At 61.9% G+C, this 109720-nt stretch carries 115 protein-coding genes and 2 pseudogenes (1 of these 117 cut by a window edge); 55 read left to right on the forward strand and 62 right to left on the reverse strand.

Annotated features, from left to right (window positions below; translation table 11 throughout):
• Window positions 1-34 precede the first annotated feature (34 nt).
• Both M5B42_RS03075 and M5B42_RS03080 read right to left on the reverse strand, forming a co-directional pair.
• Window positions 35-802, reverse strand: a complete 768-nt coding sequence (locus tag M5B42_RS03075) for an anti-sigma factor (RefSeq protein WP_248745024.1) — start codon at window positions 800-802, stop codon at window positions 35-37.
• Window positions 795-1307 carry a sigma-70 family RNA polymerase sigma factor gene (locus tag M5B42_RS03080; RefSeq protein ID WP_248745025.1) on the reverse strand — a complete coding sequence of 171 codons (513 nt, stop codon included), beginning with the start codon at window positions 1305-1307 and terminating at the stop codon, window positions 795-797. Before M5B42_RS03080 ends, M5B42_RS03075 begins: the two co-directional genes overlap by 8 nt.
• 148 nt (window positions 1308-1455) lie before the next feature.
• Between M5B42_RS03080 and M5B42_RS03085 the strand changes: the two genes are divergently transcribed.
• From M5B42_RS03085 to M5B42_RS03095, 4 genes are all read left to right on the forward strand, one after another.
• Entirely contained in the window at window positions 1456-2427 is a 972-nt protein-coding gene (locus M5B42_RS03085; RefSeq protein WP_248745026.1) for a metallophosphoesterase, read from the forward strand.
• 12 nt (window positions 2428-2439) lie between these two features.
• Window positions 2440-2754, forward strand: a complete 315-nt coding sequence (locus M5B42_RS03090; RefSeq protein ID WP_103496522.1) for a cupredoxin family copper-binding protein — start codon at window positions 2440-2442, stop codon at window positions 2752-2754.
• A gap of 165 nt (window positions 2755-2919) precedes the next feature.
• Window positions 2920-3051 carry a hypothetical protein gene (locus M5B42_RS32080; RefSeq protein ID WP_255916937.1) on the forward strand — a complete coding sequence of 44 codons (132 nt, stop codon included), beginning with the start codon at window positions 2920-2922 and terminating at the stop codon, window positions 3049-3051.
• Window positions 3052-3218: 167 nt separating this feature from the next.
• Entirely contained in the window at window positions 3219-4418 is a 1200-nt protein-coding gene (locus M5B42_RS03095) for an MFS transporter (protein ID WP_103496521.1), read from the forward strand.
• 4 nt (window positions 4419-4422) lie between these two features.
• On the opposite strand, the gene arfB is transcribed toward M5B42_RS03095, so the two are convergent.
• Together arfB and M5B42_RS03105 are read right to left on the reverse strand one after the other, a co-directional pair.
• Window positions 4423-4836, reverse strand: coding sequence for an alternative ribosome rescue aminoacyl-tRNA hydrolase ArfB (arfB, locus tag M5B42_RS03100; protein WP_152738606.1), 414 nt, complete (start codon window positions 4834-4836; stop codon window positions 4423-4425).
• Window positions 4837-4969: 133 nt separating this feature from the next.
• Entirely contained in the window at window positions 4970-6382 is a 1413-nt protein-coding gene (locus M5B42_RS03105; RefSeq protein ID WP_248745027.1) for an amino acid permease, read from the reverse strand.
• A gap of 667 nt (window positions 6383-7049) precedes the next feature.
• On the opposite strand from M5B42_RS03105, the gene M5B42_RS03110 reads away from it, so the two are divergent.
• A complete protein-coding gene (locus tag M5B42_RS03110; RefSeq protein ID WP_177100072.1) occupies window positions 7050-7187 on the forward strand; it encodes a hypothetical protein in 138 nt (45 codons plus the stop codon).
• Window positions 7188-7245: 58 nt separating this feature from the next.
• Window positions 7246-8211 carry a leucyl aminopeptidase gene (locus tag M5B42_RS03115; RefSeq protein ID WP_152738423.1) on the forward strand — a complete coding sequence of 322 codons (966 nt, stop codon included), beginning with the start codon at window positions 7246-7248 and terminating at the stop codon, window positions 8209-8211.
• Window positions 8212-8289: 78 nt separating this feature from the next.
• Here M5B42_RS03115 and rluB read toward each other — a convergent pair whose 3' ends face one another.
• The 5 genes from rluB to M5B42_RS03140 form a co-directional block, all read right to left on the reverse strand.
• Window positions 8290-9495 (reverse strand): 23S rRNA pseudouridine(2605) synthase RluB, encoded by a 1206-nt coding sequence (gene rluB / locus M5B42_RS03120; RefSeq protein WP_103496517.1) that lies wholly within the window; start codon window positions 9493-9495, stop codon window positions 8290-8292.
• A 125-nt stretch (window positions 9496-9620) separates the two neighbouring features.
• Window positions 9621-10655, reverse strand: a complete 1035-nt coding sequence (scpB, locus tag M5B42_RS03125; RefSeq protein ID WP_152738417.1) for an SMC-Scp complex subunit ScpB — start codon at window positions 10653-10655, stop codon at window positions 9621-9623.
• A 12-nt stretch (window positions 10656-10667) separates the two neighbouring features.
• Window positions 10668-11366 (reverse strand): ScpA family protein, encoded by a 699-nt coding sequence (locus tag M5B42_RS03130; RefSeq protein WP_177093350.1) that lies wholly within the window; start codon window positions 11364-11366, stop codon window positions 10668-10670.
• Between the two features lie 120 nt (window positions 11367-11486).
• Window positions 11487-12116, reverse strand: coding sequence for an L-threonylcarbamoyladenylate synthase (locus M5B42_RS03135; protein ID WP_103496514.1), 630 nt, complete (start codon window positions 12114-12116; stop codon window positions 11487-11489).
• A gap of 13 nt (window positions 12117-12129) precedes the next feature.
• On the reverse strand, window positions 12130-12993 hold the full coding sequence (locus M5B42_RS03140; protein WP_103496513.1) for a PHP domain-containing protein: 864 nt from the start codon (window positions 12991-12993) through the stop codon (window positions 12130-12132).
• Window positions 12994-13077: 84 nt separating this feature from the next.
• Between M5B42_RS03140 and M5B42_RS03145 the strand changes: the two genes are divergently transcribed.
• From M5B42_RS03145 to M5B42_RS03170, 6 genes are all read left to right on the forward strand, one after another.
• Window positions 13078-13674: a septation protein A gene (locus tag M5B42_RS03145; protein WP_103496512.1), complete on the forward strand. Its 597-nt coding sequence runs from the start codon at window positions 13078-13080 to the stop codon at window positions 13672-13674.
• Window position 13675: 1 nt separating this feature from the next.
• Complete coding sequence (locus tag M5B42_RS03150) at window positions 13676-13975, forward strand: YciI family protein (RefSeq protein ID WP_152738403.1); 300 nt, start codon at window positions 13676-13678, stop codon at window positions 13973-13975.
• A gap of 109 nt (window positions 13976-14084) precedes the next feature.
• On the forward strand, window positions 14085-14495 hold the full coding sequence (locus tag M5B42_RS03155) for a translation initiation factor 2 (RefSeq protein WP_152738399.1): 411 nt from the start codon (window positions 14085-14087) through the stop codon (window positions 14493-14495).
• 32 nt (window positions 14496-14527) lie between these two features.
• A complete protein-coding gene (locus tag M5B42_RS03160; RefSeq protein ID WP_103496509.1) occupies window positions 14528-15205 on the forward strand; it encodes a response regulator transcription factor in 678 nt (225 codons plus the stop codon).
• A gap of 239 nt (window positions 15206-15444) precedes the next feature.
• Window positions 15445-15876, forward strand: a complete 432-nt coding sequence (locus tag M5B42_RS03165; RefSeq protein ID WP_248745028.1) for an LTXXQ domain protein — start codon at window positions 15445-15447, stop codon at window positions 15874-15876.
• 74 nt (window positions 15877-15950) lie between these two features.
• The gene (locus tag M5B42_RS03170; RefSeq protein WP_248745029.1) at window positions 15951-17285 is read left to right on the forward strand and encodes a HAMP domain-containing sensor histidine kinase; all 1335 of its coding nucleotides are present in this window, start codon (window positions 15951-15953) and stop codon (window positions 17283-17285) included.
• 2 nt (window positions 17286-17287) lie between these two features.
• On the opposite strand, the gene M5B42_RS03175 is transcribed toward M5B42_RS03170, so the two are convergent.
• Complete coding sequence (locus tag M5B42_RS03175; protein WP_152738395.1) at window positions 17288-17848, reverse strand: nitroreductase family protein; 561 nt, start codon at window positions 17846-17848, stop codon at window positions 17288-17290.
• Window positions 17849-17968: 120 nt separating this feature from the next.
• Here M5B42_RS03175 and M5B42_RS03180 point away from each other — a divergent pair, with 120 nt between their 5' ends.
• Complete coding sequence (locus M5B42_RS03180; protein ID WP_152738394.1) at window positions 17969-19423, forward strand: TrkH family potassium uptake protein; 1455 nt, start codon at window positions 17969-17971, stop codon at window positions 19421-19423.
• On the opposite strand, the gene M5B42_RS03185 is transcribed toward M5B42_RS03180, so the two are convergent.
• Window positions 19380-20441: an AraC family transcriptional regulator gene (locus M5B42_RS03185; RefSeq protein ID WP_248745030.1), complete on the reverse strand. Its 1062-nt coding sequence runs from the start codon at window positions 20439-20441 to the stop codon at window positions 19380-19382. The genes M5B42_RS03180 and M5B42_RS03185 overlap by 44 nt on opposite strands.
• 159 nt (window positions 20442-20600) lie before the next feature.
• Between M5B42_RS03185 and M5B42_RS03190 the strand changes: the two genes are divergently transcribed.
• Window positions 20601-20912 (forward strand): DUF962 domain-containing protein, encoded by a 312-nt coding sequence (locus M5B42_RS03190; RefSeq protein ID WP_103496501.1) that lies wholly within the window; start codon window positions 20601-20603, stop codon window positions 20910-20912.
• A 99-nt stretch (window positions 20913-21011) separates the two neighbouring features.
• The gene (locus M5B42_RS03195; protein ID WP_152738389.1) at window positions 21012-21602 is read left to right on the forward strand and encodes a phosphohydrolase; all 591 of its coding nucleotides are present in this window, start codon (window positions 21012-21014) and stop codon (window positions 21600-21602) included.
• Between the two features lie 6 nt (window positions 21603-21608).
• Here M5B42_RS03195 and M5B42_RS03200 read toward each other — a convergent pair whose 3' ends face one another.
• The gene (locus tag M5B42_RS03200; protein ID WP_248745031.1) at window positions 21609-22430 is read right to left on the reverse strand and encodes a UDP-2,3-diacylglucosamine diphosphatase; all 822 of its coding nucleotides are present in this window, start codon (window positions 22428-22430) and stop codon (window positions 21609-21611) included.
• 129 nt (window positions 22431-22559) lie between these two features.
• Here M5B42_RS03200 and M5B42_RS03205 point away from each other — a divergent pair, with 129 nt between their 5' ends.
• The 3 genes from M5B42_RS03205 (at window position 22560) to M5B42_RS03215 (ending at window position 24737) form a co-directional block, all read left to right on the forward strand.
• Entirely contained in the window at window positions 22560-23309 is a 750-nt protein-coding gene (locus M5B42_RS03205) for an AraC family transcriptional regulator (RefSeq protein WP_103496498.1), read from the forward strand.
• A gap of 87 nt (window positions 23310-23396) precedes the next feature.
• A complete protein-coding gene (locus M5B42_RS03210) occupies window positions 23397-24290 on the forward strand; it encodes a DMT family transporter (RefSeq protein ID WP_248745032.1) in 894 nt (297 codons plus the stop codon).
• A 153-nt stretch (window positions 24291-24443) separates the two neighbouring features.
• Complete coding sequence (locus M5B42_RS03215) at window positions 24444-24737, forward strand: hypothetical protein (RefSeq protein WP_103496496.1); 294 nt, start codon at window positions 24444-24446, stop codon at window positions 24735-24737.
• A gap of 8 nt (window positions 24738-24745) precedes the next feature.
• Here M5B42_RS03215 and M5B42_RS03220 read toward each other — a convergent pair whose 3' ends face one another.
• The gene (locus M5B42_RS03220; RefSeq protein WP_100938944.1) at window positions 24746-25033 is read right to left on the reverse strand and encodes a SelT/SelW/SelH family protein; all 288 of its coding nucleotides are present in this window, start codon (window positions 25031-25033) and stop codon (window positions 24746-24748) included.
• Between the two features lie 73 nt (window positions 25034-25106).
• On the opposite strand from M5B42_RS03220, the gene M5B42_RS03225 reads away from it, so the two are divergent.
• The gene (locus tag M5B42_RS03225; RefSeq protein ID WP_248745033.1) at window positions 25107-27296 is read left to right on the forward strand and encodes a patatin-like phospholipase family protein; all 2190 of its coding nucleotides are present in this window, start codon (window positions 25107-25109) and stop codon (window positions 27294-27296) included.
• Between the two features lie 21 nt (window positions 27297-27317).
• On the opposite strand, the gene M5B42_RS03230 is transcribed toward M5B42_RS03225, so the two are convergent.
• From M5B42_RS03230 to recQ, 3 genes are all read right to left on the reverse strand, one after another.
• A complete protein-coding gene (locus tag M5B42_RS03230) occupies window positions 27318-29564 on the reverse strand; it encodes a FimV/HubP family polar landmark protein (RefSeq protein ID WP_283099672.1) in 2247 nt (748 codons plus the stop codon).
• 162 nt (window positions 29565-29726) lie between these two features.
• Complete coding sequence (locus M5B42_RS03235; protein WP_103496492.1) at window positions 29727-30161, reverse strand: MarR family transcriptional regulator; 435 nt, start codon at window positions 30159-30161, stop codon at window positions 29727-29729.
• 140 nt (window positions 30162-30301) lie between these two features.
• Window positions 30302-32431 carry a DNA helicase RecQ gene (gene recQ / locus M5B42_RS03240; RefSeq protein ID WP_152738366.1) on the reverse strand — a complete coding sequence of 710 codons (2130 nt, stop codon included), beginning with the start codon at window positions 32429-32431 and terminating at the stop codon, window positions 30302-30304.
• 252 nt (window positions 32432-32683) lie between these two features.
• On the opposite strand from recQ, the gene M5B42_RS03245 reads away from it, so the two are divergent.
• Entirely contained in the window at window positions 32684-33271 is a 588-nt protein-coding gene (locus M5B42_RS03245; RefSeq protein WP_103496490.1) for a YecA family protein, read from the forward strand.
• Window positions 33272-33290: 19 nt separating this feature from the next.
• On the opposite strand, the gene M5B42_RS03250 is transcribed toward M5B42_RS03245, so the two are convergent.
• Complete coding sequence (locus tag M5B42_RS03250; protein WP_177100052.1) at window positions 33291-33914, reverse strand: DTW domain-containing protein; 624 nt, start codon at window positions 33912-33914, stop codon at window positions 33291-33293.
• A 13-nt stretch (window positions 33915-33927) separates the two neighbouring features.
• Entirely contained in the window at window positions 33928-34821 is an 894-nt protein-coding gene (locus M5B42_RS03255) for a LysR family transcriptional regulator (RefSeq protein ID WP_040065200.1), read from the reverse strand.
• 166 nt (window positions 34822-34987) lie between these two features.
• Between M5B42_RS03255 and speB the strand changes: the two genes are divergently transcribed.
• From speB to M5B42_RS03285, 6 genes are all read left to right on the forward strand, one after another.
• A complete protein-coding gene (gene speB / locus M5B42_RS03260) occupies window positions 34988-35938 on the forward strand; it encodes an agmatinase (protein WP_103496488.1) in 951 nt (316 codons plus the stop codon).
• A gap of 9 nt (window positions 35939-35947) precedes the next feature.
• Window positions 35948-36358, forward strand: a complete 411-nt coding sequence (locus M5B42_RS03265) for a nuclear transport factor 2 family protein (RefSeq protein WP_248745034.1) — start codon at window positions 35948-35950, stop codon at window positions 36356-36358.
• Between the two features lie 54 nt (window positions 36359-36412).
• Complete coding sequence (locus M5B42_RS03270; protein WP_248745035.1) at window positions 36413-37921, forward strand: cytosine permease; 1509 nt, start codon at window positions 36413-36415, stop codon at window positions 37919-37921.
• Window positions 37922-38003: 82 nt separating this feature from the next.
• Entirely contained in the window at window positions 38004-39383 is a 1380-nt protein-coding gene (locus M5B42_RS03275; protein WP_248745036.1) for a sodium:solute symporter, read from the forward strand.
• Between the two features lie 260 nt (window positions 39384-39643).
• Window positions 39644-39958 (forward strand): acyl carrier protein, encoded by a 315-nt coding sequence (locus tag M5B42_RS03280; RefSeq protein ID WP_248745037.1) that lies wholly within the window; start codon window positions 39644-39646, stop codon window positions 39956-39958.
• A complete protein-coding gene (locus M5B42_RS03285; RefSeq protein ID WP_152738354.1) occupies window positions 39955-40206 on the forward strand; it encodes an acyl carrier protein in 252 nt (83 codons plus the stop codon). Before M5B42_RS03280 ends, M5B42_RS03285 begins: the two co-directional genes overlap by 4 nt.
• A gap of 57 nt (window positions 40207-40263) precedes the next feature.
• Here the strand turns inward: M5B42_RS03285 and M5B42_RS32085 are convergent, their stop codons facing one another.
• Both M5B42_RS32085 and M5B42_RS03290 read right to left on the reverse strand, forming a co-directional pair.
• A complete protein-coding gene (locus M5B42_RS32085; protein WP_017903325.1) occupies window positions 40264-40389 on the reverse strand; it encodes a PA1414 family protein in 126 nt (41 codons plus the stop codon).
• A gap of 126 nt (window positions 40390-40515) precedes the next feature.
• Window positions 40516-41418, reverse strand: a complete 903-nt coding sequence (locus M5B42_RS03290; RefSeq protein ID WP_103496482.1) for a LysR family transcriptional regulator — start codon at window positions 41416-41418, stop codon at window positions 40516-40518.
• Between the two features lie 103 nt (window positions 41419-41521).
• Between M5B42_RS03290 and M5B42_RS03295 the strand changes: the two genes are divergently transcribed.
• Window positions 41522-42700, forward strand: coding sequence for an MFS transporter (locus M5B42_RS03295; protein ID WP_248745038.1), 1179 nt, complete (start codon window positions 41522-41524; stop codon window positions 42698-42700).
• A gap of 137 nt (window positions 42701-42837) precedes the next feature.
• On the opposite strand, the gene M5B42_RS03300 is transcribed toward M5B42_RS03295, so the two are convergent.
• Window positions 42838-43674 carry a S1-like domain-containing RNA-binding protein gene (locus M5B42_RS03300; RefSeq protein ID WP_100938929.1) on the reverse strand — a complete coding sequence of 279 codons (837 nt, stop codon included), beginning with the start codon at window positions 43672-43674 and terminating at the stop codon, window positions 42838-42840.
• A 347-nt stretch (window positions 43675-44021) separates the two neighbouring features.
• Here M5B42_RS03300 and M5B42_RS03305 point away from each other — a divergent pair, with 347 nt between their 5' ends.
• Both M5B42_RS03305 and M5B42_RS03310 read left to right on the forward strand, forming a co-directional pair.
• Window positions 44022-44210, forward strand: a complete 189-nt coding sequence (locus tag M5B42_RS03305; protein ID WP_176987101.1) for a hypothetical protein — start codon at window positions 44022-44024, stop codon at window positions 44208-44210.
• A 220-nt stretch (window positions 44211-44430) separates the two neighbouring features.
• Window positions 44431-45300: a DUF6279 family lipoprotein gene (locus M5B42_RS03310; protein ID WP_248745039.1), complete on the forward strand. Its 870-nt coding sequence runs from the start codon at window positions 44431-44433 to the stop codon at window positions 45298-45300.
• Between the two features lie 29 nt (window positions 45301-45329).
• Here M5B42_RS03310 and M5B42_RS03315 read toward each other — a convergent pair whose 3' ends face one another.
• The 5 genes from M5B42_RS03315 to M5B42_RS03335 form a co-directional block, all read right to left on the reverse strand.
• Window positions 45330-45722: a transcriptional regulator gene (locus tag M5B42_RS03315; RefSeq protein ID WP_177100042.1), complete on the reverse strand. Its 393-nt coding sequence runs from the start codon at window positions 45720-45722 to the stop codon at window positions 45330-45332.
• Window positions 45723-45918: 196 nt separating this feature from the next.
• Entirely contained in the window at window positions 45919-47283 is a 1365-nt protein-coding gene (locus M5B42_RS03320) for a hypothetical protein (protein WP_177100039.1), read from the reverse strand.
• A complete protein-coding gene (locus tag M5B42_RS32165) occupies window positions 47283-48530 on the reverse strand; it encodes a DUF6384 family protein (RefSeq protein WP_248745040.1) in 1248 nt (415 codons plus the stop codon). Before M5B42_RS32165 ends, M5B42_RS03320 begins: the two co-directional genes overlap by 1 nt.
• A 1-nt stretch (window position 48531) precedes the next feature.
• On the reverse strand, window positions 48532-49659 hold the full coding sequence (locus M5B42_RS03330; RefSeq protein WP_248745041.1) for a merozoite surface protein 3b: 1128 nt from the start codon (window positions 49657-49659) through the stop codon (window positions 48532-48534).
• A gap of 250 nt (window positions 49660-49909) precedes the next feature.
• Window positions 49910-51256: a DEAD/DEAH box helicase gene (locus tag M5B42_RS03335; RefSeq protein ID WP_177100033.1), complete on the reverse strand. Its 1347-nt coding sequence runs from the start codon at window positions 51254-51256 to the stop codon at window positions 49910-49912.
• Between the two features lie 193 nt (window positions 51257-51449).
• On the opposite strand from M5B42_RS03335, the gene M5B42_RS03340 reads away from it, so the two are divergent.
• On the forward strand, window positions 51450-52748 hold the full coding sequence (locus tag M5B42_RS03340) for a mechanosensitive ion channel family protein (protein WP_177100031.1): 1299 nt from the start codon (window positions 51450-51452) through the stop codon (window positions 52746-52748).
• On the opposite strand, the gene M5B42_RS03345 is transcribed toward M5B42_RS03340, so the two are convergent.
• The 3 genes from M5B42_RS03345 to M5B42_RS03355 form a co-directional block, all read right to left on the reverse strand.
• Complete coding sequence (locus tag M5B42_RS03345) at window positions 52745-53605, reverse strand: carboxylate/amino acid/amine transporter (RefSeq protein ID WP_177100029.1); 861 nt, start codon at window positions 53603-53605, stop codon at window positions 52745-52747. The genes M5B42_RS03340 and M5B42_RS03345 overlap by 4 nt on opposite strands.
• A 252-nt stretch (window positions 53606-53857) precedes the next feature.
• Complete coding sequence (locus M5B42_RS03350) at window positions 53858-54457, reverse strand: FMN-dependent NADH-azoreductase (protein WP_103499816.1); 600 nt, start codon at window positions 54455-54457, stop codon at window positions 53858-53860.
• A gap of 148 nt (window positions 54458-54605) precedes the next feature.
• Window positions 54606-54920, reverse strand: coding sequence for a 3-phosphoglycerate kinase (locus M5B42_RS03355; RefSeq protein ID WP_248745042.1), 315 nt, complete (start codon window positions 54918-54920; stop codon window positions 54606-54608).
• Window positions 54921-54969: 49 nt separating this feature from the next.
• Between M5B42_RS03355 and M5B42_RS03360 the strand changes: the two genes are divergently transcribed.
• The 4 genes from M5B42_RS03360 (at window position 54970) to M5B42_RS03375 (ending at window position 59199) form a co-directional block, all read left to right on the forward strand.
• The gene (locus M5B42_RS03360; protein WP_100938915.1) at window positions 54970-55893 is read left to right on the forward strand and encodes a LysR family transcriptional regulator; all 924 of its coding nucleotides are present in this window, start codon (window positions 54970-54972) and stop codon (window positions 55891-55893) included.
• Window positions 55894-55907: 14 nt separating this feature from the next.
• The gene (locus tag M5B42_RS03365; RefSeq protein WP_103499814.1) at window positions 55908-56711 is read left to right on the forward strand and encodes an alpha/beta hydrolase; all 804 of its coding nucleotides are present in this window, start codon (window positions 55908-55910) and stop codon (window positions 56709-56711) included.
• Between the two features lie 3 nt (window positions 56712-56714).
• Window positions 56715-57281 carry a peptidylprolyl isomerase gene (locus tag M5B42_RS03370; protein ID WP_103499813.1) on the forward strand — a complete coding sequence of 189 codons (567 nt, stop codon included), beginning with the start codon at window positions 56715-56717 and terminating at the stop codon, window positions 57279-57281.
• Between the two features lie 85 nt (window positions 57282-57366).
• On the forward strand, window positions 57367-59199 hold the full coding sequence (locus M5B42_RS03375; RefSeq protein ID WP_248745043.1) for an ABC transporter ATP-binding protein: 1833 nt from the start codon (window positions 57367-57369) through the stop codon (window positions 59197-59199).
• A gap of 37 nt (window positions 59200-59236) precedes the next feature.
• Here the strand turns inward: M5B42_RS03375 and M5B42_RS03380 are convergent, their stop codons facing one another.
• The 7 genes from M5B42_RS03380 to aceK form a co-directional block, all read right to left on the reverse strand.
• Window positions 59237-60361, reverse strand: coding sequence for a GNAT family N-acetyltransferase (locus M5B42_RS03380; protein WP_248745044.1), 1125 nt, complete (start codon window positions 60359-60361; stop codon window positions 59237-59239).
• A gap of 312 nt (window positions 60362-60673) precedes the next feature.
• Window positions 60674-62047: an OprD family porin gene (locus M5B42_RS03385; RefSeq protein WP_248745045.1), complete on the reverse strand. Its 1374-nt coding sequence runs from the start codon at window positions 62045-62047 to the stop codon at window positions 60674-60676.
• Between the two features lie 245 nt (window positions 62048-62292).
• A complete protein-coding gene (locus M5B42_RS03390; protein ID WP_103498705.1) occupies window positions 62293-62532 on the reverse strand; it encodes a zf-HC2 domain-containing protein in 240 nt (79 codons plus the stop codon).
• Window positions 62526-63137, reverse strand: a complete 612-nt coding sequence (locus M5B42_RS03395) for an RNA polymerase sigma factor (protein WP_103498704.1) — start codon at window positions 63135-63137, stop codon at window positions 62526-62528. Before M5B42_RS03395 ends, M5B42_RS03390 begins: the two co-directional genes overlap by 7 nt.
• 170 nt (window positions 63138-63307) lie before the next feature.
• A complete protein-coding gene (locus tag M5B42_RS03400) occupies window positions 63308-64429 on the reverse strand; it encodes a beta-ketoacyl-ACP synthase III (RefSeq protein WP_103498703.1) in 1122 nt (373 codons plus the stop codon).
• A 250-nt stretch (window positions 64430-64679) separates the two neighbouring features.
• Complete coding sequence (gene hrpA, locus M5B42_RS03405) at window positions 64680-68591, reverse strand: ATP-dependent RNA helicase HrpA (protein WP_248745046.1); 3912 nt, start codon at window positions 68589-68591, stop codon at window positions 64680-64682.
• Between the two features lie 97 nt (window positions 68592-68688).
• Complete coding sequence (gene aceK, locus M5B42_RS03410; RefSeq protein ID WP_248745047.1) at window positions 68689-70410, reverse strand: bifunctional isocitrate dehydrogenase kinase/phosphatase; 1722 nt, start codon at window positions 70408-70410, stop codon at window positions 68689-68691.
• A gap of 144 nt (window positions 70411-70554) precedes the next feature.
• Here aceK and M5B42_RS03415 point away from each other — a divergent pair, with 144 nt between their 5' ends.
• A complete protein-coding gene (locus M5B42_RS03415; RefSeq protein WP_177100017.1) occupies window positions 70555-71466 on the forward strand; it encodes a DMT family transporter in 912 nt (303 codons plus the stop codon).
• A 332-nt stretch (window positions 71467-71798) separates the two neighbouring features.
• Here the strand turns inward: M5B42_RS03415 and M5B42_RS03420 are convergent, their stop codons facing one another.
• The 3 genes from M5B42_RS03420 to cysK form a co-directional block, all read right to left on the reverse strand.
• The gene (locus M5B42_RS03420) at window positions 71799-72662 is read right to left on the reverse strand and encodes a DMT family transporter (protein ID WP_248745048.1); all 864 of its coding nucleotides are present in this window, start codon (window positions 72660-72662) and stop codon (window positions 71799-71801) included.
• A 348-nt stretch (window positions 72663-73010) separates the two neighbouring features.
• Window positions 73011-73949, reverse strand: coding sequence for an aspartyl/asparaginyl beta-hydroxylase domain-containing protein (locus M5B42_RS03425; RefSeq protein WP_103498698.1), 939 nt, complete (start codon window positions 73947-73949; stop codon window positions 73011-73013).
• Between the two features lie 234 nt (window positions 73950-74183).
• Window positions 74184-75158, reverse strand: a complete 975-nt coding sequence (gene cysK, locus M5B42_RS03430; protein WP_248745049.1) for a cysteine synthase A — start codon at window positions 75156-75158, stop codon at window positions 74184-74186.
• A gap of 129 nt (window positions 75159-75287) precedes the next feature.
• Here cysK and M5B42_RS03435 point away from each other — a divergent pair, with 129 nt between their 5' ends.
• The 4 genes and pseudogenes from M5B42_RS03435 to M5B42_RS32170 form a co-directional block, all read left to right on the forward strand.
• Window positions 75288-76376 carry a DUF748 domain-containing protein gene (locus tag M5B42_RS03435; RefSeq protein WP_248745050.1) on the forward strand — a complete coding sequence of 363 codons (1089 nt, stop codon included), beginning with the start codon at window positions 75288-75290 and terminating at the stop codon, window positions 76374-76376.
• Window positions 76377-76516: 140 nt separating this feature from the next.
• On the forward strand, window positions 76517-77362 hold the full coding sequence (locus M5B42_RS03440) for a MoxR family ATPase (RefSeq protein WP_100938900.1): 846 nt from the start codon (window positions 76517-76519) through the stop codon (window positions 77360-77362).
• A gap of 35 nt (window positions 77363-77397) precedes the next feature.
• Window positions 77398-78576: a VWA domain-containing protein gene (locus tag M5B42_RS03445; protein ID WP_103498695.1), complete on the forward strand. Its 1179-nt coding sequence runs from the start codon at window positions 77398-77400 to the stop codon at window positions 78574-78576.
• Window positions 78577-78629: 53 nt separating this feature from the next.
• Window positions 78630-78707: pseudogene (locus M5B42_RS32170) on the forward strand (outer membrane lipoprotein carrier protein LolA); the annotation flags it as partial.
• 11 nt (window positions 78708-78718) lie between these two features.
• Here the strand turns inward: M5B42_RS32170 and M5B42_RS03450 are convergent.
• The 4 genes from M5B42_RS03450 to M5B42_RS03465 form a co-directional block, all read right to left on the reverse strand.
• Complete coding sequence (locus M5B42_RS03450) at window positions 78719-79636, reverse strand: biotin-dependent carboxyltransferase family protein (protein WP_103498694.1); 918 nt, start codon at window positions 79634-79636, stop codon at window positions 78719-78721.
• The gene (locus M5B42_RS03455) at window positions 79633-80337 is read right to left on the reverse strand and encodes an allophanate hydrolase subunit 1 (RefSeq protein ID WP_248745051.1); all 705 of its coding nucleotides are present in this window, start codon (window positions 80335-80337) and stop codon (window positions 79633-79635) included. Before M5B42_RS03455 ends, M5B42_RS03450 begins: the two co-directional genes overlap by 4 nt.
• A complete protein-coding gene (locus M5B42_RS03460; protein WP_103498692.1) occupies window positions 80334-81086 on the reverse strand; it encodes a 5-oxoprolinase subunit PxpA in 753 nt (250 codons plus the stop codon). Before M5B42_RS03460 ends, M5B42_RS03455 begins: the two co-directional genes overlap by 4 nt.
• 63 nt (window positions 81087-81149) lie before the next feature.
• Complete coding sequence (locus M5B42_RS03465; protein ID WP_103498691.1) at window positions 81150-82436, reverse strand: MFS transporter; 1287 nt, start codon at window positions 82434-82436, stop codon at window positions 81150-81152.
• Window positions 82437-82595: 159 nt separating this feature from the next.
• Here M5B42_RS03465 and M5B42_RS03470 point away from each other — a divergent pair, with 159 nt between their 5' ends.
• Window positions 82596-83528: a LysR family transcriptional regulator gene (locus tag M5B42_RS03470; RefSeq protein ID WP_103498690.1), complete on the forward strand. Its 933-nt coding sequence runs from the start codon at window positions 82596-82598 to the stop codon at window positions 83526-83528.
• Here the strand turns inward: M5B42_RS03470 and M5B42_RS03475 are convergent.
• The 3 genes from M5B42_RS03475 to M5B42_RS03485 are packed head-to-tail and all read right to left on the reverse strand — an operon-like array spanning window position 83522 to window position 85367.
• Window positions 83522-84055, reverse strand: a complete 534-nt coding sequence (locus tag M5B42_RS03475; protein ID WP_103498689.1) for a DUF2937 family protein — start codon at window positions 84053-84055, stop codon at window positions 83522-83524. The genes M5B42_RS03470 and M5B42_RS03475 overlap by 7 nt on opposite strands.
• An 11-nt stretch (window positions 84056-84066) precedes the next feature.
• A complete protein-coding gene (locus M5B42_RS03480) occupies window positions 84067-84843 on the reverse strand; it encodes a class II glutamine amidotransferase (RefSeq protein ID WP_103498688.1) in 777 nt (258 codons plus the stop codon).
• A gap of 32 nt (window positions 84844-84875) precedes the next feature.
• On the reverse strand, window positions 84876-85367 hold the full coding sequence (locus M5B42_RS03485) for an MFS transporter (RefSeq protein ID WP_248745052.1): 492 nt from the start codon (window positions 85365-85367) through the stop codon (window positions 84876-84878).
• A 98-nt stretch (window positions 85368-85465) separates the two neighbouring features.
• Here M5B42_RS03485 and M5B42_RS03490 point away from each other — a divergent pair, with 98 nt between their 5' ends.
• Window positions 85466-87517, forward strand: a complete 2052-nt coding sequence (locus M5B42_RS03490; RefSeq protein WP_152738296.1) for a S9 family peptidase — start codon at window positions 85466-85468, stop codon at window positions 87515-87517.
• A gap of 91 nt (window positions 87518-87608) precedes the next feature.
• Window positions 87609-88082: a cyclic nucleotide-binding domain-containing protein gene (locus M5B42_RS03495; protein ID WP_152738293.1), complete on the forward strand. Its 474-nt coding sequence runs from the start codon at window positions 87609-87611 to the stop codon at window positions 88080-88082.
• Here M5B42_RS03495 and M5B42_RS03500 read toward each other — a convergent pair.
• Entirely contained in the window at window positions 88079-88378 is a 300-nt protein-coding gene (locus tag M5B42_RS03500; RefSeq protein WP_152738290.1) for a hypothetical protein, read from the reverse strand. The genes M5B42_RS03495 and M5B42_RS03500 overlap by 4 nt on opposite strands.
• Before the next feature lie 82 nt (window positions 88379-88460).
• Between M5B42_RS03500 and M5B42_RS03505 the strand changes: the two genes are divergently transcribed.
• Together M5B42_RS03505 and M5B42_RS03510 are read left to right on the forward strand one after the other, a co-directional pair.
• A complete protein-coding gene (locus M5B42_RS03505; protein ID WP_152738287.1) occupies window positions 88461-89147 on the forward strand; it encodes a hypothetical protein in 687 nt (228 codons plus the stop codon).
• Window positions 89148-89197: 50 nt separating this feature from the next.
• The gene (locus M5B42_RS03510) at window positions 89198-89572 is read left to right on the forward strand and encodes a YajD family HNH nuclease (protein WP_103498682.1); all 375 of its coding nucleotides are present in this window, start codon (window positions 89198-89200) and stop codon (window positions 89570-89572) included.
• Window positions 89573-89575: 3 nt separating this feature from the next.
• Here the strand turns inward: M5B42_RS03510 and M5B42_RS03515 are convergent, their stop codons facing one another.
• The gene (locus M5B42_RS03515) at window positions 89576-91501 is read right to left on the reverse strand and encodes a methyl-accepting chemotaxis protein (RefSeq protein ID WP_152738284.1); all 1926 of its coding nucleotides are present in this window, start codon (window positions 91499-91501) and stop codon (window positions 89576-89578) included.
• Window positions 91502-91714: 213 nt separating this feature from the next.
• On the opposite strand from M5B42_RS03515, the gene M5B42_RS03520 reads away from it, so the two are divergent.
• Window positions 91715-92644, forward strand: coding sequence for an HD-GYP domain-containing protein (locus tag M5B42_RS03520; RefSeq protein WP_248745053.1), 930 nt, complete (start codon window positions 91715-91717; stop codon window positions 92642-92644).
• Between the two features lie 12 nt (window positions 92645-92656).
• Here M5B42_RS03520 and M5B42_RS03525 read toward each other — a convergent pair whose 3' ends face one another.
• Both M5B42_RS03525 and M5B42_RS03530 read right to left on the reverse strand, forming a co-directional pair.
• Window positions 92657-93358 carry a glutathione binding-like protein gene (locus tag M5B42_RS03525; RefSeq protein WP_103498679.1) on the reverse strand — a complete coding sequence of 234 codons (702 nt, stop codon included), beginning with the start codon at window positions 93356-93358 and terminating at the stop codon, window positions 92657-92659.
• A 21-nt stretch (window positions 93359-93379) separates the two neighbouring features.
• Window positions 93380-93961: a TetR/AcrR family transcriptional regulator gene (locus M5B42_RS03530; RefSeq protein ID WP_152738275.1), complete on the reverse strand. Its 582-nt coding sequence runs from the start codon at window positions 93959-93961 to the stop codon at window positions 93380-93382.
• Window positions 93962-94087: 126 nt separating this feature from the next.
• On the opposite strand from M5B42_RS03530, the gene M5B42_RS03535 reads away from it, so the two are divergent.
• Entirely contained in the window at window positions 94088-94795 is a 708-nt protein-coding gene (locus tag M5B42_RS03535; RefSeq protein ID WP_177100003.1) for a glutathione S-transferase C-terminal domain-containing protein, read from the forward strand.
• A gap of 48 nt (window positions 94796-94843) precedes the next feature.
• Window positions 94844-95311 (forward strand): RNA methyltransferase, encoded by a 468-nt coding sequence (locus M5B42_RS03540; protein WP_007926908.1) that lies wholly within the window; start codon window positions 94844-94846, stop codon window positions 95309-95311.
• Between the two features lie 3 nt (window positions 95312-95314).
• Here M5B42_RS03540 and M5B42_RS03545 read toward each other — a convergent pair whose 3' ends face one another.
• The gene (locus M5B42_RS03545) at window positions 95315-96553 is read right to left on the reverse strand and encodes a hypothetical protein (RefSeq protein ID WP_248745054.1); all 1239 of its coding nucleotides are present in this window, start codon (window positions 96551-96553) and stop codon (window positions 95315-95317) included.
• 24 nt (window positions 96554-96577) lie between these two features.
• Window positions 96578-97027, reverse strand: a complete 450-nt coding sequence (locus M5B42_RS03550; protein ID WP_103498675.1) for a YcgN family cysteine cluster protein — start codon at window positions 97025-97027, stop codon at window positions 96578-96580.
• A 155-nt stretch (window positions 97028-97182) separates the two neighbouring features.
• On the opposite strand from M5B42_RS03550, the gene M5B42_RS03555 reads away from it, so the two are divergent.
• Window positions 97183-97776 carry a nitroreductase family protein gene (locus M5B42_RS03555; protein WP_103498674.1) on the forward strand — a complete coding sequence of 198 codons (594 nt, stop codon included), beginning with the start codon at window positions 97183-97185 and terminating at the stop codon, window positions 97774-97776.
• A gap of 133 nt (window positions 97777-97909) precedes the next feature.
• On the opposite strand, the gene M5B42_RS03560 is transcribed toward M5B42_RS03555, so the two are convergent.
• The 7 genes from M5B42_RS03560 to cynR all read right to left on the reverse strand — a co-directional run bounded on the left by M5B42_RS03560 (window position 97910) and on the right by cynR (window position 104025).
• Entirely contained in the window at window positions 97910-98842 is a 933-nt protein-coding gene (locus tag M5B42_RS03560; protein WP_248745055.1) for a D-2-hydroxyacid dehydrogenase, read from the reverse strand.
• Window positions 98843-98968: 126 nt separating this feature from the next.
• The gene (locus M5B42_RS03565) at window positions 98969-99262 is read right to left on the reverse strand and encodes a YcgL domain-containing protein (protein ID WP_103498672.1); all 294 of its coding nucleotides are present in this window, start codon (window positions 99260-99262) and stop codon (window positions 98969-98971) included.
• Window positions 99259-100392: a ribonuclease D gene (gene rnd, locus M5B42_RS03570; RefSeq protein ID WP_103498671.1), complete on the reverse strand. Its 1134-nt coding sequence runs from the start codon at window positions 100390-100392 to the stop codon at window positions 99259-99261. The genes M5B42_RS03565 and rnd overlap by 4 nt, the downstream gene beginning before the upstream one ends.
• 141 nt (window positions 100393-100533) lie before the next feature.
• Window positions 100534-101211 (reverse strand): class I SAM-dependent methyltransferase, encoded by a 678-nt coding sequence (locus tag M5B42_RS03575; RefSeq protein WP_177099993.1) that lies wholly within the window; start codon window positions 101209-101211, stop codon window positions 100534-100536.
• Window positions 101212-101391: 180 nt separating this feature from the next.
• Window positions 101392-102774 carry a glutamine synthetase family protein gene (locus tag M5B42_RS03580; protein WP_248745056.1) on the reverse strand — a complete coding sequence of 461 codons (1383 nt, stop codon included), beginning with the start codon at window positions 102772-102774 and terminating at the stop codon, window positions 101392-101394.
• Window positions 102775-102867: 93 nt separating this feature from the next.
• Window positions 102868-103056: a hypothetical protein gene (locus M5B42_RS03585; protein WP_248745057.1), complete on the reverse strand. Its 189-nt coding sequence runs from the start codon at window positions 103054-103056 to the stop codon at window positions 102868-102870.
• Between the two features lie 90 nt (window positions 103057-103146).
• Window positions 103147-104025: a transcriptional regulator CynR gene (gene cynR / locus M5B42_RS03590; protein ID WP_248745058.1), complete on the reverse strand. Its 879-nt coding sequence runs from the start codon at window positions 104023-104025 to the stop codon at window positions 103147-103149.
• 111 nt (window positions 104026-104136) lie between these two features.
• Here cynR and M5B42_RS03595 point away from each other — a divergent pair, with 111 nt between their 5' ends.
• Window positions 104137-104796 (forward strand): carbonic anhydrase, encoded by a 660-nt coding sequence (locus tag M5B42_RS03595; protein WP_103498668.1) that lies wholly within the window; start codon window positions 104137-104139, stop codon window positions 104794-104796.
• 34 nt (window positions 104797-104830) lie between these two features.
• Window positions 104831-105301 (forward strand): cyanase, encoded by a 471-nt coding sequence (cynS, locus tag M5B42_RS03600; RefSeq protein ID WP_248745059.1) that lies wholly within the window; start codon window positions 104831-104833, stop codon window positions 105299-105301.
• A 77-nt stretch (window positions 105302-105378) separates the two neighbouring features.
• Here the strand turns inward: cynS and M5B42_RS03605 are convergent, their stop codons facing one another.
• Complete coding sequence (locus M5B42_RS03605; RefSeq protein WP_152738245.1) at window positions 105379-105738, reverse strand: 5-carboxymethyl-2-hydroxymuconate Delta-isomerase; 360 nt, start codon at window positions 105736-105738, stop codon at window positions 105379-105381.
• A gap of 153 nt (window positions 105739-105891) precedes the next feature.
• On the opposite strand from M5B42_RS03605, the gene M5B42_RS03610 reads away from it, so the two are divergent.
• Complete coding sequence (locus M5B42_RS03610) at window positions 105892-106230, forward strand: type II toxin-antitoxin system RelE/ParE family toxin (RefSeq protein ID WP_103498709.1); 339 nt, start codon at window positions 105892-105894, stop codon at window positions 106228-106230.
• Window positions 106227-106508 carry an addiction module antidote protein gene (locus M5B42_RS03615; RefSeq protein WP_100938869.1) on the forward strand — a complete coding sequence of 94 codons (282 nt, stop codon included), beginning with the start codon at window positions 106227-106229 and terminating at the stop codon, window positions 106506-106508. The genes M5B42_RS03610 and M5B42_RS03615 overlap by 4 nt, the downstream gene beginning before the upstream one ends.
• Window positions 106509-106535: 27 nt before the next feature.
• Here M5B42_RS03615 and M5B42_RS03620 read toward each other — a convergent pair whose 3' ends face one another.
• Window positions 106536-107456, reverse strand: a complete 921-nt coding sequence (locus tag M5B42_RS03620; protein WP_103498665.1) for a LysR family transcriptional regulator — start codon at window positions 107454-107456, stop codon at window positions 106536-106538.
• Between the two features lie 307 nt (window positions 107457-107763).
• Between M5B42_RS03620 and M5B42_RS03625 the strand changes: the two genes are divergently transcribed.
• Window positions 107764-108030, forward strand: a complete 267-nt coding sequence (locus M5B42_RS03625; protein WP_248745060.1) for a type II toxin-antitoxin system HigB family toxin — start codon at window positions 107764-107766, stop codon at window positions 108028-108030.
• 13 nt (window positions 108031-108043) lie between these two features.
• Here the strand turns inward: M5B42_RS03625 and M5B42_RS03630 are convergent, their stop codons facing one another.
• On the reverse strand, window positions 108044-109303 hold the full coding sequence (locus tag M5B42_RS03630; RefSeq protein WP_248745061.1) for an IS256 family transposase: 1260 nt from the start codon (window positions 109301-109303) through the stop codon (window positions 108044-108046).
• 48 nt (window positions 109304-109351) lie between these two features.
• On the opposite strand from M5B42_RS03630, the pseudogene M5B42_RS03635 reads away from it, so the two are divergent.
• Window positions 109352-109447: pseudogene (locus tag M5B42_RS03635) on the forward strand (type II toxin-antitoxin system HigB family toxin); the annotation flags it as partial.
• A gap of 3 nt (window positions 109448-109450) precedes the next feature.
• Window positions 109451-109720 carry the 5' portion of a transcriptional regulator gene (locus M5B42_RS03640; RefSeq protein WP_248745062.1) on the forward strand. It continues 105 nt past the right edge of the window, so only the first 270 of its 375 coding nucleotides appear in the window; its start codon is at window positions 109451-109453; the stop codon falls past the right edge of the window.

Consider the following 109720-nt stretch of genomic DNA (forward strand, 5'->3'; position numbering starts at 1 on the left):
GGTTTTGTTGTGTGCTCACGATCAGATCAGACACTTACCCACCCTTCTCGATCAACTGCCCGAACCCCTCGAGCTCGCCCTTCTCCAGGTCCGAGACCAGGATGAAACGCAGGTGATCACGTCGCCACGACACCACGTTGTACCCCCGCAAAGACAAGCTCTCCCGAGCCCGATCAGCTTCGGCCGTCGGCAGGATAAACAGGTTGATGGTGTGCTTGGCATGCCGATACGCCAATGCTGCGGCGGTCTGGTGTTGCAGATAATCCAATCGCCCGCCCAACAACGGGTAACCCTGCGCCGCATAATCGAAGACCGGCGGCGCGAAATCGAGCTTGCCGGTAAACCAGGGTTTCACCGTATGCCGGTCGGACGACACCACATCGCTCAAATGCTCGGCCATCAGCGAACGCACATGACTGGACACCGCCTCATCCAGCCAGGGTTGTTCGGCGGACGGCGTCACCACATAGAGCATGACCGCCAGGCTCAACGCCAGGGTTGAAAACGCCGGCGCCCACCAGCGCCCCGACAGCGCCCGCAACCCCTGCATGAAACCCGCCATGGCCGAAGATCGCTCTGGGGCAGCGCCCAACAGGCTCAGGTTCAGGGCCTCGGGCGCGCGGTAATAGGGTGCGCGTTTTTTGACGTCGTCGATCAATTGACGGGCCTGCTCATACCGGCGTGCGCACTCCGCGCAGCCCGCCAGGTGCCCGGCCACCCGCGCCCTGGTCGCCGCGTCCAGCTCATGGTCGAGGTAGCCATGGATCAATTCATCACAGGTCTTGCAGTCGAGGTCATTCATAAGGGTGCAACTTCAGCAGTTCGCGCTTGAGCATCGCGCGGGCCCGGGCCAGCCGCGACATGACGGTGCCCAAGGGGATATCGACGATTTTCGCTATGTCCTTGTAGGGCATGTCTTCCAACTCCTTCAGGACGATCACTTCGCGAAACGCCGGCGCCAACGCCAGCAGTGCCAGGCGGACCTGCTCGGCCGCCTGGGCGCGGATGGTCTGTGACTCGGGTGTGCACACATCGGCCATTGCCGGGTCGTCCTGCAACCACTCCTCGTCGAGGGCTACCCAACGTGCGCCCATCGAGGCCTTGAGCCAGTTGTAGCTTTCGTTGCGGACAATGGTCAGGAACCAGGCCTTGGCATTGCCGTCGACAAAACGGTGCTGGAACTTGAAGGCCCTGAAGGCACTTTCCTGGACCACATCCTGCGCGGCGCTCTCACTGTCGGTGAGCCAGCGCGCGAGGTTATAGGCCGCATCCAGATGCGGCGCAAACAGCGCCTCGAATCGCTTCATAGTGGCTCCGATACCTTTGTTCCTATAACGGTGAAAGGTCCTGTTTTATTCCCGAAAGAATTTTTTTATTTCCTGGAATAAAGCCCCGCGCCGCCCGGTTTTACAGATGTGAGCTCAATCACTGTAGACCGCCAGCGAGGGCGTTCCCATGGACCTGCACCCAACACCCCACGACAAACGTACCGACGGCCCGCTCGACCCCGACCGCCGGACCCTGCTCAAATGCTCGGCCTGGGCCGGCGCCGGGGTCCTCTGGGCCCTGAGCGGCGGCATCCCGCGGGCCTTTGCCCTGGACCAGAATGGCCAGACCAGCGACCCGGCCGCGCTGGCCGCGAACTTTCACTTCGTGCAAATCAGCGATTCGCATATCGGTTTCAACAAGGAGGCCAATCCCGAACCGGTGAAGACCCTGCAAGTGGCCATCGACAAGGTCATCGCCCTGCCCAAGCGGCCGGCGCTGATTCTCCACACCGGGGATATCACCCACCTCAGCAAGCCGGAGGAATTCGACACCGCCGCACAATTGCTCAAGGCCCTGCCCGCCCCCGTGCACTATGTGCCAGGCGAGCACGACACCCTTGACGAAGGCGGCGGCCAGCTCTACCTGCAGCGGTACGGCAAGGGCACCAAGGGCAACGGCTGGTACAGCTTCGACGACCACGGCGTGCATTTCATCGCGCTGGTCAACGTCTTCAACTTCCAGGCCGGCCATGAAGCCAACCTCGGCGCCGAGCAGATCGCCTGGCTGGCCGATGACCTGCGGGCGGTGTCGACGAGCACGCCGATCGTGGTGTTTACCCATATTCCGCTGTGGACCATTTACCAACCCTGGGGCTGGGGCACGGAGGACGGCGACCAGGCCATTGCCCTGCTGCGCAAATACGGTTCGGTGACCGTGCTCAACGGCCATATCCATCAGGTGATCCAGAAGGTCGAAGGCAATATCACCTTTCACACCGCGCGCGGCACGGCCTACCCGCAACCAGCACCAGGGGCGGCACCGTCACCGGGGCCGATGACCGTGGCCGCCGATCAGTTACGCAATTACCTGGGGATTACCGATGTCCGCGCGACACAAGGCGATCACCCATTGGCACTGATTGATTCGACACTGATTTAGGAGAACATTCGAATGAAAAGACTTTTGCACGGACTGGCGCTGATTTGCCTGACGGTCTCGATCCCGGTGTGGGCGCAGGACGTGAAGATCGATATCAAGGAATTCATGTTCGGGCCCAAGGACCTGACCGTTGCGCTCGGTACCAAGGTGACCTGGGTCAACGACGACCAGATCCCCCATACGGTGGCCGAAACCCACAAGCTGTTCCGCTCGGGCGCGCTGGACACCAATGACAGCTTTTCCTATGAGTTCAAGACTGCGGGCACCTACGAGTATTTCTGTGCCCTGCATCCACAGATGATCGGGAAAATCATCGTCACTCCCTGAACCGAGGGAGCCGGCTTGCCGGCTCCCACAGAACTGACGAATGGCTGTCGAAGCCGGGGCGAAAAAATCTTTCTGTCATTTCCCCTGCTGTATCCTGCCCAGGCTTTTTAAAAGCGCGGATCTACCCAGCGATTTAAAAAACAGACCTTGCGAGGAGCGACGACGATGCATGAGATACCCAACTTCCCCTTCCCAAGCCTGCACGAGACTGAGCAGAAAAACCCGCCACAAGCCGCTGCCCAGCAGCCAGTAAACAACGAGGCCGCAGAAAGCCTCAAGGCCGACAGCGAAGACTGAACGCTTGCTCAACCGGTCGCGTGAAAAGCCCGTTCCCTGGTGTTTTTCACGCAACCGGATACAGGCGCCCGCCAAGCTTTTTTCGATTTAACTCCCATGCAACCCGCTTCGCACCGTTATCATAAGCCTCCTATCTTTTTTCTCCGCGGCAACGGTGGTTCTTGTCCATGTCTGATACCCAGCGCCCCCTGGCGGTCACGCTGCAAGTCGTTTCCATTGTCCTGTTTACCTTTATCGGTTACCTGAACATCGGCATTCCCCTGGCCGTGCTGCCCGGCTATGTCCACAGTGACCTGGGCTTCGGCACGGTGATCGCCGGGCTGGTGATCAGCGTCCAGTACCTGGCGACCTTGTTGAGTCGTCCCTATGCCAGCCGGATCATCGATAACCAGGGCAGCAAGCGCGCGGTAATGATCGGCCTGCTCGGCTGCGGCCTGAGCGGTGTGTTCATGCTGGTCTCGAGTGTTCTCCAGGCGATGCCGTTGCTGAGCCTGATCAGCCTGTTTATCGGCCGCCTGGTGCTGGGCAGCGCGGAAAGCCTGGTGGGCTCCGGGTCCATCGGCTGGGGGATCGGCCGGGTCGGTGCGGCGAACACCGCCAAGGTGATTTCCTGGAACGGCATCGCCAGCTATGGCGCGTTGGCCATCGGCGCACCACTGGGCGTGTGGCTGGTCGGTCAGTTGGGCCTGTGGAGCATGGGCGTGAGCATCCTGCTGCTGGCCACGCTGGGGCTGTTGCTGGCCTGGCCGAAACAGGCAGCACCGATTGTCGCCGGCGAGCGCCTGCCCTTCCTTCATGTACTGGGCCGCGTACTGCCCCACGGCACCGGCCTGGCCCTGGGCTCCATCGGTTTCGGCACCATCGCGACCTTTATCACCCTGTATTACGCCACCCAGCACTGGGCCAACGCGGTGCTCTGCCTGAGCCTGTTCGGCGCCAGCTTTATCGGTGCGCGGCTGCTGTTCGGCAACCTGATCAATCGCCTCGGCGGCTTTCGCGTGGCGATCGCCTGCCTGTCGGTGGAAACCCTGGGGCTGCTGCTGTTGTGGCTGGCACCGGATGCCCATTGGGCACTGGCGGGGGCGGCATTGAGCGGGTTCGGTTTCTCGCTGGTGTTCCCGGCACTGGGAGTGGAGGCGGTGAACCTGGTGCCCGCCTCCAGTCGCGGCGCGGCGGTGGGTGCCTACTCGTTGTTTATCGACCTGTCGCTGGGCATCACCGGGCCCTTGGCCGGGGCCATTGCCGCGGGCCTGGGCTTTGCCTCGATCTTCCTGTTCGCCGCCCTGGCGTCGTTTTCCGGGTTGCTGCTGAGCCTTTATCTCTACCGGCAGGCACCGAAGCAGCGAGCGTTGCGGGAAAAAACCTGAAGGCCTAGAAATCGATCTTGCCGCGCCCGGCCTTTATCGCACCACGCTGGGACTTGCCTTCCAGGCGGCGCTTCTTCGAGCCGAGGGTCGGCTTGGTCGGGCGGCGTTTCTTCTCCACCTTGGTGGCAGTGAGGATCAGTTCGACCAGGCGTTCCAGGGCATCGCTGCGGTTCTGCTCCTGGGTCCGGTATTGCTGGGCCTTGATCACGATCACCCCTTCGCTGGTGATGCGACTGTCGCGCAGGGCCAGCAGGCGTTCCTTGTAGAACGGCGGCAGGGACGAAGCCGGAATATCGAAACGCAGGTGCACCGCGCTGGAGACCTTGTTGACGTTCTGCCCGCCCGCGCCCTGGGCACGAATGGCCGTCCATTCGATCTCGGCATCCGGCAGATGCACATTGTTGGAAATCACCAGCATTTGAAAAGCGTCCGACATCAGGGCGTTCAGGATACCTGATCTGTACCACGGCGAGCCGGTTCGCCCGTGTCCCGACCGTGCAGAAACGACAAACCCGGCGGCCGCCGGGTTTGTGCTTGCAACGGATAAAAGCCTACTTCACCGCCACCAATGCCTGCTGGGCACTGCGCCGATTCTTGATGCCGTAGCAGACCCACATGAACGCCACCCAGACCGGAATCGCGTACACCGAGACCTGGATCCCCGGAATCATCAACATGACGCCGAGGATGAACACCACGAACGCCAGGCACACATAGTTGCCATAGGGGTACCACAGGGCCTTGAACAGCGGGCTCTGTTGGGTGCTATTCATATGCTGGCGGAACTTGAAGTGCGAGTAGCTGATCATCGCCCAGTTGATCACCAGGGTCGCCACCACCAGGGACATCAGCAATTCCAGGGCCTGTTGCGGCATCAGGTAGTTCATCACCACCGCGATGAAGGTCACCAGCGCCGAGGCCAGGATCGAGCGCACCGGCACGCCGCGCTTGTCGATCCTGGCCAGCGCCTTCGGCGCATCACCCTGCTCGGCCATGCCCAGCAGCATGCGGCTGTTGCAGTAGGTGCCGCTGTTGTACACCGACAGCGCCGCCGTCAGCACCACGAAATTGAGGATATGCGCCGCCGTGTTGCTACCCAGCATCGAGAACACCTGGACGAACGGGCTGCCGCTATAGGAGTCGCCGGAAGCGTTCAGCGTGCTCAGCAGGCTGTCCCAGGGCGTCAGCGACAACAGGATCACCAGGGCACCGATATAGAAAATCAGGATCCGGTAGATGACCTGGTTGATGGCCTTGGGAATCACGGTTTTCGGCTGGTCGGCTTCAGCGGCGGTGAAACCGAGCATTTCCAGGCCGCCGAAGGAAAACATGATGATCGCCATGGCCATCACCAGGCCGCTGACGCCATTGGGGAAGAACCCACCGTGTTCCCACAGGTTGCTCACCGAGGCCTGCGGACCGCCGTGGCCGCTGACCAGCAGGTAGCTGCCCAGGGCAATCATGCCGACGATCGCCACCACCTTGATAATCGCGAACCAGAACTCCGCCTCGCCGAAAACCTTGACGTTGGCCAGGTTGATCGCGTTGATCAGGACGAAGAAGGCTGCTGCCGAGACCCAGCTCGGGATATCGGGCCACCAGTAGTGGATGTACTTGCCGACGGCGGTCAGCTCCGACATGCCCACCAGGATGTAGAGGATCCAGCAATTCCAGCCCGACAGAAAGCCGGCGAAACCGCCCCAGTACTTGTGGGCAAAGTGGCTGAACGAACCGGCGACCGGCTCCTCGACGATCATCTCGCCCAACTGGCGCATGATCATGAAGGCGATAAAACCGCAGATGGCGTAGCCGAGGATCATCGACGGACCGGCGGACTTGAGCACCCCGGCCGAACCGAGGAACAGGCCGGTACCGATGGCGCCACCGAGGGCGATCAATTGGATATGACGATTTTTCAGGCCGCGTTTAAGCTCGCCCGAAGCAAGGGGTGTATCAGGGGTCATGCGTCACCTGTTTGTTTTTATCTGTGACGAAATCGAACCCATCACGCTTATGACGCGATGGAGTGAACAAGGCGGGTAGCCTTGAGTGCACGGGCTTTCGGAGCATCGCAAGGCCGCCGTCGAAAGCCACAAAAATGCGCGGGTACGCAGTTGAGTCACAGGTAAAACGCCGCGCATTGTACACCGCCAGACCACCACTGGCAGGCATCCGCGCATCTCACCGCCCCCAGCGCGGGAGGACAAGGGGCCTTTTCGCCATAAAGAAAAATCCTACAGAGCCCCTCGGCAACTATTCCTTACGCCAATCCGAACCTCGTATTTTCAGGCGCTTTTACTGTCCAGATCGTCAGGTTTTCCTGACAAAGTGTCACGTTTTCTTGCCAACAAAGCCGTATACGGCCCCCGTTCGAAAATTGACAGACAGACTGTTTAGCACGGGCTTTAGCGGGTGAATCGCTGTTTTTCCAGAAGAAGTTTTTTGCTCTGCAAGGCTGCAAAAAAAATTTGAAAATATTTTTTTGCGCCTATCGAGATACTGCACTAGGTTTTCAGCCACTTGCCGAAGCCTACAGTCGGCAAGCCGGAGAATCGGTTTTTATGCATAGGAATTTTCCTAGCAAAAAGCCTTTTCGACCGTCCAGCAATAACATTCCCAAGGAGATTCACCATGCAAGTCTCGGATCAGGACGTGAGCACTGAACTGCAACTGGACGATTGGTTTGAAGCCCCGACCCACGACGCGGCCGTGGAAATGATGCAAGCCGATGCTGTCGTGCCCTTTGGCACTGCGATGTGGCCTTTCTAAGGCCTCCAGGTGGGTGCGGTTTACCGCACCTACCCTCTGTTGCCCCAGGAACGACGTCATGGACAAGACCCGCGCCCTCGAACACTTTCTCTACTACCTCGCCCGCCATCCGGCCCTGGAAGGGCTCGACCAGCCGAAAGTCCTGCTCGGCCATACCCCGGATTACAGCGAGATCACCGCGGCCATCATCGAGCAGGACGCCGAGCGCCGACAGTTCGGCTTCAGCGCGTTGCGCCTGGACCTTGAGCCAGCCCCGAGACTGATCGAGGCCATCAGCGACAGCGACCTGTATATCTTTTTCTACGACTCCTCGATGCTCTCCCCGCCTCGCCCGCAAGGCCCGGAGTTCCTCCACGCATTGCATGGGGTCATGGCCGAGCAATGGCGCAAATCGCTGCTGTTCAAGGATTACGGCGATTACTTCTACGACACCTTCAGTGTCAGCCCGCAACGCATTGCCGACCTCAACGACAGCCTGATCCGCCGCATGTCCCGGGCCACCACCCTGAGCTTCAAGGACCGCCACGGCTCGCACCTGCAGGCGCCGCTGAGCAGTATCCGCAAGTGGACCAATATCAATGGCGTGGGCAACCACGACCTGGCCCCGGGGGAGATCGCCACCCACAGCGACGCCATCAACGGTTGCGTGAAGTTTGTCGGGACCTTTCTCGGCACCATTCCCTTTGCCCGCAAGTACGGAGTGCTGGAGTCGCCGCTGGCGCTGTGGATCGAGGATTCGACCATCCGCCGCATTGCCACCGAAGTGCCTGGGCTGGAGGCGGATTTCAACAAGTACCTGAATGCCAATCCATCCAACCGTCGAGTCGAGGAACTGGGGATCGGTACGAATGAGGGGGTCAAGGCCCTGTATGCGCGCAACTCGGGTTTCGAGGAGCGCCATTGCGGCCTGCACCTGGGGTTGGGCGGTGGCGCCAAGGGCAGCCATCACCTGGACCTGATCTTTGCCAGCGGCGTGCTGGCGCTGGATGACAAGCCGGTGTTTGACGGGCAGTTTGCGTTTTGACCTGCCCCAAAAAACAAAACCCCATGACGTTGGCTCGTCATGGGGTTTCGGGTCTCGCGGTGCGCTCAAGCGCCTGCTTTACTCAGGCTTGCGACGCCCGAACCCCGGACGCTGGCCGGAACCGGCCGGGGCGCCACGACGCTTGCCCGACGGCGCGTCCTTGTCCAGGACCAGGCTTGGACGCTTGGTCTTGGGTGCCGGCTTGGCCGGACGCTTGCTGTCCGTCGGACGATCCGCCACTGGCGTACCACGGGTCGACTCACCACGACCGGCCGCCGGACGCGGGGCACGCGGTGCGCGCTCGCCATCCTGACGAGGAGCCGGCTTGCGGGCTGGACGCTCGCCTTCAATCCGCGGCTCGCGCTCACTGCGCTCGGCAGGTGCACCGGCGGCCGGACGTAGGGTCCGCACACGCTCGCCCTTGCCCACAGGACGAGAGGATTTGCGCTGCATACGCTCCAGCTTGTCCTTGCTCTTGGCATTGAGCTGCGGCATCGCTACCGGCGTCAGGCCGACCTCGGCACTGAGGATGTCCACTTCGTACTGGCTCATTTCACGCCAGCGGCCCATTGGCAGGTCGGAGTTGAGGAACACCGGACCGAAACGCACACGCTTCAGACGGCTGACCACCAAACCCTGGGATTCCCACAGACGACGCACTTCGCGGTTACGACCTTCCATCACCACGCAGTGGTACCAGTGGTTGAAACCTTCACCGCCAGGCGCTTCCTGGATATCGGTGAACTTCGCCGGGCCGTCTTCGAGCATCACGCCGGCCTTGAGCCGGGCAATCATCTCTTCGTCCACTTCACCACGGACTCGGACCGCGTACTCGCGGTCCATTTCGTAGGACGGGTGCATCAAGCGGTTGGCCAGCTCACCGTCGGTGGTGAACATCAGCAGACCGGTGGTGTTGATGTCCAGGCGGCCGATATTGATCCAGCGGCCTTCTTTCGGACGCGGCAGCTTGTCGAACACGGTCGGACGGCCTTCCGGGTCGTCACGGGTGCAGATCTCGCCGTCGGGTTTGTTGTACATGATCACGCGGCGAACCGATTCGGACGCCTCTTCGCGCTTGATCACCTTGCCATCGATGGTGATGGCGTCATGCATGTCGACGCGCTGGCCGAGGGTGGCGTCTTTGCCGTTGACCTTGATCCGGCCTTTGCTGATCCAGCCTTCCACGTCGCGGCGCGAGCCGACGCCGATACGGGCCAGGACCTTCTGCAGTTTTTCGCCTGCTGGGCCGATTTCCTGGTCGTCTTTCTGCTTGATATCACTCATCTGGGCACCTCCCGGTGTGTCGATTCAGGCCTTGGCCTGAAGAAATTGAATCTGTTGCCTGGGCGAAGGGATCGCCGCGGGGGCGCGAATCATACGCCGATGTTGGCCATTATGCACTCTCGCAATCAATCATCGAGCAAGCGGCGTTCCTGTTCGATCGCCTCGGCCAGGGCCAGGGCTTCGGCTTCTTCATCGGTCAGCTGCGGCCGGCCGGCGGCCTTGTCCAGGGCCGCGACCGCCGCGAGCAATTGTTCCCGGGCCTGCTGGGCACCGACGAGATCCGGCTCCGGTACTTCTGGCACCGCGGGCTCTTCGACTGTTTCCGGCTCTTCTTCGAGCACTTCGTCGGCCTCGACTGTCACAGCGGGCTCAACAGGTTCAGCTCTTTCAAGCCCAGATTCCTGCAGCGGCAACTCGCCCGTCGGCACCATCGCGCCGTCACGCAGCAAATCGTCAAAGTCGGTCTTGATCCCCTCTTCCATGGAGTCCAGCTCCAGCAACAGGGTATGGAAGCTGGTTTCCTCCTTCGGCGCCTCGGCACCCTCCGGATCGAGACTGGCATCGGCCAGGGCCTGCAGGCTCGCGGGCACTGGCGCATCCTCGACATCGAACAGCGGCTCGGGCTCCATCTCCCGCAGTTCGGCCAGGGGCGGCAGGTCGTCAAGGTTCTTCAGGTTGAAGTGATCGAGAAACGCCTTGGTGGTGGCGAACATTGCCGGTTTGCCCGGCACCTCGCGGTAACCGACGACCCGAATCCACTCACGCTCCAGCAAGGTCTTGACGATCTGGCTGTTGACCGCCACGCCACGCACATCCTCGATCTCACCCCGGGTGATCGGTTGACGATAGGCGATCAGCGCCAGGGTCTCGAGCATCGCCCGGGAATAACGCTGCGGACGTTCTTCCCAGAGCCGCCCGACCCAGGGAGCGAATTTCTCGCGCACCTGCAGACGATAGCCGGAGGCCACCTCCCGCAGCTCGAAGGCCCGCCCTTCGCAGGACTTGGCGAGGATCGTCAGGGCTTTCTTGAAGACCGGCGGCTCGGGCCGTTCGCCCTCCTCGAACAGCTCGAACAGCCGCTCCAGGGATTGCGGCTTTCCCGAGGCCAACAGAAAGGCTTCAAGCAGCGGGGCCAGCTCGCGGGGTTCACTCAGGTTCATGGATTGTGCTCGTTATTCAGCGCGCGCCCGCACATGGATCGCCGTAAAGGGTTCATTCTGCACCAGTTCGACCAGGGATTCCTTGACCAGCTCAAGAATCGCCATAAAGGTCACCACCACCCCCAGCCGTCCTTCCTCGGCGGTAAACAGCTCGACAAAGGGCACGAAGCCGCCGCCCTTGAGGCGTTCCAGTACATCGCTCATGCGCTCGCGAGTCGACAGTTGCTCACGACTGACCTGATGGCTTTCGAACAGGTCGCCACGGCGCAGGACCTCGGCCATGGACATCAACACTTCTTCCAGGCTCACGTCCGGCAACAGCTTGCGCGCCCGGGCCTCGGGGGCATCGAGCTTGGGCACCAGCACATCGCGGCCGACCCGGGGCAAGGTGTCGAGGCCCTCGGCGGCGCTCTTGAAGCGCTCGTACTCCTGCAGGCGACGGATCAGTTCGGCCCGCGGGTCGTCCTCTTCCGCCTCGATTTCGGCCGAACGCGGCAGCAGCATCCGCGATTTGATCTCGGCCAGCATCGCCGCCATCACCAGGTACTCGGCGGCCAGCTCCAGGCGCACCGACTTCATCAACTCGACATAACCCATGTACTGGCGGGTGATTTCCGCCACCGGGATGTCGAGGATATCGATGTTCTGCTTGCGGATCAGGTAGAGCAGCAAGTCCAGCGGGCCTTCGAAGGCTTCGAGAAAGACTTCCAGGGCGTCCGGCGGGATATACAGGTCCAGCGGCATCTCGGTGACCGCCTGGCCATAGACCAGGGCGAACGGCAGTTCCTGCTGGGCATCGGCCTGGCTGTCGACGTTTTCCACGGCGGACATTCAGGCCTCGACCATGAACGGCGCGGGGTCGCCACAGCCCACGCGGATCACTTCCGGCTCGCCGTCCGCCAGGTTGATCACGGTCGAGGCCTTGATCCCGCCGAAACCGCCGTCGATCACCAGGTCGACCTGATGTTCGAGCAACTGGCGGATCTCGTAGGGATCAATCATCGGATCGGTCTCGCCGGGCATGATCAGACTGACGCTCATCAGCGGCTCGCCCAGTTCTTCGAGCAGCGCCAGGGCAATCGGATGGCTGGGGATGCGCAGGCCGATGGTGCGTTTTTTCGGATGCAGCAACAACCGCGGGACTTCCCGGGTGGCATTCAGGATAAAGGTGTAGGGCCCCGGCGTATGGGCCTTGAGCAGGCGAAACAGGCCCGTGTCGACCTTGGCGAACAGCCCCAACTGCGACAGATCGCTGCAGATCAGCGCAAAGTTGTGCTTGTCGTCCAACTGCCGCAAACGGCGCACCCGCTCGACCGCATTCTTGTCGCCGATCTGGCAACCGATGGCATAGGACGAGTCGGTGGGATAGATCACCACCCCGCCCTTGCGAATGATTTCCACCGCCTGTTTGATCAGGCGCGCCTGCGGGTTTTCCGGATGAATCTGGAAAAATTGACTCACGTTTTCTACCTGTTCAGACGACGGCAGTAAGTTGCTCATGTTTGAAGCGACACCAGAGTGGCGGCAGATCTTCAGGAACCGGGCGGTATTCACCGATCTCGGACCAGCCTCCAGGACCATGGAAATCACTGCCGGCACTGACCAGCAGCCCGAACTCACGGGCAAGGATCGCCAGACTGCCTACCTGCTCGGCGGGTTGATGCCCATTGACCACTTCGATAGCGTGGCCACCTGCTTGAATATAGTCGCCAATCAGCTTGCGGCGCTTGCTGCGGGTGAAATCGTAGTGCCAGGGATGGGCCAGACTGACCCAGGCGCCGGACTCGCGCAGGGTGCCGACGGTGTCTTCCAGGGTCGGCCAGTGCAGCTTGACGTCCCCCAGCTTGCCCGCGCCGAGCCACTTGCGAAAGGCTTCGGCACGGTCCTTGACGAAACCGGCACGCACCAGGAAATCGGCGAAATGCGGACGCGCCGGGGCATTGCCGCTATCGCCCAGTTCCTGCTGGATCGCCCGCGCGCCTTCCAGCGCGCCGGGCATGCCCTTGAGCGCCAGCTTGCGGCTGATTTCCTCGGAACGCAGCCAGCGGCCCTCGTGCAAGCGGGCGATGGCCTCGACCAGCGCCGGCGCCTCGACGTCGAAGCCATAGCCCAGCACATGGATGGTCGCGCCACCCCAGGTGCAGGACAATTCGACGCCGTTGACCAGCCGCATCCCCAGCCCATCCGCCGCCGCACGGGCTTCGGCCAGGCCTTCGAGGGTGTCGTGATCGGTCAGGGCCAGGACCCGCACGCCTCTCTCGTGCGCACGGGCGACCAGGATCGCGGGCGCGAGGGCACCGTCGGAGGCCGTGCTATGGCAGTGCAGATCGATTTCCACGGGGATTGAATAACCTCTAGGCGGCGCTTTCGCTGGCAATGATGTTTGTTATTATGCCGTCACATCCTGCTTCTGGCTGCCACTGTGAAACAATTCATCGATTTCATCCCGCTCTTCCTGTTCTTCATCGTCTACAAAATCGAACCGCGGGTCATGGAGATCGCCGGCCACAGCCTGACCGTGGGCGGTATCTACAGTGCCACGGCCATGCTGATCATCAGTTCCCTGGTGGTCTACGGCACCCTCTTCATCACCCACCGCAAACTGGAAAAAAGCCAGTGGCTGACCCTGATCGCCTGCCTGGTATTCGGCAGCCTGACCCTGGCCTTCCACAGCGAAACCTTCCTCAAGTGGAAAGCCCCGGTGGTCAACTGGCTGTTCGCCCTGGCCTTTGCCGGCAGCCACTTCATCGGTGACCGCCTGCTGATCAAGCGCATCATGGGCCACGCCCTGAACCTGCCAGAGCCGATCTGGACCCGCCTGAACCTGGCCTGGATCGTGTTTTTCCTGTTCTGCGGCGGCGCCAACCTGTTCGTGGCGTTCACCTTCCAGCAGTACTGGGTCGACTTCAAGGTGTTCGGCAGCCTGGGCATGACCCTGCTGTTCCTGGTCGGCCAGGGCATCTACCTGTCCCGCCACCTGCACGACACCGACCCGACCATCCCGAAAACCGAGGACTGACATGCTCTACGCGATCATCGCCACCGACGTCGAAAACTCCCTGGACAAACGCCTGGCCGTGCGCCCGGCGCATCTGGAACGGCTGCATCAGCTCCAGGCGCAAGGGCGCCTGGTCCTGGCCGGCCCGCACCCGGCCGTGGACAGCAACGACCCGGGCGCCGCCGGTTTCAGCGGCAGCCTGATCGTCGCCGAGTTCGACAGCCTGAGCGCGGCGCAAGCCTGGGCCGAGGCCGATCCGTTCGTCGCCGGCGGGGTCTACGCCCAGGTGCTGGTCAAGCCGTTCAAGCAAGTCCTGCCATAAATTTCTCCCCTCGCGATGAACCTTCAGGGTTCATCGCGGCCCAATCGCTCATTATTCTCGTTCAGCAGCCGACAACCTGCCCAATGCCGATTGGAATCAGGAGTTTGCGATGCGCCAGGGTCCGTTGTTGCTGCTAGTGGTCATCTTGTCGATAGGGGCCGCCGCCCACGCCGAAGAGAGTCAGGGGTCGAGTAATTCCACCCCCCTGTCCTTGAGCGCCGGTAGCCAGATCACCGATTTGCAGCAACGCTTGAAAGAAAGCGAGCGACAACGAGAAGAGTTGAGCAAACAATTGCAGAGTGCCGACGCCGAGCGCGAAAGTGCCCAGTTGAGCCGCCTGCGCCAGGAAAACCAGCGCCTGAAGCTGCAACTCAAGGAAGCCCAGGCCAGTGCCGGACCGCGCCTGCTGACTGATCAGCAGCAATGGTTTGTCACTGGCGGGGGAGTTGCACTCGTGGCCCTGCTCTGCGGTATCTTCGCCAGTGGCGGACGTAGACAACGTCGGCAATGGCTGAATTGAGCGGCCAATAGCGATCCGTAATCGAGAGAGTCATGAGCGACCTGTTACTGATAGACGATGACCAGGAGTTGTGTGAACTCCTGACCAGTTGGTTGAGCCAGGAAGGCTTCCAGGTACGCGCCTGCCACGATGGCCAGAGCGCGCGCAAGGCCCTGGCTGACAGCGCCCCGGCCGCCGTGGTGCTGGATGTGATGCTGCCCGATGGCAGCGGCCTGGAACTGCTCAAGCAATTGCGCAGCGATCACCCGGAGTTGCCGGTCGTAATGCTTTCGGCCCGTGGCGAACCCCTGGACCGTATCCTCGGCCTGGAGCTGGGCGCCGATGACTACCTGGCCAAACCCTGCGACCCCCGGGAACTGACCGCGCGCCTGCGCGCCGTACTGCGCCGCAGCCACCCGACCGCGACTCCGAGCCAGATGGAACTGGGTGACCTGTGCTTCAGCCCGGTGCGTGGCGTGGTCACCATCGACCAGCAGGACTTCACCCTCACTGTCTCCGAAAGCCGCCTGCTCGAAGCCCTGCTGCAGCAACCCGGCGAACCCCTGGACAAACAGGAACTGGCGCAGATCGCCCTGGGCCGCAAGTTGACCTTGTACGATCGCAGCCTGGACATGCACGTGAGCAACCTGCGCAAGAAGATCGGTCCGCACCCGGACGGCCGCCCACGCATCGTCGCCCTGCGTAGCCGCGGTTATTACTACAGCCTGTAACCCCTGTGGGAGCTGGCTTGCCAGCGATGACTGACGCAAGGACGCAAGAGCGATGCAGGATTCAACCTCATCGCTGGCAAGCCAGCTCCTACAAGGGTCGGCATTGCCAGTCAGGCAAGTGTCAACCCGGGGCAAAAACCTCTTTACTCAAGCTTTACCCTCCCCTGACCGCCGCTGACCTTGAACTCCTTAATCTGTACTCATCCGGACTGACCGGAATCGAGACAAGGAGAAAAACCATGCGCAAGACCCTTATCGCCCTGATGTTCGCTGCTGCACTCCCTACCGTGGCCATGGCCATGCCTCAAGACGGTGGCCCGATGGACGGCCCGGCATACGGTCACGACCAGCATCACGGCAAAGGTGGTTTCCAAAAACTGGACCTGACCAAGGAGCAGCGCCAGCAGATCCGCAAACTGGTGGGTGAACAACGCCATGATCGCAAGGCAATCGCCATCAAGTATCTGGAAAAGCTCTCGCCTGCCGACAAGGCTGCCTTCAAAGGCGAACTGGATGCCGCTCACCAGAAGACCCAAGGCCAGATCCGTGCCCTGCTGACGCCTGAACAGCAGAAGACCTTCGACGAAATGCAGAAAAAGCAGGCCGAGCGCCGTGCCGAATGGACCGAATTCAAAGCCTGGAAGGCGCAGCAAGCGCAAAAAACGCAATAATCCGCTTATGCTCCAGCCCGACGGCCAACGCCGTCGGGCTTTCTTCGTTTGTACCGTTTGGTTGAGGACTTGCTGTGCGATCACTGTTCTGGCGCATCCTGGCCAGCTTCTGGCTGGCCATTGCCCTTGTCGCGGGCCTATCGATTCTGCTCATGCACATCCTCAACCAGGACAACTGGATTCTCAGCCGTCATCCGGGGTTGAACACACTGGCCGAAGAGTGGACGCAAACCTACGAAAGCCAGGGCGAAGAAGCCGCCCAGGCAATTCTGGAACAGCGCAAGCAGCGTTATCACATTGATGTGCAAGTGCTCAACGAAGGCGGCGATCCGCTGGTCCGCGGAACCTTTCCACGTCGGGCCGCGGCCTTTGAAGCACGCCAGAACAACGATGACCGCAAGCTGCCCTGGCGGCGCCTGACGGTCGAGTACACCAGCCCGAAAAGCGGCGAAACCTACCTGCTGATCTACCGCATTCCCCACCCGGAACTGGACGCCTGGCACCGCGAAAGCCTGCTACGCCCCCTCAGCGCCTTGGGCATTGCCCTGGTGGTGCTGACCTTGTTCAGTTTGCTGGTGACCTTGTCCATCACCCGCCCCCTGAGCCGTCTGCGCGGTGCAGTGCATGACCTGGGGCAGACCACCTACCAGCAAAACAGCCTGGCGAAACTGGCGGGGCGGCGCGACGAATTCGGTGTGCTGGCCAAGGACTTCAACCTGATGGGCGCGCGCCTGCAAAGCCTGATCAGCAGCCAGCGCCAATTGCTACGGGATGTCTCCCACGAATTGCGCTCACCACTGGCACGCCTGCGCATTGCCCTGGCCCTGGCCGAACGCGCCGGTCCCGAGGAGCGCGAACGACTCTGGCCACGCCTGACCCGCGAATGCGACCGGTTGGAAGCGCTGATCAGCGAGATTCTCACCCTGGCCCGGGTCGACTCCGACCAGGCCAGCGCCGAAGAGGTAGACCTCACGGCGCTGCTCACCACCTTGCAGAAGGACGCCAACCTGGGCTGCCCGGAACAGCCGGTGCACTTCGACGGCGAACCACCGCTGAGCTTCAAGGGCTGGCCGACCATGATCGAACGGGCTGTGGATAACCTGCTGCGCAACGCCCAGCGTTTCAATCCCGAGGGCCAGGCCATCGAGCTGACCGCGCAACGTCAGGGTGAGCGCATCGAAATCAGCGTGCGCGACCATGGCCCCGGCGTGGAGCCCGACCATCTGGCACAACTGGGTGAACCCTTCTACCGGGCGCCCGGGCAAACCGCTCCGGGCCATGGCCTGGGACTGGCCATTGCCCGGCGGGCGGCGGAACGGCATGGCGGCAGCCTGGTGCTGGCGAATCACCCCGAGGGTGGGTTTATCGCAAAACTGGATCTGCCTTTGGAGCCTGGGGCGCTGGTTTAACTTCAAGCCGACCAGGCGCTGACAAACTGCGTCAGATCGACCTTCGGTGGCTGGCGCAGTTCGTTCTGCGGCGTGCCCAGGTACAGGAAGGCGATCACTTCCTCGTCATCGCCAAGCCCCAAACCCTTGGCCACATGGCGTGAATAGGACAGCTCGCCGGTGCGCCACACCGCGCCGATCCCCTGGGCATGGGCCGCCAGCAGGATGCCGTGGGCCGCACAACCGGCGGCCAGCAACTGCTCGGACTTCGGGACCTTGAAGTGCTCCTGCAAACGCGCCACCACCACAATCACCAAGGGTGCGCGCAAAGGCATGGCATGGGCCTTGTCGATGGCCGCCGGGTTCGCATCGCCCTCTTGCAGGCGCACGGCTTCAGCCAGCAGGCTGCCCAATTGCTCGCGGGCCGCTCCCTCAACGGTCAGGAAACGCCAAGGCCGCAGTTGCCCGTGATCCGGTGCGCGCATGGCGGCGGCGAAGAGGATATCGCGCTGGGCCTGGGTCGGTGCCGGATCGAGCAGGCGCGGTGCGGATACACGGTTGAGCAAATTGTCGAGAGCCTCCATCGGCCACCTCCTCTGGAAAATGATCGGGCTATTCTAGCCAGATCCCAGGCGGCCGTGCCGGTTTACATGATCGGGGTCACAGGTAAAATGGCGCCCGTCCCCCTTTCCCGAGCCTATTTCATGGCGATGCCGACCCTGCGCATCATTGGTTTCATCATCGGCATCTTCCTGATCACCCTGGCTGTCAGCATGGTCATCCCCATGCTGGTGCTGGTGGCTTTCGAACGAACCGGCGACCTGCCGGCCTTTCTCTGGGCCAGTACGATCACCTTCCTCGCCGGCCTGGCACTGGTGATCCGCGGTCGCCCGGAACAGGTACAACTGCGCCCCCGGGATATGTATCTGCTCACCGTCTCGAGCTGGGTGGTGGTGTGCATTTTCGCCGCGCTGCCCTTCGTGCTGACCCTGCACACCAGCTACACCGACGCCTTTTTCGAAAGCATGTCGGGGATCACCGCCACCGGTTCGACCGTGCTCAGCGGCCTGGACAGCATGTCCCCGGGCATCCTGATCTGGCGCTCGCTGCTGCATTGGCTGGGTGGGATCGGCTTTATCGGCATGGCAGTGGCGATCCTGCCGCTGCTGCGCATCGGTGGCATGCGCCTGTTCCAGACGGAATCCTCGGACCGCTCGCAAAAGGTCATGCCGCGTTCGCACATGGTGGCGCGCCTGATCGTCACCGCCTACATCGGCATCACCCTCCTCGGCAGCCTGGCATTCTGGTGGGCCGGCATGAGCCTGTTCGATGCGATCAACCACGCCATGTCGGCGATTTCCACCGGCGGTTTCTCCACCTCGGACCAGTCCCTGGCCAAATGGAGCCAACCGGCAGTGCACTGGGTGGCCGTGGTGGTGATGATTCTCGGCAGCCTGCCATTCACCCTCTACGTGGCGACCCTGCGCGGTCACCGCAAGGCACTGATCAAGGACCAGCAGGTGCAGGGCTTGCTCGGCCTGCTGCTGGTCACCTGGCTGGTACTCGGCACCTGGTACTGGTGGACCACCCAGCTGCACTGGCTCGATGCCCTGCGCCACGTCGCACTGAACGTGACCTCGGTGGTCACCACCACCGGCTTTGCCCTGGGCGACTACAGCCTGTGGGGCAACTTCTCGTTGATGCTGTTTTTCTACCTGGGCTTCGTTGGCGGCTGCTCGGGCTCGACGGCCGGCGGGATCAAGGTGTTCCGCTTCCAGGTCGCCTATATCCTGCTCAAGGCCAACCTCAACCAGTTGATCCATCCCCGGGCGGTGATCAAGCAGAAATACAACGGTCACCGTCTCGACGAAGAGATCGTGCGTTCGATCCTGACCTTTTCGTTCTTCTTCGCCATCACCATTTGCGCCATCGCCCTGGCCCTGTCGCTACTGGGCCTGGACTGGATGACCGCGCTTACCGGCGCCGCCAGTACCGTCTCCGGCGTGGGGCCGGGCCTGGGCGAGGTAATCGGGCCATCGGGGAATTTCTCCACCCTGCCGGACGCTGCCAAGTGGATCCTGTCCCTGGGCATGCTGCTCGGCCGACTGGAAATCATCACGGTGTTCGTTCTGTGTATCCCCGCATTCTGGCGTCATTGATCGAGGCCACCGCCCCCAACATCCGCGCCCGGTATTCGCCGGGCGTGACCTCGAACCAACGGCGGAAGGCGCGAAAAAAGTTGCTCGGGTCAGCGAAGCCCAGCAGATAGGCGATTTCCAGCAAGGTCATGCGCGGCTGCGCCAGGTATTGTTCTGCCAACTCACGACGGGTGTCGTCGAGCAGCGCCTGGAAACTGGTGCCCTCCTCCTGCAAACGGCGCTGCAGGGTGCGCTGGGACAGGTGCAGGGTCTGCGCCACCACTTCGCGCTTGGGCTCGCCCTGGGGCAGCAGGCGACACAACACCTGGCGCGCCTTGTGGGTCACCCGGCTTTCCGAGAAGCGTGCCAGATATTCGCCGGCAAACCGGTCGTGGAGCAAGGCCATGGCCTCATTGGCGGTCGGCAACGGCGCTTCCATGTCGGCCTGCTCGAAGATCAGCGCATCGTAAGGTGCGTTGAATACCAGCGGCGCATGGAACACTTCCTTGTAAGGGCCGATATCCTCCGGCTCCGTCCCCTGCAGCAACACCTTGCGCGGCTGCAAGGTGCGCCCGGTCAGCCAGCCGCACAGCGCCAGGGCGCAGGCCAGGGACGCCTCGGCGCTCTGGCGGGTGGGCGGCAGATGGTCGCCGTGCACCGTCAGGATCAATGCATAACCTTCGGGCAAGAGGCGAAAGCTCAAGTCGGCGCTTTCGGCGATGATCCGCTGATAACGCACCAGGCGCCGGAAACCCTCGGCCAGGGTCTGGCTGGACATCAGCGCGTAGCCGGCAACATGAAAGGACGCCGGGCGTACCACCCGGCCCATGTTCAAACCAATCGCCGGGTTGCCGGAAAGCTCCACCGCGCGCTGCCAGAGGCGCGTCATCGAATCCTGGGGAAAACGCGCATCGGGGTCGTCCAGGGCTGCATAATCGAGCCCCAGCTGCCGGAACAGGACGCGACAGTCCAGGCCATCCATCTCCAGCGCCTTGACAATCCCCATCGCCCAGCTTGCAGAAGTCGTTCTCTCGCTCATGGCCTTTTCTTGCATGATAAGTCGTATAGGACGACTAATGGCCTAAGGATACTAAAGTGGCGTCTATTGTCACTGGTCGCCGCTGCCAATCACTCTAGACTCAAATAAGCTCCCCGTGGAACCCTCCATGGGCAAGGTCGCCAACGCGGAGAGTACCCCGTGGAAAACATCAGAAAATTCAACAGCTTCGCAGAGTTCTACCCCTACTACCTGAGTGAACACGGCAACAGTACCTGCCGCAGGTTGCATTTCGTCGGCACCAGCCTGGTGATCTTTTTCCTGGCGTTGGCCATCGGTCGCGCCTCGGGAGGGTTGCTGCTGGCGGTGCCCGTGGCCGGTTATGGCTTCGCCTGGGTCGGCCATTTCTTCTTCGAGAAGAACCGCCCGGCCACCTTTGAACACCCCTTCTACAGTTTGCTCGGCGATTTCGTCATGTTTCGCGACATGATCCTCGGCAAGGTACCGTTTTAGGCCCGGGGGGCCAGCAAAGCGTCCTGCGCAGCCACTGCCAGGACGCGGGCAAGCCCTAGACTGAGTCCGGCAGCGATAAAAACCACAAGAGGACAGCCGATGACCGGACAAGCCCGCTTTACCCATATGCAGGACGGCACCCAGGAGGATTGGGCGGTAATTGCCGCCGACTTCAGCGCCTACGCACGACAACTGCCGGCACGGATCCTGACTCACCTGAAGCTGCTGGAGGGTGATTTCGGCGGTTTCCCGGTGGATCGCCTGACCCATTCGCTGCAAACCGCCAGCCGGGCCTGGCGCGACGGACGGGACGAGGAGTACGTGATCTGCGCGCTGCTCCACGATATTGGCGACACCCTGGGTTCCTATAACCACCCGGACATCGCCGCGGCGATCCTCAAGCCCTTCGTCAGCGCGGAAAACCTGTGGATGGTGGAAAAGCACGGAATTTTCCAGGGCTACTACTTCTTCCATTACCTGGGAATGGATCGCCATCTGCGCGAGCAGTTTCGCGAGCACCCGCAGTATCTGGCGACCATCGAGTTCTGCGCCAAATACGACGCGGCGGCCTTCGACCCGGACTACGAGAGCCTGCCCCTGAGCTTTTTCGAACCGATGATGGAGCGCGTATTCGCCCAACCCCGGCAGTCGATCTACAAGGCCGCGATGGCGCAGAACCAGACGGCCTGATAGGGGCTAACCCGGCTCGGCGACTTTTTCCAGCTCCAGCTTGAGCTGCGCCTCTTTCGCCTGGGCATCCGCCAGGCGATACAGCTCGATGGTGCCATCCCAGTGTTCGATCAGGGCGGTGCAGGACTCGACCCAGTCACCGCAGTTGAGGTAGTCCACTTCGCCGACCTTGCGGATCTCGGCATGGTGGATATGCCCGCACACCACCCCATCGAGCCCGCGCTTCACGCATTCGTGGGCGATCGCCTCTTCGAAGTCGCTGATAAAGCTGACCGCGGTCTTGACCTTGTGCTTGAGGTAGGCCGACAACGACCAGTAGCCATAACCGTAGCGGGCCCGCCAATGGTTCAGCCAGCGATTGAGGGTCAGGGTGAACTCGTAGGCCGAATCGCCGAGGAACGCCAGCCAGCGGTGATAACGGGTGATCACGTCGAACTGGTCGCCATGGATCACCAGCAGCTTGCGCCCGTCGGCGGTGTGGTGCACCGCTTCGTCGACCAGCTGGATATTGCCCAGGATCAGTTTGGAGTAACGGCGCAGGAACTCATCGTGGTTGCCGGTGACATAGACCACCTCGGTGCCACGCTTGCTCATGGTCAGCAGCCGGCGGATCACGTTGGTGTGCGCTTGCGGCCAGTACATGCCGCCACGCATCTTCCAGCCGTCGATGATATCCCCCACCAGGTAGATACGGTCGGCCTGATAGCCCTTGAGAAACTGCGACAGGTGTTCGGCCTGGCAGTCGCGGGTCCCCAGGTGCACGTCGGAAATCCACAGGGTTCGCACACGCTGCTTACGGCTGGGTTTGGCAAGCTCCGCACGGGTCATGGGCATTCTCCGGATTTTTCCTGAGCTTGCACCGGGGCAGTTAATAGTCCATGACAGCTACATGGCAGTCCGATGACAACCGCCCGAACGGCAAGCGGTGTAGACTGCGACGATGCCAAGGAGACCGCGATGGGACCGATCCTGACCCTGCGCCACTACAGCCCCGACCTGATCAACCACAGCCATGCCCATGCGCAGCTGGTGTTTGGCCTGTCCGGCCGGCTCGACTTCGAGATCGAGGGGCACGGCAGCCAGGTGGTACAGCAAAGCGTCGCGGTGATTCCCTGCGATGCCCATCACGTCTGCGCCAGCCCCAACGGCAGCCGCTGCCTGGTGCTGGATGTGCCCGACGAACGCTGGTTGCTGAACACCCTGGGCGACCATGCCGAGGCCAGCCGGCGTCTGCTCGACACCGCGGGGCCACGCACCCTCGACGCCGCCCAGGGCCAACTGGTGCAGTGGCTGGCGGCCAGTCCCGTGGACGACCCGTTGATCGCGCAACAGGGCGCCGTGCTGCTGCTTGCCAGCCTGAACAGCCCCGGCAGCCGCCCATTCGCTGGCAAGCGCCTGCCCCTGGCCGCCCTCAACGCGCACATCGATCGCCATCTGGCCCACCCGCTGCAGGTGACGGACCTGGCGCGTATTGCCGACCTGTCCAGCGCCCGCCTGCATACGCGCTTTGTCGCCGAATGCGGGCAGACGCCCATGGACTATGTGCGCAGCCGTCGCCTGCATATCGCCCTGGGACTGCTGCGCGAGTCGACCCTGCCGATCGGCGAGATCGCCAGCCGCGTCGGCTACCAGTCGCAAAGTGCCTTTGCCGCCGCCGTGCTCCGCGAGTTCGGCCGCACACCCGGCGCGTTGCGACGCGAGTCCTGAGACAAACGACAGCAGGCACACGACAGACAGGCACACTGGCCGCCCTCTAGACTGCGGCTCTGTCTGTCAGCGTTTTCAAGGACCACCATGACTCCCCGTTCCGCCCTGGGCGCCCTGCATATCGGCGCATTGATGTTTGGCCTGACCGGCGTGTTCGGCAAACTCGCGAGCGCCGCCCCGGCGATCATCGTTTTCGGCCGTGCGGTCTTTGCCGTGCTCGCCCTCAGCCTGTTCGCCCGCCTGGCCCGCAATCATCACTGGCAACCGTTGCAGGCACAGGACTGGCGGCGCCTGCTGCTCAGCGGCCTGCTGCTGGCCGGGCACTGGGTCAGCTTCTTCATTGCAGTAAAAGTCGCCGGTGTGGCCGTGGCGACCCTGGGTTTCGCCAGCTTTCCGGCCTTCACGGTGATTCTGGAAGGCGTGATCTTTCGCGAGCGCATCCGCTTCAATGAAATCCTCCTGGTGGTGCTGGTCAGTATCGGCCTGGTGCTGGTCACGCCCGACTTCAACCTTGCCAGCCAGGCCACCGGCGGTTTGCTCTGGGCCGTACTGTCCGGCCTGCTGTTCTCATTGCTGTCACTGGCCAACCGGGCCGGCTCCGGGCGGATTCCCGCCGTACAGGCAGCGTTGTGCCAGAACCTGGTGGTCGCCGCCTGCCTGCTGCCCTGGGCCGCCCCGGATCTTGCGCAAGTACCAAAGCTGGACTGGGTCTGGATCGGCCTGCTCGGGGTGTTCTGCACAGCCGTGGCCCACAGCCTGTTTGTGGCCAGCCTCGCGGTGATCAAGGCGCGTACCGCGGCGGTGGTCTTTGCCCTGGAGCCGGTGTACGGGATCACCGCAGCCTGGCTGCTGTTCGGCGAAAACCCGACCCTGCGCATGTTGATCGGCGGCGCCCTGATCATTCTCGCCATCGTGGTGTCCAGCCGCCTGGGCGCCGCGGCGGCACCGCGGGAACACCAGGAAGCCGCGTCAGTTCATTGACGAAAACCCAATCCGCCTATACTGGTGACATCCGCAACAGTTTGCTGTCGTTCACGGAGATCAGGGTTTCTCGACGACAGCTGCAGTGATTCCCCCCCTGAATCGACTCGATTCGAGCGGCCCTCCCCATCAACATGTTGGAGGGTTTCATCCATGGACATCGTCAGTCTTTTGATTCAAGCCATCAGCGGCGCCGTGGGCGGTAACGTGGCCGGGTCGGTCCTGCAGAAATACAACCTGGGCCCGGTCATCAATTCCATCCTCGGCATACTCGGCGGCGGTCTCGGCGGGCAGTTGCTCGATCTCTTCACCAACGGCAGCGTGGGCAGCGGTAGCGGCGCACTGGACCTGACCTCGATCCTCAGCAGTATTGCCAGCGGTGGCGTGGGCGGTGGGGTGCTGATGGTCATCGTCGGGCTCATCAAGTCGAAGCTGAGCCCGTCGTAAGTCCGCGCCTATCGGGGCCGGTCGTTGTGCCCGAGGTCGCGCTCGGGATCGATCCGGTCCCGTACCCGCTGCTTGAGTACCTTGGCTTCGGGAAAGCCGCCGTCTTCCTTGCGCTCCCAGATCTGCACCTCGTCGCAGGTGATCCGGAACACTCCGCCGGTCCCCGGCTCCAGGGCCACCTGGCCGAGATCATCGGCGAAGGTGCTGAGCAGTTCCTGGGCCAGCCAGGCGGCACGCAGCAGCCATTGGCACTGGGTGCAGTAGGTGATGACGATATGCGGTTTACGTGCGGTCATGATTGCACCCGGCTCTGGAAGGAAAGGTCGTCGCTATAATAGCGATCTTTTTATCGCCCCTCCCGAGATCATGATGCGCCGCCTGTTGTCCTGCCTGCTCCTCTGTCTACTGCCCCTGGCGCTGCAAGCCGCCGAACCGCCGCGACCGAAGATCGGCCTGGTGCTGTCCGGCGGTGCCGCCCGTGGCCTGGCCCATATCGGCGTGCTCAAGGCCCTGGAAGAACAGGGCATCAAGATCGACGCCATCGCCGGCACCAGCATGGGCGCGGTGATCGGCGGGCTGTATGCCTCGGGCTACAAGATCGACGAGCTGGAAAAGCTCGCCCTGGGCATCGACTGGAAACAGGCGCTGTCCGACGCCCCGCCACGGGAAGACATCCCGTTTCGGCGTAAACAGGATGACCGCGACTTCCTGGTCAAACAGCAGCTCAGCTTCCGCGACGACGGCAGCCTGGGCCTGCCGCTGGGAGTGATCCAGGGCCAGAACCTGGCCTTGCTGCTGGAAAGCACGCTCGCCCATGCCAGCGGCACCCGTGACTTCGACAAGCTGCCGATCCCCTTTCGCGCGGTTGCCACCGATATCGCCAGTGGCGAAAAAGTCGTGTTCCGCCGCGGCCACCTGCCCCAGGTGGTCCGCGCCAGCATGTCGATCCCGGCGGTATTCGCCCCGGTCGAGCTGGACGGGCGCCTGCTGGTGGATGGCGGCATGACCGACAATATCCCGCTGGATGTGGTGCGCGAAATGGGCGTCGACATCGCCATCGTGGTGGATATCGGCACCCCGCTGCGCTCACGCAAACAACTGGCGACCGTGGTCGACGTCCTCAACCAGTCGATCACCCTGATGACCCGGCGCAACTCCGAAGAACAGCTGGCCACGCTGCACCGCAATGACATCCTGATCCAGCCGGCGCTGGCCAGTTACGGCAGCACCGACTTCGGCCGCGCCCAGGACATCATCGACGCCGGTTATCGCGCCACGCGCATTCTCGACGCGCGCCTGGCCGGCTTGCGTTCGCCGCCCAATCCCGACGCCGAACTGGTCGCCGCCCGTGCGCCCGAACAGCGCACCCCGGTGATCAATACGATCAGGATCGAGAACGACTCCAAGGTCAGCGACACAGTGATCCGCTATTACATCCGCCAACCCCTCGGCGAGCCGCTGGACCTCGAGCGCCTGCGCATCGACATGGGCACTCTCTACGGCCTGGACTACTTCGAGCAGGTGCAATACCGGGTCGCGCGCAAGGGCCAGGAACACACCCTGGTCATCAGCGCCCGGGGCAAACGCAGCGGCACCGACTACCTGCGCCTGGGCTTGAACCTGTCGGATGACATGCGCGGCGACAGCGCCTTCAATCTCGGCGCCAGTTATCGGGTCAACGGCATCAACAGCCTCGGCGGCGAGTGGCTGACCCGGGCCCAGATCGGCGATCAGCAGAATCTCTACAGCGAGTTCTATCAACCGCTGGACACCGGCTCGCGCTACTTTGTCGCGCCCTATGTGAACCTGCAAACGCAGAATGTGGAAGCGACCCTGGATAACGATCCAATTGCCGAATATCGCCTGGAACGGTACGGCTTCGGCTTGAACATCGGGCGCCAGATCGCCAACAACGGCGAGATCCGTCTCGGTATCGGCGAAGCCTGGGGCCAGGCCGACGTGAAGATCGGCGATCGCAGCCTGCCGCGGGTGAGTTTCAGCGAAGGTTTCTACGCGCTCAAATACTCCTTCGACTCGCTGGACAACGTCTATTTCCCGCACAGGGGGGAAAACATCAACCTGACCCTGCGCGAGTTCGACCCGAGCCTGGGTTCGACCCAACGCTACCGGCAGTGGGAGTTCACCCTGGACAAGGCCCTGAGCCAGGGACCGAATACCTGGATCCTGGGTGGGCGCTACGGACGTACCCTGGACGACGCCGAAGTGGTCACTTCGAGTTTCCTGCTGGGGGGCGCACGGCAGTTATCGGGGTTCCGCCAGGATTCGATTGCCGGGCAGAACATCAGCCTGATGCGCGCGGTCTATTACCGCCGGCTGACACCCCGGGCCTACCTGCCGCTGGATTTCCCCCTGTACCTCGGCGCCTCCCTGGAACGCGGGCGGGCCTGGAACAATGACAATCAATTCGACACCGGTTACATCAACGCCGCCAGCGTGTTCCTGGGCTTCGATACGCCACTGGGGCCGTTGAACTTCAGCTATGGCCTCAATGACGACAATCAGAAGGCGCTGTACCTGAATCTGGGACAGACCTTCTGATATTCGCAGGGGCGAGCCGTATCAGCGAATACTGGCGAGCAAGGTGCGCGCCGTCTGCTTCAGGGGTTCATCGCCTTCGCGCAGCAGCTCGAGGAGCAGTTGGCTGGCATGGTCCAGGTCGCCGACATTGATGCAGGTTTGCGCCTGCTCAAGCTTGCTGGCCGAAGCCTGCTCGCGCTCCAGGCTGTCAAAGTCGACTTCCAGGGGCTCGATGTCCAGGGGCTCGGAATCACTCATGAAACCATCGAGAAACGCGTCGTCCAGTGAGTCCCCGTCGTCGGGCAGGCTCAACTCCACTTCGCCCACAGGCGCGGGCACAGGCTCTGACTCAAGCTCGGAAAAATCGCTGAGGAACTGCTCGTCCGGCATCTCGAACACTTCCGGCAGCTCATTGAAGCTCTTGGTGAAGATCGGCTCGGGCTCAGGCTCCAGCTCGACAGGCAAAACCGGCTCTTCGGCGGTCTTGCTGCGGGGATGGGGCGTATTGTCGAACGGGCTGACCAGGTCCCAGTCGGCGTCCATGGACAGGTCATCGAGGTTGAGCTGGAATTCGTCCTCCAGCGGCTTGTCCGCTACAGGGGCGGTTGCAGTCGTCTCCTCAGCCGGCTCTTTCCAGTGTGCCGCCAGTACTGGCGCGACCGCTGCCACGGCGCCGGCCGCCGCCAGAACGGCGACCGGGGACGCAGCGGCTGGAGCTTGGGCTGGCGTGGCGGCAGCGCTTTGCAGTTTCGGATACTTGGCGCGCAACTCCTGCAGGGCCGACTCACTGAACCCGGCCTCCAGCAGCTTGCGCTCTTCCGTTGCGTAAGCCGCACTGTCGCCCTGCTGGGCCAGCACATCGAGCAAGCGCAGGTGCAAGTCCGTGCGCTCGGGCTCCTTGAGCATGGCCTCGCGCAGAATGCCCGCCGCTTCGCTGAAGCGACCATAGGCGATGTAGATACTCACGCCTTCAAGGGCATCAGGCACTTCGCTGGACTGACGCGAGGCCACTGCGGCAACCGGCGCCACCACCGGCTCGACCCGCGTCGACGCGGGCGTTGCCGGCTTGGTCGGCGGGGCCGGCGTTACCACTCGGCTGACCATCGGCTCCGGAACCGGAGCCACCGGAGGTACCGCCTCGGGCACCTGTTCAGCCTGCTGGCGGTTGCGGCGCAGGATAAAGGCCACGGCCAGCAGCGCGATCAGCAACAGCACCGCCCCCCACAGCAGCCAGTTCGGGCCATCGGCAGTCTCGACAGCCGGTGTCGGCGCAACCACTGGCGCGGCCACCACGGCGGGGACCGGCGCAACAGCCTTGGTCTTGAGTTCCGCGAGTTGTGTCTGCAGTTCAACGGCCTGTTTCTGGCTGCTGGCAATCATCTCGTCCTGCGCCTTCAACCTGACCTGCAGATCCTCGACGGTCTTCTGCAACTGCTGGTTTTCCAGGGCGGCCTTGGCCAGCTCCTCGGCGTTTTGCGCTGTCTCGGTCACGGCAGCAAGCGCATTCTGCGTGGCGGCAGCCGCGGTGGCCGTAGCCGCGGCGGCCAAGGTCGGGGCCGGGGAAGACGCCGGGGCCGCAACCACTGCGACGTCCGGCAGCAACAGGCTCTGGCCGACCCGCAAACGGTCGCTGCCCGGGTTCAGCGCACGAATGCCCTGGGACAATTCGTTGACCGACGCCTGACTGCCGGCTTCGCGCAGTCGCTTGGCAATAACCCAGGGGTTGTCACCCTTGACCACGGTGTAGTGTTTGCCTTGCAGCGCAGGCGGCGGTGGGATATTCGCCACCGAAGCCGGTTGTTCAAGGGCTGCGCTGCGAGCAGGCAGGCTGTAACCGGCCGGCCGGTTGCCCGGCGGATCGAGCAGCACGGTGTATTCGCGCAGCAGGCGCCCGTTGGGTCGGTTGACCTGCACCAGGAAATTCAGAAAAGGTTCGCTGACCGGCTTGTTGGTCTGCACCTGGATAACACTGCTGTTGCCCCGCAGCACAGGGGTAAAGCGCAGGTCATTGAGGAAGAACACCCGCTCGACGCCCGCCCGGGCGAACTCCTCGGGTGTTGCCAGGCTGACCGACAGTTCGCCGTCGGCCAGGTCGCCCGGCTCGATCAAGGCGATTTCCGCGTTCAACGGCTGATTGAGCGCCGAATGCAGGGTGATATCCCCCAACCCCATGGCCGGAGCCAGCGCCGAATACAACAACCCGCCGGCCAGCACGGCCAACAGGCGAGCCCGGTTCAGGGTGGATTTTCCAATGGAGCACCGCAACGCGGACTGCAAACTCTCGAGCATGAGCATCCCTTACTGGCGTGACGGCCCGCGCACGCGGGCCGGACACCGACACAATACACAGAACCAGTAACTCTTATAGTCTGCGGCGCAAAGACTATCAAAATTCGTTGAAGGCTTTACAAACTCGCTGAGGACTCCCAAGCCCGGCGGCCTGGGAATGCCTCAAGATTTTTCCAGGTTCGCCAGGATCCGGCTATGGACCCGCATGCAGATCCTCAGTTCTTCATCGTCGACACCGACGAACAGCTCATGGCGCAACGCAGTGGCGATGGTCTCGATCTGTTCAATCAGGGGCCGTGCCGAGGGACTCAGGACGATTTTCTTCGCCCGCCGGTCTTCCAGCACGGCCTGGCGCTGGACCAGCCCCTGGGTTTCCAGGCTGTCGAGCAGACGGGCCAGGGTCGGCCCTTCAACCCCCACACTCTGGGCCAGCTCGCGCTGGGTCGGGGCCTCGGTAAAACGCGCCAGGTGCAGCAAGACCAGCCAGCGCGCCTGGGACAAGCCCAGGCCCGCCAGACGGCGATCCAGTTCCGCACGCCAGCCTCGCGACATGTGCGCCAACTGCATGCCAAAACGGTGTTCATCGGTCAACGGCATAAAACACTCAGGGTTAGACTTAAAATAGACAAAACTAATTATTAGTCAGCTAAGCATGACCCATGCCCGGAGGCAAGGCTTGCTCGGCGCCGAATCGTTACTTGTCGTGAATAAGACAGTGACCGGGGACAATACCGACCTCACATTTCAAATTCCGCCTGCAAGGCGGCCCGCACGCAGTACAGCACCCCTTCCGGCACACGGCCGGCAAACAGTTCGGCAATAGCGGTCACCGGAGGCAATTCGCCTTCGCCGTCGAGGAAGGCGTCCTGGATTTCCCCCAGCAGATCCTCCGGCAAGTCCAGCGCCTGCTCCAGCGACAGTTGCTGGCGGCCGACGGCCTCGGCCAGCAAGGTATAGACATTCTTTTCCGAACACTGCAACTGGCCGGCGATCTGCAACGGCGTCATACCGGCCCGGGCCAGGCTGATCAGTTCGTGGCGGATATCGGCCACGGTTTTCGGGGTTTCTGCCTCGCCGCCGAGGACTTCGAGGAACGCCTCGCCATAACGCTCCAGCTTGCGCGCGCCGATACCGCTGACCTTGGCCATTTCCGCCAGGGAAGTCGGCTGGCTGCGGAGCATTTCCAGCAAGGTGGAGTCGGGGAAGATGACATAGGGCGGCACGCCATGTTCCTGGGCCAGCTTGCGCCGCAGGGCACGCAGGGCTTCCCATTGCTCGCGCTCCTCGCCGCGTACCAGTTGGCTGGCGGGGCTGGCGGAGACACTTTTGGCCGTGGTCTGCGGCTTGAGGTCGCGGCGCAGCTCCAGGCTCACTTCGCCCTTGAGCAGGGGCCGGCAGCTATCGCTCAGACGCAGGCCGCCGTAGCCTTCCAGGTCGATATCGGCCAGCCCGCGGGCCACCAGCTGGCGGAACAGGGTGCGCCATTCGCCTTCGGCCAGCGCCTTGCCGACACCGAACACCGTCAGGTGCTGATGACCGAAACTGCGCACCTTGTCGTTTTCCTTGCCCAGCAGCACATCCACCAGGTGTCCGACGCCATACCGCTGGCCGGTACGAAAAATCGCCGACAGCGCCTGGCGCGCCGGTTCGGTGGCGTCCCAGGTCTGCACGCCATCGACGCAGTTGTCGCAATGCCCACAGGGTTGCGGCATGTCTTCATCGAAATAGGCCAGCAGGGTCTGGCGACGGCAGCGGGTTTCCTCACACAGGGCCAGCATGGCGTCGAGCTTGTGGTGCTCCAGGCGCTTGTGCCGCTCGTCACCTTCGGAGTTCTGCAGCATCTGCTTGAGCATCACCACATCCTGCAAGCCATAGGCCATCCAGGCATCCGCCGGCAGGCCGTCGCGGCCGGCCCGACCGGTTTCCTGGTAGTAGGCTTCCAGGGATTTGGGCAGATCCAGGTGGGCGACAAAGCGCACGTTGGACTTGTCGATGCCCATGCCGAAAGCAATGGTCGCCACCATGATCAGCCCTTCCTCGTTGAGGAAGCGCTTCTGGTTGGCGGCACGCACATCGCTGGCCAGCCCGGCGTGGTAAGGCAACGCCGGATAGCCTTGCTCGCAAAGCATCGCGGCCACTTCATCGACCTTCTTGCGCGAGAGGCAATAGACAATCCCGGCATCGCTGCGGCGCTGCGAAAGGAACGCCAGCAGCTGCTTGCGCGGCTGCTCCTTGGGCACGATGCGGTAGAAGATATTCGGCCGGTCGAAGCTGGAGAGGAAGCGCTCGGCATTCTGCAGATGCAGGCGATTGACGATTTCTTCGCGGGTCCGCTTGTCGGCCGTGGCGGTCAGGGCGATACGCGGCACATCCGGGAACAGCTCGGCCAACTGGCCGAGTTGCAGGTACTCGGGACGGAAGTCGTGGCCCCATTGCGATACGCAGTGGGCTTCATCGATGGCGAACAGGGCGATCTGGAGGTTCTGCAGGAACGACAGCATACGCGGCTGCACCAGGCGCTCGGGGGCCAGGTAGAGCATTTTCACTTCACCGCGACGAATCCGTGCCGCCAGGTCACGTTGCTGTTCGGCGCTCAGCGTGGAGTTCAAGGCCGCGGCAGCGACGCCCAGTTCCTCGAGGGTCGCCACCTGGTCGTCCATCAGTGCGATCAAAGGCGAGACCACCACCGTCAGGCCCTCGCGCAGCAACGCCGGAACCTGGAAGCACAGCGACTTGCCGCCGCCGGTCGGCATCAGCACCAGGGCGTCGCCACCATTGGCCACGCGCTCAATAATGGCACCCTGGCGACCACGGAAGCTGTCGTAACCGAAGATGTCCTTGAGGACGCGTTGAGCCTGTTCGAGCATAACCACTCCAAAAATCATCGAAACGCTTGTTCAAAGGCTGGCTGAAGATTCACCGTTTTCACGAAAAAAACCGTAAGCAGGCATTTCCCAGCGGCCCCGAGGGTCAGCAGCGCATCACAAAACGCGGCAGTATACCCGAGCGTCCGACGGCAATGGGCGGTGCCGGTCGGTTAAGGGAATTCAGTGCTTGCTGGCCTGAGGGCTCAAGAACGCCTAGAATTGCTTATCGTTTATTCCCAAGGTAGCCCCTCAATGTCCTTCGCTGAGCAACTCACCCGCCTGCAAGCCTTCCTCGACGCCGACGAGCTGCACGAAGAGGCGCTGGACTATGTCGCCGCCCACGGCTACCTGACCGCCTTGTCGATCTGCGCCGAGATCGTCCCCGATCGGGAATGGATCGACGCCCTGTTCGCCGAGGAGCCGCACTACAGCGACGCCGCCCAGCGCGAAGAGATCGAAGCCACGCTGATCCAGCTCAAGGCCCATATCGCTCGCCAGCTGGCGTCCGATGAAGAATTCGAGCTGCCGTGCGACCTGGACCTGGGCGACGACCCGGACGACTCCGAGCTGCGCGGCTGGTGCATCGGCTTCATGGAAGGCGTGTTCCTGCGTGAAGAGGCCTGGTTCGAAACCGCCGAAGACGAAGTCAGCGAAATGCTCCTGCCGATCATGGTCGGTTCCGGCCTGTTCGACGAACAACCCGAGTTCGCCGATATCGCCGCCGATGCCAACCTGATGGACGACATGATCGTACAGATCCCGGAAGCCCTGACCGCGCTGTACCTGCTGTGCAACGCCCCGGACGAAAAACCGGCCATCCTCAAGCCACGTCATCACTGAGTCGGCTGACGGCATGAACTCAATCGCCCGGCACTGCCGGGCGTTTTTTTTCGTGGTTGCGCAGGAAAGTCTCTTCACCCATCGCCCGAATCTGCCCTTCGATCAGTGCTTCGAACGGCCGCAGCAACGCCGCGAACGAAACCGGTGCCTCAAGGGTTTCCAGCGCCTGGACAATCGCCTCCAGCGTCGACAACGCGCCCGGCTCCGGCGCCTTGCGCAATCGGTAGCGCGACACCGCCCCCGCCCCCAGCGTCACCCGTGGCAACGCCGCCAGCAATGGATTGAGGTAGAGCATCTTGCGCGCCTTGCGCCAGGTGCCGTCGGGCAGCACCAGCAACAGCGGCAACTCGCTCGGTGCGGCCGCATAAACCTGCAAGGGCTGTGCATCCTCTGCCGGGAACAGCAATTTCGCCTGGTAACCGGGCTGTTGCAGCAACTGGGGCAGGTCCTCGAAAACCTCACCCACCCGCAACTCGGCATTGGTCAACCCCAATGCCGCCAGCCGGGCGGTGTTCAAGGCATGGTTGACCTCGCTGGGATGCTGCAACAGCAGCACGCGGGTGCGGCTGTCCAGCTGTGGGATCAGTGCGCACAGGCAGTGGCTTTCGGGACGCAGGCAGCGTTCACAACGGGCTCTGGACATTGAGTTATACCGATCAGGGCTGGTTGAGCTGCGCTTTGAGCAGGTCGCGAAACGTCTGGATCAACGGCTCGCGACTGCGGCCCCGGCGCAGGATCATGGAAAACGGCGCCTGGTAGCCGAAGGTCGCCGGCAGCAATACCCGCAGGTCACCCTTGTCGGCCCAGGGCTGGGCGTAGTGCTCCGGCAGGTAGCCGATATAGGCGCCGGACAGCACCAGGATCAATTGCGCCTCCATACTTTCCACGGTCGCCGCGCTGTGCTTGAAACCATGGCGCGCCAGCTCGGCCTGGCTCCAGTAACCGCGTCCGACCATGCGTTGCTGGGTAATCACCTGTTCCGGGATACGCCGTTCGTTGTACAGCGGATGCCGGTTGCTGCAATACAACCAGTGCTGCTCACGGTACAGCGGCTGGTAGACCAACCCGCTCATGCGCGTGGAAAAGGCGCCGATGGCCAGGTCGAGACGATTGTCCTGCACGCCGAGCTGCAATTCGTAGGGACTCATCACCGACAGGTGCAGGTGCACGGCCGGGTGCTCCTGGCTGTAGGCGCCGATGGCCTCGGCCAGGGGCAAGGCCGGCTCGCTGACCGTGGAATCGATCACCCCCAGGTTCAAGGTGCCGCGCAACTCACCCTTGAGGGCCGCGGCGTATTGCTCGAAACCTTCGAGCTCGCCGAGCAGGCGCAGGGTTTCCTGATGGAACAGTTCGCCCTTGCTGGTCAGGCTGAAGCCGCCGCGCCCGCGATGACACAGGACCAGGCCCAGGGACGCTTCCAGCTGGCTCATGTAGGTGCTGATCGCCGAGGTCGATAGATTGAGCTCCTGCTGGGCGTTGGCGAAGCCCTGGTGCCGGACCACGCTGACGAAGATGCGCAATAGTTTGAGGTCGGGTAAAGCGTTGGCCATGGGAGTTCCTGGGGAAAGTCTGCATTGCCGGAAACAATTCTGTCCGCCCAGTTTCCCATTAGTTTAGAAAAATCTGAACTAACTATTTGCCGTCAGCGATTCTTCCCGCCCGGCGCCTTTCGCAGAATCGCCCCCTGATAACCAAAATAAATGATGAGGCTTACCCGTGGACAAGATTCTTCACCAACCACTGGGCGGTAACGAAATGCCGCGCTTCGGCGGTATCGCCACCATGATGCGCCTCCCGCACCTGCAATCGGCCGCCGGCCTCGACGCCGCGTTCATCGGCATCCCGCTGGACATCGGCACCTCGCTGCGCGCCGGGACCCGTTTCGGCCCGCGGGAAATCCGCGCCGAGTCGGTGATGATCCGCCCCTACAACATGGCCACCGGTGCCGCGCCCTTCGATTCGTTGTCGGTGGCCGACATCGGTGACGTGGCGATCAACACCTTCAACCTGCTGGACGCCGTACGCATCATCGAAGAGTCCTACAACGCCATCCTCGAACACCCGGTCATCCCGCTGACCCTGGGCGGCGACCACACCATCACCCTGCCGATCCTGCGCGCCATCCACAAGAAGCACGGCAAGGTCGGCCTGGTGCACATCGACGCCCACGCCGATGTCAACGATCACATGTTCGGCGAGAAAATCGCCCACGGCACCACCTTCCGCCGCGCCGTGGAAGAAGGCCTGCTGGACTGTGACCGGGTGGTGCAGATCGGCCTGCGCGCCCAGGGCTACACCGCCGAAGACTTCAACTGGAGCCGCAAGCAGGGTTTCCGGGTGGTCCAGGCCGAAGAGTGCTGGCACAAATCCCTCGCTCCGCTGATGGCTGAAGTGCGCGAAAAAGTCGGCGGCGGCCCGGTGTACCTGAGCTTCGACATCGACGGCATCGACCCGGCCTGGGCACCCGGTACCGGCACCCCGGAGATCGGCGGCCTGACCACCATCCAGGCGATCGAGATCGTCCGCGGTTGCCAGGGCCTGGACCTGGTCGGCTGCGACCTGGTGGAAGTCTCGCCACCCTACGACACCACCGGCAACACCTCGCTGCTCGGCGCCAACCTGCTGTACGAGATGCTCTGCGTACTGCCCGGCGTGGCCCACCGCTGAGGAGTCGCCATGAACGACCGTGACCAGGTACTCGAGGCCGCCGCCGAGCTGGTGGCCGCCTTCGCCGCCAATGATCGCGAAACCTACTTCGGCGCCTTCAGCGCCGATGCCAGCTTCGTTTTCTACACCCTCGAACAGCCCTTGCTGTCACGCGATGCCTATCAGGCGCTGTGGGACAACTGGCGGGCGGAGGACGGCTTCGAGGTGATTTCGTGCACCTCGAGCAACGCTTTCGTCAGCCTGCAGGGCGATGTGGCGATTTTCATCCATGACGTGGCCACCGAGCTGCGCATGCAAGGGGAGCTTCTCTTCAGCCAGGAGCGCGAAACCATTGTGTTTCGCAAACAACGAGAATCAGGCCCATGGCTGGCCTGCCACGAGCATTTGTCAGCGAACCCCCAGGGAATGCCCTCCCCTTAGCCAACCCCGGTAGCCCTCGCGGAAGACGAGGGCACCGCAGTGATCGGAGCGATCATGAATAAAAACAACAATGAAAAAAGCCTTGGCAGCATTGAAACCAACGGGGTCGAACAGATCCCCGACCACGAACGCGATGCCCGACCCGGCGACCTGTTTCGCCTGATCTTCGGCGGTGCGAATACCTTTGCCACCGCCGTGCTCGGCAGTTTCCCGGTGCTCTTCGGCCTGTCCTTCCAGGCCGGTGTCTGGGCGATCGTCCTGGGCGTGGTGCTAGGCGCGCTGATCCTCGCGCCCATGGGCCTGTTCGGTCCGATCAATGGCACCAACAACGCCGTGTCCTCCGGGGCACACTTCGGTGTCCACGGACGGATCGTCGGCTCGTTCCTGTCGCTGTTGACCGCCATTGCGTTCTTCTCGCTCTCGGTGTGGAGCTCGGGGGATGCCCTGATCGGCGGCGCCAAGCGGCTGGTCGACATGCCGGAAACCGACCTGACCCTGGGCCTGGCCTACGGCCTGTTCGCGATCCTGGTGCTGACGGTGTGCATCTACGGCTTCCGCTTCATGCTGTGGGTCAACCGCATCGCCGTATGGGCCGCAAGCCTGTTGTTCCTGCTGGGGATCTTTGCCTTTGCACCGGCCTTCGACAGTCACTTCGCCGGAACCGTGGCGATGGGTCAGGCCGGTTTCTGGGCGGCCTTTATCGGCGCCGCGCTGGTGGCCATGAGCAACCCGATTTCCTTCGGGGCGTTTCTCGGCGACTGGTCGCGTTATATCCCCCGCGAAACCTCGAAAGTCCGGATCATGCTGGCGGTGATCGCCGCGCAGATCGCCACCTTGATCCCCTTCCTGTTTGGCCTGGCCACCGCGACCATCGTGGCGATCAAGGCACCGGACTACATCACCGCGAACAACTATGTCGGCGGCCTGCTGGCCGTCTCGCCGACCTGGTTCTTCCTGCCGGTGTGCCTGATCGCGGTGATCGGCGGCATGTCCACCGGCACCACCTCGCTGTATGGCACCGGGCTGGACATGTCCAGCGTGTTCCCACGGCTGCTGTCGCGGGTCAAGGCGACCCTGCTGATCGGCGTGCTGTCGATTGCCTTTATCTTCATCGGACGCTTCGCGGCGAACCTGGTGCAGAGCGTGTCGACCTTCGCCGTGCTGATCATCACCTGCACCACCCCGTGGATGGTGATCATGATCATCGGCCTGCTGGTACGTCGTGGTTACTACTGCCCGGATGACCTGCAAGTCTTCACCCGTGGCGAAACCGGCGGGCGCTACTGGTTCAGCCACGGCTGGAACTGGCGCGGCCTGGGCGCCTGGATCCCCAGCGCGCTGGTGGGCCTGTGCTTCGTCAACCTGCCGGGGCAGTTCGTCGGCCCGCTGGGCAACCTGGCCGACGGCATCGACATCAGCCTGCCGATCACCCTCGGGCTGGCGTCGCTGATGTACCTGGCGCTGCTCAGCCTGTTCCCGGAGACGGCAGAGGTTTATGGACCGCAGGATGCGCGCAGCCGGGATGGCAAAACATTGAAGCCTGGGATGCGCCAGGCGGCCTGATACTGCCGTGGCGAGCCCCTCGCCACAGCATGTGCCTTGAACTTTGCTCGACCATAAAAAAGATAATCGGAGACACGCCGTCATGGCTTTGGATTTATTGGTTGTACTCATTTATGCCGCCGGCATGCTCGTGCTCGGTTACTACGGCATGCGCAAGGCCAAGACCCACGAAGACTACCTGGTGGCCGGACGCAACCTGGGCCCGACGCTGTATATGGGCACCATGGCCGCCACGGTGCTCGGTGGTGCCTCCACCGTCGGCACCGTGCGCCTGGGCTATGTCCACGGCATTTCCGGCTTCTGGCTCTGCGCGGCCCTGGGTTTCGGCATCATCGCGCTGAACCTGTTCCTCGCCAAACCGCTGCTTAAACTGAAGATCTTCACCGTGACCCAGGTCCTGGAGAAGCGCTACAACCCCATGGCCCGTCAGGCCAGCGCGGTGATCATGCTGGCCTACGCGCTGATGATCGGCGTGACCTCGATCCTCGCCATCGGCACCGTGCTGCAAGTGCTGTTCAACCTGCCGTTCTGGCTCTCGGTACTGCTGGGCGGCGGCGTGGTGGTGGTCTACTCGACCATCGGCGGCATGTGGTCGCTGACGCTGACCGATATCGTCCAGTTCGTCATCAAGACCGTGGGCCTGATGTTCATCCTGTTGCCGATCTGCCTCTACCGCGTCGGCGGCTGGGACCAACTGGTGAGCAAGCTGCCGGCGAGCAACTTCAGCTTCACCACCATCGGCTGGGACACCATCATCACCTACTTCCTGATCTACTTCTTCGGCATCCTGATCGGCCAGGACATCTGGCAACGGGTGTTCACCGCCAAGGACGAGAAAGTCGCGAAGTATGCCGGCAGCGTCGCCGGGGTCTACTGTATCGCCTACGGCCTGGCCTGTGCCCTGATCGGCATGGCCGCCCATGTGCTGATTCCCGACCTGGCCAACGTCAACAACGCCTTTGCCGCCATCGTCAAACAGTCGCTGCCCGATGGCATTCGTGGCCTGGTGATCGCCGCGGCCCTGGCGGCCATGATGTCCACCGCCAGTGCCGGCCTGCTGGCCGCCTCCACCGTGCTGACCGAAGACCTGCTGCCGAAACTGCGTGGCGGCAAGCAATCGAGCCTGGGGATCAATCGCCTGTTCACCTGCCTGACCGGGATCGTCGTGCTGGGCATCGCCCTGGTGGTCAGCGACGTGATCAGCGCCCTGACCCTGGCCTACAACCTGCTGGTGGGCGGCATGCTGATTCCGCTGATCGGCGCAATCTTCTGGAAGCCCGCCACCACCAGCGGCGCCATTACCAGCATGGCCCTGGGCTTCATCACTGCCCTGGTGTTCATGATCAAGGACGGCCTGGACGCCAATACCCCGATCTACTACAGCCTGGCCATCGGCCTGATCAGCTTCGTCGTGGTCAGCCTGCTGTCTCCGCGCCCGGCCAGCGTCGCCAGCGCCATCTGATACCGCGGTTACTTCAGCGGGTGCGACGTCGGTTGTCGCACCCGTTTTTTTTGCCTGCCGCCTTCCCCCCATTGACCGCCCTGCGCACGCTCAGGGAGATGAACGGTCAGGTCCCGCGCAAAACTTGTGCTGTACTGGCCTATAGCGACTACCTTTTTGATTAACCGGAAGGTACAAGGATCGCGGGTGTCGTAGTTTGGCCACTATCGCAATGCCCCAGGAAAGGGTCGAACAATAAGAAACCCTTCTTCGAGGCTCTTATGAACAGACTCGAGATTCATCAGCAAATCTGCCATTCCATTGAAGAACAACTGTCGCTGAAATGGTCGCAAGATCCGTCAAAGGCCACGGACAACACCTGTTCCCTTGATCTCGTCGAGTTGTTCCACAACCTTGAGTGCCTGTTCGATGTGCGGCTGGATCTGAACCGCGACCTGATAGGCATCACCACCCTTGGCGATCTCAGTCGATTTATCTATGAAAAAACCCGGCCCGCCGAACCCACCGGATTCCCTCCCCCAGGCACAATCCCGCCGCCCTTTCCGCAAAGGCAGACAGGGAGACCGGGCGCATGAAAAGAGCCGATATTCGCAAGAGCGTGCATGATTTCGTCAGCCAACGGCTCGACGACCACCAGGCGTTCGCTGACGATCAGAGCTTGCAGGGATTGGGATTCGACACCCAGGACATTGAAGACCTGATGTTCCATCTTGAAGATGAGTTTGATCTGACGGCGTTTACCGAAGAGGAAGACCGCTTGCTCAAGGAAGCGGTCACGGTCAACGACTTGAGTCGTTTCCTGGAGAAAATCGCCAGGCATTGAACTTCGCCAACACGGCACGGCGAACAGCGCTGAACCCTGTTGCCGACCCGTGGGCGCTTAGCGACGCGGCTGGCGGCGACGGCGATCATCGTCGGTACGAATAGGTACCGGCTGCAGTGGCGGTTCGATCAGACCCAGGGCAACACCGAGGTCATGGAGCCAGGTTTGCAGTTTGTCTTTCATATAGCCCCCTTCAGGGTAATGCGAGCGACGGGATTCTGTAGCCGCTTCACACAGATCATAGCCCTAAGTCCTACGCAATGCTGTCCCTTGCAGCAGGATCTTTGATTTAAATCATGGCAAAACGCTTCAAGCCGACGCACGGAGCCCTTCGGCACTGTCCGCCAGGGGCAGCAAGGCGCTTTTCTGCAACTCGATCCAGGCCGCCAGGTTGGCGCCGACCATGCCTTTGCGCCACATCAGCCAGGTGGTGGCGCTGGCAAAAGGCTCGACCAGCCGATGCACCGACACGCTTTCCCGCCCGGGCAGGCTGGCCAGCATCGACTCGGACATCATCGCCACGCCGGAGCCGGCGGTGACACAGGCGAGCATTCCGGGATAGGACTCGATCTCGATGGCCCGGCCCATGGCCGCGTGATAGTGGCCGAACCAGGCCTCCAGGCGCAGGCGGTAGGCACAGCCGCGGCGAAAGGTGAAAACCGGCTGCCCCTGTACTTCCAGGGCACTGCGCACCGGCGGGTGATCGGCCGGTGCGATCAGCACCAGGGTTTCATCGCAGAACGCAAGGCCGTCGAGCCCCGCCAACTGCAGCGGGCCATCCACCAGGGCGGCATCCAGGCGCCCGGAGACCAGCCCTTCGAGCAATTCGCCGCTGGGCGCGGACTGCACCTGCAGGTTCACTTCGGGATAGGTGCGGTGATAACGCGCCAGCATCGACGGCAGGTAAATCGCCGCGGTGCTGTACATGGTGCCCAGTACGAAGTCCCCCGCCGGTTGCCCGCCACGCACGGCAGCCTGGGCCTCGTCATGCAGCGAAAACAGCCGGTTCGAGTAATCGAGCAGGACCTTGCCGGCCGGAGACAATTGCAGGCGCTGGCGTTCACGCAGGAACAGTTCGACCCCCAATTGCTCCTCGAGCTGCCTGATGCGCGTGGACAGGTTCGACGGCACCCGGTGCAGGCGCTCGGCGGCGCGGGTGATGGAACCCTCCTCGGCGACCGCGTGGAAGATCCGCAATTGGCTGAACTCCATGACCCTCTCCAAAACTGAACAAGTTACTCACTATTATTCATTTTTAAAGAAAGTCAATCGATCCTAGCCTGACGGTCATAGTCCTCTGTCGGGAAATGACGCCATGTCACCTCTGATTCGTTTAACCGCCTGCTTTATCGCCCTGATGATGGCCATGGGGGTGGGCCGCTTTGCCCTGACCCCGCAACTGCCGCACCTGATCAGCGAAGGCCAGATCGACCTGACCGCCGGCGGCCTGATCGCCGCCGCCAATTACCTGGGCTACCTGCTGGGCGCGGTGGACGCCATGTTCGTCCGGCGCGCGCACCATGTCCGCCTGCGCCTGCTCGCCGGCCTGTGGTTATGCGTGCTGTTGACCCTGGCCTCGTACTGGGCCCATGGGTTCTGGTCGCACTGGCTGCTGCGCTTCGGCACCGGGGTGGCGAGTGCCTGGGTAGTGGTCATGATCACCAGCCTGAGCCAGCCGCTGGCCCATGCCGTCGGCCGCCCACGTCTGGGTGCCTGGGTGTTTGCCGGCCCCGGCCTGGGCATCGTGCTCACCGGCTTGCTGGCGCTGGGCTCGAACCTGCGGGGAGAGAACTCGTCGACCCTGTGGCTGGTGTACGCTGGCGTCGGCCTGCTGATGTTGCTGTTGATCCTGCCCTTCCTGCCGCTGCCGAGCGCCACACCCGTGGCCACAACCACGGCCGCCCCCGTGATCGTGGACACAGAACAGCAATCCATCGGTCATCTGGGCCTGGTCTATGCCTTGTACGGCCTGGGCTACATCATTCCGGCGACCTTTCTTTCGCAGATGGCCAGTGCGCGCTTCCACGGGCAATGGCAGGCCGATCTGTTCTGGCCCGGCTTCGGCTTGGTCGCGGCCCTTGGCGTGGTGCTGGTGAGCCTGCGGCGCACCAAACCCGACAGTACCCGTCGCTGGTTGATGGTGACGCTCTGGCTGCAGGCCGCCGGGGTCTTCGCCTGCCTGTTGTCGAGCGGCCTGGGGCTGGTGCTGGGGGTGATTCTCTGCGGTACGCCGTTCCTGGCCTGCATGCAGTTGGTCATGCAGCGCTCGCGGGAACTGGCGCCGCACGCCACCCATCGCAATGCCGGGTGGCTGACCGCCTGTTTCGCCATCGGCCAGCTCTGCGGGCCGTTGCTCGCGGCCTTGAGCAGCCACTTCAGCGGTGGCCTGCAACCGGCCTTGATCGTGGCGGGCAGCGGCCTGGTACTGGCGGGATTGGTGGTGTTGCGGCCGGTGGCGGCCGCAGCGCCCGGGGTGGCCCTGGTGCGACGCTGAGCCTTGCAGGGTTGCGACAGGCAGGACAGCTACGCAGTCCATCGCCAGCAAGCCGGCGCCTACAGAATCACGCTGAAACGCGATTATTGTTGGAGCTGGCTTGCCGGCGATGACGTCAGCCCGGGCAACATCCACACTCAGCTCAATTCGATGCGATCGGCATGGATCACAATCTGCCCTTGCTTGTAGAGCGCACCAATGGCTTTCTTGAAGTTGCCTTTGCTGACCCCGAACAAACCGCTGATCACGGTCGGATCGCTCTTGTCGCTGACCGCCAGCACACCGTTGTTTTCACGCAACTTGGCGAGGATCTTGCTGTTCAGGCTACCGGAAGCTTCTTCGCCGACGGGTTGCAGGCTCAGGCTGATCTTGCCGTCGGCGCGGATCTCCTTGATAAAGCCCTTTTCCTCTTTGCCGGCCCGCAGGAACTTGAACACTTCGTTCTTGTGAATCAGCCCCCAATGCTTGTTGTTGATGATCGCCTTGAAGCCCATGTCGGTGGCTTCGGCCACCAGCAGGTCGACTTCCTGGCCGGGCGTGTAGCTGGCCGGAGTCTTGTCCAGGTAGCGATCCAGGCGGGCCGTGGCGGTGATACGACGGGTATGCTTGTCGAGGTAGACATGCACCACGCAATAGTCGCCGGCGCTCAACTGGCGCTTCTCTTCGGAATACGGCAACAGCAGATCCTTGGGCAATCCCCAATCGAGGAACACACCAATACTGTTAACTTCCTTGACTTTGAGACTGGCGAACTCACCGACCTGAACTTTGGGTTTTTCCGTGGTGGCAATCAACTTGTCAGCACTGTCCAGATAAATGAAAACATTCAGCCAGTCTTCATCTTCACTGGGAATATCCTTGGGGATATAACGGTTGGGCAGAAGAATCTCGCCGTCCGCGCCGCCGTCCAGATACAAACCGAAATTAGTGTGTTTAACCACTTGCAAGCTGTTATAACGCCCGACTAAAGCCATTTCCAATACCCTCATTGCGTGGCTGGCATTCTACCCGAGTTTGACGACGCTGTTTCACAGCGCTTGCCCCCGGCTGAAAAGCCCGCTGCAAGGCTTGATTTTCAAGGGGTTGCCGACAGAAACAGGCCCGTTCGTCAGAACGCTGGCTGCACTCCCCCTTGAAAATCCACCCTTGGGTGGAAAATATCGAGGCCGGGTTACGAGTCAAAACAGTAGCTTAGCCAATAATAACAAGGCCCCCACCACGTCTTGGCGAATACCCCACTACCTTTGCCCTGGATATTTATCAAGCAATTGTCAAGCCTTTCAGGTAGAATGATCGATCCAGTTAATATCTACACAGGTTAATGGCCGCCATGCGCGTAAAAGCATCGAACAGCAAAGCAAAGCCCGCTCCAGCCGTTGAAACCAGCGATTCGATCAACGAGCAAATTGCGGCTTTCCTGAAATCCGGCGGCGAGATCCAGCAAATTGCCAAAGGCGTCAGCGGCCAGACTTTCGGCCCGTCGAAACAGATCACCCTCGGCAAAAAGTAATTCCCCCCGCGCAACACCCAAGCCACTCTGCGCTTTGAACCTCAAGGCGCAGGGCTGAAGCAACACTCCCGCCCCCATTGCAGATACCGCGCCGATCACCCGTGCACAAGTCCCCTTGCGCCCGTATCAGCCGCCATGGTCATCGATGGAAACCATTGAGCGGTTGAACCACTGGCCGCAGAAGCGTTCCATGGAGAGATGTCCCCATCAGGATTCATCCATGTCGTACCGGCTGACCTCCCTCTTCTGGTTGCTGCTCCTGAGCGTGGCCATCGGCGCCTGCTCGCGGGCAGGCCTGGCCTATCGCAACCTCGATGTGATCATTCCCTGGACCCTCGGCGACTACGTGGACATGAACCGCGGGCAGAAAGACTGGTTCCGCGAACGCCTCAAGGAGCACCTGCACTGGCATTGCACCACGCAACTGCCGGACTACCTGGACTGGCTCGAGCGCGTGCAGCAGATGGTCGAAACCCGTCAGGTCACCGATGCCAACGTGCAGGCCCGCACCGCCGAGGCCCGCCAGGCGATTGCCCAGGTCACGCGCACCGTCACGCCCTCGGCGGTCGAGTTGCTGCGTGGCCTGAGCGATCAGCAGGTGAGCGAAATGCGCCAGGCCTTTGCCAAGGATCAGCGTGAACATCGAGCGGAGTACGTGACCCCGCCCGTCGACGAACAGATCCGCGACCGCGCCGAGCGCATGAGCAAGCGCCTCAAGGGCTGGCTGGGACCATTGAGCCTGAGCCAGCAACAGCGCATCACCGCCTGGTCCACCAGCCTCGGCGAACAGAACCGGCTATGGGTGGCCAACCGGATGAACTGGCAGATGCAGTTGAGCGAGGCGGTCGAACAGCGTCAGCGCGCGGACTTCCCGCAACGGATCGAACAGTTGCTGCAAGATCAGGACAGCCTGTGGACCACCGAGTACCGCCAGGCTCACGAGCGTGCGGAGCAGGCCACCCGCAGCCTGCTGGTGGCGCTGATGGCCGAGAGCAACGCCGACCAACGGACGCGGCTACTGAAGAAGATCGACGAAATGCGCCAGGACTTCTCGCAGCTCAAATGCCTGAAAACCGCTCAGGGCGGTTGAGCAAAAGCCGTCGTCTGTTGGCCCGGGGCTCAGGCGATCTGCACCTTGGCGGCCAACTGATCGAAGGTGGCCGGGTCCAGCGCATCAACCTGCTCGTCGAGTACCTGCAAAGGGTGATCGTTGCCGGGAATGCTGCTGTCAAGCAGGCTCAACAGGGCAGAGCCACGCGGCGTAAGGATAAAGTTCTCGCCATTACCGCCCTCGTCCTCCGGGCGGCTCTCGATATAGTCGTGCTTGAGCAGCAGCCGTTCGTAATCGGCCGCCAGCGCCTTCAGGTCATCGAGATTGCCCGTCGCCTGTCCCTGCGCGGCCTGGGCCGTGGCGTGCTCCTCGGCGTAGGCCCGGGGGGCGAAGCTATGACCGGCGCTGTTCTGCACCTCATGGAGCAAACGTTCGATCAGTTCCCAGTTGTAAGTCGTCATCCTGATTAACCCTTCACGTGTGAGAGTGAGAAGCCCTGCATAAGGATAGAGTAGTGTCGGCCATGACGGTTCAGCCGGTTTGCACCCACGGATGACCATTGGGCGGAAACCGCCCGACGCCTGGCCGATCGAGCCCGGGAGAAACGACACGGGGCAGCCTGTGCTGCCCCGTCCTTGTTCCGTCAGACCTTTCGATCTAGAGACTGTCGCTGGTGGAGAACCCGCCGCCACTCCCTGAGCTGGAAGAACCGGACGAGCTAGCGGAACTGGAACCGCCCGACGAACCGCCCCCAAAGAAGCTGCCCGAACTGCTGTGCGAACCGCGGCTCCGACTGCTGCTCGAACGGGCACTGCTGCTCGGGCTGGGAGCAACCCTGATGAACTCGCGGTTATTGTCCACCTCACTCACCACCTGGGAGAGCGACAGGGCGCCCCGCATGAACCCGACGAGCAAGCCATCAAGATCCACGTTCTGATAGTCGTAGCGGGAACTGATGAGTCCCCCTGACTGCAACGTACGCTCCAGTTGCTTGGCCAGCTCATAGCTGGCCTCGGCGTCCCGGCACTGCCGCTCCAGAGAAGGCACGCGCAACCGCAACACCTCCAGCTCAGCGCGCAGATCACGTACCCTGCGCACCAGCTCGTCATCCTGCGCACCCTGGGTCTGTCCGGCCAGTTGCTCCAGGGTCAGGTCATTCATCTCGGCCAGTTGCCGGGACAACAGCTCGGAGGCCTTGGCGAAACCCTCGTCACGCTTGCTGACGTAGGGCGCCAGGCGCTGATGGAGCGCATTGGCCTGCGCCTTGCCCGCTTCCAGCGCCTGCTGCGCTTGCCGCTGACGCTCTTGCAAGACCGGCAGATCGCTGGCGGACAGGGCACGTTGATGCAGCCGCGCGCGCTCGGCCTCCTGGGCCGCCCGATTTGCCTGACGCTCCTTGCCAACTGCTTCATTGGCCCGCTGCATGGCCAGCAGCGTGCGCTCGGCGGCACTGTTCTGGGTGAAATTGCACAGTCGCGCCACCCAACGGTCCAGCCCGCGCCAGACAAACCGACCGACATAACCCTCGGTACCGAATCCGCGGTCGCGCAGATAGACATAAAGCGGGTCGGCCTGGAATGCCTGGAGCTTGAGCCGACATTCATCGCGCAGTTCCTTGTAGGACTGCTCGTCGGCCTCGCTGATCAAGGCGGCCTGCTGCTGGGCCCGGAGGTCCTGCTCGACTTGCTGATCAAGGTCCGCCACCTGGGTCTCAAGCGCCTCGGCCAAGCCCGAGATCACCTGCAACTGCCCGGCAATGCCCTCCTCCACCTGCGCCAGCTCCTGACGCAAAGCGGCCTCCGCCTGCTCGCGCTGGTCGAGCAAGCGCTGAACCTCGACAGACAGCGGGGCACCGCCGGACAGCTGATAATTGGCGATATGCGGAAAGGCGTTGCCGAGCCCCTGCTGCAGGCGCAACTCCTGATCGTGGGCAGCGGACAACTCGAGCTGCAGTTGGCGCAGCTGTGCCTCCAGGTTCCGGGAGTTGTCGCGGATGGAAGCTTCTATGCGGCTCGCGTTCATTACCACTCCAGGATGTAATCAGGTTTGGTTTTGACCGGTCCTTTGACGAACGCAAAGGACAGCGAGTTGGCCGCCTTTTTCCCCATCAGGCGATCATCGACAAGGCCATCCGCCTGCTTGTCATTCTTGGCCGCCTGGTAGGTGGCCTGATTGACCCGCACGCCAAAGATCGAGGCATAACGCCGCTCCCCGGTCTCGACACTGGTGATGGGCAACGGGACGACATTGCCCGAGGCGTCGAGCGCCTCGGCCAGCAGGTACCAGGACTTGCCCCCGGTCGGATCGAAATTGCGCTCAACCATCGACTTCTCGCCGGTACGGCTGACCACTTCCAGGGTCAAGGGTGTCGCCGCTATCGCCCGCAGTTGCTCAACCTCCTTCAATCCCTGTTCGGCGGCCGTCGCATCCATGACCTTGACGGCCTGATCGACCTTGGCAAACAGCGGTTGGAACTGCCCGGCATCGGCGTTGCTCAAGCCCATCTTGCGCACTTGTTCCTGCGCATCCTGCAACTTCGTCAACCAGGGCCTGATCGTGTCCGTTTGCGCGCTCAGCGCATCCAGCTGAGTCGCCAGTGCCTTCATGTCGGCACTGTCCTTCTTCAGGCTCTTGACCGCCGAGGCGGCCAGCTTGGAGTCCTCTTTGTAACTCTGTTCCGTGACGTGCACCGGCAGCGTGATCCGTTCTGCTGCACGCGCGGTCTCCAGCACCGACCCGGTCTGTTCAAATACCTGCCGCGCCGCCGGCAAATTCGCCACAAGCCCATCGGCCTTCAGCGTGGAGACACGCTTTTCCAACTGCTCACGCTGCCCGGCATGGCTTGCAACCAGCGCCCTAGCCTCATCCACTCGACCCTGTGCTGCGCTCAGCGACGCCTGAGCAGAAAACTCCGAGACCGACGGCGCAACCAACAGCACCCACAACCCAACTCCCAGGACACCTACCGTAGGCAGCAGCCAGCGTCCACGAGTGATATAGACCCGTGCCAGCAGCCGGGTCATCGAGCCGAAAGTTGCCGGAGCCTGATACGTCAGGCGGTTGGCGAAGAAGTTGCGAACGCCCTCTTCGACCAGGGCATCCTCCACCTCGATGCCCTTGGCCCGGTAAAACTCACGGATCTGCTCGGCCACCCGCAGGCGATGCTTGGGCAGGTCCAGCTGTTTCTGCAGTTCGGCCTGGCTGAAACGCATCTCGTCGATCAGCGCCATGGCCCCCATCTGCTCGGTGAGGGAGACAACGTTGCTCACTTCAGATCCCCTTTTGCAGGAGCGCGCTGAAGCGACGCTTGCTGTCCTCGGTGATCGACTCGATTTCCGCCGCCGCCGCCGAGGACTCCTTGCGCAGTTCCTGGATCAGACTCAGGCTGCTGGCCTGGAAGTCCACCACGGCATCGGCCAGGGCCTTGACCGAGCTGGCCTTCAGGGTCGAGCCGTAGCCGGCCTTCAACGCCGCATTCAGCTGCTCGCCGCCGACCTTGGCCTGGATCTCCAGGCTGGAGTTGATCCCCTGGTTCATCGCATTCAGGGTGTTGGTCACTTCGGCCAGCCCGCCGGACGAAGTAAAGCCCGCTGCCAGGCCGGTCAGGACGATTTCGTTGGTGGCGAAAAAGCTCACGGCACGCTGGTACAGCCGCTCTTTCACGCTGTGGTACTGGCTCAGGCGCGCAAACACCAGCTCGGCCGCGTTGTAGGCGGTCTTCAACTGATCGGCGATATCGGTGATGATCTGGTAACGTTTGTCCTCGTCCTGCAGGTCGCGCAAGGCGACATCCCGTGCCAGTTCGAGCTTGGCCCGTTCGGTCGCTTCCAGCTCGGCACCCTCCAGGGCCGCGCCGGCCTCGGTCAGGCCCTGGCGCCCGCTATCCATCTTCGCCTGGGCGATTTTCTGCACTTCGCAGGCATCTATCTCGGCCGTTTTCATCGCCAGGCGATAGTCCTGATAGGCTTCGAGAATCAGGCTTTCCAGCTGGATCTGCTCATTGGCCGACTTCGCCACATCCAGGTAGTTCTTGCGAATGCTCTCGAAGCGATCCGGGATCGAACCGCGGCGCATATTCATCCAGCCCAGTTGGATGCGCTCGGAGAATTGCAGCTTGCCGTCGGCCATCCATTCCATCATCTGCCGGGCATCGGCCTGGATCGAATCGAAGCTGGCGGCGATATCGGCATAACGGGTGCTGACGTCCATGCTCTGCAACTTGTCGCGGACCACGGCATTGAACACCGTGGACTGTTGCAGCGTGGCAGCGATGGCGGTGACGCGGGTGGCGTCATACACCGATACCTGGTCCAGCAGTGCCAGCACGGGAGCATTCTGGTCCGGGAAAGTGATGCCGATGGAGCGCAAGGCAGACATGGAGCGTTCGAGGTAGTTCATGAGCATATTCCCTATACGGAGCCTTCCAGGGCTCCATCATCCTGCCAACGTGAACGCGAAATAATACCAGAGCGTCGTTATTGAAGTTCCCATCTGACTGCCGTTTTTTAGCAAAGTGCCACTACCGCCCTTCACTATTTGAAGGGCAGCTGCGCAAGCATCGCCCCACAAAAACGCCAATGCCCCGACAAGTCGGGGCATTGGTGGGAGAGCAACCGCTTCACTGCGTTTTCACGCAACCGATAGCGGGTTATTCGGCAGCCGGGGCTTCCGGCTTGCGGCGCTTGAGCGGCGCCATGCCGTCCTTGCTGACCAACGACAGGGCATCGGTCTTCGGCCGGTTGGCGATCTTGCGTTTGGTCGGTGCCTTGGCGGCCGACTTCTTCTTGTCGCCCTTGGCGTCGGTCTTTTTCTTCTTCACGCCGACAGCCTTGCCCGAAGCCTTGACCTTCTTCGGCCCGCCATAGGTGCCCTTGACTTCCTTGATGGTGCGGCGCTCGAAGCTCTGCTTGAGGTAGCGCTCGATGCTCGACATCAGGTTCCAGTCGCCATGGCAGATCAGCGAGATCGCCAGGCCGTCGTTACCGGCACGCCCGGTCCGACCGATACGGTGCACGTATTCGTCGCCGCTGCGCGGCATATCGAAGTTGATCACCATGTCCAGGCCGTCCACGTCCAGGCCGCGAGCGGCGACGTCTGTGGCCACGAGGATCTTCACCCCGCCCTGCTTCAGGCGGTCGATGGCCAGCTTGCGGTCCTTCTGGTCCTTCTCGCCGTGCAGGACGAAAGCCTTGTATTCCTGGGCCACCAGGCGGCCGTAGATACGGTCGGCCATGGCCCGGGTATTGGTGAAGACAATGGCTTTCTGATAGGTCTCGTTGGCCAGCAACCAGTTGAGGATCTGCTCTTTATGCTGGTTGTGGTCGGCGGTGATGATCTGCTGGCGCGTGGTGTCGTTCAGCTGGCTGACCGCATTGAGCTGCAGGTGCTCAGGGTTGTTCAGGACCTTGGCGATCATGTCGCGCAGGCCGGAACCGCCGGTGGTGGCGGAAAACAGCATGGTCTGCTGGCGGTTGGTGCATTCGTCCACCAGGCGCTGCACGTCTTCGGCAAAACCCATGTCGAGCATGCGGTCGGCTTCGTCGAGCACCAGCACTTCGACTTCTTTCAAGTCCAGGTTGCCGGCGTTCAGTTGCTCGATCATCCGCCCCGGGGTGCCGATCAGGATATCCGGCACCTTGCGCAGCATGGCGGCCTGGACCTTGAAGTCTTCACCACCGGTGATCAGGCCGGACTTGATGAAAGTGAACTGGGAGAAACGCTCGACTTCCTTGATGGTCTGCTGGGCCAGCTCACGGGTCGGCAGCAGGATCAGGGTCTTGATGCTGACGCGAACCTTGGCCGGGCCGATCAGGCGATTGAGGATCGGCAGGACGAACGCGGCGGTCTTGCCACTACCCGTTTGCGCCGTCACCCGCAGGTCACGCCCCTGCAACGCCAGTGGAATGGCCGCGGCCTGCACGGGCGTAGGCTCGACAAATTTAAGCTCGGCCACGGCTTTGAGCAGGCGTTCGTGCAGGGCGAATTCGGAAAACACGGGTGCTACCTCGAAGAAATACAAAATATCAGCGGCATAGGGTAACGGTTTCGAGCGCCGAGGCCGAGTTTCTTTGTGAAAAGCGCGACAAACAGCTCTGTTTTTGTGAGTGGATTTGTCTGTAACAGTCATCTTTGAAGTGTTAAATGCTCTAATCCCCCAGTTATTTCCTTCAGAAGATTCGTCATCCCCCATGGATATCAAACAGCTCTGGCTGCGCGCCCAGGACTTTTTCAGCGCCCTCGATCAACATCCCCTGCTGCAAACCGGGCTGGGCCTGGCCTTGTTGCTGATCGTGGCGCTGGTGCTCGGCCGGGTGGCGCGTTATGTGATCCTGCATACCGCCCGTCTGCTCGGGCGCCAGCCGGCGCTGCACTGGGTCAATGACCTGCTGCAGAACAAGGTCTTTCATCGCCTGGCGCAGACCACACCCTCGCTGGTGATCCAGTTCGGCCTGCACCTGGTACCGGAACTGAGCAAGAACGGCCTGATCTTCTTCGGCAATGTCGCGCTGGCCTTTACCTTCCTGTTCCAGGTACTGGCCATGAGCGCCCTGCTCAATGCCCTGCTGGATATCTACGCACGCACCGAACATGCGCGCACGCGCTCGATCAAGGGTTATGTGCAGTTGGCGAAGATGGTGCTGTTCGTGTTCGGCGCCATTGTGATCATCGCCACGCTGATCGACCGTTCGCCGCTGTTGCTGCTCTCGGGCCTGGGCGCCATGTCGGCGGTGATCCTGTTGGTCTACAAGGACACCCTGCTGTCCTTCGTTGCCAGCGTGCAGTTGACCAGCAACGACATGCTGCGGGTCGGCGACTGGATCGAGATGCCCCAGGTCGGCGCCGACGGCGATGTGGTGGACATCACCCTGCACACGGTCAAGGTGCAGAATTTCGACAAGACCATCGTCTCGATCCCGACCTGGCGGCTGATGTCCGAGTCGTTCCGCAACTGGCGCGGTATGCAGCAATCCGGTGGCCGGCGGATCAAGCGCAGCCTGTTCATCGACGCCGGCGCCGTGCGTTTCCTCCACGATGACGAAGAACAGCGGCTGAGCCGGGTGCGCCTGCTCACCGACTATATCGCTCGCAAGCAGGCCGAGCTCAAGGCCTGGAACGAAGCCCAGGGCAATGTCGCGGCGATGGCGGCGAACCGTCGACGCATGACCAACCTGGGGACCTTTCGCGCCTACGCCCTGGCGTATCTGAAGAGTCATCCGGAAGTACAGCCGGACATGACCTGCATGGTCCGCCAGATGCAGGCCACGGCCCAGGGTGTGCCGCTGGAGATCTACTGCTTCACCTCCACCACCGCCTGGGCCGACTACGAACGTATCCAGGGGGATATTTTCGATTACCTGCTGGCGGTGCTGCCGGAGTTCGGCCTGAGCCTGTACCAGCAGCCGAGCGGCAACGACCTGCGGGCCGGGATGTTGCCGGCGCTATTGGGCGCCAGCCATATTCCCGAGCCGCAGGAGCACGCGCTCTAGGCTTTGAGCGGACGCGCGCCCAGGCGGCTGATCCAGACTGCCGCAAGAATCACCAGGCCGCCGAAGAACAATCGCCCCAAGGGTTCATGCTGGTTCCAGATCAACAGGTTGATCAGCAGCCCCACCGGCACATGCAGGTTGTTCATCACCGCCAGCGTGGCGCCATTGACCAGGCACGCGCCCTTGTTCCACCAATACATCCCCAGCGCCGTGCTGACCAGTCCGAGGAACACCAGCACGCCCCATTGCAGCGGCCCCTCGGGCAGGTAGTGGGCCTTGCCGAACAACAGGAACGCCGGCAATGCCACCGCCAGCGCGCCCAGGTAGAAATAGCCGAAACGCCGGTAATGCGGCAGGTCGCTGGGATGACGCGCCACCAGGTGCTTGTAGAGCACCTGTCCGGCGGCATAGGTGAAGTTGGCCAATTGCAGCAGTAGGAAGCCCATGAAGAAATCCGGATTGATCCGGTCGTAGCGGATCACCGCCGCACCGGCCACCGCCACCAGTGCCGCGAGCAAGGCCCAGGGATTGAAGCGTCGGTTCAAGGCATCTTCGATCAGGGTCACGTGCAACGGTGTAAGGATGGTGAACAGCAGCACCTCCGGCACCGTCAGCACCCGGAAGCTCAGGTACAGGCAGACGTAGGTGACGCCGAACTGCAAGGCGCCGATCAGCAGCATGCCGCGCATGAACGCCGGCTCCACCTGGCGCCAGCGGGTCAAGGGAATGAACACCAGCCCGGCCAGCAGCACCCGCACCAGCACGGCAAAGTAGCTGTCGACATGACCGGCCAGGTATTCACCGATCAGGCTGAAGGAAAACGCCTGGAGCAGCGTGACGAAAAGTAGATAACCCATAAGCCCTCACATATTGCCGCCCATCCCACAAAATGAACGGGCCTGCCATCGAATGGCCGCGACCTTAGCGACTTTCTGCCGCGCAAGGAATCCGAGGCGAAAAAAAACCCGATCGGGCTGGGCGGCCGGATCGGGTTGCATGCACTCAGGGAGCAACCAGTGCAAAGGGAGGTTCTGCGCGTACAACTTGAAGGGGTTACTTGAAGAACTGTCGCTACTAAAACAATCGGCGATTAGCTGAACATTAAGCCCTCAAGCAACTTGGGCAATCCGCGCCTTGGCCTGGTTCAGGCCTTTTTCCTGGAAGTCGCCGCCCATGTTCAGGCCTTCGGCATGAATGAAGGTGACGTCGTGGATACCGATAAACGCCAGCACCTGGCGCAAGTAGGGTTCCTGATGATCGTTGGTGCCACCGGCATACAACCCGCCGCGCGCGGTCAGGACATAGGCTCGCTTGCCGACCAGCAGCCCTTGCGGGCCGGTGTCGGTGTACTTGAAGGTCAGGCCGGCCCGCAGCACATGGTCGAGCCAGGCCTTGAGGGTGCTCGGGATCGCAAAGTTGTACATCGGCGCGGCCAGCACCAGCACGTCCGCCGCCAGCAGCTCGTCGGTCAGCTGGTTGGAGCGCTCCAGCGCCGCCTTCTCGATGGCCGTACGTTGCTCGACGGGTTTCATCCAGCCGCCCAGCAGGTGGCTGTCCAGATGCGGCACCGGATCGGTTGCCAGATCACGGACAGTGATCGGATCGGCCGGGTGAGCGGCTTGCCATTGACCGATGAATTGCTGGGTCAACTGGCGGGAAACCGAGTCTTGCTGGCGGGCGCTGCTTTCGATGATCAGTACGCGGGACATGGGATGTAGGCTCCATCGCTAAGGGCGGTAAGTCGATGGAGTGAAGATTAAACAGCACTTAGCCGATAAAAAAGCCGAAAAAATGACTACAACCTATCTATAAATTTGTTGATAGGCGGAGCATGCTTGGCAGAATGCTCCTCGGGGGTCATTTCGCTACGCAGGTCAGTCCCAGGTTCAGCCGGATGATGCTGCGGGTGAATTTGGCGCTGGCATTCTTGCTCTTCCCGGCCGGCAGATCGAGTTTGCGGGTCCGTGGGGCCTCGGGCCCGTTACGGAACACCACGGTGCACAACGCGTCGGTTTTCCCGTAGTTGTTCACCTGGATGGAACCGATATCCGTATCGGTATCGAAGGTCGTGTAGTCGATGCTCAGGCCGTTGAGTTGTTTTTCGACCTCGATGGGATAGGCGAATGCCGTCAAGGGCAGCATGGCCAGCAACACACAACAGATTTTTCTCATTCGGCGGTCTCCATTAGGGACCGCCAGCTTAGGACAAGAGGAACCCAACTTGAAAGCGCCCCGCGTGACCCTTGATCAATGGCGAACGCTGCAGGCCGTGGTCGATCACGGCGGCTTCGCCCAGGCCGCCGAAGCCCTGCATCGTTCGCAGTCGTCCGTCAGCTATACCGTGGCCCGCATGCAGGATCAGCTCGGGGTGCCGCTGTTGCGCATCGACGGGCGCAAAGCCGTGCTCACCGAGGCCGGCGGCGTGCTGCTGCGGCGCTCCCGGCAACTGGTGAAACAGGCCAGCCAGCTGGAAGACCTGGCCCACCATATGGAGCAGGGCTGGGAAGCCGAAGTGCGCCTGGTGGTGGACGCCGCCTACCCCAATGCCCGCCTGGTCCGGGCGCTGACCGCGTTCATGCCGCAGAGCCGCGGTTGCCGGGTGCGCCTGCGCGAAGAAGTGCTGTCGGGGGTGGAGGAAGTCCTCCTCGAAGGCGTCGCGGACCTGGCCATCAGTGGCTTCAATATCCCCGGTTACCTGGGCACCGAGATGAGTGCGGTGGAATTCGTCGCCGTCGCCCACCCGGAACACGCCCTGCACCGCCTGCAACGCACCTTGACCTTCCAGGACCTGGAAAGCCAGCTGCAGGTGGTGATCCGTGACTCCGGCCGCCAGCAACCGCGCGATGTCGGCTGGCTCGGTGCCGAGCAGCGCTGGACCGTCGGCAGCCTGGCCACCGCCGCGACCTTTATCGGCAACGGCCTTGGCTTTGCCTGGCTGCCGCGACACATGATCGAACGGGAAATCCGGGAAGGCCTGCTCAAGGTGCTACCGTTGGATCAGGGCGGCAGCCGCCACCCGACCTTCTACCTGTACTCGAACAAGGACAAACCCCTGGGGCCGGCCACGCAGATTCTCATCGAACTGCTGCGCACCTTCGACACCGCGCCGCTGGACGCCCCCTTCGCCGCTCCCCAGCAAGCCTGACAGGACGTTGACCGATGGCCTATTTCGAACACGAAGGTTGTACGCTGCACTATGAGGAATACGGCCAGGGCACACCGGTGTTGCTGATACATGGCCTGGGGTCCAGCACCCTCGACTGGGAAATGCAGATACCGGCATTGTCAGCGCAGCACCGGGTAATCGTCATGGACATGCGCGGCCACGGTCGCTCCGACAAGCCTCGCCAGCGCTACAGCATCGCTGGGTTCAGCGCCGATGTAATGGCCCTGATCGAACACCTGAAACTGGACCCTCCGCACCTGGTGGGCCTGTCCATGGGCGGGATGATCAGCTTCCAACTGGCAGTGGATCAGCCGCAAATGTTCAAGAGCTTGTGCGTGGTTAACAGCGCGCCCGAGGTCAAGGTCCGCAAGCCCGGCGACTACCTGCAATGGGCCAAGCGCTGGAGCCTGGCCCGGCTGCTGGGTCCGAAGCGTATCGGCAAGGCCTTGAGCGTGATGCTGTTCCCAAAACCCGAACAGGCAGAATTGCGGCGCAAGATGACCGAACGCTGGGCAAGAAACGACAAACGTGCTTATCTCGCCAGCTTCGATGCCATCGTCGGCTGGGGTGTCCAGGAACAACTTTCACGGATTGCCTGTCCAACCCTGATCGTCAGCGCCGACCATGACTACACACCGGTCGCGTTGAAGGAAAGCTATGTCAAACTGATTCCCGATGCGCGTCTGGTGGTGATCGCCGACTCACGCCACGCCACGCCGCTGGATCAACCCCAGGTCTTCAACCAAACCCTGCTTGAGTTTCTAACCGCAGTCGAAACCACCACCCAGGATCACTGAACCATGCTGAAAAAAATCGCCCTGTTCACCGGCTCCGTCCTGTTCGCCGCCAACCTGATGGCCGCCACCGATGCCGCCAAGGCGCCCCATGTGGAACTGGTGACCACCAACGGCACCATTGAAATCGAGCTGGACCCGGTGCATGCGCCGATCAGCACCAAGAACTTCCTCGCCTACGTGGACAGTGGTTTCTATAACAACACCATCTTCCACCGGGTGATTCCGGGCTTCATGGTCCAGGGCGGCGGTTTCACCGCGCAAATGTCGCAGAAGCCGACCCAGGCGCCGATCAAGAACGAAGCCAGCAACGGCCTGCACAACGTGCGCGGCAGCTTGTCGATGGCGCGGACCTCGGACCCGAACTCGGCCACCAGCCAATTCTTCATCAACGTGAAGGACAATGACTTCCTCGACCCGGGCCGCGATGCCGGTTATGCGGTCTTCGCCAAGGTGGTCAAGGGCATGGAGGTGGTCGATATCATCGTCAACTCGCCGACCACCACCAAACAGGGCATGTCGGACGTGCCGTCGGACCCGGTGTATATCAAGTCGGCCAAACGGATCGACTAATGGCAGGCGCAAGCCACAGGCCGGGTGCCTCTGGCTTGCGCCGCTTCATCTTCAAGGAGAGCCCGCCTGACGGGCGTCAGAACCCATGCTCTATCGTCGTTTTGAACAACTGATCGATATTTTCCGCGACGCCCCCACTGCCGCTCCGCCAAACACTGTCCTGCCCTTCTACCTGTATTACCTGCGCCAGGTCTGGCCAAGCTTCGCCGCACTGTTGATCGTCGGCTTGTTCGCCGCGCTGATCGAAGTGGCGCTGTTCAGCTACCTGAGCCGGATCATCGACCTGGCCCAGGGCACGCCCAATACCGAATTCTTCCAGGTCCATGGCCGCGAACTGCTGTGGATGGCCGTGGTCGCCCTGATCCTGCGGCCGATTTTCTTCGGCCTGCACGACCTGCTGGTGCACCAGACCATCAGCCCGGGCATGACCAGCCTGATTCGCTGGCAAAACCACAGCTATGTACTCAGGCAGAGCCTCAACTTCTTCCAGAACGATTTCGCCGGACGCATCGCCCAGCGCATCATGCAGACCGGCAACTCGCTGCGTGACTCCGCCGTCCAGGCCGTCGATGCCATCTGGCATGTGCTGATCTACGTCATCAGCTCCCTGGTGCTGTTCGTCGAAGCGGACTGGCGCCTGATGATCCCGCTGTTGATCTGGATCGCCTGCTACACCGGCGCCCTGTACTACTTCGTGCCACGGGTGAAGGCGCGCTCGGTGATCTCCTCCGAGGCCCGTTCCAAACTCATGGGCCGGATCGTCGACGGCTACACCAATATCACCACCCTGAAGCTGTTCGCCCACACCCATTTCGAGCAGCAATACGCCCGTGATGCCCTGGTGGAGCAGACCGAAAAAACCCAACTGGCGGCCCGCGTGGTGACCAGCATGGACGTCGTCATCACCAGCCTCAACGGCCTGCTGATCGTCACCACCACGGGCCTCGCGCTGTGGCTGTGGACCCAGTCGCTGATCTCGGTCGGCGCCATTGCCCTGGCCACCGGACTGGTGATCCGTATCGTCAACATGTCCGGTTGGATCATGTGGGTGGTCAACGGCATTTTCGAAAATATCGGCATGGTCCAGGACGGTCTGCAGACCATCGCCCAACCGGTCAGCGTCACCGACCGCGAGCAGGCGCCGCGCCTGCGGGTCACCCAGGGCGAGGTGCGCTTCGAGCATGTGGACTTCCACTACGGCAAACGCAGCGGGGTGATCAGCGACCTCAACCTGACGATTCGTCCCGGGGAGAAAATCGGCCTGATCGGTCCGTCGGGGGCCGGCAAGTCGACCCTGGTCAACCTGCTGCTGCGGCTCTATGACCTGCAAGGCGGGCGGATCCTGGTGGATGGCCAGGACATTGCCGAAGTCGCCCAGGAAAGCCTGCGCGAACGCATCGGCATGATTACCCAGGACACTTCGCTGCTGCACCGTTCGATCCGCGACAACCTGCTCTACGGCAAACCCGATGCCAGCGACGCCGAACTCTGGGAGGCGGTGCGCAAGGCCCGGGCCGATGAGTTCATCCCGCTGTTGTCGGATGCCGAGGGCCGCACCGGCTTCGACGCCCATGTCGGCGAGCGCGGGGTGAAACTCTCCGGTGGCCAGCGCCAGCGCGTCGCGATTGCCCGGGTCCTGCTCAAGGACGCGCCGATCCTGATCATGGACGAAGCCACCTCGGCCCTGGATTCGGAAGTGGAAGCGGCGATCCAGGAAAGCCTGGAAACCCTGATGGAAGGCAAGACCGTGATCGCCATTGCCCACCGTCTGTCGACCATTGCCCGCATGGACCGCCTGGTGGTCCTGGAAAATGGCCGGATCGCCGAAACCGGCAGTCATGCCGAGCTGTTGGCCCATGGCGGCCTATATGCACGCCTGTGGCAGCACCAGACCGGCGGGTTTGTCGGTATCGATTGAACGTCACCATCGCCCCCGGAAGGGGGCGGTTGACCCATCAGGCCTGCCGGTAAGGCAGTGCCGCCTTCGCCTCTTCGGCATAGGCCAGGATGCCCACCCGTTCCTGTGCAAGGAAATCCTTCACCGCCGTGCGCAACCCCGGATGACGCAGGTAATGCCAGGAGTGGGTGATCACCGGCTCGAAACCGCGAATCAACTTGTGCTCACCCTGGGCACCGGCATCGAAGCGTTGCAAACCCTGGGCGATGGCGTAGTCCATGCCCTGGTAGAAGCAGGTCTCGAAATGCAGCCGGTCGAACTCCGCCAGACAGCCCCAGTAACGTCCGTAGAAACTGTCGCCGCCGATCAGGCTGAAAGCCATCGCCACGGGCCGCCCGCCCTGCTTGGCCAGGACCACGCGGATCGACTCGGGCATGCGCTCGGCCAGCAGGCTGAAGAATTCCCGGGTCAGGTAGGGCGTCTGGCGTCGCACCGCATAGGTATTGGCATAACAGGCGTAGACGAAGTCCCACTGGGCCTCGCTCAACTCGCGCCCTTCCAGCCATTGGAAATCGAAGCCCTGTCCGGCGACCTGCTCGCGCTCCTTGCGCATCTGCTTGCGCTTGCGCGAACTCAGGGTATCGAGGAAGTCCTGGAAATCCCGGTAGCCGCGGTTCTGCCAATGAAACTGGCAACCGTAACGCAGCAACCAGCCGGATTGTTCGCCCAGGGCGGCATCGGCCAGGGCATCGGTGAAGTTGATATGGGCGCTGGAAAGCTCTTCGATCTCCAGATAACCCGGCAACGCGGCCAGCAACTCGAAACCGTCCTCCGCCTTGGCCGCCAGCAATCGCGCGCCGCCCACCGGACTGAACGGTACGGCGGTCAACAGCTTGGGGTAGTAGGCGATGCCCGCGCGCTCGCAGGCCTCGGCCCAGCCGTGGTCGAACACATATTCGCCATAGGAATGCCATTTGCGATAACTCGGCAAGGCCGCCAGCAGCCGACCGTCCTCCACATGCAACAGATGCTCCGGCTGCCAGCCCGAGTGCGGACCGAGGCTGCCGCTGTCTTCCAAGGCACTCAGGAACCCATGGCTGAGGAATGGCTGGCCGTCGGGCACCAGCGCATCCCATTGCTCGGCAGCGACCTCAGAGAGGCTTTGCAGACGTTGTAACGGCATCGATATCCCCAGGCAGGTGCAACATGCAGAGCGAGTATCGCGCATGTGTGGCAGGAAGGGCGACAGGTAGAGCGGAAAACCGATAGCGGTCTGAAAGTCCGCCGGGAAGGGAATCTTAAAAACTATTTCATTGGACTTGAAAGTCGCCTGGGAACACCATTCCAGAAGGTTACAGAACAGCGGCCGGGCTGTTCGACCGAGAGCTTTGAGGGCAGGTAACGCGCAAGGACAGCCCCCTGAGCACGTCCGAAAGCCAGACAAAAAAACGCCCCGCGCGACAGAGCGTCGAGCGGGGCGCCAAAAGAGCGGAGCTTACAACAGTGGAATGGTGTAGCTGACGATCAGACGGTTTTCGTCCTGGTCAGTGGAAGCAACGGCGGTGCTGGTACGCCACATGGCGTTTTTCCAGGCGAAGCCAAGGTTCTTGAAGGTGCCTTCAGGAATCACGTAGGACAAGCTGATATCGCGTTCCCACTCGCTCTGGCTACCAGAAACGTTCGCAAGATTAATATTATCGCCGCGCAGGTAGATGATGCCGGCGGTCAGGCCAGGCACGCCAACCTTCGCGAAGTCGTAGGCATAGCGAGCTTGCCAGGTACGCTCACCGGCGCGGGCGAACTTCTGGATCTGCATGTCGGTGATGGTGCTGTTGGACGAGCCGTCACCCTGGTTCAACCATGGGAAGTCGCTGTCGCCCTTGGTGTACTGGTAACCACCACCGAAGGTGTGACCGGCAACCGAGTACAGCGCCAGGTAGCTGTACAGATCGTTATCGACTTTACCCTTGGCAGGACTCGCGGTGTTGGGGTAGTAGCCGGAGGTGTAGTAGGCAGAGTTATTACCGTTGGCGCCATTGTCACGGCTACGGTAGTAGCGCAGGTCGCTTTTCAGCGTGCCAGGACCGATAGCCCAGTTGTGCACCAGACCCAGGAAGTTCTGCGAGTAGAAGTCCTTCAGCTCGCCGTAGTAGTACGAAGCAACCAGATCCTTGGTGATCTTGTAGTCGGCGCCGCCGTAAAGGAACTTGTTGCTGAACTTGCCTTTGCTGAAGTCTGAAGAGCTGTTGGCACCGGCGATCGAAAGATCTTCGTCGTTGGTGGAGTTACGGCCCTTGGCTTTCTCGACCTGGCCGAGAGTCAGGGTCAGGTCCTTGATCTCGTTCGAAGTGATCTGGCCACCGGTGAAGGTTTGTGGCAGCAGACGACCATCGTTGTACTTGATCACCGGGTTGTTCGGCAACAAGGTACCGATCTTCAGTTCGGTCTGCGAAACGCGGACTTTACCGGTCAGGCCAACGCTACCGAAGTCGTTGACGGACTTGGCGTTGTTGCCACCGGTAGCCTCGCTTGGGAAAACGGTACTGCTGTAGTTCGTTTTGGTCGCGCCGTTGGAACCGCCACCGGTGTCCAGCCGAACGCCTTCCAGAGCGATCACATCAAGACCGAAACCCACGGTACCTTGGGTGTAACCGGAGTTGAACCGCAGATCGAAGCCTTGACCCCATTCCGAGGCCAGGCTCTGAGCGGGTTTATTGCTACGGTTATCGGTGTTGATGTAGAAGTTACGCAGACCCAGGGTCGACGTAGCGCCTTCGATAAAACCTTTCGCATCAGCTTGCCCATCGGCGTACGCCTGCTGGGACAAAACCCCTACGGCCACTGCCAGGGCCAAGGTGCACTTGTTCATTGTTTCGCTCCTCTGGATTCAAACTTTTTCGGGTCTATTTGTGGCGTCCGTTGCCATCACGCGGGTGCGCAGCCATTGCCGGGGCCTGACCTGCTTTGTTGGGAGGGAATCTTGGCGTGGGGTTATTTCAGAGCGGTTTCTGGTCGATTAAGGTTTTGTGACAGCGGAACTTTTTCCGACAGGCACAAATAATCGCAAAGCCCCGGTTTACGGGGCTTTGGCAGAAAAATAGTGGCTTTTTAGAACTATGGTTTTCCAGCATCCTGGCGCTGAGCCGCCAACTGGGCGGACAAGGCCTCGAGATTTTCGATCGGCGGTTCGGGCATATGCTTCAGGGTGGCCTGCATCAAGCGCATCTGACGGATAAAACGCCGGCAGTTGGGGCAGAACATCAAGTGATGGCGCACCATCAGGCGCTCCCGAAAGCTCAACTGGCCATCGAGATAGTCGCTGGAACGTGCCACTTGTTCCTTGCAGGTCAGCATTCGCCGGTCTCCTCAAAATGCTCCACGGTCGCGAAAACTTTCAAGCGTGCCCTGTGCAGCAGCACCCTGACATTGGAGAGCGAGATCCCCAGAAGATTACAGATCTCCTCCAACTCCAACCCCTGGCGTTCGCGCAACAACAAGACACTGCTCTGCAACTCGGACAAACTCAACAGCGTGTGCTCCAGGCACTGGCGCAGTTCATCCTCGCTGAGCAGGGCTTCGGGAGTGTCTTCATGCCAGGCGTGGGGGGCCAGTGCCCAGTGGCCGTCAGCGGCAAAGCGTTCGTCGCCGATGGTACCGTGGGGCGACGGCAGGTCATCGAGCAGCACTTCGCGGCGGTTCTGCTTGTAGCGATTCTTCGCCGCGTTGGCGGTGATGGTCAACAGCCAGGTCTTGAGACTGGAACGTCCCTGGAAGCCCGCCAGGTTGCGCACCACGGCCAGCCAGGCATCCTGGACCGCTTCATCGGCCTGGCGGCTGCCGACAATGGCATAGGCCACCGCGCGCATCGCGCTCTGGTAGGTGCTGACCAACTCCTTGTAAGCCCGTTGTTCGCCTGCCAGCAAGCGTTCGAGCAGTTGACTATCGTCCATTGCCGCCATTCACAACCTCGCGTTCGGATTTCCGGGACGTCATAGAGCATCAGTTTTTTTGCCGCTGCTCCATCCCCATGTTCAACACGAGAATAGCGATCGCTCCCTGAAACGCATCGGAACAAGGAAGCCCCCCTTCCCGCCTGGCGCGCACACGATGCCAGACGGGAGGGCGCCGATCAACGCTTGCGCAGGATCACGCTACCGATCGAATAACCGGCGCCGAACGAACTGAGCACGGCCAGCGAACCCGTCGCCAGATCGTCCTGGTTCTTGTGGAACGCAATCACCGAACCTGCAGAGCTGGTGTTGGCGTAAGTGTCGAGAATCACCGGCGCCTCTGCTTCCGTGGCCTCACGGCCCAGCAGCTTCTTGACGATCAGATGGTTCATGCTGAGGTTGGCCTGGTGCAGCCAGAAGCGCTTCACATCGCCGATGTTCAGCTGGTTTTCCTGCAGATGCGCGGCAATGAGTTCGGCCACCATCGGGCAGACGTCACGGAACACCTTGCGGCCCTCCTGGACAAACAGCTTGTCCGGGGCACCGATGCCCTCTTCCGCCGCGCGGTTGAGGAAACCGAAGTTGTTGCGGATGTTATTGGAGAACTGGGTCAGCAGCTTGGTGCCGACAATCTCGAACTGATAAGGCGAGGTCGCCAGGTCAGCCCGCTCCACCACCACCGCCGTCGCCGCATCACCGAAAATGAAATGGCTGTCACGGTCGCGGAAGTTCAGGTGGCCGGTACAGATTTCCGGGTTGACCATCAGGATCGCCCGGGCCTGGCCCAGTTGAATGCTGTTGCTGGCGGTCTGGATACCGAAGGTCGCCGAGGAACAGGCGACGTTCATGTCGAAACCGAAGCCCTGGATACCCAAGGCTTCCTGGACCTCGATGGCCACCGCCGGGTAGGCCCGTTGCAGGTTCGAGCACGCCACGATGACGCCGTCGATGTCCGCGGCGGTCTTGCCCGCGCGTTGCAGGGCCTGTTCGGCGGCACCGATGGCCATCTGGCAGAGGATCGACCATTCGTCGTTGGAACGCTCGGGCAGGCGTGGGCGCATGCGCTGGGGATCGAGAATGCCATCCTTGTCCATGACAAAACGGCTCTTGATACCGGACGCTTTCTCGATGAACGCGGCACTCGACTCGATCAGGGCCTGAACTTCGCCGCGCTCGATGGCAGCGGCGTTTTCGAGGTTGAACTGCTGCACATAGCTGTTGAAAGACTGCACCAGCTCCTCGTTGGAAATGCTGTTGGCCGGGGTGTACAGGCCGGTGCCGCTGATGACGACGTTATGCACGCTCGTTCCTCTATTCTGTTCAGGCAGAAGGCATTGGCACATTCGTACCAATACGTAAAAGGGCCAATCCCGTCAAAACGGCAAAGGGCCTGGAGTCGTTTTCTTCCGTCCTGGTCGGGCAAGCAGCGCTCAAACCATGGAATCGGCATTTATAGCCGCCAAGTGTGCCATAAACATTGGGATTTGGCCCTAGGGCCGAGATCAAAGGAGCACAACCGGGCCCCTGGGAGCCCGGCCATAAAAACCTGCATCAGGCTTCCACCTGGCTCCATTGCTTGCTCAGGCGCTTGTCCGAAATCGGTGCCTTGGTCCCCAACTGCTGGGCAAACAGCGACACCCGATACTCTTCCAGCCACCAGCGATACAGCTCCAGTTGCGGATCGCGCTTGCCTTCCTGGGCATGCTTGGCCGCGCGCGCCTGGTATTGGGCCCAAAGTCCAGCCAGCTCAGTGCTCCAGACCCGGTCCTTCTGCACCTGGGACGGCAATTTTTCCAGGCGCAGCTCAATGGCCTTGAGGTAACGCGGCAGCTCCTTGAGCCAGACACCCGGCGTCTGCCGGACGAAACCGGGATAAACCAGCTGGCTCAGTTGCTGCTTGATGTCATTGAGTGCCACTGCCTGGGCCAGGTCGATCTTGCCCTTGAAGCGTTTTTGCAGACCGTGCCAGAGCTTGAGGGTCTCCAACGTCAGGCGCGCCAGGCGTTCGGCATGCTCGGTCCAGGCACCGCGCTTGCGTTCGGCCAGGGACGCCAGCCCGACGCCATCGCGCGGCAGGTTGTCCTCACCTTCCAGCACGCAGCTGTCGAGGCTCGCCAGCAGGATATCTTCGACCAGCGCCTCGACCCGACCCAGCTCGCGATAGAGCAAACCCAGTTCGGTCAGGCCCGGCAACTTGCCACGAAGAAATTTCGCCGGCTCGGCCAACTGCTGCAACAGCAGGCGCTGCAAGGCCCGGCGATGCTGGAACTCGGCTTCGGCCGGGGTGGAGAAACGCCCTTCCTTGACCGTACCACCCTCTTCAACCAGCGCCGGGTATACCGTCATCGACAGCCCGGCGATCTTCTGCTGGGTGCTCTGGGCCACCGCGGCGAATTCCTTCGCCTGCACCGGCTGCTGGCTTTTCGCCGTCTGCGGCACGGCCAGGGCCGCCTGGCTGGCTTCGGCAAAGCGCGCCGTCAGCTCGGCCAGATCACGACCTTCGCCGAGGAACTTGCCCTGGGCGTCGACGATTTCCAGGTTCATCCGCAGGTGGCTTTCCACCTGCTGCGCCGCTTCGGCCCAGGCTTCATCGCTGACCCGCGCGCCGGTCATGCGCAGCAGCTCGCGGCCCAGGGCCTGGGGCAAGGAGCCCTCGGCAAACTCGATCCGTTGCAACGCCGCCTTGACGAAATCCGGCACCGGCACGAAGTTCTTGCGCAAGGCCTTGGGCAGGTTGCGCACCAGGGCGATGCACTTGGCTTCGATCACCCCCGGCACCAGCCACTCCAGACGCTCGCCGGGCAAGGCCGGCAGCAGCGGCGCCGGCACCCGCAAGGTCACACCGTCACGCGGATGGTTGGGCTCGAAGTGATAACTCAAGGCCAGGGCCAGGTCGCCCAGGTGCAGGGTATCCGGATAGTGCGCGGCGGTGACTTCACTGGCTTCGCGGGCGAGCACATCCTCTTCGCGCATGATCAACAGTTGCGGGTCTTTCTGGCTGTGGACCCGGTACCAACTGTCGAAGGTCGCGGTCTGGTGAATCTCCGCCGGCAGGCGCGCGTCGTAGAAGGCGAACAGGGTTTCTTCATCGGCCAGGATATCGCGACGGCGGGCCTTGGCCTCCAGCTCGTCGAGTTGTTCGAGCAATTGCTGGTTGGCGCTCAGGCACCGGGCTTTCGATTGAATCTCGCCGCGCACCAAGCCTTCGCGGATAAACAGCTCGCGGGAAGCGACCGGCTCGATGGGACCGAAGTGCACCGGACGGCGGCCGACCACGATCAGGCCGAACAGGGTGATCTGCTCGAAGGCCACGACCTGGCCGCGCTTCTTCTCCCAATGGGGCTCGAAATGGTTCTTCTTGATCAGGTGCCCGGCCAGGGGCTCGATCCAGTCCGGCTCGATCTTGGCGACCATCCGCGCATAGAGCTTGGTGGTTTCCACCAGTTCGGCGGCCATCAGCCATTGCGGACGCTTGCGGCCCAGGCCCGAGGACGGGTGGACCCAGAAACGCCGCTGGCGGGCGCCCAGGTAGTCGCCGTCTTCGGTCTTCTGGCCGATCTGGCTGAGCAACCCGGACAACACCGCCTTGTGCAGCTTGGAATAGTCCGCCGGCTCCTTGTTGACGCTCAACTGCAGGTCGCGGCAGATCAGGCCCAATTGCCGATGGGAATCACGCCATTCGCGCATCCGCAGGTAATTGAGGAAATTCTTCCTGCACCAGTTGCGCAGCGCACTGGCGCCCAGGGCCTGGCGCTGTTCCTCGAAACCGCGCCAGACATTGATCAACCCGGCGAAATCCGAATCCACGTCCTTCCACTGCGCGTGGGCCTGGTCGGCGGCCTGCTGGCGCTCGGGCGGACGCTCACGCGGGTCCTGCACCGACATGGCGCTGGCGACGATCAACACTTCCTGCAGACTGCCGAGGGTGGCCGCCTCCAGCAACATGCGACCCATGCGCGGGTCCACCGGCAGGCGCGCCAGTTGACGGCCCAACGGGGTCAGCTGGTTCTCGCGGGTGACCGCCGAGAGCTCCTGCAACAGGTTGAAACCGTCGCTGATGGCCTTGCCGTCCGGCGGCTCGATAAACGGAAACGCCGTGATCTCGCCGAGCCGCAGGTGCAGCATCTGCAGGATCACCGCCGCAAGGTTGGTGCGCAGGATCTCCGGGTCGGTAAATTCCGGACGGCCGTTGAAGTCGTCCTCGCTGTACAGGCGGATGCAGATACCCGGCTCGACCCGGCCGCAACGGCCCTTGCGCTGGTTGGCGCTGGCCTGGGACACCGCTTCGATCGGCAGGCGCTGGACCTTGGCGCGGTAGCTGTAACGGCTGATGCGCGCCGTACCGCTGTCGATCACATAGCGGATACCCGGCACGGTCAGCGAGGTTTCCGCGACGTTGGTCGCCAGCACGACCCTGCGCCCCGGATGGGACTGGAAAATCCGCTGCTGCTCGGCCGGCGACAGGCGCGCATATAAAGGAAGGATTTCGGTGTGCTTGAGCTGGGCCTTGCGCAGCATGTCCGCGGCGTCGCGAATCTCCCGCTCGCCGGGCAGGAACACCAGCACATCGCCCGGGCTCTTGCGCTCGCTGCGCTCGAAGGCGGCGATCTCGTCGAGGGTGGCGATAATCGCCTGGTCGACGCTCAAGTCTTCCTCGACGCTGTTGCCCTCTTCATCCTGTTGCGAGGTCAACGGGCGATACCAGGTGTCCACCGGGAAAGTCCGTCCGGACACTTCGACAATGGGTGCATCGTTGAAGTGTTTGGAAAAGCGCTCCAGGTCGATGGTCGCCGAGGTGATGATGACCTTCAGGTCCGGGCGCCGGGGCAGCAGGGTTTTCAGGTAGCCCAGCAGGAAATCGATATTCAGGCTGCGCTCGTGGGCCTCGTCGACGATGATCGTGTCGTAGCGTTCCAGGTAGCGGTCGTTCTGGGTTTCCGCCAGGAGGATACCGTCGGTCATCAGTTTGACCAGGGTATTGGCCTCGCTCTGGTCCTCGAAGCGCACCTGATAACCGACCAGTGCGCCCAGGGGCGTGGCCAACTCGTCGGCGACCCGGCTCGCGACACTGCGCGCGGCAATCCGGCGTGGCTGGGTGTGGCCGATCAGACCATGCTGGCCACGGCCGATTTCCAGGCAGATCTTCGGCAACTGGGTGGTTTTACCCGAGCCGGTTTCGCCGGCGATGATCAGCACCTGATGCTTGAGCAACGCTTCCTTGATCTCGTCACGCTTGGCGGCGATGGGCAGGCTGTCGTCATAACGAATCAACGGCACGCTCTTGGCCCGGGCCGTGACCTGGGCACAGGACGCCTGCATCCGCTCGACCCACTGGGCCAACTTGCTTTCGTCGGGCTTTTTGCGCAACTCGAGCAACTGCCGCCGCAACCGGTGGCGGTCGGCAATCATGGCCTGGTCGAGGTTTTTCAGCAGCTGGTCGATAGCGGGCGATTCGTCAGTCATCAGGTACGCAAAGGTCGTCTATTTTAGGCAGGCGCGGATTGTCGCAGATTTGCGCCGAAAAATGATGCCAACTGCGTTGCCGAACCACCCCAACGGGTTATTCGTTGCTCCAATCCTTGCGCCGATAGGGAAACACGTCGATCACCTTGCCCGCCCGGATCGCCTCTTGCAGGCCTTTCCAGTAGTCGGCGTTGTACAACTCGCCATGCAACTGGTCGAACAGTCGGCGCTGCGCCATGTCGGCAAACAGGAAGGGCGGGAACTCCTCGGGGAACACGTCCAGTGGCCCGATGGAATACCAGGGCTCCGAGGCCATTTCATCCTCGGGCGTGCGCGGCGCGGGAATGTGCCGGAAGTTGGCCTCGGTGAGGAAGCAGATTTCGTCGTAGTCGTAGAACACCACGCGGCCATGGCGGGTGACGCCGAAGTTCTTCAGCAGCATGTCGCCGGGAAAGATATTCGCCGCCGCCAGTTGCTTGATCGCCTGGCCATAATCCTCCAGCGCCTCGCGAACCTGGGCGTCATTGGCATTTTCCAGGTACAGGTTCAGCGGGGTCATGCGCCGTTCGGTCCAGCAGTGGCGGATCAGCACCGTGTCTCCTTCGACCTGCACCGTGGACGCGGCCACCTCCAGCAACTCTTCCAGGCACGCCGGCTCGAACTTGCTCAAGGGAAAGCGGAAGTCGGCGAACTCCTGGGTGTCGGCCATGCGCCCGACCCGGTCGACGCTTTTCACCAGACGGTACTTTTCGATCACCGTGGCGCGGTCGACGTTCTTCGACGGTGAAAAGCGGTCCTTGATGATCTTGAACACGGTGTTGAAGCCCGGCAGGGTAAACACGCTCATGACCATGCCACGCACGCCCGGGGCCATGATGAAACGGTCGTCGGTGTTGGCCAGGTGATTGATCAGTGCCCGGTAGAACTCGGACTTGCCGTGCTTGTAGAAACCGATGGAGGTGTACAGCTCGGCAATATGCTTGCCCGGCAGAATGCGCTTGAGAAAGCCGACGAACTCCGCCGGCACCGGCACATCCACCATGAAATAGGAGCGGGTGAAGGAAAAGATGATCGACACCTCGGCTTCGTCGGTGATCAGCGCGTCGATCTGGATGCCATGTCCTTCGCGGTGCAACAACGGGATCACCAACGGCCATTGTTCATCATGGGTGTAGATGCGCCCCACCAGGTAGGCACCCTTGTTGCGGTAGAGCACCGAGGAGAACAGTTCGACGCCCAACTCCGGGTCCTTGCACACCCAGTCCGGCAGGTTCTCCCGCAACCGGGCTTCCAGGCGCCGCAGGTCTCCCGGCAAATCGGCGTAGGCCTCGCTGAAGCTGTAGTCGGCGAAGATCTGTTCGAGCATGCCGGACAATTCGCCCTGGGGCCGATAGATCCGGGTCTGCGCCGCCCGCGCCCGGCGTAGGGAGGGCCGGGTGGTGTGGATAAACATGCAGCCGTCGCTGATCAGGTCGTGGCTGAACAGGCCGCAAAAGGTCGAGTTGTACCAGGTCTCCGCCAGTTCGTCGTCGAAACGCAGGTCGATCAGGCTGATATAGGCGCTTTTCACCAGGGGCCAGAGCGTGACATCGAGCAAGGTACTTTCATCGAAACCGGCGCGCAGCCGGGCATTGACCTCGCCGACCTTCTCTTCGTACAGGTTGATCCGCGCCGCCGAAGCCACCTGCCCCTCCTGCCAGCGCGCGCCTTCGAAACGGCTGCGGGCACCATCGGTGATCTGGCGAAAGTGCTCGCGGTAATCGTCGAAGCCATCGAGGATCATGCGGGCGATATCAGCGGCCGGCCATGGCTGCGGCATAGTGGAACCCCTGCGCTGTTTGTTCGAAGTTGTTCTGTTCGCGACTCGCTTGAGCTTAGAGGCCAACCCTCGGGCAACGCAACCATTGCCTTGCCAGTTACATGCGGTGACACTTGCCCGCCCTACCCTGCCAAGGAAGCCACCGTGAGACCCGTCGATATTCTGCGCATGTTCATGCTGGCCGCCGTCTGGGGCGCCAGTTTCCTGTTCATGCGGATCATTGCTCCGGTGCTCGGGGCCTTTCCCACCGCCTTTTTCCGTGTTTCGATTGCCGCTGTCGGCTTGCTGGTGATCCTCACGCTGATGCGCGTCAACTGGGACTTCAAAGGCAAGTTCAAGGTCTGCCTGATGCTCGGCGTGATCAACTCCGGGTTGCCGGCGACATTGTATTCGGTGGCGGCGCAAGTGCTGCCGGCCGGCTACTCGTCGATTTTCAACGCCACCACCCCGCTGATGGGCGTGCTGATTGGAGGCTTGTTCTTCCATGAAAAACTGAGCCTGAACAAGCTGGTGGGGATCTTCCTCGGGTTGTTCGGGGTGGCGGTACTGACCCGTGCCGGGCCGGTGACCTTTAACCTGGAATTGCTGATGGGGGCTGCGGCCTGCCTGCTGGCCACTACCAGTTACGGTTTCGCCGGTTTCCTGACCCGTCGCTGGCTCGATCATCAAGGTGGCCTTGATCCACGGCTTTCGGCCATGGGCAGCATGTTCGGCGCGACCCTGGTGATCCTGCCGTTCTTCGGTTACAGCGCCATCACCCATCCGCCGGCCAACTGGGGCGGGATAAGTGTCTGGCTGTCGCTGCTGGGGTTGGGCCTGGTGTGTACGGCGTTTGCCTACATCATGTATTTCAAGCTGATCAGCGATATCGGCCCGGTCAAATCGATGACCGTGACCTTCATGATCCCGGCGTTCGGGGTGTTATGGGGGGCGCTGTTTCTCGATGAACCGCTGTCGATGGCCCATGTGTATGGCGGGGTGTTGATTGCGCTGGCCCTTTGGCTGGTGTTGAAACCAGGGGCAGCGTTGAAAGCGGTCAGTGTGGCTGACCGCTAAATGTTGCGGTATGCCGACTGACGTCATTGCTGCAGGAGCAGAACGTGCTCGCGAGGGGGCCCTCAAGACCGCCAAAAGCTTCGCGGGCAAGCCAGGCTCCTACAGTTCGGCGTCGGATACAGATTTTGTGCACGCCATGGACCTGTAGGAGCCTGGCTTGCCAGCGAAGGGGCCCTCAAGATCGCTAAAAGCTTCGCGGGCAAGCCAGGCTCCTACAGGTTTATGCCGTATGCGAAATGTGTGTTCGACACCAAACTGTAGGAGCAGGGCTTGCCCGCGAAGGGGCCATAACCGGCGCAGCAGCACTCGGCTACTGCACCGACTCTCAGCGTTTAGCCAGCCTTGCGAAACACAAACACCAACCCGACGATAATCAGCCCCATCCCCAGCATACTCAGCACCGCCAGCCGATTACCGAAGATCAGGTAATCCATCACCGCCGTCACCGCCGGCACCAGGTAGAACAGGCTGGTGACATTGACCAGATTCCCCCGGGCAATCAGCCGATACAGCAACAAGGTCGCCAGCACCGAGACCACCAGCCCCATCCACAGCACCGGCAGGATAAAACCGCTGCCGGTTTCAAAGTGGAACGGCTGGAACGGTACGAAAGCCCCGCACAGCAGTAACCCGGCCAGATACTGCACCGGCAGCGTGCCCAGAGGGTTATCGGTGATACGTTTCTGCATGATCGAGCCCAAGGTCATGCTGGCCAGGGCCAACAATCCGAACAGCATCCCGGCCAGGGACATCCCGGCCAAACCGATCCCCTGGTAAACCACCAGGATCAGCCCTGCCAACCCCAGCCCCAAGCCGAACATCCGGCTCCAGGAACGCTGCCGCTCCATCAGCACCGCGGTCAGGATCGGCTGTACCCCCATGATCGTCGCCATGACCCCGGGCGTGACCTTCAGGTCCAGGGCCAGCAGATAGAAAATCTGATAGGCCCCCAGCAGCACCAGCCCGGTCGCCGCCGCGTAGAACAGCGGCTTGCCCATCCGCGGCAGCTTGAACTTGAGCAATGGCACCAACACCACCAACCCCATCAGGGCGATGGAAAAACGGATCAGCAGAAAAGCAAACGGCGAAGCATGCGTCAGACCCCACTTGGAGAAAATCGCCCCACTACTCCAGAGCAGGACAAACAGACTCGTCGAGGCCGCCGCGGTTGCGGATTGTTTGGAAAAAGCCAACATGGATACCACCCGTGATTCAGGCAAAAGCCGATTCAGCCCAAGGCTGAACATTCAGTAGTTTTTTTCAGACGGGCACAGGGGAACAGCAAACGCTGCTGATCAGCCCGAAACGCCAACATCCGGCGGTGATACGACTGCGTACACCGGCGTGCTACTGACAGGTGGGGGGTAATGACTGATCTGCGCAGGCTGTTGGTTCCCGCACGGCACGACCACAGCGTTGAGCGCTGAATCGACTACCGCATTGAGAAAGGAAACCGGCATGGGCTGATCTTTTGCTGAGGGAGGTGAATCGGTTGAAACACCGAGCGCCGACTATAACCAGCGCCCGGTCGCAATTGCAACAGGTCAGCCGAACAGCCAATAGCCGAGGGCGGCGAACACCACCACCGCCAGCACTGGGCGCATGGCGCGATAAGCCTTCGGATTGGCACGCTTGAAACGCTTGACCACACCGCTGATGCTATCGCTGAAGCGCTTGCTCCAGGCATAAGCCTGGTTGATCCCGCCGACCCGCTCATCATCGAGGTTCTGCGGCGCGGTGGCGCGACCGAGGAAGGCGCTGACCCGGCGATTGACCGCAGTCATGAAGCGGCTGCTCAGCGGACGCTCGATATCGCAGAACAGAATAACCCGGGTCTGCTCGGTTTCATTCTTGACCCAGTGCACGTAGGTCTCGTCGAACATCACGTCTTCACCGTCGCGCCAGGCGTAGACCTGACCATCGACGAAAATCCGGCAATCGTCGGAGTTTGGCGTGGACAACCCCAGGTGATAACGCAGGGAACCGGCAAACGGGTCACGGTGCGGGTTGAGGTGACTGCCACCCGGCAACAGGGCGAACATCGCGCCCTTGACGTTGGGGATCGAGTTCACCAGTGCCACGGTTTTCGGGCAGAGCAGTTCGGCCGACGGCAGGGCCTTGTCGTACCACTTGAGATAGAAGCGCTTCCAGCCCTTCTTGAAGAACGAGCCGAAACCGGCGTCGTTGTTCTTCTCGGCGGCGCGGATATAGCCCTCATCAAACAGATGCATGGCCTCTTCGCGGATCACTTCCCAGTTGTCCTTGAGCACATCCAGCTCGGGAAACTTGCTGCGGTCCAGGTAAGGCTTGGACGGTACGCTGGAAAACAGGTACATCAAGGCGTTGTACGGCGCGAACGCGGCGGAATGGTTGACGAATTGGCGCAACAGGGGCAACCGCGCCTTGCCGCGCAGATGCACGTAAAGCGTACTGCCCAGGAACAGCAGCAGGACTGCGGCCTTGGCGGCAAAGGAAAAGGTCATTCAACACTCCTCGAAAATGGGCAACGCACGCGTGGCCTGTACAACTTGACTCACCCGACGTGGCAGCCGGCCATGATAAACATTACCGGCGCCGGGAAAAACCCATGCCTTCACAGATTCAACGTTGCCGATCCGGCAATAAAGCATCTGTTTAACAGGAAACCGCTGAACGGTAGCTGATCCAGATCAGCGGATTCTGCCCTGTCCTCCAAGCCTGAAGCGCCGCTACCCGGCTTACTGCTGAATTTCCTGCTCGCTGAACAGATCGCTGAACAGCATGCTCGACAGGTAACGTTCACCGGAGTCCGGCAACACCACCACGATGGTCTTGCCCTGCATTTCCGGCGTCTGCGCCAGCCGCACGGCAACGGCCATGGCCGCGCCGCAGGAAATCCCGCACAGAATCCCCTCTTCCTGCATCAGCCGCAGGGCCATGGCCTTGGACTCCTCATCGGTGACCAGCTCCACCCGGTCGACCATCGCCAGATCGAGGTTTTTCGGCACGAAACCGGCGCCGATGCCCTGGATCTTGTGCGGGCTGGGCTTGACCTCGGCCCCGGCCAGGGTCTGGCTGATCACCGGCGAACTGGCCGGTTCCACCGCCACCGAGAGGATCGGCTTGTGTTTGGTCAGCTTGATATAACGGGAAACCCCGGTGATGGTCCCGCCGGTGCCGACACCGGCCACCAGCACATCCACCGCGCCGTCGGTATCGTTCCAGATTTCCGGGCCGGTGGTCTTTTCATGAATGGCCGGGTTGGCCGGGTTGTCGAACTGCGCCGGCATGAAGTACAGGGCCGGATTGCTGGCAACAATCTCCGTGGCCTTTTCGATCGCGCCTTTCATGCCTTTGGCCGGCTCGGTCAACACCAGCTCGGCGCCCAGCGCCTTGAGCACCTTGCGCCGTTCCAGGCTCATGGAGGACGGCATGGTCAGCAGCAGCTTGTAGCCCCGGGCGGCGGCGACGAAGGCCAGGCCGATGCCGGTATTGCCGGAAGTCGGTTCGACAATGGTCATGCCTGGCTTCAATTTTCCGCTGCTTTCCGCGTCCCAGATCATATTGGCGCCGATCCGGCATTTCACCGAATAGCCTGGGTTACGCCCTTCGATCTTGGCCAGGATCGTCACACCACGAGGCGCGATACGGTTGATCTGAACCAGGGGCGTATTACCGATGGAATGGGCGTTGTCGGCGAAAATACGGCTCATGACGGGGTCCTTTGGGCAACGGTGAGTTGGCTTTCAAGGGTATGCCCCGAGCTGGCGGGCGTCCAGTCATGGCGAACGTATAGCGTTGCTGGGGGTCCATCGCCTATAGACAACCTTCGGGACACCACCATGAAACGTCGTTACAGCTGGCCATTGTGGGGACTGGCGAGCCTGGCCCTGCTGCTGGTGGTCCTGGACCTGGCCCTGCCTTCCCTGGTGCGTCACTATTTGAATGAAAAACTCGCCGATATGGGCGATTACCGCGGCCAGGTGACGGATGTCGACCTGGCCCTGTGGCGCGGCGCCTACAAGATCAACGGCCTGGAGATCGTCAAGGTCACCGGCAAGGTGCCCGTGCCGTTCGTCAAGGCGCCGTTGATCGACCTGTCGGTGAGCTGGAAATCCCTGTGGGAGAACCATGCGGTGGTGGCACAGGTGCTGTTCGTCAAACCGGAACTGAACTTCGTCGACGGCGGCGCCAACAACAAACAGGCATCCCAGACCGGTCAAGGCACCGACTGGCAGGCTCAGTTGGGCAAACTGCTGCCCATCACCCTCAATGAGGTGCGCATCACTGACGGGCATATCACCTTCCGTAACTTCAATTCCAAACCGGTGGTCAACCTGCAGGCCACCCTGGTCAATGCCAACCTCTACAACCTGACCAACGTTGTCGACCTCAAGGACCACCGCGACGCCCGTTTCGAGGGCAAGGCCTTGTTGCTCGGGCAAGCGCCCCTGGAAACCAACGCCACCTTCGATCCGCTGAGCAATTTCGAGGATTTCGAATTCCGCCTGCGGGCCACCGGCATTGAATTGCGGCGCGTCAACGACTTCGCTTCGGCCTACGGCAAATTCGATTTCAACGCCGGCAGCGGCGACCTGGTGATCGAGGCCCAGGCCCATAAAGGCCAGCTCACCGGCTATATCAAGCCATTGCTGCATGATGTCGAGGTATTCAACTGGCAACAGGACGTCGAGACCCCGGACAAGAGCATCTTGCGCTCGGTGTGGGAGGCTATCGTCGGTACCGGCGAAACCCTGTTGAAGAACCAGCAGAAAAACCAGTTCGCCACCCGCGTGGAACTCAGTGGCAGCGTTCACCAGCAGGATATCAGCGCGTTCCAGGCCTTTTTGCAGATTTTGCACAACGGATTTATCCAGGCCTTCAATGCTCGTTACGAACAACCGCAGCCGACGACTGGCCAGAAGCCCTGACCGGGTCAGGATCTGACGCCCCATTCAGAGACTGAATAAGCCGTCTGCGTTCACACTCGACCGGGCGCCGCGTTATAGTCAGGGATGATTTTTTTCCGCCCGCCCCAAACCGGCCGGCGTTATCGTCCGAGGAATTGCAGATGAAGTTCGAAGGCACCCAGGCCTACGTTGCCACCGATGACCTGAAGCTGGCCGTGAATGCCGCCATCACCCTGGAGCGTCCGCTGCTGGTCAAGGGCGAACCCGGCACCGGCAAGACCATGCTGGCCGAGCAACTGGCCGAATCCTTTGGCGCCAAGCTGATCACCTGGCACATCAAGTCCACCACCAAGGCGCACCAGGGTCTCTACGAGTACGACGCGGTCAGCCGCCTGCGCGACTCGCAGCTGGGCAATGAAAAGGTCCACGACGTTCGCAACTACCTGAAAAAGGGCAAGCTGTGGGAAGCCTTCGAATCCGAAGAGCGGGTGATCCTGCTGATCGACGAAATCGACAAGGCCGACATCGAGTTCCCCAACGACCTGCTGCAAGAACTCGACAAGATGGAGTTCTATGTCTACGAGATCGATGAAACCATCAAGGCGAAAAAACGCCCGATCATCATCATCACCTCCAACAACGAGAAAGAGCTGCCGGACGCCTTCCTGCGCCGCTGCTTCTTCCACTACATCGCCTTCCCGGACCGCGTCACCCTGCAGAAAATCGTCGACGTGCATTATCCGAACATCAAGAAGGACCTGGTCAGCGAAGCCCTCGACGTGTTCTTCGACGTGCGCAAGGTCCCGGGCCTGAAGAAAAAGCCCTCGACCTCGGAACTGGTGGACTGGCTGAAACTGCTGATGGCCGACAATATCGGCGAAGCGGTGCTGCGCGAGCGTGATCCGACCAAGGCCATTCCGCCCCTGGCCGGTGCCCTGGTGAAGAACGAACAGGACGTGCAACTGCTTGAACGCCTGGCCTTCATGAGCCGTCGCGGCAGCCGCTGAGTTCGCTTTTTTCAACAAAAGCGGGGGCGATTGCCATGCTGCTCAACCTGTTCAATGAAATGCGCGCCGCCAAGGTTCCGGTGTCGGTGCGCGAACTGCTCGATCTGATCAACGCACTGAAACAGCGCGTGACCTTCGCCGACATGGACGAGTTCTACTACCTTGCCCGGGCGATCCTGGTGAAGGACGAGCGGCATTTCGACAAATTCGACCGGGCTTTCGGCGCCTACTTCAATGGCCTGGAAAAACTCGACGACCATCTTCAGGCCTTGATTCCCGAAGAATGGTTGCGCAAGGAATTCGAACGCTCGCTGAGCGCCGAGGAACGCGCGCAGATCCAGTCCCTCGGCGGCCTGGACAAGCTGATCGAGGAATTCAAGAAGCGCCTGGAAGAACAGAAGGAACGCCACGCCGGCGGCAACAAATGGATCGGCACCGGCGGTACCAGCCCATTCGGCTCGGGCGGTTTCAACCCCGAAGGCATTCGCGTCGGCGACGCCGGCCAGCGCCAGGGCAAGGCGGTCAAGGTCTGGGACCAGCGCGAGTACAAGAACCTCGACGACCAGGTCGAACTGGGCACGCGCAATATCAAGATCGCCTTGCGTCGCCTGCGCAAGTTCGCGCGCCAGGGCGCGGCGGAAGAACTGGATATCGATGGCACCATCGACCACACCGCTCGCGATGCCGGATTGCTGAATATCCAGATGCGCCCGGAGCGACGCAACACCATCAAGTTGCTGCTGTTGTTCGATATCGGCGGCTCGATGGACGCCCATGTGAAGATCTGCGAGGAGTTGTTCTCGGCCTGCAAGACCGAGTTCAAGCACCTGGAGTACTTCTACTTCCACAACTTCATCTATGAATCGGTGTGGAAGAACAACCTGCGGCGGGGTTCGGAAAGCACGTCGACCCAGGACCTGCTGCACAAGTACGGGGCCGACTACAAAGTGATTTTCGTCGGCGATGCGGCCATGGCCCCCTATGAAATCACCCAGGCCGGCGGCAGCGTCGAGCACTGGAACGAAGAAGCCGGTTATGTGTGGATGCAACGCTTCATGGCCAAGTACAAGAAGCTTGTCTGGATCAACCCTTATCCCAAGGACACCTGGAATTACACCGCGTCGACCGGGATCGTCCGGGATCTGGTGGAGGATCAGATGTATCCGCTGACCTTGCGCGGGTTGGAGGAAGGAATGCGGTTTCTGTCCAAGTAGAACCGCATCGACCGGTCCGACGCACGATCCCTGTAGGAGCGAGCTTGCTCGCGATGGTCGTTAACGATGACGCGGGGCACCTGATCCCCCACGGTGCCTGGGCTACCATCGCGAGCAAGCTCGCTCCTACAGGGGGGCGGTGTCAGGCGAACCGGCGCATGAATTCGACCTGCTGCCGATGCGCCGTCTCCTGCACCACCGGCGCCAGCCTGATCTGGGTCCCTGGCAGACATTGCGCCAATCGCGCCAGCGACAATGGCGTCAACGCCCCCAAACGTGGATAACCACCAATGGTCTGCCGGTCGTTGAGCAATACAATCGGCTGCCCATCCGGCGGCACCTGGATCGCTCCCAGGGGAATGCCCTCGGAAATCATCGGCTCGCCCTGGTACTTCAACTCCGGCCCCAACAGCCTAATCCCCATGCGATCGGCGCGACTGTCCAGGGTCCAGACACTGTTGAATGCATCGAACAGACTTTGCCCGCTGAACTCACCGATCTGCGCCCCGAGCACCACCTGCAACGGCGCGCTGGAACTGAAATCCGGCACCTGCGCCCCTGACAATCCTCTCGGCGTCGACGCCTCCCCGCGATACTCCAAACGCCCGCCCTTGGCCAAGGGCCGCCCCATACCATCCAGCCCACCGAGTTCCTCACGAACCACACAAGCGGCACTGCCAAGGACCTGCGGCGCGATAAAACCACCCGGCGCCGCCAGATACGCCCGCGCCCCCGACAACGGCTGCGTCAATTGCAGACGCTGGCCTTTCCTCAAGACAAAACTGCACCAGGGTGCCAACGCCTGACCATCCACCCGCGCGCCGAGATCGGCACCGGCCAGGGCCAGGCAGCAATCCTCCTCAGCCACCAGCGTCAGCCCGCCCAAGGTCACTTCCACCACCGCGGCGTCCGGCGCATTGCCCAGCAGATGGTTGGCCCAGAACATCGATACCCAATCCAGCGCACCGCCCTGGGTCACGCCCAGATGACGCACGCCAAACCGCCCCGCATCCTGCAACAGGCACAGAGGCGTACTCGCCTCGATCGACAGATGGCTCATGCCAAGCCCTCCAGCGGCGTGTCATCGCCGCCCAACGTAATGAATTCAGCGTGATCGATCGCGGCAAAACGCACCGTATCGCCCGGCTGCATCAGGCTGTAACCGTCACGTTCACGGTCGAACAGCTTGCTCGGGGTACGCCCGATCAGGTTCCAGCCCCCCGGGGAAACCACCGGATAAGCCGCGGTCTGGCGCTCGGCAATGCCCACGCTCCCCGCCGCCACCCGCTTGCGCGGCGTGCTGATCCGCGGCGCGGCCAGTCGTTCGTCGACCAAGCCCATAAAGGCGAACCCCGGGGCAAAACCCAAGGCGAACACTTGATACTCGCGCTCGCTGTGACGGCGAATCACCTCGCTGACCGACCAGCCGCTGCGTTCGGCCAACAAGCCCAGCTCCGGACCGACACTCGGGTCGTACCACACCGGCAACACATGGCATTGACCGCCAGCCCCGGTGCTCGGGGTCAGGTCGGTCAAGGCCTCGGCAATCAGCTCCCGGGCCTGGGACGGGCTCAACGCCAGCAGGTCGTAATGCACCATCAAGGTGGTATAGGACGGCACCAGGTCGATCAGGTGCCCGGCAAATCCTGCCCGCAAACGCTCGCCGGCGGCGAGCATCCACGGCATGTTTTCTTCGGCGATCACCTCGAACAGCCGCACCATCAGACAGTCGATCCCGACCACTTCGATCCGTGGCTTCATACGGCGGGCTGCCGATCCAGGGCCTCGCGGATACGCTGCACCGCAGCCACCGAACTGGCGTTGTCGCCGTGCACGCACAGGGTATTGGCCTGCAGGCGCAGCGCACTGCCATCGCTGGCGATAAGGTTGTCACCACGGGCAATGGTCAGAGCCTGCTCGACGATCCGTTCAGGCTCGTGATGCACGGCACCGGGCAACTGCCGTGAGACCAGGCGCCCGGCGCTGTCGTAGGCACGGTCGGCAAAAGCCTCGAACCACAGCTCGACACCGTATTCATCGCCCAGGGCCTGGGCCGCGCTGTTGTCGCGCATCGCCAGCAGCATCAACGGCAGGTCCCCGCCGTAGGCGGCAATCGCCTGGATCACCGCCCGCAGTTGCTCGGGATTGGCCATCATGTCGTTGTACATCGCGCCGTGGGGCTTGACGTAACTGACCCGGGCACCCTGCGCCCGGCAGATGCCGTCCAGCGCGCCGATCTGGTAATGCAGCAGATCCTGGATTTCCTGGGGCGTGCAGGCCATGGAGCGGCGGCCGAAACCCACCAGATCGGGATAGGCCGGGTGGGCCCCGATACGCACATCGTTGGCCAGGGCCAGCGTCACCGTCTTGCGCATGATGCTCGGATCGCCCGCGTGATAACCGCAGGCCACATTGGCGCAATCGATAAACGGCATGACCTGCGCATCCAGACCCATGGTCCAGTTGCCATAGCTTTCGCCGATATCGCAATTCAATAACAAGCGGCTCACGGTGGTTGCTCCTGTGGGCTTTTAACTTTTCTTAATGTGGGACTTTTCGCAAATACCCACAGATTACTGCGCTTCGAGTTCCTTGCCACGGGTTTCCGGCAGGCTCAGGGCCGCGAGAATTACCACGCCGTAGGACACGGCGGCAAAAGCGCCGATCCCCAGGCTCAAGGACACTTTCTGGCTGAGCAGGCCGATCAGCAGCGGAAAAAACGCCGCCAATGCCCGCCCGATGTTGTAGCAAAAACCTTGGCCCGAACCGCGAATCCGCGTAGGGAACAGTTCGGTGAGAAACGCGCCCATGCCGCTGAAAATCCCCGAGGCGAAAAAGCCCAGGGGCAAGCCCAGCCAGAGCATGACTTCGTTGCTGACCTGCAGCTGGGTGTACAACAGCACGATAATGAAGGAGCCGACGGCGAACAGGATGAAGTTCTTCTTGCGCCCCAGCAGATCGGTCAGGTACGCGCTGATCACATAACCGATGTAGGAACCGGCGATCACCATGGCCAGGTAACCGCCCGTGCCGAGTACGCTCAGGCCGCGCTCGGTCTTCAGATAGGTCGGCAACCAGGCGGTGATGGCGTAATAACCACCCAGCGCGCCGGTGGTCAACAGGGAAGCCCGCAGGGTCGTACTGAGCATGCCCGGGGCAAAGATCTCGTAGAAGTGCGTCGGGTTGCTCGGGGCTTCCTGGTTCTTGGCCTGGCGATAGACCTCCGGGTCCTTGACCAGGCGCCGAACGAAAATCACAAAGATCGCCGGCACGATGCCCAATACGAACAGGGCACGCCAGGCGTCCTCGGGCGGCAGCAGGGAAAACAACAATGCATAGAGGATCGCGGTCAAACCCCAGCCCAGGGCCCAGCCCGATTGCACCATGCCGACCGCCTTGCCGCGATCCTTGGCGCGGATCACCTCGCCCATCAGCACCGCACCGGCGGTCCATTCCCCGCCGAAACCGAAGCCCATCAAGGTCCGGGCCACCAGCAACTGGTGGTAGTTCTGGGCAAAGCCGCAGAGAAAGGTGAACACGGCGAACCAGAGCACCGTCAGTTGCAGGGTGCGTACCCGGCCGATGCGGTCGGAGAGAATCCCGGCGATCCAGCCACCAAGGGCCGAGGCAATCAGGGTACTGGTGGAAATCAGCCCGGCCTGGCCGGTGGTGAGGCCCCAGAGGGCGATCAGCGTCGGGATGACGAAACTGAGCATCTGGGTGTCCATGCCATCCAGGCCGTAACCGATCTTGCAACTCCAGAACGTACGACGCTCCTGCTGATCGAGGTTGCGATACCAGGTGAAAGGACCGGGTGGGCCCTCGGCTTGGGTGACGTCCAGCGAGCCTGGCGTAGTCATGGGGGGAAGTTCTCCGCATAAAACTTATTGGTATTGTTCTGGCGACCAGCGGGGCATAGGCTTATCGTGCCTGACCGGTCGAAGGCCATTTTTCGTTGGCCGTGCCCTCTGCGTCCAACTAATTAAAGTCCTGCCCTGGCATAAGAAAAAGTTGATTGCATGAACCTCAAATTTCTCGAGACCTTCGTCTGGGTCGCACGACTGAAGAGTTTTCGCCTGACGGCGGACAAGCTCTTCACCACCCAGGCGTCCATTTCCAGCCGTATCGCGGTGCTCGAAGGTGAGCTCGGGGTGAAGCTGTTCCTGCGCGATTCACGCGGCGTCAGCCTGACTCCCGAAGGGCTCAAGGTGCTCGACTATGCCGAGCAGATGATGGACACCATGCAGGCCCTCAAGCATGCCATCGAGATCAGTTCGACCAAGGTCGGGCGCCTGCGCATCGGGGTGATGGACACGGTCATCCATACCTGGCTCAGCCCGTTGGTGGCGCAGATGTCGGATCGTTTTCCACTGGTGGAAATCGAGCTGGTGGCCGATACCGCGCTGAACCTCTGCGATCAGCTGCAAAAAGGCTTTCTCGACCTGGTGCTGCAAACCGACCTGTTGCGCCAGGAATCGATTCGCAGCCTGAAGCTGATCAGCCACCCGATGGGCTGGGTGGTGGCCAGCAACTCGATCTATAACCGCGAATACGCAAGCCTGGCCGAGATCGCCCGGGAGCGCATCGTGACCTTCTCGAAAAACTCGCGGCCGCATCAGGAAATCCTGGGCCTGATGCAGGTCCATGGCGTGCCGACGCCGCGGCTGAACTGCGTCAACTCGGTGTCGGCGATTACCCGGCTATTGCGTGATGGTTTCGGTATCGGCGCCCTGCCGTCGGTGCTGGTGCGCGAAGAGCTGATGCGCGGCGAGTTGACCTTGCTGGCCTTGGACGTCCGCCCGCCGAACCTGGAAGTGGTGGTGTCCTGGCGGGTCGGCGTGGAGTTGGTGGAGGAAATTGTCGCGCTGTGCCAGGAGGTCTTGCACAGCTATGCGGACAAGATGGGCGAGCAGTATGTGGTCCTGAGCAAGCCCGCCCTCCCCGGTCAATAACCTCGTTCGCGCCGCGCCAGGCGTTCACGCTGGCGCTTGCCGCCCAGCACCACCCAATCCACCAGGCGGAAGAAGCCTTCGATCACGAACGAGAACAACAGCGCCGCGCCCATCGCCCAGCCGATCGCCTCGGGCGACAGCAGGACCTGGTAGGTGTAGCCCTGCAAGGTTTCCTGGCGGATATCCGGATCGGCCGCATACGCCACCTGCAACGCGCGTTTGTACCAGGGCCCCTGCATCGCCTGGAACTGGTCGTCCAGCAGGCGCTGACGAGTGAGCAAGTTGCCGAGGCTGTCGGCATCGCTGCGGAACACCGGATCGTCACTGGCACGATAATGCGCCACCAGGGCCTGCAGATCACCGTTGAAGAACTGCTCGGCGGTCTTCTGGAAACCCTGGAGGTTGGTCTGCGCTTCAATCAGGTGCGCTTCGACCCGCTTGGCGTAGTCATTGATAAAACCCGGTACCTGGACACCGATCAACAGCCCCAGGGTAAACAGAATCAGCCGCAGGTAACTCAACCACATAACGGACTTCCTTATTCGGTTTGGCCCTGGCTGACGCATTCACCGCGTCGCCACAGACTCCATTGGCCCGGTTCGTAGCGGGTCCAGGTTTCGTTTTCGGTCAAAGGTTCGGTGGCGATCACCGTCACCACGTCATTGGGCGTGGTTTCGGCCTGGAAGTCGACGATCACATCGACATCCTTCAACCGTGCCGGCCCGAACGGCGCGCGCCGGGTGATTTGCGCCAACTTGGTCGAGCAATAGCAGAACAGCCAGTCACCGTCGCTGAGCAGGCAGTTGAACACGCCCTTAGCGCGATATTCGGCACAAGCCTGGACCAGGGACGGCAGCAGTACTTCGATGTCCACCGGCTCCGGAAAGGCCTGGCGCACGCGGTTGAGCAGGTCGCAGAAGGCCGCTTCGCTGTCGGTATCGCCTACCGGACGATAAAAGCTGGTCGGCGGTTGGAAGTCCGCCAACTGGCCATTATGGGCGAAACACCAGTTGCGGCCCCACAGTTCACGGACAAAGGGATGGGTATTGGACAGGCAGACCTTGCCGACATTGGCCTGGCGGATATGCCCGATCACCACTTCGCTCTTGATCGGGTAACGCTGCACCAGGTTCGCGACCTCGGACTCGCAGCTCGCCGCCGGGTCCTGGAACAGCCGCAAGCCACGGCCTTCGTAGAAGGCGATGCCCCAGCCGTCACGATGGGGGCCGGTACGCCCCCCGCGCTGCATCAGACCGGTAAAGCTGAAAACGATATCGGTCGGTACATTGGCGCTCATGCCCAACAATTCACACATGCTCGGACTCTCGCTTCAATGCAGTGACACGCTTACAGACGCGGTTCGACCCGCGGGCGACCATTGCCACCGGTCGGCGGCTGACGGCCAAAACGCTCGTTGCGCTCGGCTGCGGTGAACGGTTGATCGTCTTCCTCGGGCTCGGTCGCCGGGACAGTGCCAGCCGCAACGGGCTGCGGACGACGGGCCTTGATGGAGCGCTCGATGGGCCAGCGGATCAGCGCGAAGAGCAGATAGACGCCCACGGCGATCATCAGGTACATGAACAGATCGGAAACCGCGCGCCAGGCGTTGTTGCCGACCTTGAACATCAGGTCCAGGGCTGTAATGGCCACCGCCGGGGCGAATTTTTCCTTCACCGGGTCGATAATGGTCGGGCTGAACAGCAGCACCGCCATCACCACGCGCAGCGGCTCGCGCAGCCAGCGCCAGATCCAGCGGGTCAGGCGAAACCACACCAACAAGCAGCCCAAGGCGGCGAAGGCGTAGCAGCCCCAGGCGATCAAATAGTCGTTCTCGGTCATGGTGTCCATGGCAAGGCTGGCAAGTAGACGCTTATGATAACGGCTTTTCGCCGGTCCGGCTGCCCCGCCGTCAGCGATCAGCCAACAGAGAGTTGCCCATGTCCTTCGATAGCAACGTCAACAGCGCCCCGATTGCCCGCCGCGACGCGGGCGCGGACCCTTACGCCTGGTTGCAGGAACGCGACAGCGATGCCGTGCTCGACTACCTCAAGGCCGAAAACAGCTACCAGGAAGCGCAACTGGCCGATCAAGGCAAACTGCGCGAAAGCCTGTTCGAGGAGATCAAGGCGCGGATTCTCGAAACCGACCTGTCCCTGCCATCGCCCTGGGGACCGTTCCTGTACTACACCCGCACCACCGCCGGCGACGAATACCCGCGGCATTACCGCTGCCCGCGTCCGGCCGATGACAGCCTGACGGTGGATGAAAGCGCCGAAACCCTGCTGCTCGACCCCAACATACTGGCCAAGGGCGGCTTCTTCTCCCTCGGTGCCTTCAGCGTCAGCCCGGATCACCAACGCCTGGCCTACAGCCTCGACACCAGCGGCGAAGAAGTCTATCGCCTGTACGTCAAGGAGCTCGACAGCGGCGCGGTCAGCGAACTGCCGTTCGAGGACTGCGATGGCAGCATGACTTGGGCCAACGACAGCCAGACGCTGTTTTTTGCCGAACTGGACGACACCCATCGGCCCCACAAGCTGTACCGCCACCGCCTCGGCGACAGCACGGCCGAGGAAGTCCTGCACGAAGCCGATGGGCGCTTCTTCCTGCACTGCTACCGCAGCAGTTCCGAACGCCAACTGGTGGTGCTGCTCAATAGCAAGACCACCAGCGAAGCCTGGGCCCTGGACGCCGATACCCCGACCCAGGCCTTTACCTGCCTGGCGCCACGGGTCGAAGGCCACGAGTACTTCGTCGACCACGGCCAGCACCAGGAACAGTGGAGCTGGTTTATCCGCAGCAACCAGGACGGCATCAACTTCGCCCTGTTTCATGCCCCGGACCACGGTGTGCCGGGCCGCGACGACTGGCAATTACTGGTGCCCCACGACGACCAGGTGATGCTCGAAGGCCTGACCCTGAACGCCTCGGCCCTGTGCCTGAGCCTGCGTGAAGGTGGCTTGCCGATCATCGAGGTGCGCCCCCAGGGCCTGCCGAGCTATCGCGTGCAACTGCCGGATGCCGCCTACAGCCTCTATGTGCAGGACAGCCTGGAATTCACCAGCCAGACCATCCGCCTGCGTTACGAGGCCCTCAATCGGCCGGCCCAGATCCGCCAACTGACCCTGGCCAACGGCGAACAGAGCGTCCTCAAGCAGACCCCGGTGCTGGGCGATTTCGACCCCGACGCCTACGTCAGCCAGCGTCTCTGGGCCACCGCCGCGGACGGCACCCAGGTGCCCATCAGCCTGGTGGTCAAGCGCGAACTGCAAGGCCAGGCCACCCCGCTCTATCTCTACGGCTACGGCGCCTACGGCGAAAGTCTCGATCCGTGGTTTTCCCACGCCCGCCTGAGCCTGCTGGAACGCGGCATGGCCTTCGCCATCGCCCATGTGCGTGGCGGCGGCGAACTGGGTGAAGCCTGGTATCGCGCCGGCAAGCAGGCGCACAAGCAGAACACCTTCGACGACTTTATCGCCTGCGCCGAGCACCTGATCGCCGAAGGCCTGACCACCTCGAAACAACTGGCCATCAGCGGCGGCAGTGCCGGCGGCCTGTTGATCGGTGCCGTGCTCAACCAGCGCCCGGAGCTGTTCCAGGCCGCCATCGCCGAAGTGCCGTTCGTCGATGTGCTGAACACCATGCTCGACCCGGACCTGCCGCTGACCGTCACCGAATACGACGAATGGGGCAACCCCGAGGAGCCCGAGGTGTACGCGCGGATCAAGGCCTACGCACCGTATGAAAACGTCCGCGCCCAGGCCTACCCGGCCGCCCTGGTGATCGCCGGCTACAACGACAGTCGCGTGCAATACTGGGAAGCGGCCAAGTGGGTGGCGAAACTGCGCGCCACGAAAACCGACGAGCATCTACTCTTGCTCAAGACCGAACTGGACGCTGGCCATGGTGGCATGAGCGGTCGTTATCAGGGATTACGTGACGTAGCCCTCGAATACGCCTTCGTGTTCAAGGTTCTCGGCCTGGTCTGAGGAACTCTGCCCGGCCCCCTTGTCTTAACCCTGGGCCGCCGGGCTTTAATGCCCGCACAGAACAACAGGCAACAAGAAAAGACCGTGAGCCATGTCAGAACCGACCTTACTGAATAACGAAATCCGCGACATGCTGATGGACAGCGGTTTGTTCGCCAGCCTGCTGCCGGCGGATTGCCTCGCCGCTGCCGGTTATTTCAGCATCAGCAGCGTCGCCAAGGGCGAAGCCATCTTCAATGAGGGGGATGCCGGGACCTTCATGTGCATCATTCACTACGGCAGCGTGAATGTGCAGAAGAGCAACGCCGAGGGTCAACCGGTGGTGATCGCCACCCTGCGCGCCGGTAGAGCCTTTGGCGAGATGGCGGTGCTCGATGGCGAGCGGCGCTCGGCCAGTTGCGTGGCCGCCAGTGATTGCCAGTTGCTCAACCTGGGCAAGGATTCCCTGGAAAAGATGCTCAACGATGCGCCGAAGATCGCCGCCAAGATCATCCGTGCCATCGCCATTGCGCTGTCCAGGCGACTGCGCATGGCGGACGGCCAACTGCTCTCGCAACAGATCTAGCTGGAGGTCTCCTTCGCCTTATCCGTCTTGTCGCTTTTATCGTTCTTGTCCGTCTTGTCGTTCTGTTCCGGACCCGGTTGGGTCTGGTCCTTGGGCGGCTGCGGCAACTCGATGCTGGGCAGCGGCTCGCCGGGTTTTGGCGGTGTGCGCGGGGTGATCTGCGGGGACGGCGTCGGGGTGGCCGTGCTCGGCGCTCCCGGTTTCGGCGTGACCGGTATCGGCGAAAGATCCTCGGCCCGTACCGTGGTAATGGTAAGCGCGGTCAATGCAATGACCGCTACAATAGCGCGTTTCATCAATGGCTCCGTTGCCAGACTTCTCTGTCTGCCATCAGGCTACTCGCAACGCGGCTATTTTGCCCCTCCCAATGAGATTTCCATGAAACGTTTCGTTCTGCTGGACACCGCTCCGATTCCTGAAAACGGCGGTGCCCTGTGCCTGTTCGAGTATGGCGAAGACTTCGTGATCAAGATCCAGGGCGGTGACGGCGGGCAATTGATGAACACCCGCATGCACGGCTCCGAAGATGCCCTGGCGGAAATTCCCTGCCGCAAGGTCGCCGGCCGGCCGCAATCGCGGGTGCTGATCGGCGGCCTCGGCATGGGCTTCACCCTGGCCGCGGCCCTCAAGCACCTGGGCAAGACCGCCGAAGTCGTGGTCGCGGAACTGGTGCCCGGCGTCGTCGAATGGAACCGCGGCCCGCTGGGAGAAAAAGCCGGCCGGCCGCTGGATGACCCGCGCACGGTGATCCGCCTGGAAGACGTGGCCAAGGTCCTGCAGGCCGAGCCCAATGGCTTTGATGCGATCATGCTCGATGTCGACAACGGTCCCGAAGGCCTGACCCAGAGAGCCAACAGCTGGCTCTACTCGGCGGGCGGCCTGAGCGCCTGTGCCAAGGCCCTGCGGCCCAAGGGCGTGCTGGCGGTGTGGTCGGCCAGCGCCGACAGCCACTTCAGCGACAAGCTGCGCAAGGCCGGCTTCAAGGCCGAGGAAGTCCAGGTCTATGCCCACGGCAACAAGGGCACGCGCCACACCATCTGGATCGCCGAGAAGCTCAAGAACTGAGCTAAACTTTGCCGCATAACCGTCATTAACCTATTCGACAAGGTGAACCCATGAGTTCGGCCAACCCTCCCTCCCATACCGCCAAGCTGGACCGCATCCTGGCCGATGCGAAACGCGATAAAGAGATGGGCTATCGCGACAAGGCACTGAAGATGTATCCGCACGTGTGTGGTCGCTGCGCCCGTGAGTTTTCCGGCAAGCGCCTGAGCGAGCTTACCGTGCACCACCGCGACCACAACCATGACAACAACCCGCAGGACGGTTCCAACTGGGAACTGCTGTGCCTGTTCTGCCATGACAACGAGCACTCGCGCTACACCGACCAGCAATACTTCGGCGACGGCTCCCTGAGCAGCCCGAAGATCGCCAAGGCCACCCACAACCCGTTCGCGGCGCTGGCCGGGCTGATGAAGAAAGACGAGTAAAAGCTACACCGTGAATCGCTGAACCAGCACGTTCAGGTCGCCACCCAGGCGCGACAGTTCAAGGCTCGCCGTCGCCGTGCGGGCACTTGACTGCGCCGATTCGTCGGCAATGTCGCGCACGCGGGCCAGATTGCCGCTGATCTGTTCGCAGGCGCGGGTTTGCTGATCGGCAGCCGTGGCAATCTGTGAGTTCATCGACTGGATCAACGACGCCGACTGGCGAATTTCACTGAGCACGCCACCGGCCTCACGGGCCAGGACCACACTGGAAAGGCTCATGTCCTGGCTCTGGCGCATGATCGCCGTGGCCTGTTCGGTACCGCCATGCAGGGCCGCGATCAACCCCTCGATTTCCTCGGTGGAACGCTGGGTACGCTGGGCCAGCGCCCGCACCTCATCGGCCACCACTGCAAAGCCCCGCCCGGCGTCACCTGCGCGAGCCGCTTCGATGGCGGCGTTGAGGGCCAGTAGATTGGTCTGCTCCGCCACCTCGCGGATCACCCCGAACACCCCGCCGATACGTTCACCGTCTTCACGCAGACGCTCCATCGCCAGGGCGGAACGATCGACGTTGAGTACCAAGGCTTCAAAGTGCTCGATCGCCTGGGTCACCACGCGGTTGCCCTCGACGCTGCGCCGCTCGGCCGCCTGCGCCGCCTCCGAGGCCTGCTGCGCGTTACGGGCGATATGCTGGGCACTGTCGACCATTTCACCCATGGCGCCGGCAACCTCTTCGGTCTGCTGGCGCTGCTGCGAGACTCCCGCGCTGCTATGGGCGGTGATCGTCGACAAGCCTTCGGCGGCCTGGGTCAGTTGACGCGTGCCTGCGCCGATGCTGCCGATCAGTTGGCGTAGGTGCCCGGCCATTTCCCGCATGGCCGTCATCATCTGCCCCAGTTCGTCACGCCGATGGCTTTCCAGGTTACCGGTCAGGTCGCCCGAGGCGATCTGCCGGGCCAGGGTCAGGGTCCGCTTGAGCGGCGGAACGATCTGCCGGGTCATGGCCCAGGCGGACAGCAAGCCCAGCAACAGCGCCAACCCGCCCGCCAGCAGCAGCTCGCCACGGGCCATCCGTACATCGTGAGCGCGTCCCTGTAGTTGCAGTTGATAGACCGCTGCACTCAGTTGCTGCAAGTCACCCGCCTGCGCCAGCATCGCCTGCTTGGCCTGCTGGCTCTTGAGCACGCTGGCGCTGAAGTCCACGACCCGATCCTGGTAGATCACCGCCGCCTGCAACGCGCCCAGCAAGGGTGTCTGCAAAGCATCACCCGGCAGTTGCCCGTACAAGTCGTTGCCCTGCACGCGAATGCGGTCGGCCATCTGCGAAACGCGCAACTGCGCCTCGGGTTGTGGATCGGCGATATACAAACGCACCTGATCGCGCAATTGCGCCATCAGCCATTGCAGCTCGGCCACCGCCTGCGCCTGATCGATGGTGACCGCCGGATCGCTACGCATCTGCTGGAAGAGTTGGGTACGCAAACGCGTCAACTGCTCGGCGATAGTCTCCATCACCGGCACCATGGCCTTTTCCGCTTCCCGGGCCTGGCGTCGGGCCGCGACGAACTCGGCAAAACTCTGTTGATAGGCCCGGGCCACCTCGCGGATACGTGTGAGAGTCGTCTGTGCGTCGGTTTCCAGGCTCATCTGCAGCTTGTCGACACCGGCATACAACGCCTGCATCTGCCCGGCATAGGCATCCACCGCCGCGCTTTGCCCGGTGCGGTCGAATTCGTTTTCCTGCAGGCGCACGGCGGCGATCTGGGTGTCCAGCGAGACACTGTCCACCAACGCCTCGCTGCGCATCGTCAGTTGCCCGATGCTGTACCAGGCAATCGCACTCAGCAGCGCCGTGAGCAGCAACACGATGCCAAACCCCAGGGTCAACTTGCGACGTACCGAAGCGCCCATCAACCAGTCAGCGACCATAACGAACTCTCCTGTGAAGCCGTCAACCGGCGAGGCAATGCGCCAAATGCCTTGAGGCACGTCGAGATGCCAGGCATTCTAAATCGAACGATCTAAAACACAAGGCCAAGATTTTTTCAAACGTTTGTAATTTAAAGCCCTATACCTTCTCAACAGGGCAAAGTACCAGTGTATGCGACTTCCTCCTTTATTCCTGTACCGAGAGCGTCTTCGATGAAACTGAACCAACTGATTCAAAATCTGCTGGGCGCCCGCCAACCGGCGCAGGTTTCGCGTCCGGAACAGGAGTTGTTGTCGAGCCTGTTGGTGATGGCCTGGGTGGTGGAGGCGCGTGATCCCTATACCGGCGGACATCTGTGGCGAGTGGCGCAGTTTTGCGAGTTGCTGGCGAAAAAAGCCGGCTTCGCGGTGGAGGAAGTGGCGCGGATCGCCCTGGGCGGTTTTGTCCATGACCTGGGCAAGGTTGGTATTCCCGACGCTGTGCTGCGCAAGCCCGGCCCCTTGAGCGACGAGGAGTACGCCGTGATCAAGACCCACCCCGATATCGGCTTCAGGCTGCTGCATGCCCACCCCCTGGCCACGCTGGTGGAAGATGCCGTGCGCCTGCACCACGAAATGCCGGATGGCCGGGGTTATCCCCTGGGGCTCAAGGCCGGCGAGATTCCGCACCTGGCGAGCATCGTCGGTATCTGCGACGCCTTTGATGCCATGACCAGCACCCGCCCCTATCGTGCGGGCATGCCGCAGGCACAGGCATTGCAGATCATCGGCAAGAACCTGGGGAGCCAGTTCGATGCGCACTTCGGCGCCTTGTTTATCGAGTTGGGGGAGTCGGGTGTCTTGAGCCCGATCATCGGCCATACCGACCAGGGCATTCCCCTGCGGCACTGCGGCATGTGCGGACCGACGGTGGTACTCAAGCGCGCGCACCGCGCAGGCGACCATGTGTTCTGCGGCAATTGCGGCGCCGACTATCTGCTGCTGCAGAAGACACCAGACAGCGTGCTGGAGCTGGAGGCCACCGGCACCTCTGGCAGCGCGAAAGACCTCAGCCCCGAGGCCGATGTCGAATTGATCGAGCGCCTGGTGCAACACCAATTCGTCCCGGTGCTGCGCGAGCAAGCGAGCTCTCGCCCGCACTAACCGGGTTGAGCCTCAGGCGGCCGGGCCCTTGGCGGTCTGGCCGAAGAGGATTTTCTTGCCGTCTTCCGTCTCCGTGGCACGCCGCGAATACGGCTCCCCCCGGGCATAGGCGCGCAATGTCGCCGGACGTTGTTCGATAGCGTGGAGCCAGCGACTCAGATCCGGGAAATCCTCGATATTCTGTTGCTGACGCTGCCACGGCGCTACCCAGGGATAGCAGGCCATGTCGGCGATCGAATAATGCTCGCCAGCAATGAACTCACGCCCTTGCAACCGACGGTCGAGCACACCGTAGAGACGGTTGGTCTCATTGACATAACGGTTGATGGCGTAGGGTATTTTTTCCGGCGCATACAGCCCGAAATGGTGATTCTGCCCGGCCATCGGCCCCAGGCCGCCCATCTGCCAGAACAGCCACTCGGTCACGGTCTTGCGCCCACGCACATCGGCGGGCAGGAACTGCCCGGTCTTTTCCGCCAGGTACAGCAGGATCGCCCCCGACTCGAACACCGTGATCGGCTCGCCGTCATCGGCGGGCGCGGTGTCGATGATCGCCGGCATGCGGTTGTTCGGCGAAAACGCCAGGAACTCCGGCTTGAACTGGTCGCCGGCGCCGATATCCACGGGATGGATACGGTACTCAAGACCCGCCTCCTCCAGGAACATTGTGATCTTGTGGCCGTTTGGCGTAGCCCAGTAGTAGAGCTCAATCATGCGATTCCCCTCGTAGACGCACTATTTCAATAACCCAAAGACCGGTCGCACCAGCCCTTCCAGCAATTCCCGTTCCGGCCTTGAGCGGGCCAGCACCCGCAGTCCCATCAGCACCGCCAGGCACATACGCGCCAGATCCTCCGCCGGCTGTGACGCATTGATGCTGCCCTGGGCCTGGCCGGCACTGATACAGCGCCGGAAAAAGCTCTCCATCCCCTCCTGGACCTTGGCCAGTACCGCCTTGAACTCCGGATCGTGGGGCGCCACCTCAAGGGCCGCGTTGACGATGAAACAGCCCTTGTGCTCAGGATCGCTCAGGGACAGTTCGATGATCTCGTTGAAGAACGTCTGGATGGCTTCGCGGGGCGGCAGTTGCTGCTCCAGGCGCACGGAACGCTCGCAGAAGCCGCGCTTGATGTAGTGATCGAGGGCCAGGCCGAAGAGCGCGCGCTTGTCACCGAAGGCGTTGTACAGGCTGGCCCCGGTAATCCCCATGGCCAGCGCCAGATCCCGTACGGAGGTGGCCTCGTAGCCACGGGCCCAGAAGCAGCGGATCGCCGCCTCCATTGCCCTGGCCTCGTCAAATTCTCTTGGTCGCGCCATAACTCACACATGGATTCAAATTGAAGTAGCGCAGATATTCGTTGAAACAAACGACGATTGCCACGCGCCAGCGTTTCGTCCTATTTTATAACACTCGATCCAAAACATCTGCCAGGACCTTTCGACATGATCCGTTTCTTTTTCCACCCGACGCCCAATCCGGCCAAAGTCGCCCTGTTTCTTGAAGAAACGGCGCTGCCCTACGAGCTGGTTCCGGTCGATACCAGCAAGGGCGAGCAGCACAGCCCGGAGTTCCTGGCAATCAATCCCAACGGCAAGGTTCCGGCAATCCTCGATACCGAAGGCCCGAACGGCCGCGAAGTCCGGGTGTTCGACTCGAACGCGATCCTGCTGTACCTGAGTGAAAAGACCGGACTGCTCGGCGGTGAACCCGGCGATCGGGGCGAACTGCTGTCGTGGATGATGTTTATCGGCACGGGCCTGGGACCATTTTCCGGCCAGGCGGTGCATTTCCAGCACTCGGCCCCGGAAAGCATCCCTTACGCCATCAATCGTTATCGCCGTGAAGCCGAGCGGCACTATCGGGTACTTGACCGGCATCTGGCCGGGCGCAGTTATATCGTCGGGGACAGCTATACGATTGCCGATATCTCGGCCTGGGGCTGGATTGATCGGGCCGCCCGCGTGCTCAAAGGCGAAGAATCGCCATTGGCGGCCTACCCCCATCTGTCGGCCTGGTTCCAGCGCATCGACGCGCGGCCAGCCGTGGCCCGCGCCCGCCAAGTGGGCAAGAGCCACGCCTTCAAGCAAGTCAACGACGAGCAAACCCGACGGGCGCTGTTCCCTTCGAACTATCCCGACACCACGAGCTGACGGAGATGCCGGTATAATCGCGTCTTTTTCCTGGAAGGCACCCGGCTCGTGGCAAACAAAAGGTACAGCTGCATTGGTTTGTATAACCCAAAGTCACCGGAGAACGTCGGCTCGGTGATGCGTGCGGCTGGCTGCTACGGCGTGGCTTCGGTGTTCTACACCGGCAAACGCTACGAACGGGCGCGGGACTTTGTCACCGACACCAAGAAAGTCCACCAGGACATTCCGCTGATCGGCATCGACGACCTGAAGAAAATCCTGCCCCTGGGCTGCGTGCCGGTGGCCGTCGAACTGGTAGAAGGTGCGCGCTCGTTGCCCGAATACACCCATCCGGATCGGGCGCTGTATATCTTCGGCCCGGAAGACGGCTCGCTGGACAAGGACATCCGCGACTGGTGCGAAGACGTGGTGTATATCCCGACCACCGGTTGCATGAACCTGGCGGCGACGGTCAATGTGGTGCTGTACGACCGCCTGGCCAAGGGTAACAACACCCGTTCCGGTCCGAAGTTCTAGGCTTTACTTCAGCAGCCCGCTCGCCAGCACCTTCGACGGCTCACCCATCACGCTTTCGCACAGCTGGATAAATTCCTCGGTGCTGACGGTATCCAGGCGCATCGCCGCCCGGCTGACATCATCGAGGGAACGCTTGCCATCGGTCTGCTGGCGAATCTCGCGATCCAGCGCCTGCAACAGCAACACCGCCCGTGCCACCGTCGCCCTGTCCACCTGTTCCCCCCGCAATGTGCCGACCTTGCGACTGAGCCGGGTCAAGCGCACCTGCAACGCCTGGTAACGTTCCTCGCTCATCCCACCGGCACGGCGCAACAACTCGATCGCGTAATACTGAGCCAGGCCTTCGCCGACCCAGTCACTGTGCTGGCTGTCATTGATCCGCCCGAACACATGAACCAGCTCGCGCACCAAGGCACTGTCCCCGGACTCGCTGATCAGCGGGGCGGTGCTGTGCAGGTAGATCGAATCGCGGCCCGCCTGACTGCCATGGGCCATTGACTCCCCGGCCCCGACCACCAGCAATTTACCGGGATTGCGCGGAAACACTTCCTGCAGCTTGGGCCAGACGAAGGTCAGCAGCGTCAGCACATCCATGCGCCGCATGCCTTCGCCCCGAGGCGCCGCGACCGTGACATCGGTTTCACCCAGGCGGGTCCGCCGGCTGCCCAGGTCGCCAGCCAGTATCCAGCCGACCGGCCGGTCGAACAGGCGTGAGACGTTGTCGATACGAAAGCGCTGCTTGCCGATACGCGGCCAGGCGGTCTCGACACTTTTCCAACCGCCGGGCAATTCGAATTCCAGGCGCGAGACCAGTTCGGTGCCGTCGTGCTGATCCAGATGGGCCGGCGGTACCAGGTCCTCGCCTCGCAACAGTGCCCAGGTCGGCGTCATCCGCGTCTCGAACGTGCCGTTGCTACGTGGATGGTTGAGACTGACCCGATAGCTCAGGCTGGCCTTGCCCGATGCCGGATGCCAGACACCACGGCGGCTGTCCGGCGTAGACCCGGAGCTCAGCTGCCACTGCCCGTCGGCCATGAAGTCACTGTAGTAACCCTGGTTGCCGAGATCGAAATCCAGGCTGCGCACCGCCGAACCCTGGGCCAGGGTCAGGCGCACCTCAGCCTGTTCGCTCTGGGGCAACAGGCGCACCCGATAGTCCAGGTCGACTTTTTTCCCGGCCCAACCCAGCCCGCTGAACACCATCAGCAGCAGGAACGCCGGCAGCCTGCAAGGTAACGACATGGAGTTCCTCGGGGTTGGCGGACATCAGCCGGCGCGGAAAATCAGATGATCTTCCCAGTCCTCTTCCGGCACGCTGCCTTCGGCAAGCATGCGCCCGGACTGGGAAATCCGCTCGTGGTGCACCGCGTCGCGGTCACCGCAGACCAGATGGTGCCAGAGCGGCAGGTCCTTGCCTTCGCTGACCAGGCGATAACCACAGGTCGGCGGCAACCACTTGAACTGGTCGGCCTGGCCCGGGGTGAGCTGGATACAGTCCGGCACCGAGTCGCGACGCTTGGCGTAGTCGGTGCACTGGCAGGTTTTCAGGTCCAGGAGCTTGCAGGCAATGCGCGTGTAATAGACGCTGTTGTCGTCTTCGTCCTCGAGCTTTTGCAGACAGCACAGGCCGCAACCGTCGCACAGCGACTCCCATTCCTCCTGATCGAGGTGCTCGAGGGTCTTGCGTTTCCAGAAGGGTTCGACTTTCGCGGCCATGGTTCAGACATCTGCATCGGGGAGTGAAAAGGCCGCCAGTCTAGTGCGCCAAGCCTTTGCGGCCAAGCGTCGGCGACTATCGGTTGAACAAGGCTTGTCAGGCCGCCTGCGGCGCAGTAGCTTTCTCGCTAATTTTCCCCAGTCAGGACTGTGCCATGAGCATCAACCCACGCATCGCCGATCACCCGATCGATCCCCAGTTCACCCAGCGCTGGTCGCCGCGCGCCTTTACCGGCGAGAGCATCCCGGAACAAACCCTGCTGAGCTTTTTCGAAGCGGCCCGCTGGGCGCCTTCGGCCTATAACTCGCAACCCTGGCGCTTTCTCTACGCCCGCCGCGACACGCCGAACTGGGAACGTTTCCTTGGCCTGCTGAACGAATTCAACCGTGGTTGGGCGCAACACGCCTCGGCTCTGGTGATCGTGATTTCGAAAACCACCTTCACCGCTCCCGGCGCCAGCGAAGAAACCCCGGCGCTGTGGCACACCTTCGACACCGGCTCGGCCTGGGGCCATCTGGCGTTGCAAGCCAGCAACAGCGGCTGGCACAGCCACGGCATGGCCGGCTTCGATCAGGAACTGACCCGCCGCGAGCTGAAGATTCCAGAAGGTTATGCACTGCATGCGGCAGTGGCCATCGGCAAGCTGGGCGACAAGGCGAGCCTGCCGGATTACCTCCAGGCCCGCGAAACCCCAAGCCCACGCCAGCCGCTGAGCACGCTGGTGGCTGAAGGCGATTTCAGCCTGTAACCCTCGCAGTTCCGCTCCACCGCGGACTGTAGGAGCAGGGCTTGCCCGCGAAGCTTTTAGCGATCTTGAAGGCCCCTTCGCTGGCCGGCCATGCTCCTACAAGGTGCCTGGCCAGCCCTGCAAACCGGGACCATCAATACCCGCGCTCGAAATCCACTTCCCCGCGCAACGCTTCCCCGGCCTGATAGGCCCGCAGGTTTTCGACAAACAACTGCACCATCATCCCCGGCGAAGTCGGTGCCGAACTGTGCCCGGTCAACAACAACCCCCAGGCCGTCCAGAACGGATGACGCTGCGGTAACGGCTCCTGCCGGCAGACATCGATCACCGCCCCCGCCAGATGCCCTTCCTTCAAAGCCTCCACCAGGTCCGCATCGACCACCGCCACGCCGCGCCCGACGTTGATAAACAGGCCGGTAGGCTTGAAGCGCTTGAACAACGCCGCATCGTACAGATCATGGGTATTGGGCGTGTTCGGCAACAGGTTGATCACATAGTCCACCTTGCCAACCCACTCACCCAGGGCTTCGAGCGCCGCCACCTCGATAAACGGTGCCTGCTCCCGCGCGGTACTGGCAATACCATACAACTCGACCCCAAAGGGTTGCAGGAACTGCGCAACGCTCTGGCCGATATCTCCGGCGCCGACAATCAGCACCTTGCGCCCCGCCAGGCTCTGGCCCATGCGGTTGTCCCACTTGCGCTCGACCTGGCTGACCAGGCGGGCCAGGACCTCACGCTCATGCCCCAGCATATAGGTCAGCACATACTCGGCCATCACCTGGCCAAAAATCCCCACCGCACGAGTCAGTCGGTAGTCCCTTGGCAGGCCCTCGGCCAGCAGCGGGGTGACACCGGCCCAGGTCGATTGCAACCACTGGGGGCCGTGCCCCTGACGCAACAGGGTCGCCAACAGGTCCGGCTGCCCCAGCCAGACCGGGCAATCGGCCGCCATGCTCGACAGCGTGGCCGAATCGCTGCTGGTCATGACTTCAAGTTCCGGGGCCATCTGCTGCAGCAAGCTGGCATAGAGGGCGTGGTCGTGTTCGGCAATCAGAACGCGCATGGTTCAAACCTTTCAAAAACAGTGCAGGCAGCCGCCGACGGAGTTCGCTCCATCGTCATCGGCCACTGCCAGAAAATACAGTCCATTTGAGTCGAGCACTCCGGACAGAGCACTCAGAGATGTCTGTCAGATCGGATCATTGCGCCGCAACAGCTCTTCGGGCAAATGTTCGATGTATTCGTCTTCGGCCGGCGGCATCTGCAGGTGATAGCCCTGCTTCTCGAGGTTCTCCAGCACCTGGTGGATATCTTCGCGCGACAGCGTGCGCTCGGGTGTCAGGACCAGGTCGAAGGCATGATGCGGTTTACCGAAGGCCAGCAGCAGATTTTCCGGAACGCGCTCCAGAGCATCGCTCTTGAGCACGTAGAGGTACATCTCGTTGCGGCGCGGGCTTCTGTAGATGGAGCAAATACGTTTCAAGGCTGTTCTCCGGCAGTGGCCAGGCTGTCGAGCAGCGCCTGGCCCATCAACTCGCGGCGCCAGCCACGCAGCGAATCGGGCAATTGGTAAGGTCCATGGGGAAAGCCGCTCTTGATCAGCGCTTCCAGGGTTTTCTTGCGCAGCATCAATTCTGGCGCAACGCCCAGGCGTTCGGCTTCGGCCTGACCGAGGGCACGCAGGCGCTTGACCAGCGCCGAGGCTTCGATCGGCAAGGGCTCGGGCACCGCCGGTGGCCATTGGTCCATCGGCGCGCTACCGGCCTGCTTGATCAGCTCCAGCAGGAACTCGCCATCCTGGCGCACGGTACGCGGGTGCATGTCCTCTATGCGGGCCAATGCCACCAGGTTGTCCGGCTGGCTCTTGGCCAAGGGCCACAAGGAGTGCTCGCGGATGATCCGGTTACGCGGCAGATCGCGGGCGCGGGCTTCGCGTTCGCGCCAGGCGCACAGCTCGCGCAGCACGACCAATTGCGCACGGGACAGCTTCCAGGCCAACTTCGCCTCGCGATAGACCTCGTAGGGGTCGACCTCGCGACGCAGGTTGGCCACCAGTTCCGCGCCGTCTTCCAGGACCCAGGCGTACTTGTCGTCCGACAGCTTCGGGCGCAGGCGGGTGTAGACCTCGGCCAGGTGCACGGCGTCTTCGGCGGCGTAGCTGACCTGGGTTTCCGACAGCGGACGCTGCAACCAGTCCGAACGGGTCTCACCCTTGGGCAGCTCGATACCCAGGACTTCCTGCACCAGGCGCGAATAGCCCATGGAAAAACCGAGGTTCAGGTAGGCGGCGGCAAGCTGGGTGTCGAACAGCGGCACCGGCAGGCTGCCGGTCAGGCGCAACAGCACTTCGAGGTCTTCACTGCAGGCGTGCACGACCTTGACCACGGCCGGGTCTTCGAGCAACGCCGCCAGGGGTTGCCACTGGTCGATGGTCAGGGGGTCGATCAGGTAGGCACGCTCGCCGTCACCGATCTGGATCAGTCCGGCAATCGGATAAAAGGTGTCGACCCGCATGAATTCGGTGTCGAGGGCAACAAAGGGTAACTGTTGCCATTGGGCGCAATGCCGACCGAGGCTATCGTTGTCGCGAATCCAGTGAATATCGATGGCCACACGGCTCTCCCTTGAAGAATGGCACGCAGTATATCTCGCCACCGGGGTTTGCGAGCACTCACTCTGCAAGTGCCGAGACGAAAGAGCTGACTGAACGAAAAGAATAGTCTTACTTAGCGATTTGAAGTGTTCACGCCAGGATCAACTGTTCTTGCGCAGCACATAGAGGCGACGCATGGCGTAACCCGGAAAGAAGTCGCGGTGACCAATGATGTCAAAGCCGGCTTCGCGGAATTCCCCTTCGACCAGCGCCTTGCCGAACAGCACGCGTTGCGAGTCCTGGCCATACGCCTGAGCCTGACGCCGCCGATGCCAGGCCATGACCTTGCCGTCCATCCATAACGAGAGGATCACAGTGTCGCGGCTGACCCGGTGGAACTCACGCAGGATCACCAGCCGGTGCTCTCTGTCGCCCAGATGCTGGAACAACGGCATACAGAAAATGCAGTCCACCGCATTCTCAGGCAAGCCGATGGCAAACACCGAGCTTTGGAAGGTCCTGACCCGTTGGAGCAGATCGACGGGATGATGGACCGCGCATTGATCCAGTATTTCCTGCGAAGGGTCGGCCGCAAGGATCACCCGGTTGCCGCGCTCGGCCAGCACCGGCCAGAAACGTCCGGTACCGCTGGGCAGATCGAGGACCAAGCCGGGCTCGCCGGCCAGCTTCAGCGCCTGGCGCACCCACTGTTTTTCCCGCGCCAACCCCAGGCGCCGGATCAGGCCGTGGGGAGACTTCTCCAGGCGAGCCCGGGCATGCTCGCGTGCATGCTGGCGGGCAAGTTCAAGCTCATCGGTTGAGGGTGGCTGCGCAGGCATGACTTGCAAACTCTCGGGGGTGGACCTGTGCCGGGCGGGTCGAACACACGGGATCGGTTTGAGGGGGTGCCGGGAGCCCAAAACACTCGCTCGACAACGCTTCGAACCTTAGTCAGGCACGCATCAATATTTCGTGAAAAATTCCCGCCCTTATTGTTCAACAGATTACCGGACCGTCATTCACGCCTGCTGCAAATACCAGCGCCAGTCCTGCTCACCGACCTCGCCCATGAACTGCCGGTATTCGGCGCGCTTGACCGCCAGGTAGACCCCGAGGAACTCACGGCCAAACGCTTCCCGTGCCCAGGCGGATTCTTCCAGGGCGCGCAGGGTGGTCAACCAGTCGGTGGGCAGGCGCTTGCCGGCCTGGGCGTAGCCGTTGCCTTCGACCGGCGCACCGGGGTCAAGGCGCTCGCGAATCCCGCGATGAATCCCCGCGAGAATCGCCGCCGCTGCCAGATAGGGGTTGGCATCGGCGCCGCAGATGCGGTGCTCGATATGCCGCGAAAAGGCCGGTCCGCCCGGTACTCGCAAGCTCACGGTGCGGTTGTCGACACCCCAGGTCGCCGCCAGCGGTGCATAGCTGTTGCTCTGGAAACGCCGGTAGGAGTTGGCATTCGGGCAAAACATCAGCAACGCATCGAGCAGGGTCGCAAGCATGCCGCCCACCGCCTGTTTGAGCAGCGGCGTGCCGTCGCCGGCTTCGCTGGCGAACAGATTGTTACCCGCCGCGTCCGCCAGGCTGACGTGCATGTGCATACCGGTACCGGCCAGATCGTCGAACGGCTTGGCCATAAAGCAGGCAATCATCCCGTGTTTGTGCGCCACGCCCTTGACCAGGCGCTTGTAACGCACCGCCTCGTCCATCGCCTGCAAGGCATCGGTGCGGTGTTCCAGGGTAATCTCGACTTGGCCCGGAGCGTACTCGGAGATCGCCGTACGCGCCGGAATACCCTGGAGTTTGCAGGCACTGTAGAGGTCGGCGAGGAACGGCTCGATCTGCTCCAGCTCCCGCAGACCGTAGACCTGGGTAGTGCTCGGACGTCCACCGTCAGCGTCGCGGGCCGGCTGCGGCCGACCCTGGCTGTCACGCTTCTGGTCGAGCAGATAGAACTCCAGCTCCGCCGCCATCACCGGGTGGTAGCCGTCGGCCTTGAGCCCATCGATTACCCTGGCCAGCAGATGCCGCGGATCGGCTACCGTCGCCGGCAGCCCCTCGCTGGAGTGCATGCTGACCTGCACCGACGCGGTCGGGATCAACCGCCAGGGCATGCGCTGCAAGCTGCAACTCAAGGGATACGCACGGCAATCGATATCCCCCACCTCCCAGACCAGGCCGGAGTTCTCCACATCATCGCCGTTGATGGTCAGACCGAGAATGGTGCTGGGCAGCGGGCGACCACTGACATAGACCGCCAGCAGTTCGTCGCGGTGCAACAACTTGCCGCGGGGGACGCCGTTGTTGTCGAGGATGAACAGCTCGAACATCTCGATATCGGGGTTGAGCTCCAGAAAACTCAGGGCTTCTTCGGTACAGGCAAAGGCTGGGCAGGCAACACTCATGGGATTCTCGTCTTCCGCGTCGGGCAGGCGCGCACGCGCCCACCGGGTCGATCGCAACGGCCAGGGCAGGCCAATGGCGATCAATGAAAAAACTCAACGGGGAAAACCGACATCCGGCGGGCGCGCGTGACGGCAATGCCACAGCGCCCAGAAGGCCAACTCGGAAGGCAAGGCCACCAGGCTCGGAGAGGCACGCAACAGCGGACGCCGCCGCGAGCGGACACCAGGCGTCGAGGCGCCCGTCCCTGCTGCGTAGCGGATCCCGCCGAGCCAATCGTCCATATACCTGCCGCGATAAACCTGAGACCGCCAGCCTCACACGAGCACCCGGGTGATTAAATTCAGTTTTGAAGAAGCTTGCATGTGCAATGACTAAACATTGCGCCACTGCCCCGCCAGCGTCGCGAACGCCTGGCAGGCCGCACTGCGCCAAGCCCCCCGGCGACTGAGCAGGGCCACCGTGCGTTGTGGCAACCCCGGCGTCAGCCCCAGCGCCACCAGCCCCGGCTGTTCGAGGGCAATGGCCGCGGGCAGGATAGTCGCCAACTGACCACGGCGGACCAGTTCGACAATCGCACTGATGGAGTTGGCCTCGATGGCGATGCGCGGCACGATACCGTGCTGACGGCAATACAGGTCGATGTGCTGGCGCGTGGCGAAATCCTGGCTGAGCAGGACCAGCGACTGCCGCTCCAGCTCATCGGCAGTGAGGGTCTTGCCCGTCGCCTGCGGATGAGCCGCACCCACCATCAGGCTCAAGGTTTCGCTGAACAGCGCTTCACCCTGGATATCCGCCAGGTGCATCCCGGTAAAGGCAATGCCGATATCCAGCCGGTCCTCGGCCAACGCGGCCTCCAGGCGATCCTGGGTCATTTCCTCGACACTCAGGGTGATGCCCGGGTAAAGACTGTGGAAGCGATGCAACAGCGGCGCAATGAGGTACGCCGTGAAGGTCGGCGTCATGGCCAGGCGCAGACTGCCGCGACTCAGATCCTGCACATCGTGCATCGCCCGCTTGCCCGCCTCCAGGTCCTGCAGGGCCAACCGGGCAAAACGCACATAGGCCTCGCCGGCATCGGTCAGACGGATGCTGCGTCCCGAGCGGTCGAACAGCGCCGCCCCGAGGCTGTCCTCGAGTTGCCGGATCTGCTGGGACAAGGTCGGCTGGGAGACATGCAGGGCCTCGGCGGCCCGGGTGAAATTGCGGTGGTCGGCGACAGCCAGCAGGTAACGGATATGACGCAGCAGCATCGGGCACTCAACTATAGGCAAGGCTTATAGCTTTCATAATAAGCCGGTCTTGGACGCTATGCCTGAAAACTTCCATCCTTGCCCCATCAGCCACACGCAAGGAGACACATCATGCAAGCCATCATCGACGGATTCCTGAAGTTCCAGCGCGAAGCCTTTCCAACCCGCAGCGCCCTGTTCAAGCAACTGGCAACCACCCAGAGCCCCGCTACCCTGTTCGTCACCTGCTCGGACAGCCGGGTGGTACCGGAACTGCTGACCCAGCAGGAACCCGGCGATCTGTTCGTGATCCGCAATGCCGGCAATATCGTGCCCTCCTACGGCCCGGAGCCGGGCGGCGTCTCGGCCACGGTGGAGTACGCGGTGGCGGTACTGGGAGTGCGCGATATCGTGATCTGCGGCCACTCCGATTGCGGTGCGATGACGGCGATCTCCACCTGCAAATGCCTCGATCACCTGCCGGCGGTGGCCAACTGGCTACGTCATGCCGAGTCGGCCAAGGTCATCAACGCCGCCCGCAACCATGTCTCGGCCGAGGCGCGACTGGATGCCCTGGTGCGGGAAAACGTGATAGCCCAGCTGGCCAATCTGAAGACTCACCCGTCGGTCGCCCTGGCGCTGGAACAAGGTCGGCTGAACCTGCATGGCTGGGTGTACGACATCGAGAGCGGCTCCATCGCGGCTCTCGACGGCAGTACCGGTCGTTTTGTCTCACTTGCCGAACAGCCGCAAGCCTGCGCGCTATCGACACAACCGCCACAAGTTGCCTGATCTGAATCCTACTGACGAAAGCGAGGAAATCACCATGTTGCAGTCCCAATTCGCACAAGCTCCACGCCTGGCCCTGGCCGACACCATCATCGACGCCAAGCAGCGCCTGAACCTGTCCTGGCAGGACCTGACCGACGGCACCGGCCTGAGCCTGGCCTTCGTCACCGCCGCCCTGCTCGGCCAGCACCCGCTGCCGGCCAGCGCCGCCGACGTGGTCTGTGAAAAACTCGGCCTGGACCAGGACGCCAGTCGCCTGCTGCAAAGCGTGCCGTTGCGCGGTAGCATTGGCAATGGCGTCCCGACCGACCCGACGATCTATCGTTTCTACGAAATGATCCAGGTCTACGGCAGCACCTTGAAGGCCCTGGTCCACGAACAGTTCGGCGACGGCATCATCAGTGCCATCAACTTCAAGCTGGATATCAAGAAGGTCGAGGACCCGGACGGCGGCTCGCGCGCGGTCATCACTCTGGATGGCAAGTACCTGCCAACCAAACCGTTCTGATAAAACGACAAGGCCAGGGCTGAATGCAGCCCTGGCCTTTTCACAGGCTCACACCCGCAATGGGTTTTATCGCCTGATCAGATCGCAACCTTGGCGTAGGACTCGCGATCCAGATCCACCACTTCCACCGAAAGCTGTACTTCAATACCTTCCGGCCAATCACCAAGATCCTTCAATCCCGCCAGCAGGCTCTCGGAAAGTTGTTTCTTGATCTGTGCCGAGCGCCCGCTCAACAGCGCCAGCTTCACATGCACGAAGCCGCGCTCGCCCAGCCCTGTCCCCACGCGAAACGCCCCCAGTTCCATGGCCCGGCTCTTGATATCGAACTCGGCGCCGAACTGCCCGGAGGCCACCAGCGCATGGTTGATACGCAGCAACGCCTTGTCGGCGTCGAATTCAGTCAGGTTGGGGGTGTATTCCAGGAAAACGTGAGGCATTTACAGGCTCCAAAACAGCGGAATAGGAAGGCACACAGATATAGCACGCGGCCTTAGGGAAAGATCGTGAAACGATAGCGCATTGGCGCGCCGTCTGCTCCTGGACCAAATACAGAAGGGTCAAGGTAAAAAAACGGCGTAAAGACTTTGAAAATCGTATCCGAACTACTACACTCGAAACCAACACACACCCTGGTCACTACCGAGGTGTTTGACGATTGGCTGCGGCGATTGAAAGACCCCATCGCCAAGGCACGCATCCTCTCCCGCCTGATCTCGGCGCAATTCGGCGCGCTGAGCGATACGAAGAGGGTCACCGACGGGGTCAGTGAAATGCGTATTCATACAGGTCCTGGCTATCGCGTTTATTTCGCTCGCCGGGGTGAAATTCTGATTCTGCTGTTGTGTGCGGGCGACAAGTCATCGCAAAAACGCGACATCAAACACGCCAGGCTGATCCTGAGCGAGATCGAACGAGGTGATCGAACATGACCACGCTGAAACCCTTTGAGGCCAGTGATTACCTGAGCGACGAGGCAACCATTGCCGAACTGCTCAACGTGGCCCTGAAAGACAAGAATCCCGACGTATTTCTCGCGGCACTGGCGGCTGTTGCCAAGGCTCGTGGCATGACACGGGTTGCCCGCGACTCCGGCATGGGTCGCGAGAGTCTCTACAAGGCCCTCGCTCCCGGAGCCAAACCCCGCTACGACACCCTGCTCAAGCTGGTTGACGCCCTGGGCGTGGAACTGGTGGTGCAACCCACCTGAGCCAACCCGCCAGGGCGACCGGCACCCTCAAGGCACCAGGGGCTGGCGATCACTCATGAAATGCTCAAGCCGCGAACGCAGCCAACGCTCGGCCGGATCGGTATCGACAATCCCGAGCCAGACCATCGACAGGTCCAGGTTCGGCACCTTGAACGGTAGCGGTTCGTCAAACAGCAACCCTGACGCTGCCATGGCCTTGGCCGTGTAATCCGGAAGGCTGGCGACCAGATCGGTGCCCGCGAGCAGGGCCGGCAAAGCGCTGTATTGAGGCACCGAGAGCACCACATGACGCTTGCGGCCGATTTCCGCCAGCCACTCGTCCGCCAGACTGCTGATATTGGCGGTATGGGACACCAGGACATGGGGTCGCGCGCAGTACTCATCGAGGCTCAAGGGCGCCGTCGAGGCGTCGGCGCGCAGGATCATCGGCTGGATATGGCGCAACAGCTTGCGCTTGGCATTGGCCGGCAAACCGCGGGTCTGGCTGATGCCCACGGTAATGTCGCCGGAGGCCAACAGGTCGGGAATACGCCAGTAGTCGACGTGCTGGACCACGATCACCACATTCGGCGCTTCCTGGCGCAAGGCTCGCAGCAGCGTCGGCAACAAGCCGAACTCGACATCGTCCGACAGGCCGATGCGAAAGGTCATGGTGCTGCTGGCCGGGTCGAAGTCGTGAGTCAGGCTCAAGGCATTCGACAGCGAATCCAGCGCCGGTGACAGGTGCTGGATGATCTCCTCGGCCCGCGCGGTGGGCTCCATGCGATGGCCGACACGGATAAACAGCGGATCGTTGAACATCACCCGCAGGCGATTGAGCGCCGAACTGATGGTCGGCTGGCCGAGAAACAGCTTCTCCGCGACCCGCGTCACATTGCGTTCAAGCATCAGTGTTTCGAAGACCACCATCAGGTTGATGTCAGCCTTGCGCAATTCGTTGCGGTTCATCTGTGGCCCCAGGCTCATCGATTCTGCTTCAGTCTAGGAAGGTAAGAAGGGACGTGTCTAGACGACGAAGGGACGGTTGTGCGGACAAATATTGAACCAATGGTGCTGTGACGCACACCTTAGCAGCCTCTTTACGCAGGATGAACGTACAGAATTCCAGAAAACCTCCCAAATTCCGATTTATACCCTGGAAACTCATATTTTCTTAAGAATTCAGCCTGGCACTTTTGGAACTGGCGAGGTATTTGAACATCACGAACAGATTGCACCCTCTTGCATAAGTCCCACCTTGGGACTAGGATCTTCCATGAGAATTATCGCGATCAGCCAACTCAAAACCTTTTGGCAGAAGCACCCGGACTCAGAGCAATCCTTCCTTGCCTGGATGGACGAGGTGAGAAAAGCGAACTGGCAGACGCCAGCCGAGATCAAGGCGCAGTTTCGCCATGCCAGCGTTCTCAAAAGCCGCAGAGTCGTATTCAACACCAAAGGTAACGACTATCGGCTCGTGGTTGCCGTGGCGTGGGAGAGTGTCAGATTTTTTGTGTGCAGGCTGGTAATGGCCTGCCGTTAGGCAGGCCTTTGTTTCACCAGGTCGGCCTGATGAATCGATCCCCGTACAGGATTGCAAATTGATTCATCGCATCTTTCCAGTCTTTCCCCGCTTTACCCCAAGTGACGGTAATGTTTCGTAGAACCAGCCAGATCAACTTCGTCGCCGCCTCGTCCGTGGGGAAATGGCCGCGAGTCTTGATGATCTTACGTAGCTGGGCGTTGATGCTCTCGATGGCGTTGGTGGTGTAGATCACCTTTCGAATCGCTGGCGGGAATACGAAGAATGGGATGACCCGATCCCAGACGCGTCGCCAGGCAGCAACCACCGTCGGATACTGCTTACCCCAAGGCCCTGCTTCAAAGTCGTTCAGCGCTTGCTCGGCGGCTTCGGCGTTCAGTGCCTGATAGATCGGCTTCAACGCTTTAGCCAGATCGCGCCGTTTGTCCCAACCCGCATAATCCAAGCTGTTGCGGATCAGATGCACGATGCAAGTCTGCAATGTGGTCTGCGGATAAACCGCTGCCAGCGCCTCCGGCATACCCTTCAGGCCATCAGTGACAGCAATCAGCACGTCCTCGACACCGCGAGTCTTGAGGTCGTTGAAGACCTTCATCCAGAACTTGGCGCCCTCCGTCGTTTCGATCCAGATGCCCAGAATGTCTCGGCTCCCGTCCGGCAAGACACCCAGCGCCAGATAGATCGCCTTGTTACGCACCAGCCCTTCGTCACGGATCTTGACTCTCAGAGCGTCAAAGAAAATCACCGGGTACATGGGTTCAAGCGGACGCTGCTGCCAGGCACCGATCTCTTCCAGCACCGCATCGGTCACCGAACTGATGAAATCGTGGGAAACGTCTGTTGCGTACTGTTCCATCAGGAAAGCTCGAATCTCGCGAACAGTCATGCCACGGGCATACATGGCGATGATCTTGTCGTCAAAACCGGTAAAACGGCGCTCGTGCTTCGGGATAAGGATCGGCGCGAAACTACCCTCGCGGTCTCTGGGAATCTCCAGGCGCAACGGGCCGTCGTCGGTCAGGACAGTCTTGCTGCTTTTGCCGTTGCGCTGGTTACTCGACTCCTCGGGGCGCTCCGCGCCCTGAGGATAGCCAAGATGATGCCCCAGCTCGGCGCCAAGGGCTCGCTCGATCAGCGCCTTCTTAAACGCCATCGAGGCATCCTGGATGGCTTCGGCGGTCATCGGGCCATTAACGAACTGATCGATCAGCTCTTTGGGAATGGCTGGAAGATCTCGTGTGACCTCACGGGCTGGTTTTTTCTTGGTCGGCATACATGCACCTCTGCAACATGTTATGCCCGAACACAAAATTTATGACAGTCCCTGGCCTACCGCTACGGCGCCCTCTATATCAAATTCGTCGGCACGCATAAGCAGTACGACGCCATTGATGCCGATACCGTTGAAATGGAGTAACCCATGAACATTCGCCCAATCCACACCGAGCAGGACTACCAGGAGGCGCTCAGGTCTGTTTCCCCGCTGTTCGACAACGAACCGGAACCCGGCACTCCGGAAGGCGACTACCTTGAGGTGATGATCACCCTGATCGAAGTCTACGAAGCCAAGCACTTCCCGGTCGACCTGCCCAACCCGGTGGATGCCATACGGTTCAGGATGGAGCAGTCCGGGCTGTCAGCTGCTGACTTGGTGCCAGCCATTGGTCGGCAGAATCGGGTTTATGAGGTG

Origin of the sequence: Pseudomonas sp. MWU12-2037, assembly GCF_023242345.1 — a bacterium.
Lineage (GTDB): Bacteria > Pseudomonadota > Gammaproteobacteria > Pseudomonadales > Pseudomonadaceae > Aquipseudomonas > Aquipseudomonas gingeri_D.

What these genes read in the sequence shown, in the direction of transcription:
- M5B42_RS03075 (WP_248745024.1), bottom strand. Translation starts at nt 802, where the DNA reads ATGAATGACCTCGACTGCAAGACCTGTGATGAATTGATCCATGGCTAC.
- M5B42_RS03080 (WP_248745025.1), bottom strand. Translation starts at nt 1,307, where the DNA reads ATGAAGCGATTCGAGGCGCTGTTTGCGCCGCATCTGGATGCGGCCTAT.
- M5B42_RS03085 (WP_248745026.1), top strand. Translation starts at nt 1,456, where the DNA reads ATGGACCTGCACCCAACACCCCACGACAAACGTACCGACGGCCCGCTC.
- M5B42_RS03090 (WP_103496522.1), top strand. Translation starts at nt 2,440, where the DNA reads ATGAAAAGACTTTTGCACGGACTGGCGCTGATTTGCCTGACGGTCTCG.
- M5B42_RS32080 (WP_255916937.1), top strand. Translation starts at nt 2,920, where the DNA reads ATGCATGAGATACCCAACTTCCCCTTCCCAAGCCTGCACGAGACTGAG.
- M5B42_RS03095 (WP_103496521.1), top strand. Translation starts at nt 3,219, where the DNA reads ATGTCTGATACCCAGCGCCCCCTGGCGGTCACGCTGCAAGTCGTTTCC.
- arfB (WP_152738606.1), bottom strand. Translation starts at nt 4,836, where the DNA reads ATGCTGGTGATTTCCAACAATGTGCATCTGCCGGATGCCGAGATCGAA.
- M5B42_RS03105 (WP_248745027.1), bottom strand. Translation starts at nt 6,382, where the DNA reads ATGACCCCTGATACACCCCTTGCTTCGGGCGAGCTTAAACGCGGCCTG.
- M5B42_RS03110 (WP_177100072.1), top strand. Translation starts at nt 7,050, where the DNA reads ATGCAAGTCTCGGATCAGGACGTGAGCACTGAACTGCAACTGGACGAT.
- M5B42_RS03115 (WP_152738423.1), top strand. Translation starts at nt 7,246, where the DNA reads ATGGACAAGACCCGCGCCCTCGAACACTTTCTCTACTACCTCGCCCGC.
- rluB (WP_103496517.1), bottom strand. Translation starts at nt 9,495, where the DNA reads ATGAGTGATATCAAGCAGAAAGACGACCAGGAAATCGGCCCAGCAGGC.
- scpB (WP_152738417.1), bottom strand. Translation starts at nt 10,655, where the DNA reads ATGAACCTGAGTGAACCCCGCGAGCTGGCCCCGCTGCTTGAAGCCTTT.
- M5B42_RS03150 (WP_152738403.1), top strand. Translation starts at nt 13,676, where the DNA reads ATGCTCTACGCGATCATCGCCACCGACGTCGAAAACTCCCTGGACAAA.
- M5B42_RS03155 (WP_152738399.1), top strand. Translation starts at nt 14,085, where the DNA reads ATGCGCCAGGGTCCGTTGTTGCTGCTAGTGGTCATCTTGTCGATAGGG.
- M5B42_RS03160 (WP_103496509.1), top strand. Translation starts at nt 14,528, where the DNA reads ATGAGCGACCTGTTACTGATAGACGATGACCAGGAGTTGTGTGAACTC.
- M5B42_RS03165 (WP_248745028.1), top strand. Translation starts at nt 15,445, where the DNA reads ATGCGCAAGACCCTTATCGCCCTGATGTTCGCTGCTGCACTCCCTACC.
- M5B42_RS03175 (WP_152738395.1), bottom strand. Translation starts at nt 17,848, where the DNA reads ATGGAGGCTCTCGACAATTTGCTCAACCGTGTATCCGCACCGCGCCTG.
- M5B42_RS03180 (WP_152738394.1), top strand. Translation starts at nt 17,969, where the DNA reads ATGGCGATGCCGACCCTGCGCATCATTGGTTTCATCATCGGCATCTTC.
- M5B42_RS03185 (WP_248745030.1), bottom strand. Translation starts at nt 20,441, where the DNA reads ATGAGCGAGAGAACGACTTCTGCAAGCTGGGCGATGGGGATTGTCAAG.
- M5B42_RS03195 (WP_152738389.1), top strand. Translation starts at nt 21,012, where the DNA reads ATGACCGGACAAGCCCGCTTTACCCATATGCAGGACGGCACCCAGGAG.
- M5B42_RS03200 (WP_248745031.1), bottom strand. Translation starts at nt 22,430, where the DNA reads ATGACCCGTGCGGAGCTTGCCAAACCCAGCCGTAAGCAGCGTGTGCGA.
- M5B42_RS03205 (WP_103496498.1), top strand. Translation starts at nt 22,560, where the DNA reads ATGGGACCGATCCTGACCCTGCGCCACTACAGCCCCGACCTGATCAAC.
- M5B42_RS03210 (WP_248745032.1), top strand. Translation starts at nt 23,397, where the DNA reads ATGACTCCCCGTTCCGCCCTGGGCGCCCTGCATATCGGCGCATTGATG.
- M5B42_RS03215 (WP_103496496.1), top strand. Translation starts at nt 24,444, where the DNA reads ATGGACATCGTCAGTCTTTTGATTCAAGCCATCAGCGGCGCCGTGGGC.
- M5B42_RS03220 (WP_100938944.1), bottom strand. Translation starts at nt 25,033, where the DNA reads ATGACCGCACGTAAACCGCATATCGTCATCACCTACTGCACCCAGTGC.
- M5B42_RS03225 (WP_248745033.1), top strand. Translation starts at nt 25,107, where the DNA reads ATGCGCCGCCTGTTGTCCTGCCTGCTCCTCTGTCTACTGCCCCTGGCG.
- M5B42_RS03230 (WP_283099672.1), bottom strand. Translation starts at nt 29,564, where the DNA reads ATGCTCGAGAGTTTGCAGTCCGCGTTGCGGTGCTCCATTGGAAAATCC.
- M5B42_RS03235 (WP_103496492.1), bottom strand. Translation starts at nt 30,161, where the DNA reads ATGCCGTTGACCGATGAACACCGTTTTGGCATGCAGTTGGCGCACATG.
- recQ (WP_152738366.1), bottom strand. Translation starts at nt 32,431, where the DNA reads ATGCTCGAACAGGCTCAACGCGTCCTCAAGGACATCTTCGGTTACGAC.
- M5B42_RS03245 (WP_103496490.1), top strand. Translation starts at nt 32,684, where the DNA reads ATGTCCTTCGCTGAGCAACTCACCCGCCTGCAAGCCTTCCTCGACGCC.
- M5B42_RS03250 (WP_177100052.1), bottom strand. Translation starts at nt 33,914, where the DNA reads ATGTCCAGAGCCCGTTGTGAACGCTGCCTGCGTCCCGAAAGCCACTGC.
- M5B42_RS03255 (WP_040065200.1), bottom strand. Translation starts at nt 34,821, where the DNA reads ATGGCCAACGCTTTACCCGACCTCAAACTATTGCGCATCTTCGTCAGC.
- M5B42_RS03265 (WP_248745034.1), top strand. Translation starts at nt 35,948, where the DNA reads ATGAACGACCGTGACCAGGTACTCGAGGCCGCCGCCGAGCTGGTGGCC.
- M5B42_RS03270 (WP_248745035.1), top strand. Translation starts at nt 36,413, where the DNA reads ATGAATAAAAACAACAATGAAAAAAGCCTTGGCAGCATTGAAACCAAC.
- M5B42_RS03275 (WP_248745036.1), top strand. Translation starts at nt 38,004, where the DNA reads ATGGCTTTGGATTTATTGGTTGTACTCATTTATGCCGCCGGCATGCTC.
- M5B42_RS03280 (WP_248745037.1), top strand. Translation starts at nt 39,644, where the DNA reads ATGAACAGACTCGAGATTCATCAGCAAATCTGCCATTCCATTGAAGAA.
- M5B42_RS03285 (WP_152738354.1), top strand. Translation starts at nt 39,955, where the DNA reads ATGAAAAGAGCCGATATTCGCAAGAGCGTGCATGATTTCGTCAGCCAA.
- M5B42_RS32085 (WP_017903325.1), bottom strand. Translation starts at nt 40,389, where the DNA reads ATGAAAGACAAACTGCAAACCTGGCTCCATGACCTCGGTGTTGCCCTG.
- M5B42_RS03290 (WP_103496482.1), bottom strand. Translation starts at nt 41,418, where the DNA reads ATGGAGTTCAGCCAATTGCGGATCTTCCACGCGGTCGCCGAGGAGGGT.
- M5B42_RS03295 (WP_248745038.1), top strand. Translation starts at nt 41,522, where the DNA reads ATGTCACCTCTGATTCGTTTAACCGCCTGCTTTATCGCCCTGATGATG.
- M5B42_RS03300 (WP_100938929.1), bottom strand. Translation starts at nt 43,674, where the DNA reads ATGGCTTTAGTCGGGCGTTATAACAGCTTGCAAGTGGTTAAACACACT.
- M5B42_RS03305 (WP_176987101.1), top strand. Translation starts at nt 44,022, where the DNA reads ATGGCCGCCATGCGCGTAAAAGCATCGAACAGCAAAGCAAAGCCCGCT.
- M5B42_RS03310 (WP_248745039.1), top strand. Translation starts at nt 44,431, where the DNA reads ATGTCGTACCGGCTGACCTCCCTCTTCTGGTTGCTGCTCCTGAGCGTG.
- M5B42_RS03315 (WP_177100042.1), bottom strand. Translation starts at nt 45,722, where the DNA reads ATGACGACTTACAACTGGGAACTGATCGAACGTTTGCTCCATGAGGTG.
- M5B42_RS03320 (WP_177100039.1), bottom strand. Translation starts at nt 47,283, where the DNA reads ATGAACGCGAGCCGCATAGAAGCTTCCATCCGCGACAACTCCCGGAAC.
- M5B42_RS03330 (WP_248745041.1), bottom strand. Translation starts at nt 49,659, where the DNA reads ATGAACTACCTCGAACGCTCCATGTCTGCCTTGCGCTCCATCGGCATC.
- M5B42_RS03340 (WP_177100031.1), top strand. Translation starts at nt 51,450, where the DNA reads ATGGATATCAAACAGCTCTGGCTGCGCGCCCAGGACTTTTTCAGCGCC.
- M5B42_RS03345 (WP_177100029.1), bottom strand. Translation starts at nt 53,605, where the DNA reads ATGGGTTATCTACTTTTCGTCACGCTGCTCCAGGCGTTTTCCTTCAGC.
- M5B42_RS03350 (WP_103499816.1), bottom strand. Translation starts at nt 54,457, where the DNA reads ATGTCCCGCGTACTGATCATCGAAAGCAGCGCCCGCCAGCAAGACTCG.
- M5B42_RS03355 (WP_248745042.1), bottom strand. Translation starts at nt 54,920, where the DNA reads ATGAGAAAAATCTGTTGTGTGTTGCTGGCCATGCTGCCCTTGACGGCA.
- M5B42_RS03365 (WP_103499814.1), top strand. Translation starts at nt 55,908, where the DNA reads ATGGCCTATTTCGAACACGAAGGTTGTACGCTGCACTATGAGGAATAC.
- M5B42_RS03370 (WP_103499813.1), top strand. Translation starts at nt 56,715, where the DNA reads ATGCTGAAAAAAATCGCCCTGTTCACCGGCTCCGTCCTGTTCGCCGCC.
- M5B42_RS03375 (WP_248745043.1), top strand. Translation starts at nt 57,367, where the DNA reads ATGCTCTATCGTCGTTTTGAACAACTGATCGATATTTTCCGCGACGCC.
- M5B42_RS03380 (WP_248745044.1), bottom strand. Translation starts at nt 60,361, where the DNA reads ATGCCGTTACAACGTCTGCAAAGCCTCTCTGAGGTCGCTGCCGAGCAA.
- M5B42_RS03385 (WP_248745045.1), bottom strand. Translation starts at nt 62,047, where the DNA reads ATGAACAAGTGCACCTTGGCCCTGGCAGTGGCCGTAGGGGTTTTGTCC.
- M5B42_RS03390 (WP_103498705.1), bottom strand. Translation starts at nt 62,532, where the DNA reads ATGCTGACCTGCAAGGAACAAGTGGCACGTTCCAGCGACTATCTCGAT.
- M5B42_RS03395 (WP_103498704.1), bottom strand. Translation starts at nt 63,137, where the DNA reads ATGGCGGCAATGGACGATAGTCAACTGCTCGAACGCTTGCTGGCAGGC.
- hrpA (WP_248745046.1), bottom strand. Translation starts at nt 68,591, where the DNA reads ATGACTGACGAATCGCCCGCTATCGACCAGCTGCTGAAAAACCTCGAC.
- aceK (WP_248745047.1), bottom strand. Translation starts at nt 70,410, where the DNA reads ATGCCGCAGCCATGGCCGGCCGCTGATATCGCCCGCATGATCCTCGAT.
- M5B42_RS03420 (WP_248745048.1), bottom strand. Translation starts at nt 72,662, where the DNA reads ATGTTGGCTTTTTCCAAACAATCCGCAACCGCGGCGGCCTCGACGAGT.
- M5B42_RS03425 (WP_103498698.1), bottom strand. Translation starts at nt 73,949, where the DNA reads ATGACCTTTTCCTTTGCCGCCAAGGCCGCAGTCCTGCTGCTGTTCCTG.
- cysK (WP_248745049.1), bottom strand. Translation starts at nt 75,158, where the DNA reads ATGAGCCGTATTTTCGCCGACAACGCCCATTCCATCGGTAATACGCCC.
- M5B42_RS03435 (WP_248745050.1), top strand. Translation starts at nt 75,288, where the DNA reads ATGAAACGTCGTTACAGCTGGCCATTGTGGGGACTGGCGAGCCTGGCC.
- M5B42_RS03440 (WP_100938900.1), top strand. Translation starts at nt 76,517, where the DNA reads ATGAAGTTCGAAGGCACCCAGGCCTACGTTGCCACCGATGACCTGAAG.
- M5B42_RS03445 (WP_103498695.1), top strand. Translation starts at nt 77,398, where the DNA reads ATGCTGCTCAACCTGTTCAATGAAATGCGCGCCGCCAAGGTTCCGGTG.
- M5B42_RS03450 (WP_103498694.1), bottom strand. Translation starts at nt 79,636, where the DNA reads ATGAGCCATCTGTCGATCGAGGCGAGTACGCCTCTGTGCCTGTTGCAG.
- M5B42_RS03455 (WP_248745051.1), bottom strand. Translation starts at nt 80,337, where the DNA reads ATGAAGCCACGGATCGAAGTGGTCGGGATCGACTGTCTGATGGTGCGG.
- M5B42_RS03465 (WP_103498691.1), bottom strand. Translation starts at nt 82,436, where the DNA reads ATGACTACGCCAGGCTCGCTGGACGTCACCCAAGCCGAGGGCCCACCC.
- M5B42_RS03470 (WP_103498690.1), top strand. Translation starts at nt 82,596, where the DNA reads ATGAACCTCAAATTTCTCGAGACCTTCGTCTGGGTCGCACGACTGAAG.
- M5B42_RS03475 (WP_103498689.1), bottom strand. Translation starts at nt 84,055, where the DNA reads ATGTGGTTGAGTTACCTGCGGCTGATTCTGTTTACCCTGGGGCTGTTG.
- M5B42_RS03480 (WP_103498688.1), bottom strand. Translation starts at nt 84,843, where the DNA reads ATGTGTGAATTGTTGGGCATGAGCGCCAATGTACCGACCGATATCGTT.
- M5B42_RS03485 (WP_248745052.1), bottom strand. Translation starts at nt 85,367, where the DNA reads ATGACCGAGAACGACTATTTGATCGCCTGGGGCTGCTACGCCTTCGCC.
- M5B42_RS03490 (WP_152738296.1), top strand. Translation starts at nt 85,466, where the DNA reads ATGTCCTTCGATAGCAACGTCAACAGCGCCCCGATTGCCCGCCGCGAC.
- M5B42_RS03495 (WP_152738293.1), top strand. Translation starts at nt 87,609, where the DNA reads ATGTCAGAACCGACCTTACTGAATAACGAAATCCGCGACATGCTGATG.
- M5B42_RS03500 (WP_152738290.1), bottom strand. Translation starts at nt 88,378, where the DNA reads ATGAAACGCGCTATTGTAGCGGTCATTGCATTGACCGCGCTTACCATT.
- M5B42_RS03505 (WP_152738287.1), top strand. Translation starts at nt 88,461, where the DNA reads ATGAAACGTTTCGTTCTGCTGGACACCGCTCCGATTCCTGAAAACGGC.
- M5B42_RS03510 (WP_103498682.1), top strand. Translation starts at nt 89,198, where the DNA reads ATGAGTTCGGCCAACCCTCCCTCCCATACCGCCAAGCTGGACCGCATC.
- M5B42_RS03515 (WP_152738284.1), bottom strand. Translation starts at nt 91,501, where the DNA reads ATGGTCGCTGACTGGTTGATGGGCGCTTCGGTACGTCGCAAGTTGACC.
- M5B42_RS03520 (WP_248745053.1), top strand. Translation starts at nt 91,715, where the DNA reads ATGAAACTGAACCAACTGATTCAAAATCTGCTGGGCGCCCGCCAACCG.
- M5B42_RS03525 (WP_103498679.1), bottom strand. Translation starts at nt 93,358, where the DNA reads ATGATTGAGCTCTACTACTGGGCTACGCCAAACGGCCACAAGATCACA.
- M5B42_RS03530 (WP_152738275.1), bottom strand. Translation starts at nt 93,961, where the DNA reads ATGGCGCGACCAAGAGAATTTGACGAGGCCAGGGCAATGGAGGCGGCG.
- M5B42_RS03535 (WP_177100003.1), top strand. Translation starts at nt 94,088, where the DNA reads ATGATCCGTTTCTTTTTCCACCCGACGCCCAATCCGGCCAAAGTCGCC.
- M5B42_RS03545 (WP_248745054.1), bottom strand. Translation starts at nt 96,553, where the DNA reads ATGTCGTTACCTTGCAGGCTGCCGGCGTTCCTGCTGCTGATGGTGTTC.
- M5B42_RS03550 (WP_103498675.1), bottom strand. Translation starts at nt 97,027, where the DNA reads ATGGCCGCGAAAGTCGAACCCTTCTGGAAACGCAAGACCCTCGAGCAC.
- M5B42_RS03555 (WP_103498674.1), top strand. Translation starts at nt 97,183, where the DNA reads ATGAGCATCAACCCACGCATCGCCGATCACCCGATCGATCCCCAGTTC.
- M5B42_RS03560 (WP_248745055.1), bottom strand. Translation starts at nt 98,842, where the DNA reads ATGCGCGTTCTGATTGCCGAACACGACCACGCCCTCTATGCCAGCTTG.
- M5B42_RS03575 (WP_177099993.1), bottom strand. Translation starts at nt 101,211, where the DNA reads ATGCCTGCGCAGCCACCCTCAACCGATGAGCTTGAACTTGCCCGCCAG.
- M5B42_RS03580 (WP_248745056.1), bottom strand. Translation starts at nt 102,774, where the DNA reads ATGAGTGTTGCCTGCCCAGCCTTTGCCTGTACCGAAGAAGCCCTGAGT.
- M5B42_RS03585 (WP_248745057.1), bottom strand. Translation starts at nt 103,056, where the DNA reads ATGGACGATTGGCTCGGCGGGATCCGCTACGCAGCAGGGACGGGCGCC.
- cynR (WP_248745058.1), bottom strand. Translation starts at nt 104,025, where the DNA reads ATGCTGCTGCGTCATATCCGTTACCTGCTGGCTGTCGCCGACCACCGC.
- M5B42_RS03595 (WP_103498668.1), top strand. Translation starts at nt 104,137, where the DNA reads ATGCAAGCCATCATCGACGGATTCCTGAAGTTCCAGCGCGAAGCCTTT.
- cynS (WP_248745059.1), top strand. Translation starts at nt 104,831, where the DNA reads ATGTTGCAGTCCCAATTCGCACAAGCTCCACGCCTGGCCCTGGCCGAC.
- M5B42_RS03605 (WP_152738245.1), bottom strand. Translation starts at nt 105,738, where the DNA reads ATGCCTCACGTTTTCCTGGAATACACCCCCAACCTGACTGAATTCGAC.
- M5B42_RS03615 (WP_100938869.1), top strand. Translation starts at nt 106,227, where the DNA reads ATGACCACGCTGAAACCCTTTGAGGCCAGTGATTACCTGAGCGACGAG.
- M5B42_RS03620 (WP_103498665.1), bottom strand. Translation starts at nt 107,456, where the DNA reads ATGAACCGCAACGAATTGCGCAAGGCTGACATCAACCTGATGGTGGTC.
- M5B42_RS03625 (WP_248745060.1), top strand. Translation starts at nt 107,764, where the DNA reads ATGAGAATTATCGCGATCAGCCAACTCAAAACCTTTTGGCAGAAGCAC.
- M5B42_RS03630 (WP_248745061.1), bottom strand. Translation starts at nt 109,303, where the DNA reads ATGCCGACCAAGAAAAAACCAGCCCGTGAGGTCACACGAGATCTTCCA.